At 67.9% G+C, this 113,764-nt stretch carries 110 protein-coding genes, 1 tRNA gene and 1 pseudogene (1 of these 112 cut by a window edge); 67 read left to right on the forward strand and 45 right to left on the reverse strand.

The window, feature by feature from the left end:
* The 8 genes from AB0H00_RS20835 to AB0H00_RS20870 form a co-directional block, all read right to left on the reverse strand.
* The coding region (locus tag AB0H00_RS20835) for an acetyl-coenzyme A synthetase N-terminal domain-containing protein (RefSeq protein ID WP_357268443.1) at nt 1–221 on the reverse strand (221 nt) is incomplete at its 3' end.
* A 49-nt stretch (nt 222–270) separates the two neighbouring features.
* A complete protein-coding gene (locus AB0H00_RS20840) occupies nt 271–1,908 on the reverse strand; it encodes a cation acetate symporter (RefSeq protein ID WP_357268445.1) in 1,638 nt (545 codons plus the stop codon).
* Nucleotides 1,905–2,261, reverse strand: coding sequence for a DUF485 domain-containing protein (locus tag AB0H00_RS20845; RefSeq protein ID WP_357268447.1), 357 nt, complete (start codon nt 2,259–2,261; stop codon nt 1,905–1,907). The genes AB0H00_RS20840 and AB0H00_RS20845 overlap by 4 nt, the downstream gene beginning before the upstream one ends.
* Before the next feature lie 189 nt (nt 2,262–2,450).
* On the reverse strand, nt 2,451–4,205 hold the full coding sequence (locus AB0H00_RS20850) for a cation acetate symporter (RefSeq protein WP_357268763.1): 1,755 nt from the start codon (nt 4,203–4,205) through the stop codon (nt 2,451–2,453).
* Between the two features lie 129 nt (nt 4,206–4,334).
* Complete coding sequence (locus AB0H00_RS20855; protein WP_357268449.1) at nt 4,335–4,700, reverse strand: hypothetical protein; 366 nt, start codon at nt 4,698–4,700, stop codon at nt 4,335–4,337.
* On the reverse strand, nt 4,697–5,494 hold the full coding sequence (locus AB0H00_RS20860; RefSeq protein WP_357268451.1) for a LytTR family DNA-binding domain-containing protein: 798 nt from the start codon (nt 5,492–5,494) through the stop codon (nt 4,697–4,699). The genes AB0H00_RS20855 and AB0H00_RS20860 overlap by 4 nt, the downstream gene beginning before the upstream one ends.
* An 84-nt stretch (nt 5,495–5,578) precedes the next feature.
* Nucleotides 5,579–6,769, reverse strand: a complete 1,191-nt coding sequence (locus AB0H00_RS20865; RefSeq protein WP_357268453.1) for a histidine kinase — start codon at nt 6,767–6,769, stop codon at nt 5,579–5,581.
* A gap of 140 nt (nt 6,770–6,909) precedes the next feature.
* Nucleotides 6,910–7,389 (reverse strand): hypothetical protein, encoded by a 480-nt coding sequence (locus tag AB0H00_RS20870; protein ID WP_357268454.1) that lies wholly within the window; start codon nt 7,387–7,389, stop codon nt 6,910–6,912.
* Nucleotides 7,390–7,776: 387 nt separating this feature from the next.
* Here AB0H00_RS20870 and dnaE point away from each other — a divergent pair, with 387 nt between their 5' ends.
* Nucleotides 7,777–11,325 carry a DNA polymerase III subunit alpha gene (dnaE, locus tag AB0H00_RS20875; protein WP_357268455.1) on the forward strand — a complete coding sequence of 1,183 codons (3,549 nt, stop codon included), beginning with the start codon at nt 7,777–7,779 and terminating at the stop codon, nt 11,323–11,325.
* A 127-nt stretch (nt 11,326–11,452) separates the two neighbouring features.
* Here the strand turns inward: dnaE and AB0H00_RS20880 are convergent, their stop codons facing one another.
* Both AB0H00_RS20880 and AB0H00_RS20885 read right to left on the reverse strand, forming a co-directional pair.
* Entirely contained in the window at nt 11,453–12,115 is a 663-nt protein-coding gene (locus AB0H00_RS20880; RefSeq protein ID WP_357268456.1) for a response regulator transcription factor, read from the reverse strand.
* Nucleotides 12,112–13,218, reverse strand: coding sequence for a histidine kinase (locus AB0H00_RS20885; protein ID WP_357268457.1), 1,107 nt, complete (start codon nt 13,216–13,218; stop codon nt 12,112–12,114). Before AB0H00_RS20885 ends, AB0H00_RS20880 begins: the two co-directional genes overlap by 4 nt.
* Nucleotides 13,219–13,434: 216 nt before the next feature.
* Between AB0H00_RS20885 and AB0H00_RS20890 the strand changes: the two genes are divergently transcribed.
* On the forward strand, nt 13,435–13,845 hold the full coding sequence (locus AB0H00_RS20890; RefSeq protein WP_357268458.1) for a DUF6223 family protein: 411 nt from the start codon (nt 13,435–13,437) through the stop codon (nt 13,843–13,845).
* 84 nt (nt 13,846–13,929) lie between these two features.
* On the opposite strand, the gene AB0H00_RS20895 is transcribed toward AB0H00_RS20890, so the two are convergent.
* Entirely contained in the window at nt 13,930–14,478 is a 549-nt protein-coding gene (locus tag AB0H00_RS20895) for a TetR/AcrR family transcriptional regulator (protein ID WP_357268459.1), read from the reverse strand.
* Nucleotides 14,479–14,562: 84 nt separating this feature from the next.
* Between AB0H00_RS20895 and AB0H00_RS20900 the strand changes: the two genes are divergently transcribed.
* Nucleotides 14,563–15,903, forward strand: a complete 1,341-nt coding sequence (locus AB0H00_RS20900; protein ID WP_357268461.1) for a hypothetical protein — start codon at nt 14,563–14,565, stop codon at nt 15,901–15,903.
* Between the two features lie 2 nt (nt 15,904–15,905).
* On the opposite strand, the gene AB0H00_RS20905 is transcribed toward AB0H00_RS20900, so the two are convergent.
* From AB0H00_RS20905 to AB0H00_RS20915, 3 genes are all read right to left on the reverse strand, one after another.
* Nucleotides 15,906–17,153, reverse strand: coding sequence for a Cmx/CmrA family chloramphenicol efflux MFS transporter (locus tag AB0H00_RS20905; protein ID WP_357268463.1), 1,248 nt, complete (start codon nt 17,151–17,153; stop codon nt 15,906–15,908).
* 99 nt (nt 17,154–17,252) lie between these two features.
* Complete coding sequence (locus AB0H00_RS20910; protein ID WP_357268465.1) at nt 17,253–17,825, reverse strand: TetR/AcrR family transcriptional regulator; 573 nt, start codon at nt 17,823–17,825, stop codon at nt 17,253–17,255.
* 204 nt (nt 17,826–18,029) lie between these two features.
* Nucleotides 18,030–18,647 carry a class I SAM-dependent methyltransferase gene (locus AB0H00_RS20915; RefSeq protein ID WP_357268467.1) on the reverse strand — a complete coding sequence of 206 codons (618 nt, stop codon included), beginning with the start codon at nt 18,645–18,647 and terminating at the stop codon, nt 18,030–18,032.
* Nucleotides 18,648–18,783: 136 nt separating this feature from the next.
* Between AB0H00_RS20915 and treZ the strand changes: the two genes are divergently transcribed.
* Complete coding sequence (gene treZ, locus AB0H00_RS20920; RefSeq protein WP_357268468.1) at nt 18,784–20,523, forward strand: malto-oligosyltrehalose trehalohydrolase; 1,740 nt, start codon at nt 18,784–18,786, stop codon at nt 20,521–20,523.
* A 113-nt stretch (nt 20,524–20,636) separates the two neighbouring features.
* On the forward strand, nt 20,637–21,881 hold the full coding sequence (locus tag AB0H00_RS20925; RefSeq protein WP_357268470.1) for a serine hydrolase domain-containing protein: 1,245 nt from the start codon (nt 20,637–20,639) through the stop codon (nt 21,879–21,881).
* A 59-nt stretch (nt 21,882–21,940) separates the two neighbouring features.
* Here the strand turns inward: AB0H00_RS20925 and ilvA are convergent, their stop codons facing one another.
* Both ilvA and AB0H00_RS20935 read right to left on the reverse strand, forming a co-directional pair.
* Entirely contained in the window at nt 21,941–23,296 is a 1,356-nt protein-coding gene (gene ilvA, locus AB0H00_RS20930) for a threonine ammonia-lyase IlvA (protein ID WP_357268472.1), read from the reverse strand.
* 60 nt (nt 23,297–23,356) lie between these two features.
* Entirely contained in the window at nt 23,357–23,791 is a 435-nt protein-coding gene (locus AB0H00_RS20935) for a nitroreductase family deazaflavin-dependent oxidoreductase (protein WP_357268473.1), read from the reverse strand.
* Between the two features lie 87 nt (nt 23,792–23,878).
* Between AB0H00_RS20935 and AB0H00_RS20940 the strand changes: the two genes are divergently transcribed.
* Complete coding sequence (locus AB0H00_RS20940) at nt 23,879–24,124, forward strand: hypothetical protein (protein ID WP_357268475.1); 246 nt, start codon at nt 23,879–23,881, stop codon at nt 24,122–24,124.
* A gap of 213 nt (nt 24,125–24,337) precedes the next feature.
* On the opposite strand, the gene treY is transcribed toward AB0H00_RS20940, so the two are convergent.
* The 3 genes from treY to AB0H00_RS20955 are packed head-to-tail and all read right to left on the reverse strand — an operon-like array spanning nt 24,338 to nt 29,509.
* Nucleotides 24,338–26,746 (reverse strand): malto-oligosyltrehalose synthase, encoded by a 2,409-nt coding sequence (gene treY, locus AB0H00_RS20945; RefSeq protein WP_357268766.1) that lies wholly within the window; start codon nt 26,744–26,746, stop codon nt 24,338–24,340.
* A 35-nt stretch (nt 26,747–26,781) separates the two neighbouring features.
* Nucleotides 26,782–28,902, reverse strand: coding sequence for a glycogen debranching protein GlgX (gene glgX, locus AB0H00_RS20950; protein WP_357268477.1), 2,121 nt, complete (start codon nt 28,900–28,902; stop codon nt 26,782–26,784).
* Between the two features lie 58 nt (nt 28,903–28,960).
* Nucleotides 28,961–29,509 (reverse strand): cupin domain-containing protein, encoded by a 549-nt coding sequence (locus AB0H00_RS20955; protein ID WP_357268479.1) that lies wholly within the window; start codon nt 29,507–29,509, stop codon nt 28,961–28,963.
* 30 nt (nt 29,510–29,539) lie between these two features.
* Between AB0H00_RS20955 and AB0H00_RS20960 the strand changes: the two genes are divergently transcribed.
* Together AB0H00_RS20960 and AB0H00_RS20965 are read left to right on the forward strand one after the other, a co-directional pair.
* Nucleotides 29,540–29,986: a MarR family winged helix-turn-helix transcriptional regulator gene (locus tag AB0H00_RS20960; protein WP_357268481.1), complete on the forward strand. Its 447-nt coding sequence runs from the start codon at nt 29,540–29,542 to the stop codon at nt 29,984–29,986.
* Nucleotides 29,987–30,142: 156 nt separating this feature from the next.
* Nucleotides 30,143–31,420: an adenosylmethionine--8-amino-7-oxononanoate transaminase gene (locus AB0H00_RS20965; RefSeq protein WP_357268482.1), complete on the forward strand. Its 1,278-nt coding sequence runs from the start codon at nt 30,143–30,145 to the stop codon at nt 31,418–31,420.
* 13 nt (nt 31,421–31,433) lie between these two features.
* On the opposite strand, the gene AB0H00_RS20970 is transcribed toward AB0H00_RS20965, so the two are convergent.
* Entirely contained in the window at nt 31,434–31,805 is a 372-nt protein-coding gene (locus AB0H00_RS20970) for a cupin domain-containing protein (RefSeq protein ID WP_357268484.1), read from the reverse strand.
* A gap of 61 nt (nt 31,806–31,866) precedes the next feature.
* On the opposite strand from AB0H00_RS20970, the gene AB0H00_RS20975 reads away from it, so the two are divergent.
* The 3 genes from AB0H00_RS20975 (at nt 31,867) to bioD (ending at nt 34,324) form a co-directional block, all read left to right on the forward strand.
* Nucleotides 31,867–32,349, forward strand: a complete 483-nt coding sequence (locus AB0H00_RS20975; protein WP_357268486.1) for a MarR family winged helix-turn-helix transcriptional regulator — start codon at nt 31,867–31,869, stop codon at nt 32,347–32,349.
* 51 nt (nt 32,350–32,400) lie between these two features.
* The gene (locus AB0H00_RS20980) at nt 32,401–33,555 is read left to right on the forward strand and encodes an 8-amino-7-oxononanoate synthase (RefSeq protein WP_357268488.1); all 1,155 of its coding nucleotides are present in this window, start codon (nt 32,401–32,403) and stop codon (nt 33,553–33,555) included.
* A 94-nt stretch (nt 33,556–33,649) separates the two neighbouring features.
* Nucleotides 33,650–34,324, forward strand: a complete 675-nt coding sequence (gene bioD, locus AB0H00_RS20985) for a dethiobiotin synthase (protein WP_357268490.1) — start codon at nt 33,650–33,652, stop codon at nt 34,322–34,324.
* Between the two features lie 406 nt (nt 34,325–34,730).
* On the opposite strand, the gene AB0H00_RS20990 is transcribed toward bioD, so the two are convergent.
* On the reverse strand, nt 34,731–35,360 hold the full coding sequence (locus tag AB0H00_RS20990; RefSeq protein ID WP_357268492.1) for a hypothetical protein: 630 nt from the start codon (nt 35,358–35,360) through the stop codon (nt 34,731–34,733).
* Between the two features lie 816 nt (nt 35,361–36,176).
* Nucleotides 36,177–37,409: an MFS transporter gene (locus AB0H00_RS20995; protein WP_357268494.1), complete on the reverse strand. Its 1,233-nt coding sequence runs from the start codon at nt 37,407–37,409 to the stop codon at nt 36,177–36,179.
* A gap of 675 nt (nt 37,410–38,084) precedes the next feature.
* On the opposite strand from AB0H00_RS20995, the gene AB0H00_RS21000 reads away from it, so the two are divergent.
* The 5 genes from AB0H00_RS21000 (at nt 38,085) to AB0H00_RS21020 (ending at nt 43,343) form a co-directional block, all read left to right on the forward strand.
* A complete protein-coding gene (locus AB0H00_RS21000) occupies nt 38,085–39,248 on the forward strand; it encodes an alpha/beta hydrolase (protein WP_357268496.1) in 1,164 nt (387 codons plus the stop codon).
* A gap of 66 nt (nt 39,249–39,314) precedes the next feature.
* Nucleotides 39,315–40,406, forward strand: coding sequence for an ABC transporter substrate-binding protein (locus AB0H00_RS21005; protein ID WP_357268498.1), 1,092 nt, complete (start codon nt 39,315–39,317; stop codon nt 40,404–40,406).
* Nucleotides 40,406–41,269, forward strand: coding sequence for an ABC transporter permease (locus AB0H00_RS21010; protein WP_357268500.1), 864 nt, complete (start codon nt 40,406–40,408; stop codon nt 41,267–41,269). Before AB0H00_RS21005 ends, AB0H00_RS21010 begins: the two co-directional genes overlap by 1 nt.
* Entirely contained in the window at nt 41,245–41,997 is a 753-nt protein-coding gene (locus AB0H00_RS21015; protein ID WP_357268502.1) for an ABC transporter ATP-binding protein, read from the forward strand. Before AB0H00_RS21010 ends, AB0H00_RS21015 begins: the two co-directional genes overlap by 25 nt.
* Complete coding sequence (locus tag AB0H00_RS21020; RefSeq protein WP_357268504.1) at nt 41,994–43,343, forward strand: LLM class flavin-dependent oxidoreductase; 1,350 nt, start codon at nt 41,994–41,996, stop codon at nt 43,341–43,343. The genes AB0H00_RS21015 and AB0H00_RS21020 overlap by 4 nt, the downstream gene beginning before the upstream one ends.
* Before the next feature lie 183 nt (nt 43,344–43,526).
* Here the strand turns inward: AB0H00_RS21020 and AB0H00_RS21025 are convergent, their stop codons facing one another.
* Nucleotides 43,527–44,111, reverse strand: coding sequence for a TetR/AcrR family transcriptional regulator C-terminal domain-containing protein (locus tag AB0H00_RS21025; protein ID WP_357268506.1), 585 nt, complete (start codon nt 44,109–44,111; stop codon nt 43,527–43,529).
* A gap of 103 nt (nt 44,112–44,214) precedes the next feature.
* Here AB0H00_RS21025 and bioB point away from each other — a divergent pair, with 103 nt between their 5' ends.
* From bioB to AB0H00_RS21045, 4 genes are all read left to right on the forward strand, one after another.
* The gene (bioB, locus tag AB0H00_RS21030) at nt 44,215–45,228 is read left to right on the forward strand and encodes a biotin synthase BioB (protein ID WP_357268508.1); all 1,014 of its coding nucleotides are present in this window, start codon (nt 44,215–44,217) and stop codon (nt 45,226–45,228) included.
* Between the two features lie 50 nt (nt 45,229–45,278).
* Nucleotides 45,279–45,488, forward strand: a complete 210-nt coding sequence (locus tag AB0H00_RS21035; RefSeq protein ID WP_357268769.1) for a hypothetical protein — start codon at nt 45,279–45,281, stop codon at nt 45,486–45,488.
* Nucleotides 45,488–46,141, forward strand: coding sequence for a DUF2567 domain-containing protein (locus tag AB0H00_RS21040; RefSeq protein WP_357268510.1), 654 nt, complete (start codon nt 45,488–45,490; stop codon nt 46,139–46,141). The genes AB0H00_RS21035 and AB0H00_RS21040 overlap by 1 nt, the downstream gene beginning before the upstream one ends.
* 93 nt (nt 46,142–46,234) lie before the next feature.
* Nucleotides 46,235–46,768, forward strand: coding sequence for a DUF1353 domain-containing protein (locus AB0H00_RS21045; RefSeq protein ID WP_357268512.1), 534 nt, complete (start codon nt 46,235–46,237; stop codon nt 46,766–46,768).
* An 89-nt stretch (nt 46,769–46,857) separates the two neighbouring features.
* Here AB0H00_RS21045 and AB0H00_RS21050 read toward each other — a convergent pair whose 3' ends face one another.
* Complete coding sequence (locus AB0H00_RS21050) at nt 46,858–47,616, reverse strand: NUDIX domain-containing protein (RefSeq protein ID WP_357268514.1); 759 nt, start codon at nt 47,614–47,616, stop codon at nt 46,858–46,860.
* Nucleotides 47,617–47,693: 77 nt separating this feature from the next.
* On the opposite strand from AB0H00_RS21050, the gene nadA reads away from it, so the two are divergent.
* The 3 genes from nadA (at nt 47,694) to nadC (ending at nt 51,255) form a co-directional block, all read left to right on the forward strand.
* Nucleotides 47,694–48,737 carry a quinolinate synthase NadA gene (nadA, locus tag AB0H00_RS21055; protein WP_357268516.1) on the forward strand — a complete coding sequence of 348 codons (1,044 nt, stop codon included), beginning with the start codon at nt 47,694–47,696 and terminating at the stop codon, nt 48,735–48,737.
* A gap of 16 nt (nt 48,738–48,753) precedes the next feature.
* Nucleotides 48,754–50,325, forward strand: a complete 1,572-nt coding sequence (locus AB0H00_RS21060) for an L-aspartate oxidase (RefSeq protein ID WP_357268772.1) — start codon at nt 48,754–48,756, stop codon at nt 50,323–50,325.
* A 69-nt stretch (nt 50,326–50,394) separates the two neighbouring features.
* The gene (gene nadC, locus AB0H00_RS21065) at nt 50,395–51,255 is read left to right on the forward strand and encodes a carboxylating nicotinate-nucleotide diphosphorylase (RefSeq protein ID WP_357268518.1); all 861 of its coding nucleotides are present in this window, start codon (nt 50,395–50,397) and stop codon (nt 51,253–51,255) included.
* Nucleotides 51,256–51,473: 218 nt separating this feature from the next.
* Here the strand turns inward: nadC and AB0H00_RS21070 are convergent, their stop codons facing one another.
* The 3 genes from AB0H00_RS21070 to AB0H00_RS21080 are packed head-to-tail and all read right to left on the reverse strand — an operon-like array spanning nt 51,474 to nt 54,419.
* Nucleotides 51,474–52,748 (reverse strand): sugar ABC transporter substrate-binding protein, encoded by a 1,275-nt coding sequence (locus AB0H00_RS21070; protein ID WP_357268520.1) that lies wholly within the window; start codon nt 52,746–52,748, stop codon nt 51,474–51,476.
* On the reverse strand, nt 52,745–53,566 hold the full coding sequence (locus AB0H00_RS21075; protein WP_357268521.1) for a carbohydrate ABC transporter permease: 822 nt from the start codon (nt 53,564–53,566) through the stop codon (nt 52,745–52,747). Before AB0H00_RS21075 ends, AB0H00_RS21070 begins: the two co-directional genes overlap by 4 nt.
* Entirely contained in the window at nt 53,556–54,419 is an 864-nt protein-coding gene (locus tag AB0H00_RS21080) for a sugar ABC transporter permease (RefSeq protein ID WP_357268523.1), read from the reverse strand. The genes AB0H00_RS21075 and AB0H00_RS21080 overlap by 11 nt, the downstream gene beginning before the upstream one ends.
* A 481-nt stretch (nt 54,420–54,900) precedes the next feature.
* Between AB0H00_RS21080 and AB0H00_RS21085 the strand changes: the two genes are divergently transcribed.
* Nucleotides 54,901–56,625 (forward strand): hypothetical protein, encoded by a 1,725-nt coding sequence (locus tag AB0H00_RS21085; protein ID WP_357268525.1) that lies wholly within the window; start codon nt 54,901–54,903, stop codon nt 56,623–56,625.
* 162 nt (nt 56,626–56,787) lie between these two features.
* Complete coding sequence (locus AB0H00_RS21090; protein ID WP_357268526.1) at nt 56,788–57,567, forward strand: RNA ligase family protein; 780 nt, start codon at nt 56,788–56,790, stop codon at nt 57,565–57,567.
* Between the two features lie 149 nt (nt 57,568–57,716).
* Here the strand turns inward: AB0H00_RS21090 and AB0H00_RS21095 are convergent, their stop codons facing one another.
* From AB0H00_RS21095 to AB0H00_RS21105, 3 genes are all read right to left on the reverse strand, one after another.
* Nucleotides 57,717–58,358 (reverse strand): GNAT family N-acetyltransferase, encoded by a 642-nt coding sequence (locus AB0H00_RS21095; protein WP_357268528.1) that lies wholly within the window; start codon nt 58,356–58,358, stop codon nt 57,717–57,719.
* A gap of 69 nt (nt 58,359–58,427) precedes the next feature.
* A complete protein-coding gene (locus AB0H00_RS21100; RefSeq protein ID WP_357268530.1) occupies nt 58,428–59,606 on the reverse strand; it encodes a winged helix DNA-binding domain-containing protein in 1,179 nt (392 codons plus the stop codon).
* Nucleotides 59,607–59,674: 68 nt separating this feature from the next.
* The gene (locus AB0H00_RS21105; RefSeq protein ID WP_357268532.1) at nt 59,675–60,022 is read right to left on the reverse strand and encodes an ArsR family transcriptional regulator; all 348 of its coding nucleotides are present in this window, start codon (nt 60,020–60,022) and stop codon (nt 59,675–59,677) included.
* 106 nt (nt 60,023–60,128) lie between these two features.
* Here AB0H00_RS21105 and AB0H00_RS21110 point away from each other — a divergent pair, with 106 nt between their 5' ends.
* The 4 genes from AB0H00_RS21110 (at nt 60,129) to AB0H00_RS21125 (ending at nt 65,433) form a co-directional block, all read left to right on the forward strand.
* Nucleotides 60,129–61,370 carry an MFS transporter gene (locus AB0H00_RS21110; protein WP_357268534.1) on the forward strand — a complete coding sequence of 414 codons (1,242 nt, stop codon included), beginning with the start codon at nt 60,129–60,131 and terminating at the stop codon, nt 61,368–61,370.
* Between the two features lie 114 nt (nt 61,371–61,484).
* The gene (locus tag AB0H00_RS21115) at nt 61,485–62,486 is read left to right on the forward strand and encodes a prolyl oligopeptidase family serine peptidase (RefSeq protein ID WP_357268536.1); all 1,002 of its coding nucleotides are present in this window, start codon (nt 61,485–61,487) and stop codon (nt 62,484–62,486) included.
* 74 nt (nt 62,487–62,560) lie between these two features.
* Nucleotides 62,561–63,421: an arylamine N-acetyltransferase gene (locus AB0H00_RS21120; protein WP_357268537.1), complete on the forward strand. Its 861-nt coding sequence runs from the start codon at nt 62,561–62,563 to the stop codon at nt 63,419–63,421.
* A 260-nt stretch (nt 63,422–63,681) separates the two neighbouring features.
* Entirely contained in the window at nt 63,682–65,433 is a 1,752-nt protein-coding gene (locus AB0H00_RS21125; RefSeq protein ID WP_357268539.1) for a penicillin-binding transpeptidase domain-containing protein, read from the forward strand.
* 89 nt (nt 65,434–65,522) lie between these two features.
* Here AB0H00_RS21125 and AB0H00_RS21130 read toward each other — a convergent pair whose 3' ends face one another.
* Nucleotides 65,523–65,702, reverse strand: a complete 180-nt coding sequence (locus AB0H00_RS21130) for a hypothetical protein (protein ID WP_357268813.1) — start codon at nt 65,700–65,702, stop codon at nt 65,523–65,525.
* Between AB0H00_RS21130 and AB0H00_RS21135 the strand changes: the two genes are divergently transcribed.
* From AB0H00_RS21135 to hisH, 5 genes are all read left to right on the forward strand, one after another.
* Nucleotides 65,643–67,142, forward strand: a complete 1,500-nt coding sequence (locus tag AB0H00_RS21135) for a protein kinase (RefSeq protein WP_357268775.1) — start codon at nt 65,643–65,645, stop codon at nt 67,140–67,142. The genes AB0H00_RS21130 and AB0H00_RS21135 overlap by 60 nt on opposite strands.
* A gap of 369 nt (nt 67,143–67,511) precedes the next feature.
* Nucleotides 67,512–68,849, forward strand: a complete 1,338-nt coding sequence (hisD, locus tag AB0H00_RS21140; protein WP_357268541.1) for a histidinol dehydrogenase — start codon at nt 67,512–67,514, stop codon at nt 68,847–68,849.
* Nucleotides 68,846–69,979: a histidinol-phosphate transaminase gene (locus tag AB0H00_RS21145; protein WP_357268543.1), complete on the forward strand. Its 1,134-nt coding sequence runs from the start codon at nt 68,846–68,848 to the stop codon at nt 69,977–69,979. The genes hisD and AB0H00_RS21145 overlap by 4 nt, the downstream gene beginning before the upstream one ends.
* Before the next feature lie 45 nt (nt 69,980–70,024).
* On the forward strand, nt 70,025–70,639 hold the full coding sequence (gene hisB, locus AB0H00_RS21150; RefSeq protein ID WP_357268545.1) for an imidazoleglycerol-phosphate dehydratase HisB: 615 nt from the start codon (nt 70,025–70,027) through the stop codon (nt 70,637–70,639).
* 67 nt (nt 70,640–70,706) lie between these two features.
* Complete coding sequence (gene hisH, locus AB0H00_RS21155) at nt 70,707–71,342, forward strand: imidazole glycerol phosphate synthase subunit HisH (RefSeq protein ID WP_357268547.1); 636 nt, start codon at nt 70,707–70,709, stop codon at nt 71,340–71,342.
* A 38-nt stretch (nt 71,343–71,380) separates the two neighbouring features.
* On the opposite strand, the gene AB0H00_RS21160 is transcribed toward hisH, so the two are convergent.
* Nucleotides 71,381–71,842, reverse strand: coding sequence for a hypothetical protein (locus AB0H00_RS21160; RefSeq protein WP_357268549.1), 462 nt, complete (start codon nt 71,840–71,842; stop codon nt 71,381–71,383).
* 200 nt (nt 71,843–72,042) lie between these two features.
* Complete coding sequence (locus AB0H00_RS21165) at nt 72,043–72,564, reverse strand: nuclear transport factor 2 family protein (protein ID WP_357268551.1); 522 nt, start codon at nt 72,562–72,564, stop codon at nt 72,043–72,045.
* A gap of 97 nt (nt 72,565–72,661) precedes the next feature.
* Here AB0H00_RS21165 and AB0H00_RS21170 point away from each other — a divergent pair, with 97 nt between their 5' ends.
* From AB0H00_RS21170 to hisI, 6 genes are all read left to right on the forward strand, one after another.
* Entirely contained in the window at nt 72,662–73,126 is a 465-nt protein-coding gene (locus AB0H00_RS21170) for a MarR family transcriptional regulator (protein WP_357268553.1), read from the forward strand.
* A 62-nt stretch (nt 73,127–73,188) separates the two neighbouring features.
* Nucleotides 73,189–73,920, forward strand: a complete 732-nt coding sequence (gene priA / locus AB0H00_RS21175) for a bifunctional 1-(5-phosphoribosyl)-5-((5-phosphoribosylamino)methylideneamino)imidazole-4-carboxamide isomerase/phosphoribosylanthranilate isomerase PriA (RefSeq protein WP_357268555.1) — start codon at nt 73,189–73,191, stop codon at nt 73,918–73,920.
* Nucleotides 73,917–74,732: an inositol monophosphatase gene (locus AB0H00_RS21180; protein WP_357268557.1), complete on the forward strand. Its 816-nt coding sequence runs from the start codon at nt 73,917–73,919 to the stop codon at nt 74,730–74,732. Before priA ends, AB0H00_RS21180 begins: the two co-directional genes overlap by 4 nt.
* 4 nt (nt 74,733–74,736) lie before the next feature.
* Nucleotides 74,737–75,510: an imidazole glycerol phosphate synthase subunit HisF gene (gene hisF, locus AB0H00_RS21185; protein WP_357268559.1), complete on the forward strand. Its 774-nt coding sequence runs from the start codon at nt 74,737–74,739 to the stop codon at nt 75,508–75,510.
* A 58-nt stretch (nt 75,511–75,568) separates the two neighbouring features.
* Nucleotides 75,569–76,513, forward strand: a complete 945-nt coding sequence (locus AB0H00_RS21190) for a TIGR03564 family F420-dependent LLM class oxidoreductase (RefSeq protein WP_357268561.1) — start codon at nt 75,569–75,571, stop codon at nt 76,511–76,513.
* 49 nt (nt 76,514–76,562) lie between these two features.
* A complete protein-coding gene (gene hisI / locus AB0H00_RS21195; RefSeq protein ID WP_357268563.1) occupies nt 76,563–76,910 on the forward strand; it encodes a phosphoribosyl-AMP cyclohydrolase in 348 nt (115 codons plus the stop codon).
* A 26-nt stretch (nt 76,911–76,936) separates the two neighbouring features.
* On the opposite strand, the gene AB0H00_RS21200 is transcribed toward hisI, so the two are convergent.
* From AB0H00_RS21200 to AB0H00_RS21210, 3 genes are all read right to left on the reverse strand, one after another.
* Entirely contained in the window at nt 76,937–77,431 is a 495-nt protein-coding gene (locus AB0H00_RS21200; protein ID WP_357268565.1) for a MarR family transcriptional regulator, read from the reverse strand.
* A gap of 144 nt (nt 77,432–77,575) precedes the next feature.
* Complete coding sequence (locus AB0H00_RS21205; protein WP_357268567.1) at nt 77,576–78,163, reverse strand: permease; 588 nt, start codon at nt 78,161–78,163, stop codon at nt 77,576–77,578.
* A gap of 64 nt (nt 78,164–78,227) precedes the next feature.
* Nucleotides 78,228–78,683: a peroxiredoxin gene (locus tag AB0H00_RS21210; RefSeq protein WP_357268569.1), complete on the reverse strand. Its 456-nt coding sequence runs from the start codon at nt 78,681–78,683 to the stop codon at nt 78,228–78,230.
* On the opposite strand from AB0H00_RS21210, the gene AB0H00_RS21215 reads away from it, so the two are divergent.
* Nucleotides 78,682–78,870, forward strand: coding sequence for a hypothetical protein (locus AB0H00_RS21215; RefSeq protein WP_357268571.1), 189 nt, complete (start codon nt 78,682–78,684; stop codon nt 78,868–78,870). The genes AB0H00_RS21210 and AB0H00_RS21215 overlap by 2 nt on opposite strands.
* On the opposite strand, the gene AB0H00_RS21220 is transcribed toward AB0H00_RS21215, so the two are convergent.
* The gene (locus AB0H00_RS21220) at nt 78,857–79,090 is read right to left on the reverse strand and encodes a hypothetical protein (RefSeq protein WP_357268573.1); all 234 of its coding nucleotides are present in this window, start codon (nt 79,088–79,090) and stop codon (nt 78,857–78,859) included. The two genes, AB0H00_RS21215 and AB0H00_RS21220, sit on opposite strands and share 14 nt — an antisense overlap.
* Before the next feature lie 259 nt (nt 79,091–79,349).
* Between AB0H00_RS21220 and AB0H00_RS21225 the strand changes: the two genes are divergently transcribed.
* From AB0H00_RS21225 to AB0H00_RS21275, 11 genes are all read left to right on the forward strand, one after another.
* Complete coding sequence (locus AB0H00_RS21225) at nt 79,350–80,909, forward strand: anthranilate synthase component I (RefSeq protein ID WP_357268575.1); 1,560 nt, start codon at nt 79,350–79,352, stop codon at nt 80,907–80,909.
* Nucleotides 80,906–81,718, forward strand: a complete 813-nt coding sequence (locus AB0H00_RS21230) for a TIGR02234 family membrane protein (RefSeq protein ID WP_357268577.1) — start codon at nt 80,906–80,908, stop codon at nt 81,716–81,718. Before AB0H00_RS21225 ends, AB0H00_RS21230 begins: the two co-directional genes overlap by 4 nt.
* A 183-nt stretch (nt 81,719–81,901) precedes the next feature.
* Complete coding sequence (trpC, locus tag AB0H00_RS21235) at nt 81,902–82,720, forward strand: indole-3-glycerol phosphate synthase TrpC (RefSeq protein ID WP_357268579.1); 819 nt, start codon at nt 81,902–81,904, stop codon at nt 82,718–82,720.
* Nucleotides 82,717–83,991 (forward strand): tryptophan synthase subunit beta, encoded by a 1,275-nt coding sequence (gene trpB / locus AB0H00_RS21240; RefSeq protein WP_357268580.1) that lies wholly within the window; start codon nt 82,717–82,719, stop codon nt 83,989–83,991. Before trpC ends, trpB begins: the two co-directional genes overlap by 4 nt.
* Nucleotides 83,988–84,788: a tryptophan synthase subunit alpha gene (gene trpA, locus AB0H00_RS21245; protein ID WP_357268583.1), complete on the forward strand. Its 801-nt coding sequence runs from the start codon at nt 83,988–83,990 to the stop codon at nt 84,786–84,788. Before trpB ends, trpA begins: the two co-directional genes overlap by 4 nt.
* Before the next feature lie 248 nt (nt 84,789–85,036).
* Nucleotides 85,037–86,212, forward strand: a complete 1,176-nt coding sequence (gene lgt, locus AB0H00_RS21250) for a prolipoprotein diacylglyceryl transferase (RefSeq protein ID WP_357268585.1) — start codon at nt 85,037–85,039, stop codon at nt 86,210–86,212.
* A 216-nt stretch (nt 86,213–86,428) separates the two neighbouring features.
* Nucleotides 86,429–87,007: an NINE protein gene (locus tag AB0H00_RS21255; RefSeq protein WP_357268587.1), complete on the forward strand. Its 579-nt coding sequence runs from the start codon at nt 86,429–86,431 to the stop codon at nt 87,005–87,007.
* Nucleotides 87,008–87,230: 223 nt separating this feature from the next.
* Nucleotides 87,231–87,956, forward strand: a complete 726-nt coding sequence (locus tag AB0H00_RS21260; RefSeq protein ID WP_357268778.1) for an amino acid ABC transporter substrate-binding protein — start codon at nt 87,231–87,233, stop codon at nt 87,954–87,956.
* Nucleotides 87,957–87,968: 12 nt separating this feature from the next.
* Nucleotides 87,969–88,637: an amino acid ABC transporter permease gene (locus AB0H00_RS21265; RefSeq protein WP_357268589.1), complete on the forward strand. Its 669-nt coding sequence runs from the start codon at nt 87,969–87,971 to the stop codon at nt 88,635–88,637.
* 92 nt (nt 88,638–88,729) lie between these two features.
* Nucleotides 88,730–90,148, forward strand: a complete 1,419-nt coding sequence (gene pyk / locus AB0H00_RS21270; RefSeq protein ID WP_357268591.1) for a pyruvate kinase — start codon at nt 88,730–88,732, stop codon at nt 90,146–90,148.
* 92 nt (nt 90,149–90,240) lie between these two features.
* Nucleotides 90,241–91,068, forward strand: a complete 828-nt coding sequence (locus AB0H00_RS21275; protein WP_357268780.1) for an acyl-CoA thioesterase II — start codon at nt 90,241–90,243, stop codon at nt 91,066–91,068.
* Between the two features lie 6 nt (nt 91,069–91,074).
* Here the strand turns inward: AB0H00_RS21275 and AB0H00_RS21280 are convergent, their stop codons facing one another.
* From AB0H00_RS21280 to AB0H00_RS21290, 3 genes are all read right to left on the reverse strand, one after another.
* Nucleotides 91,075–91,497, reverse strand: coding sequence for a hypothetical protein (locus AB0H00_RS21280; protein WP_357268593.1), 423 nt, complete (start codon nt 91,495–91,497; stop codon nt 91,075–91,077).
* Between the two features lie 328 nt (nt 91,498–91,825).
* Nucleotides 91,826–92,338 carry a DUF4188 domain-containing protein gene (locus AB0H00_RS21285; protein ID WP_357268595.1) on the reverse strand — a complete coding sequence of 171 codons (513 nt, stop codon included), beginning with the start codon at nt 92,336–92,338 and terminating at the stop codon, nt 91,826–91,828.
* Nucleotides 92,339–92,843: 505 nt separating this feature from the next.
* Nucleotides 92,844–92,927 (reverse strand) — tRNA-Leu (locus AB0H00_RS21290).
* 221 nt (nt 92,928–93,148) lie between these two features.
* Between AB0H00_RS21290 and AB0H00_RS21295 the strand changes: the two genes are divergently transcribed.
* The 8 genes and pseudogenes from AB0H00_RS21295 (at nt 93,149) to polA (ending at nt 104,166) form a co-directional block, all read left to right on the forward strand.
* Nucleotides 93,149–93,766 carry an ANTAR domain-containing response regulator gene (locus AB0H00_RS21295; protein WP_357268597.1) on the forward strand — a complete coding sequence of 206 codons (618 nt, stop codon included), beginning with the start codon at nt 93,149–93,151 and terminating at the stop codon, nt 93,764–93,766.
* 189 nt (nt 93,767–93,955) lie between these two features.
* Entirely contained in the window at nt 93,956–95,197 is a 1,242-nt protein-coding gene (locus AB0H00_RS21300; RefSeq protein WP_357268599.1) for a branched-chain amino acid ABC transporter substrate-binding protein, read from the forward strand.
* A 91-nt stretch (nt 95,198–95,288) separates the two neighbouring features.
* Complete coding sequence (locus AB0H00_RS21305; protein WP_357268601.1) at nt 95,289–96,326, forward strand: branched-chain amino acid ABC transporter permease; 1,038 nt, start codon at nt 95,289–95,291, stop codon at nt 96,324–96,326.
* Nucleotides 96,323–97,735 (forward strand): branched-chain amino acid ABC transporter permease, encoded by a 1,413-nt coding sequence (locus AB0H00_RS21310; RefSeq protein WP_357268603.1) that lies wholly within the window; start codon nt 96,323–96,325, stop codon nt 97,733–97,735. Before AB0H00_RS21305 ends, AB0H00_RS21310 begins: the two co-directional genes overlap by 4 nt.
* Nucleotides 97,732–98,685: pseudogene (locus AB0H00_RS21315) on the forward strand (ABC transporter ATP-binding protein); the annotation flags it as partial. The gene AB0H00_RS21310 and the pseudogene AB0H00_RS21315, both read left to right, overlap by 4 nt.
* A 189-nt stretch (nt 98,686–98,874) precedes the next feature.
* Nucleotides 98,875–99,570 carry an ABC transporter ATP-binding protein gene (locus AB0H00_RS21320; protein WP_357268783.1) on the forward strand — a complete coding sequence of 232 codons (696 nt, stop codon included), beginning with the start codon at nt 98,875–98,877 and terminating at the stop codon, nt 99,568–99,570.
* 50 nt (nt 99,571–99,620) lie between these two features.
* Nucleotides 99,621–101,297 (forward strand): DUF885 domain-containing protein, encoded by a 1,677-nt coding sequence (locus AB0H00_RS21325; protein WP_357268605.1) that lies wholly within the window; start codon nt 99,621–99,623, stop codon nt 101,295–101,297.
* A gap of 124 nt (nt 101,298–101,421) precedes the next feature.
* A complete protein-coding gene (gene polA, locus AB0H00_RS21330; RefSeq protein WP_357268786.1) occupies nt 101,422–104,166 on the forward strand; it encodes a DNA polymerase I in 2,745 nt (914 codons plus the stop codon).
* A gap of 93 nt (nt 104,167–104,259) precedes the next feature.
* Here the strand turns inward: polA and AB0H00_RS21335 are convergent, their stop codons facing one another.
* Nucleotides 104,260–104,598, reverse strand: a complete 339-nt coding sequence (locus AB0H00_RS21335) for a DUF6191 domain-containing protein (RefSeq protein WP_357268607.1) — start codon at nt 104,596–104,598, stop codon at nt 104,260–104,262.
* 119 nt (nt 104,599–104,717) lie between these two features.
* Between AB0H00_RS21335 and AB0H00_RS21340 the strand changes: the two genes are divergently transcribed.
* Nucleotides 104,718–104,921: a hypothetical protein gene (locus tag AB0H00_RS21340; RefSeq protein WP_357268609.1), complete on the forward strand. Its 204-nt coding sequence runs from the start codon at nt 104,718–104,720 to the stop codon at nt 104,919–104,921.
* A gap of 95 nt (nt 104,922–105,016) precedes the next feature.
* Nucleotides 105,017–105,460 carry an alpha-isopropylmalate synthase regulatory domain-containing protein gene (locus AB0H00_RS21345; RefSeq protein WP_357268611.1) on the forward strand — a complete coding sequence of 148 codons (444 nt, stop codon included), beginning with the start codon at nt 105,017–105,019 and terminating at the stop codon, nt 105,458–105,460.
* Between the two features lie 139 nt (nt 105,461–105,599).
* Here AB0H00_RS21345 and trxA read toward each other — a convergent pair whose 3' ends face one another.
* Together trxA and AB0H00_RS21355 are read right to left on the reverse strand one after the other, a co-directional pair.
* Nucleotides 105,600–105,968 (reverse strand): thioredoxin, encoded by a 369-nt coding sequence (gene trxA / locus AB0H00_RS21350; RefSeq protein WP_357268613.1) that lies wholly within the window; start codon nt 105,966–105,968, stop codon nt 105,600–105,602.
* Between the two features lie 48 nt (nt 105,969–106,016).
* Nucleotides 106,017–106,589, reverse strand: a complete 573-nt coding sequence (locus AB0H00_RS21355; protein ID WP_357268615.1) for a 2'-5' RNA ligase family protein — start codon at nt 106,587–106,589, stop codon at nt 106,017–106,019.
* A gap of 174 nt (nt 106,590–106,763) precedes the next feature.
* Here AB0H00_RS21355 and AB0H00_RS21360 point away from each other — a divergent pair, with 174 nt between their 5' ends.
* The 3 genes from AB0H00_RS21360 to AB0H00_RS21370 are packed head-to-tail and all read left to right on the forward strand — an operon-like array spanning nt 106,764 to nt 109,375.
* Nucleotides 106,764–107,627, forward strand: a complete 864-nt coding sequence (locus AB0H00_RS21360) for an ABC transporter substrate-binding protein (RefSeq protein ID WP_357268789.1) — start codon at nt 106,764–106,766, stop codon at nt 107,625–107,627.
* 3 nt (nt 107,628–107,630) lie between these two features.
* Entirely contained in the window at nt 107,631–108,590 is a 960-nt protein-coding gene (locus AB0H00_RS21365) for an amino acid ABC transporter permease (protein ID WP_357268617.1), read from the forward strand.
* A 32-nt stretch (nt 108,591–108,622) separates the two neighbouring features.
* Nucleotides 108,623–109,375, forward strand: coding sequence for an amino acid ABC transporter ATP-binding protein (locus AB0H00_RS21370; protein WP_357268792.1), 753 nt, complete (start codon nt 108,623–108,625; stop codon nt 109,373–109,375).
* A gap of 66 nt (nt 109,376–109,441) precedes the next feature.
* On the opposite strand, the gene AB0H00_RS21375 is transcribed toward AB0H00_RS21370, so the two are convergent.
* The gene (locus tag AB0H00_RS21375; protein WP_357268619.1) at nt 109,442–110,341 is read right to left on the reverse strand and encodes a LysR family transcriptional regulator; all 900 of its coding nucleotides are present in this window, start codon (nt 110,339–110,341) and stop codon (nt 109,442–109,444) included.
* Between the two features lie 70 nt (nt 110,342–110,411).
* On the opposite strand from AB0H00_RS21375, the gene AB0H00_RS21380 reads away from it, so the two are divergent.
* On the forward strand, nt 110,412–111,764 hold the full coding sequence (locus tag AB0H00_RS21380) for an FAD-binding oxidoreductase (protein ID WP_357268621.1): 1,353 nt from the start codon (nt 110,412–110,414) through the stop codon (nt 111,762–111,764).
* 96 nt (nt 111,765–111,860) lie between these two features.
* On the opposite strand, the gene AB0H00_RS21385 is transcribed toward AB0H00_RS21380, so the two are convergent.
* Nucleotides 111,861–112,706 (reverse strand): class I SAM-dependent methyltransferase, encoded by an 846-nt coding sequence (locus tag AB0H00_RS21385; protein ID WP_357268623.1) that lies wholly within the window; start codon nt 112,704–112,706, stop codon nt 111,861–111,863.
* Nucleotides 112,707–112,947: 241 nt separating this feature from the next.
* On the opposite strand from AB0H00_RS21385, the gene rpsA reads away from it, so the two are divergent.
* Nucleotides 112,948–113,764, forward strand: the 5' portion of a protein-coding gene (gene rpsA, locus AB0H00_RS21390) for a 30S ribosomal protein S1 (protein ID WP_357268625.1). It continues 650 nt past the right edge of the window; the window shows 817 of its 1,467 coding nt (coding positions 1–817); the start codon lies at nt 112,948–112,950; its stop codon lies off the right edge, out of view.

Here is a 113,764-nt window from a genome sequence, read left to right on the forward strand (position 1 = left end):
CCGACGAACCATTTCGCCACCGGCGCGGCACTCCAGTCCAGTACCCGGTCGAACGGTCGATGCCACTGCAGCCGATCAGCCTGCTCACCCCAGAAGTCCAGCCGATCGGCTTGCGCCCGGTCGTACGACGTCGCGTCGGCGTTCGCGTCGGCGGCGAAGTCCGCGCTGGGCGGGTACGCGGCAGGGGCAGTGTCGCGGTCATCGGTGGTAGCGCGGGTCACACGAATCTCCTAACGAAAAAGCAAGGGGGACAGGAATATCAGGCAGCGATCAATGCACCACCGCCTTCTCGGCGCCCACGCCGGTGAGCGAGCGAACCTCCATCTCGGCGGCCTTGTCCGAGTCTTCGGACCTGCCTCCGACGAAAGTCCCGACGATGCCGAGCGCGAACGCCAGCGGGATGGAGACGATTCCCGGGTTCGACAGCGGGAACCAGTCGAAATCCGACCCGGGCAGCATCGAGGACTTGGTGCCGGAGACCGCGGGGGAGAACACGATCAGCACGATGGTGGAGAAGAGACCGCCATACATGCTCCAGAGCGCGCCGCTGGTGTTGAACCGCCGCCAGAACAGCGAGTACAGAATGGTCGGCAGATTCGCGGACGCGGCGACCGCGAAAGCGAGCGCCACCAGGAAGGCCACGTTCTGCCCGTTGGCGAGGATGCCGAGGGCGATGGCCAGCACGCCGATCACCACGGCCGTGATCCGTGAGACCCGAACCTGTTCGCGCTCACCGGCTTTGCCTCGCTTGATCACGTTGGCATAGATGTCGTGCGCGAACGACGCCGACGCGGTGATGGTCAGGCCCGCGACCACCGCGAGGATGGTGGCGAAGGCGACCGCGGAGATCACGCCGAGCAGCACGACGCCGCCGAGTTCGAACGCCAGCAGCGGCGCCGCCGAATTCTGCCCGCCCGCGGCGGCCAGGATACGATCCGGGCCGACGATCGCGGCCGCTCCGTAGCCGAGCACCAGGGTGAACAGGTAGAACGCGCCGATCAGTGCGATCGCCCACACTACTGACCGGCGCGCCTCCTTGGCGGTGGGCACGGTGTAGAACCGCATCAGCACGTGCGGCAGGCCCGCCGTGCCCAGCACCAGCGCCAGCCCGAGCGAGACGAAGTTCAGCTTCGAGGTCTCGCTGCCGCCGTACTGCGCTCCCGGTGCGAGTACGTCGCGGGCGGCGACGCCCTTGTTCGTCGAGCCGGACACCGCGGCCTGTGCGGAGCCGAGGATGTCCGAGAAGTTGAAACCGAACTTGGCGAACACCATCACCGTCATCAGCGCCGCGCCGACGATCAACAGCACCGCCTTGATGATCTGCACCCATGTGGTGCCTTTCATGCCGCCGACCAGCACGTACACGATCATCAGAAGGCCGACTGCGGCGATCACGATGGATTGCCCGGTCTTGTCGGAGATGTCCAGCAGCAGCGCGACCAGTCCGCCCGCGCCCGCCATCTGCGCGAGTAGATAGAACAGCGATACCGCGAGCGTGGACAGTGCGGCGGCGGTGCGCACCGGCCCTTCCTTCAGCCGGAAGCTCAGCACGTCGGCCATGGTGAATTTGCCGGTGTTCCTGAGCATCTCGGCGACGAGCAACAGAGCGACCAGCCATGCGACCAGGAAACCGATGGAGTAGAGGAAGCCGTCGTAGCCGTAGACCGCGATGGCGCCCGCGATGCCGAGAAAGCTTGCGGCCGAAAGGTAGTCGCCCGCGATGGCAATGCCGTTCTGCGGTCCGGAGAAGCCGCGCCCTCCGGTGAAGTAGTCGGCGGCGGTGGCGTTGTTGCGGCTGGCCCGGATCACCACGACCATGGTGATCGCGACGAAGGCGGCGAAGATGGCGATATTGGCGACCGGGTTGCCGACCGTCGCCGCCGCCGCGTAGATGTGCACGGTGTTCACGCCCGATCCCCCTCGAGGTAGCCACGGATGGCGGCCGCGCGCGGATCCAGTTCCCGATTGGCGAATCGGACGTACAGCGCGGTGATGGCAAAGGTGGACACGAATTGGCCGAGCCCGAGCAACAATCCGACGTTGATGTCGCCGACTACCGCGCGGGACATCAGGTCGTGTGCGTAGGCGCCGAGCAGCACGTAGCCGAGGTACCAGACCAGGAAGAGCGCGGTCATCGGAAACACGAAGCGGCGCAGCCGTGTTCGCAGTTCTTGGAACTGGGGACCGGCCTGGACTTCGGCGAAGGCTGCTGCGCCAGGCGCCCGCCGCTTGGCGGTGTTGTCGAGATTGATACTGGTCATGATGGTCCTAGCGTGTGACATGGCTTACGTCTTCAGGACGGTAGCCAGCAACGCCCATAGATCGGAATATGTGGTGTGAGTCACTCCATGAAGGTGGCTGAATCTGCGGTGAGCGGTCGATACGGCGCGACGAACGGTTCTAGCGCGGGTCGTGTTCGGCAGGGAACCTGGAAAAGGCGCCGCGGTCGGTCAGTCGGAGCGCAGGCCGCGCTCGCGGTCGGCGCCCATTCCCAGGCGCTCCGGCGCGTGCATCCGGACGAAGATGTGGCCGACGCTTCTGCTGCCGAGCCCGCGGGTGAACTTGCTGACCAGCACCATGGTGGCGAACGCCGCAGGAACGCTGATCGCCGCAGGGTAGCCGAGCATCGCCGCGGGCCATCCGCCCGCCACCTCGTCCGACAGTCCGCCAGTGACCGAGACGACGGTCGCCGCGCCCGCCGCGAGTCCACCCGTGCCGAGACCGGCGGCCGCGCCCGTCGCGGTCAATCCGCGCCACCAGATACCGAGCACCAGCAGCGGGCACAGTGTCGATGCGGCCACCGCGAACGCCAAGCCCACGGTGCGTGACAGATCCAACGAGACGACCGTCAGCGACAGCGCGAGCGGCACCGCGCCGGCGACCAGCGCCGCGGCGCGGAAGTCGCGAATCCGACCGCGCAGCATGTCGGTGCTGAGCACACCCGCGATGCTCACCAGCAGTCCCGAGGAGGTGGACAGGAACGCGGCGATCGCACCTGCCGCCACCAGCGCCGCGAGCAGTTGTCCCGGCAGCCCGCCGAGCACCGACCCCGGCAGCAACACCACCGCGGCGTCGGAGGTCCCGGTGATCAGAAGCTGCGGCACGTACAGCCGCGCGAAGACGCCGAGCAGCACCGGAAACAGGTAGAACAGCCCGACCAGGCCGATCACCGCGAGCGCTGTCGCGCGGGCAGCCCTTCCGTCGGGGTTGGTGTAGAAGCGCACCAGTACATGCGGCAGCCCCATGGTGCCGAGAAAAGTGGCGAGGATCAGTGAGTACACCTGGTAGGTCGGATGCGGCGCGCCGAAGCCACCGCCCGGCGCCAGCCAGCCCGCGCCGTCCGCGGGAGCGCCCGCGACGACCGGTACCGCTGCACCCGCTTCCAGTACCAGCCGAGTGCCCGCCGCCAGCTCATGCGCACCCGTCGTCAGTTGGACGGGGCCGTCGACCGTGCGGCCGTCGAAGGTACCCGAGATCGAAACCTGCTGCGGCGCACCGACCTGCACCACCACGTCGGTGGTCACGTCGACCACGGTGCGTTCGGCCATCACGGGGGGAGCGGGCGCGCCGAGCGCACGGTCCTCGACAAGGAAGTGCCCGAGCAGCACCAGCGCCGGAATCGCCACCGCGGTGAGCTTCAACCAGTACTGGAAAGCCTGGACCAGCGTGATCGACCGCATCCCGCCCCCGACCACGTTCGCGATCACGATTCCGCCTACCGCTGCCGCGCCCACCCAATCCGGGACGCCGAGCAAAAAGTGCAGCGTCAATCCCGCCCCCTGGAACTGCGGGATCAGATACACCGCGCACACCAGCACGACAACGGTCGCGGCCAGCCTGCGCAAGCGCAGTGAGCCCAATCGAAATTCGGCGAAGTCGGGCACCGTGTACGCGCCCGAGCGCCGCAGCGGGGCCGCGACGAACAACAGCAGCGCGAGATATCCGGCGGTGAAGCCCACCGGGTACCACAGCGCGTCCGCGCCGTACTTCGCGATCAACCCGGCGACACCGAGGAACGAAGCAGCCGACAGGTATTCGCCGGAAATGGCGGCGGCGTTCCAGCGCGGTCCCACGCTGCGCGACGCGACCAGGAAGTCGGAGGTGGTGCGCGCGAGGCGTACTCCGTACGCGCCGATCGCGACCGTGGCCAGCGCCGCGAGTACCAATGCGGCCACCGTCAGCACGGGGGCGGGCCCGGCGGTCACGCCGAAGCCCGGCGCAACGCGGCCCGCGCCGAAACGGAGTCGTCGATCCAAGCAGATTCCGTGCCGGCGAGACTGCGGAGGTATCCGGTGGTTCGCGTCGGCGGCATGCGGACGGTTCGGTAGCGCATGTCAATCCTCGGCCAGCTCGAGGAAATCCTGCTCGTTGCGCTCGGCTTGGCGCACATACGACCGGCCGATCAGAAACAGCAGCGGGTACACAGCGCCGCCGAGCAGCAGCCACGGCAACCGCACCCCCAACACCACCACCGATCCGACCGGGCCGATCTCGAACAGCACCGGTAGCGCGCACAACACGGCGACCGGCACCAAGCCCAGCCGCAGTGCCAGCCCGAGCTGTGCGCGGATCAGACCACCGATGAGCGCTTCGCCGATCCCGGTCTGTTCGGCCACCTCCACCCGGGTACGCACTCGCCGCGCTCCGCGTCGCTGCGACAGCACTACTCGCTGCCGCGCCGGACGCTGCGGCCCGGTCACTGGTTGCCCCACCGTTGCCGGGGGTCGTGCACCAGCCGCTGTTTCAACTCACGCACCTGCCTGCGGCTGACCGGCAATTCGACCGCCACCGCGTTGCCCTCGGCACGCAGGCACACGACGGTTCCGCTGCCGACCGTGCGCAGCCCGGTCACCAGCCGCAGCGCAACCAGGTACGACCGGTGCACCCGGAGAAACCCCGCGTTCTGCCATCGGGATTCCAACGCCGACAACGGGATCCGCACCAGATGGGAGCCGCCGCTGGTGTGCAGCCGCGCGTAGTCCCCATCCGCCTCCACCCAGCTCACGGTCGAGCGCGGCACCAGCGTGGTCAGCCCGCCCAGCTCGACGGGAACGACCTCGCTCGGATCGGCCTGCGCTTCCCCGGTGGGGTGGTGCGACGCGCTGCGCGTCACGGCGATCCGCCGTACCGCTGCCGCGAGCCGCGCCTCGCGCAGCGGCTTGAGCAGATAGTCCACGGCGCCGAGGTCGAACGCCGCGATAGCACGGTCGTCGTGCGCGGTCACGAACACCACCGCGGGCGGATTCGCGAACTCCGACAGGATCCCGGCCAGCTCCATACCGTCGAGCCCGGGCATATTGATGTCCAGGAACACGGCGTCGACCGGATGCGCACGCAGCACCCGCAGCGCGCTCGTCGCGTCGCCCGCCGCGCGGATTTCGCCGATCTCGGCTCGCGCGCGCAGCAGATACACCAGCTCGTCCAGAGCGGGTTTCTCGTCGTCCACGGCGAGCACGCGCAGCGCGCCCGTCGAGTTTCCGGTCGCGCGGGTCACAATCGGTCCATCGTATGCGCTGGGTTTCCGGCCATGGATCGGGTATCAATGCCACGATCCGCCGCTCCCGGGAGCGTGCCGGACTCATGCGCGGATGCCCGCGCGGAATTTGGGGACGCGGAGGCTGACCTTCGTGCCTGCACCGGGCGCGGTTTCGACGACCAGGCCGTAGTCGTCGCCGAACGCCGCGCGCAGCCGGTCGTCGACGTTGGCGAGCCCGACGTGCGCGGACTCGCCGGACCCTGCCGCCTCCGTTTCGGCGTCGAGCGCACCGGAACGCAGCAGGTCCGGGTCCATGCCGACGCCATCGTCCTCGACGCTGATCACGCAGTCGGTGCCGGCGTCGGCAGCGACGATGCTGACGGTGCCGCCGCCCTGCGTCGTGCCGGCCAGCCCATGCCGCACCGCGTTCTCCACCAGCGGCTGCAGCGCGAGGAAGGGCAGGACGACGCCGAGCACCTCCGGCGCGATCCGCAGGCGCACCTGGAGTGCGTCGCCGAAGCGGGCCCGCTCGAGTGCCAGGTATCGCTCGATATTGCGCAGTTCGTCGGCCAGCACGGTGAATTCGCCCGCGGCGCGGAAGGAGTACCTGGTGAAGTCGGCGAACTCGAGGATCAGCTCCCGGGCCCGCGCCGGGTCGGTGCGGACAAATGAGGCGATGGTGTTCAGCGCGTTGTAGATGAAATGCGGGCTGATCTGGGCGCGCAGCGCGCGCACCTCCGCGCGGTCGAGTCGGGCCCGCGAGGCGTCCAGCTCGGCCAATTCGAGCTGGCCGCAGGCATACCGCGCCACCTCGGCGACCGCACCGAGCCAGCCGGGACCGGGTTGTCCGCTGGTCACCACGCCGAGCACCCCGGCCACCCCGGTGGACTCGATCAGCAGCGGCTGCGTAATCAGGGTGCGTCCGGCGTGCTCGCCGAGCCCGGGCCCGGCTATGAGCGCCGGCCGTTCACCGGCGACGGCCCGCTCGGCGGCTTCGGTGAAGTACTCCGCCAGCTCGGCGTGCGGTCCTTCCCAGGCCAGCAGCGTGCCGTCGGCGTCGGCCATGGCGAGTGCCTCGGCGCCGGTGAGTGCGCGTAGATGCGGCGCAGCCTCGCGCGCCGATTCCCTCGTGAGCCCGCGCCGCAGCGGGATCGCAGCGAGTGACGCGGTGTGCAGCGCCGAATGCACCGCCCGCTCGGCGGGCGTCGTCACCATCCGGCGGGTGCGCAGCCCGATCAGCAGCGCACCGGTGATCAGCGCTGCGGCGACTACGGCGGCGAGCGCGGTGGTCATCGCGGGCACTGGCGGCGGTCCATGCGCCGATTATCGCGGTAGCGGACCCGTGCGCGGCGTGGGGTCGGGTTCCGCCGCACGAAGCGGCGGCGGAACCCGGACCCCGCCGACGCCGCGGACGCGGTTCGGTATGGAGTGGGTCAGCCCTGGTAGGCCGGCACGGTGAACTCGATCGGGCCCACCTCGGGCACATGCACCGCGCCGATGGTGACGGACGCGGTGAACCGGCCGGAGCCGGGCGCGAACAGCGCGGAGTGCCCGCTGTTGCCCCAGTATCCCGGCCCCTGCGCAGTCACCGCGAACACGCCCGCGGCACCGGTGTCGACGTTTCGCCAGTTCAGCGTGATCGGCAGGCTGCACGGCCCGACGCCGATCAGCGTCGAGCTCACAGTGAACGCCGCTTGGTTCGGGTAGGCGTTGCCGTTGACCGAGGCGTCGACCTGCCCCACGCACGGTCCCTGGGCGAGGGTGTAGATGGTGGCGAACTTGCCCTCCGGGGCCGCCGCGGCGGGCGCGGCCGCCGCGAGCAGGGCCGCGAAGGCCGTGGCGGAAACGGTGAACAGCGCTTTCGTCGAATTCATGGACACCTCCACAAGTTTGGGGACATCAGTGTCTGTCATGCCATGCGTCCATCCCCGTACGACGCACCCGATACCGTCGTCGGGGAGGGATACCGAGCCTACAGTCGTGCCACGACCATGGCCGGGTCCGCCGGAACTCCCAGCGATCCGCGCGGACTGCTGCCGACCGGTGTGGTCGACGTGCAGGTGCCGTGCTCGACAACGATCGGCCCGGCCGGACATTCCTCCGGCGCAAGACGCCCGGACAACCCGACATTCGCGGAAATCAGCCGCTTAAACGGCGAGTCGGCAGGACGCGCCGGTGATCTTCACCACCGACACGCCGGGCGCCTGCGATGCGACCGCGAGCCTGGACGAACCCGTCGGTGGCGACCCCTAGAATCGGTCCAGCCAACCCCCGTCGAGACCTTGGGAGGAAGGACCGTCTTGGCCGCCTCGTCCGGATCGTTCGTTCACCTGCACAACCACACCGAGTACTCCATGCTCGATGGCGCGGCCAAGATATCCCCGCTGTTCACCGAGGCGAAACGGTTGGGCATGACCGCGGTCGGAATGACCGACCACGGCAACATGTACGGGGCGTCGGAGTTCTACAACTCCGCCAAGAAGCACGACGTCAAACCGATCATCGGCATCGAGGCCTACATCGCGCCGGGCTCCCGCTTCGACACCAAGCGAGTGCAGTGGGGTGACCCCAGCCAGAAGGGCGATGACGTCTCGGGTTCGGGCGCCTACACCCACATGACGATGGTCGCCGAGACCGCGACCGGCCTGCGCAACCTGTTCACACTGTCCTCCCTGGCCTCCATCGAGGGCCAGCTCGGCAAGTGGGCGCGCATGGACGAGGAGATCATCGCCCAGTACGCCGAGGGCATCATCGCGACGACGGGTTGCCCGTCCGGCGAGGTGCAGACCCGCCTTCGCCTCGGCCACGACCGTGAGGCGCTGGAGGCCGCGGCCAAGTGGCAGGAGATCTTCGGCAAGGACAACTTCTTCCTCGAGGTGATGGACCACGGGCTGTCCATCGAGCGCCGGGTTCGCGAGGGATTGCTGAACATCGGCAAGCAGCTCGGCATCCGGCCGCTGGCCACGAACGACTGCCACTATGTCACCAAGGATCAGTCCAGCAACCACGAGGCGCTGCTGTGTGTGCAGACCGGCAAAACGCTCTCCGACCCGACCCGGTTCAAGTTCGACGGTGACGGCTACTACCTCAAGTCCGCCGAGGAGATGCGCGCGCTCTGGGACGCCGAGGTGCCCGGCGCGTGCGACAGCACGGTGCTTATCGGTGAGCGGGTCCAGTCCTACGACGACGTGTGGGCCTTCAAGGACCGCATGCCGGTGTTTCCCGTGCCCGAGGGGGAGGACCAGGATTCCTGGCTGCGCAAAGAGGTCGACCGCGGCTTGGCGCGTCGCTTCCCCGACGGGGTGCCCGAGGAGTACTACAGCCGCGCCTATTTCGAGCTCGACGTCATCAAGCAAAAAGGCTTCCCGGCCTACTTCCTCGTCGTGGGGGACCTCGTCGCGCACGCGAAGGAGGTAGGCATTCGGGTCGGCCCCGGCCGTGGTTCGGCGGCCGGCTCCCTGGTGGCGTACGCGCTGGGCATCACCAATATCGATCCGCTGCCGCACGGCCTGCTGTTCGAGCGGTTCCTGAATCCGGAGCGCCCGTCCGCGCCGGATATCGATATCGACTTCGACGATCGCCGTCGCGGTGAGATGGTCCGTTACGCCACCGAGAAGTGGGGCACGGACCGGGTTGCCCAGGTGATCACGTTCGGCACGATTAAAACCAAGGCCGCGATCAAGGACTCCGCGCGCGTCCAGTTCGGCCAGCCCGGGTTCGCCATCGCCGACCAGATTTCCAAGGCGCTGCCACCGCCGATCATGGCCAAGGACATTCCGCTCTCGGGCATCATGGACCCCGACCACGAGCGGTACAAGGAAGCCGCCGAGGTCCGCGAGCTCATCGGCAACAATCCGGATGTCGCCAAGATCTACGAGACCGCGCGCGGGCTGGAGGGTCTGATCCGCAACGCGGGCGTGCACGCCTGCGCGGTGATCATGTCCTCCGAGCCGCTGATGGACGCCATCCCGGTGTGGAAGCGGCCGCAGGACGGGGCGATCATCACCGGCTGGGACTACCCGTCCTGCGAGGCCATCGGCCTGCTGAAGATGGACTTCCTCGGCCTGCGCAACCTCACCGTGATCGGCGACGCGCTGGACAACATCAAGGCCAACCGCGGCATCGATCTCGACATGGACAACCTGCCGCTGGACGATCCGGCCACCTACGAACTACTTTCCCGCGGTGACACTCTCGGCGTCTTCCAGCTCGACGGTGGCCCCATGCGCGATCTGCTGCGCCGCATGCAGCCCACCGGCTTCAACGACATCGTCGCCGTGCTCGCGCTGTACCGTCCCGGCCCGATGGGCATGAACGCGCACAACGACTACGCCGACCGCAAGAACGAGCGTCAGCCGATCAAACCGATCCATCCGGAGCTGGAGGAGCCGCTCAAAGACATCCTCGCCGAGACCTACGGTCTGATCGTCTATCAAGAGCAGATCATGTTCATCGCGCAGAAGGTCGCCTCCTACTCCATGGGCAAGGCCGACGCGCTGCGCAAGGCGATGGGTAAGAAGAAGCTCGAGGTCCTCGAAGCCGAGTACAAGGGTTTCCACGAGGGCATGACCGCGAACGGATTCTCCGAGGGCGCGGTGAAGGCGCTGTGGGACACCATCCTCCCGTTCGCCGGCTACGCGTTCAACAAGTCGCACGCCGCGGGCTACGGCCTCGTCTCGTTCTGGACCGCCTATCTCAAGGCCAACTACCCGGCTGAATACATGGCGGGCCTGCTGACCTCCGTCGGTGACGACAAGGACAAGGCCGCGGTCTACCTCTCGGACTGCCGCCGCCTCGGCATCACCGTGCTGCCGCCGGACGTCAACGAGTCCGAGCAGAACTTCGCCTCCGTCGGCAAAGACATCCGCTTCGGCCTCGGCGCGGTGCGCAATGTCGGTGCGAACGTCGTTGCCTCGATCATCCAGGCGCGCAAGGAGAAGTCGAAGTTCACCGACTTCTCCGACTACCTGAACAAGATCGACGCGATCGCGGCGAGCAAGAAGGTCACCGAATCTCTCATCAAGGCGGGCGGTTTCGACTCGCTCGGGCACCCGCGCAAGGGCCTGCTGCTGATCCACTCCGACGCCATCGACGCCGTCATGGCAACCAAGAAGGCCGAGGCGATCGGTCAGTTCGACCTGTTCGGCGGTCTGGACGCGGACGAGTCGGTCACCTCGGTGTTCAACGTGAAGGTGCCCGACGAGGAGTGGGAATCCAAGCACCGGCTCGCGCTGGAGCGGGAGATGCTCGGGCTGTACGTGTCCGGGCATCCGCTCAACGGCATCGAGCATGTGCTCGCGGCACAGGCGGATACGCAGATCCCCGCCATTCTGCAAGGCGACGTCAAGGACGGCACCCAGGTGACCATCGGCGGCATCCTCGCCTCGGTGAACCGTCGTATCAACAAGAACGGCTTGGCCTGGGCGTCCGCGCAGCTGGAAGACCTCACCGGTGGCATCGAGGTGCTGTTCTTCCCGCAGTCCTACTCGGTGTACGGCATGGACGTGGTCGAGGACGCGGTGGTGCTGGTGAAGGCCCGCGTCTCGGTCCGCGACGATCGGATCTCGTTGATCGCCAACGATCTCGCCGTCCCCGACCTGTCGGCGATCGGCGTCGCCAAGCCGCTCGCGGTCACCGTCACCACTCGGATGTGCACACCGGACAAGATCGGCGAACTCAAGCGGGTCTTGTGCAGGCACCCCGGCACCTCAGATGTCCACGTCCGACATGTCGGCGCCCGAGACAAGACCACGCTGTGGAAACTCGATGAGAGCCTGCGTGTTTCGCCGTCATCAGCGCTGATGGGCGACCTCAAGGCGCTGCTCGGCCCGAGCTGCCTGGCCGGCTGACGGGTTCCGCACGGTCCCGGATCAACCGCTACTCGATCTGCTCGGGACTCATGGCTGAAACGATGACGCTGAAACGACGACCTCGGAAACAACCTCGAGACCTGCTCAGGCAGGCAGACTGTGCATGTCAGGAGTTGCGTGGGGCTACCAGGCCGGATTCGTAGGCGAGGACCACGAGTTGGGCGCGGTCGCGGGCCTGCAGCTTGGTCATGGCTCGGTTGATGTGGGTTTTCGCGGTCAGCGGGCTGATCACCATGTGGTCGGCGATCTGGTCGTTGGACAGGCCGTGCGCAACCAGGGCTACGGCCTCGCGTTCGCGGTTGGTCAGTTCTTTCAGCACCGCGCCGATGCCGATGTCGAGCGGCTGGGTGACGTACCGGTTGATCAGCCTGCGGGTGATCGACGGTGCGAGCAGGGCGTCGCCGCGGGCGGCGACGCGGACGGAGTGGAGAAAGTCTTCCGGCTGGATGTCCTTGACAAGGAATCCGGCCGCGCCGGCACGCAGCGCGTGGAAGACGTATTCGTCCAAGCCGTAGTTGGTCAGGATGACGACGTGCACCCCGGCCAGAGTGGGGTCCGCGGCGATGCGCCGCGTCGCCTCGATGCCGTCGATGACCGGCATCTGAATGTCGATGAGCGCGATGTCGGGCAGGTGTTCCCTGGCCAGCGCCAGGCCCTCGCTCCCGTCGGCGGCCTCGGCCACGACCTCGATGTCGTCCTCGAGGTCGAGGAGCGCGCGGAATCCGCTGCGAATGAGCGGCTGGTCGTCGACCAGCAGGACACGGATCATGGCGTTCGGTCCACGGGCAGTTCGGCATGTACGGAGAAGCCGCCTTCGCTGCGTGGTGCCGCCCGCAGGCGACCGCCGAGGGCGGTGACTCGTTCACCCATTCCGAGCAGCCCGACGCCGGGCACCGACGCGGTGTCCGGGGTGGCCTTGCCGTCGTCGTCGACCCGGATGACCAGAGCGTCAGGGCGATAATCGATCCGGACCGACGCAGTCGCGGCGGCGGCGTGCCTGGCGACGTTGGTCAGCGACTCCTGAACGATTCGGTAGATGGTCCGGTCCACCGCGGCCGGCACGTCCTGGTGTTGTCCTTCGATCGTCAGCGTGGCGTCCAGGCCGGTCGTGCGGGCCCGTGCCACCAGGTCCGGAACGTGGGCGAGCCCTTGCGGCGGGTTCTTGCCGTCGTCGCGCAGCGCCTCCAGGGTCGCTCGCAGTTCCCGGGCCGCCTCACGTCCGGCCTCCCGGATCGCCAGCAGGGCCTCGGGCACCTCTTCGCCCCGCTTGCCTGCCACGTGGACGGCAGCCTCGGACTGCACCTTGATGACCGAGATCTGGTGGGTGAGCGAATCATGCAGCTCCCGCGCGATATGCAGCCGCTCCTCGTCGGCGCGGCGCCGCGCGGTCTCCTCCTTGGTGTGCTCGGCTTCCTCGGCCCGCCGCTCAGCCTGCCGCAGCGCTTCCCCCGCGGCACCGGCCGCGATCAACCAGGCCAGCTCGAGGGCGCCTCGGGCCTGTGCGAACGCCTCGCCCGTGTTGTGCAGGGCGGCCAGGGCCGCGAGCGGGAGAGCGGCCAGCATGGCCACCGCCGCCGCCACCGTGGTCATGCGGTGTCCCGCCCGCACGGCGGCATATACCGCGAACAGGAACGCGACGGCAGGGACGTCGAAACCGACGGCTTGGTAACCCAGCGCGCACAACCCGGTCACAGTCAGCACGGGGACCGGAGCCCAGCGGCGCGCAGCCAGAGCCAGGCCGCTGGTTATCAACAGCGCGTAGCCCAGCGGATCCAGACTTGTGGGGGAGCGGTGCGTCGACAGCCCGGCGACCAGAAGGATCGCCGCCAAGCCGAGGGCGATCGCCCAGTCTCCGATCCGTCCCCTGCTCATGCCTGCACCCTAGCTGGATCTTCGCGCAGGCAACTCCCGCGCACGGATGATCAGCCGCCTACCGCACACGCGGTACCTTCGCGGCTCCTACGGCGTCCGCGGCAGCCGGCTACGGCATTGGTGGCAGCGCGAATTGCCCGCACCCGCACGACGACTGGCGGTGGGTCCAGCGGACAAGATCGAGCGACGTTCAGTCCTACGATGAAGGAGCGCCCCATGTCCGTCCGTCACCTGCTCGTCGCCACAGCAGTCGCCCTGCTCGCAGGTCTCGCGCTTGCCGCGCCGGCGGCCGCAGCCGTCTCGGTCGAGCCAGCCGCCACCAGTTACGGCATGACCTCCGGGCGACTCGGGCCCACCCTGACCGCACTGGTGGGGCTGACCGGCGCGGTCATCGGCGGGCTGGCTCTCCGCTCCGCCGGTCGTATGGGATCCGGGGGACGCGGGCCCACTGTGGCCTTGGTGGCGGGGTTGATCAGCGTAGTCCTCGGTGGGCTGTTCGCGGCCACCGCCGACGGTGGCCCCGGCACCGGCAACGGGATAGTCGGGGCCTTCGCGGCCGTGGTGTTGGGACTGATCAGTATGGCCCTCGGTGGGTTGGCTCTGGGCCGCTCCCGCCGCACCGGCTGAACGCAACGAGAACGGGCGCGCGTTCGGGCCTGCCTGAAGTCCGCCCATCGGCGACAAGCCCGCCACCTCGAGGCGGCATCGTATCTAGTGCGCGAGTTGGGCAAGGGCGCGGAGGCCGGAGGTGATGTCGGCGGCGGTGGGGGCGTTGTCGGGGTCTACGAGGTGTTGGGCGAGTAGGCCGCCGATCATGGTTTGCAGGACGGCGCCGAGGTGGGAGTCCTTGTCGGCCGCGGCGAATAGGCGTGCGAGCTCGGTGCGGGCGAGGGCTTGGGCAGAGCCGAATTCACTACGGAGATCGGGGGAGTGCAGGGCTTGAGCCAAGCTTTCGACGTTGGCCGACCAGAGGGCGTGTTCTTCGGTGAACGATGTGATGAGCTGCTGAAAGAAGGTATGTAGGCGGTCGGTGGGGTCGTCGGCGTCGGTGGGGAGCGAGTCGAGGATCTGTTGGACGGCGGCCGCGCTGGATTCCATCATCGCCTGGTTGAGCAGCTTGTCTCGGGTGCCGAAGTGGTAATTGATGGCCGCCAGGTTGGAGCCGGAGGCGGCGACGATATCCCGCACCGTGGTGCGCGCGTATCCGCGTTCGGCCAGGCATCGCTTGGCGGCGGCGAGCAGATCTTCTCGAGTTCCCACATTCGCACCTTATCAGCGCGGCATACATACGTTTGGGACGGATGTTTAAAACAACCGTCTGTGACAAGCGTTTAAAACGTATGTATGTTGAAGGCGATCCGCTCCAACACACGGAAGTACGAGAACGAGATGACCGCGCAGCGACCGATTTCCCCCTTCGAGATCAGCTTCTTCGGCTCTGGTACCAAGCTCGGCCCTGTGCCGACCGGTGGAATGCCACTGTTCATCGGCTCTACCGTGCACGGTTCGCTCGACGTCGAGATCCTCCGCCGGGTGCTGGATGAACTGGCGGCGCAGCATCCGCTGCTGTGCAGTAAACCGGTGACCGATCCGGATGGCACGATGCGGTTCCACCGAGATGACGGATACCGCCCTCGGCTCGACATCACCGATGGTGGCGAACTCGAATACCTGAATCTGGTGAATGGGCCAAGGGATTGGCGTGACGGGCTGTTTCGCGCCCATCTGCTGCACGACGGTGACCGCGATCAGCTCGTTCTGGTCATTCACCACGGGATCGCCGACGGCCGATCGGCTTTCGCGCTACTGGGAGAGATGTGGCGGCGCTACACGGCGCATGCGACTGGCGCCGGGGTGCCGCAGTCGGATTTCGATCGAAGCCTGCCCGAGGCCATCGATGACCAGCTGGCCGCCGTAATCGGCGACGCGGAGGTCACCGAGTGGCTCGAGCAGGTACGGGCGAGTGTCGCGCTGATGGGCCCGGAATCGGCTCCGCGTACCCTCCCGGACGACGGCGTCGGCAACGATCCGCTCGGCCGCTTTGCCGTGCAGCGGATCGAGCTGGACGCCAAGGAAACCGATGTCCTCATCGAGGCCGCTCGCGCACATGATCTTTCGGTCAACAGCCTGCTCAGCGGGGCCGCTCTGGTCGCAGTTCGTTCGCAACTCGAGCCGGCGACGGGCCCACTGCCGATGGTCTGTGGGCACGCGGTGGATGTGCGATCCGAGCTGGTTCCGCCGTTGCCCGTCCACACGATCCTCAATTGCGCCTCGGGGTTGGGCACGCCCGCGATCGTTTCGCACGACTCGAGCCCGGTCGAAGTCGGACGTCAGGTTTCGGCAGGCATGCGGGCCGCGCTCGAGCGGCGCGAACCGGCGCGTTTCGCGCTCGTCGCTCGTCGCGTCCACGACGAGGCGACCGCGGCGATCCTGGCTGCCGCCCCATCCCTTGCCCTCTCCAATATCGGTAGGCTGCCCGCGCATTCGGTACCCGAAGGCATTCGAATCATCCGTGACGACATCTACGCGATGGGGCCGGGAATGCCGCCGAAGCTCACCATCTTCACCGTCGGTGGACGACTCACCATTCAGGTGGAGTACGACACCGCCCTGCACAGTCGTGCGCAGATGGGCAAGATCGGCCTCGCCTTGTTCGCGGCATTGCAGGAGATCTGCGCCGAATAGATTCAGGGTGTAGTGCTTTCGGCGACTGCCCGTCTCGGTGCTGATTGCGACTGGCGGCCCGCTTCCGCCACCGCGAGGTCGGGCGCGGCGATCGGGCCTTGGGCGGTCCGATCGCTTTGCAGGGCATGGCTCCACGCGACGGTTCCGAGTGCCACAACACCGAGGGCCGCGCCGATCCAGGCTACCGAGGCATAGCCCAGGCCCGCCCCGATCGCGAGGCCGCCGAGCCAGGGGCCCGCGGTGATGCCGACGTTGAACGACGAAATGTTGGTGGCGGCGGCCAGGGTCGGCGCGTCGCCCGCAAGGGTGAAGACTCGGCTGTTCAGGGTCGGATTGATGCCGAAACCGAAGGCGCCCAACAGGAATGACAGCAGCACCACGGGAACTGCGTACTGGGCGGTCAGGGCAAGCAGTGCCGAGGTGACGACCACCCCGGCGATGCCGACGTACAGGCTGGTGAGCGGATGGGCGTCGGCGGTCCGGCCGCCGGCGACGATGCCGACGAAGGCGCCGAGCCCGTAGACCGCCAGCACTACGGGGATCCAGCCGTCGGCCAGCCGTGTGGTGTCCGACAGCAACGCGCCGAGGTAGGCGAAGCTCACCAACAGTGCACCGGTGGTTAGCGCGGTGGTGCCATAGGACAGCCACAACTGCGGACGAACCATGGTGCGCAACTCTTTCCGCATCCGCGGCGCCGTGGCCGGTCGCCCGCCGGGGATCTTCATCAGTACGCCGAACATGGCGGCCGCCGATAGGAGTGCGACTGCCCAGAAGGCCGCGCGCCAGCCTAGGTGCTGCCCGATGACGGTGCCCGCGGGGAGGCCGATGACGGTGGCGATGGTCAGCCCGCCCGCGACGATGCTCATCGCCTTGCCGCGCGCGGTCGCCGGGACCAAGCCGATCGCCGTGGTCGCGGCCACCGCCCAGAATCCGGCGTAGACGAAGGCGCCGATCACCCGTGTCGCGAACAGTATTCGGTAGTCCGAGGTGAGCGCGGCGACGACGTGCGTGGCGGCGAAAACCGCGAGGAAGGCGAGCAGTGCTGTGCGCCGCGACCAGCGCAGCGTCGCTACCGCGAGCACGGGCGCGCCGACCAGCATGCCCAGCGCGAACGCCGAGATGAGCAGGCCGGCCTGCGGCACGGAGACGCCCAGATCACCTGCCATCTCGGTGAGCAGGCCCGCGAGCATCAGCTCCGAGGTGCCCTGGGCGAAGATCGAGAGACCCAGGACGTAGATCGCCACAGGCATCGGTACCTCCTTATTTTGTACTGATCAATCTAAAATGAGGATGCGGCAGCGACGCCGCGGTGGAACGGTGTCAGGAAGTGGGTGTGCGGGACAGGTCGCTCAGAGCGCGCCGAGTGCGGTGGTCGCGATGGCCGCCAATGTCTCCCGGTCGGCGCCGCCACGTGCGGCTACCCGCATGCCGCCGATCGTGGCGATCACGAAATGGGCCATCGTGCGGGGGTTTTTGTCCGGTGCGACGTCGCCTGCGCGTCTGCCGCTGTCGAATGCCGCTGTGAGCGCGTCCAGCCGCCGTTCGTAATCGGCCCGCAGGGTGGCGGCTACTTCGGGGTCGCGCGGGGCCAGTTCGATGGTCGAGTTGACCACCAGGCAGCCCAGTGGGTCGTCGTCCGGAGAATCCACGACCTGCCACAGCAGCGTGCGAATCTTCGTCGATACGTCGCCCGGCTCGTCGAGCAGGTCGAAGGTCGGGGCGTTCTTGGCCGTCATATAGCGGCGCAGCGCGCGCTGGAACAAATCGCGCTTGCTGGTAAAGGCGTTGTAGATGCTGCTGCGGCCCAGTCCGGTAGCCGCGCAGAGGTCCTCGGTGGAGGTCGCTTCGTATCCTGCGCGCCAGAACGCCCGCATCGCCGCGTCCACCGCGCGATCCTCGTCGAACAGCCGTGGTCGTGCCATGGGGGCAGCCTACCATCATTTTGGACAGATCGTTTCAATATCGGTCGGAACTGGTAGATGGGGCTGCTCGCTACCGTACTCATCCGGCTGCGACCAGGGCTTTTCCGGTTGCATAGCGGCCGTCTGAGCATTCGATAGGCAGCATCGCCGACAGTGCCGGAGCAGCGCCACCGTCACTGCTCTCGGTCCGGATCGTCTGACCGGTCAGGGTGAGACCGCGACACCGAGCGTCTGGGCGACGAAGATCCGGGGGGCGTCCTCGCCATAGAACGACTCCACGTCGCGAATCTCGAAACCGGCGATTGCCAGCAGTCCGCGGATGTCGCGGTCCAGGTGGCAACCGCCGCACAGCCTTTTCTGCACCGGGTTCAGCCGGTGCTGCCACACCTGCACGGCGTGGTCGGGCGCGAGCCCGTGTTCGACGAAGTGCAGCGTGCCTCCGGGAACGAGCACCCGGCGCACCTCGGCCAAGGCCGTTGCGACATCGGGAATGGTGCACATGGTCCAAGTCGACAGCGCGGAGTCGAAGCTATTGTCTTCGAACGGAAGCGCCTGCCCGTCCAGGCCGGCCCGTTCGATCGGCACGGTGGCCGCCGCGACCCGATTGCCCGCGAGCTTCCAGGCCAGATCGGCAGGCTCGACCGCGCTGACCGAGGCGACGGTCGCCGGGTAGAACGGCGCGTTGAGCCCAGATCCGAAACCGATCTCCACCACGCGTCCGTGCAGTCCCGCGCACACCCGCTCGCGCAGCGGGTCGTTGAACCGCATCCCGCAGGCGACATCGACGATCCGCGGCAATACCCGCTCGCCATAGATACCCACGCACCCACTCTGGCAGAGAACCTCCGACCCGGGCGAGCGGCGCGCACCGGGGCAGCCCGGCGTCGCGATGTTCTCGGTCGCCGGGACGCGCAATCCGAGCCGCGCGGACCGGTGGCGTGCATGGGATGCTGGCGCGGTGACACTGTTCGAGGTGTGGGCACCACGGCCGGAACTGGTGCGGTTGGACCTGGACGGAGTCGTCCACTCGATGGCGCGATCGCCGGACGGGTGGTGGCGCGCCGACCTACCCGCCGCGATCGGAGCCCGGTACGGGTTTCTGCTCGACGACGATCTCACCGTGCTACCCGATCCGCGCTCGTCGCGCCAGCCCGATGGGGTGCACGCCCGTTCGGCGCTGCATGCCCTCGACCCGGCTGGTTGGACCGACGCGGAGTGGACCGGGCGGCCACTGGCCGGTGCGGTCTACTACGAGCTACACATCGGTGCGTTCACGGTGGAAGGCACCTTCGACGCCGCGATCGAGCGGCTCGACCATCTGGTCCGGCTCGGCGTCACGGTGGTCGAAGTGATGCCCGTGAACGCCTTCGACGGCACGCACAACTGGGGCTACGACGGCGTGCTCTGGTACGCGGTACAGGAAAGCTACGGCGGGCCCGATGGGCTGCAGCGGTTCGTGAACGCCTGCCATGCCCGCGGACTGGCCGTCTGCCTCGACGTCGTCTACAACCATCTCGGCCCGTCCGGCAACTACCTGCCGCGTTTCGCGCCCTACCTCGCCGACGGTCGCAACACCTGGGGGCAGAGCGTCAACCTGGACGGACCCCGGTCCGACGAAGTGCGCAGGTACATCATCGACAACGCGCTGCGCTGGCTGCGCGAGTTCCGCGTCGACGCGCTGCGTCTGGATGCCGTACATGCCCTGGTCGACCGCAGCGCCACCCACCTGCTCGCCGAGCTCGCCGTCGAAACCGAACGCCTCGCCGCCCATGTGCGCAGGCCGCTGACGCTGATCGCGGAGAGCGACCTCAACGATCCGAAACTGATCACCCCGCGGGCGGCGGGCGGCTTCGGGCTGACCGGGCAGTGGAACGACGACCTGCACCATGCCGTGCACACCGCGGTCTCCGGCGAACGTCAGGGCTATTATGCCGATTTCGGTTCGCTGCGCTGTCTGGCTCAGACGCTCACCGACGGCTTCTTCCATGCCGGAACATTTTCCAGCTTCCGTGGGCGCACACACGGCCGCCCGGTCGACCCGCGCCTGATCCCGGGCAGCGCGTTGCTGGCCTATACCTGCGACCACGACCAGATCGGCAACCGCGCGATCGGCGACCGGCCGAGCGCCTACCTGACCGAGGGTCAGCTCGCGATCAAGGCCGCGCTGGTGCTGTGTGCGCCGTTCACTCCCATGCTGTTCATGGGGGAGGAGTGGGGCGCCCGCACACCGTTCCTGTTCTTCACCTCACACACCGATCCGATGGTCGCCGCCGCCACCGCCACCGGGCGCAAGGAGGAGTTCGCCGAACACGGCTGGAACACCGACGAGATCCCCGATCCCCAGGACCCCCGGACTTTTCTGCGGTCCAAGCTGGACTGGGACGAACCGGATGAACCGCGTCATGCGCGGTTGCTGACCTGCTATCGCGCATTGCTGACGCTGCGCCGGGAGCGGGCGGAGTTGAGCGACCCGTGGCTGACGCACATCTCGGTCGACTACGACGAGGCGGCGCGCTGGATCGTCGTGCACCGCGGCACTCTGGCCCTGCTGTGCAATCTCGCCGAGGACCAGGTCGCCGTGCCCATCGCCGGCATACCGGTGCTGTCCTGGGAGCCTCCGACGGTAGGTCCTTCCGTGACAACCCTTCCCGGTCACTCGTTCGCACTGCTGGAGACGGCGCTGCCCGGACCACAATGAGCTCGGTGGAAGGCGTAGACGCGGCGTCTTTTTCGGCGTCACCCGATAGCCGGCCCGCAACTGTCCGAGACAGAATTATTGCCGTGTGTGATCTACGCCATTACCGTGGATAGATGAGCAACGAAGCTTCCGGGGACCTAGCGGTTCTGCCCCCGGGGATGGGTGGCAGCGCCGCCGCCGAATTCGCACCATTTGTTCGCGCTTTCGCTCGAACATTCGGTAACCGCAGGGGGGCGGGCGCCGCCTTCGCGGTGCACCTGCACGGAGAGCCGCTGGTGGACATCTGGATCGGCTCCGGAGGCGACGCCCCGTGGACCAAGGACACCGGCACGATCATCTTCTCCGCCACCAAGGGCATTTCCGCCGCGGTCGTGCACCGCCTCGCCGATCGCGGGCTGCTCGACTATTCCGCCCCGGTCGCCGAGTACTGGCCGGAGTTCGGCGCCAACGGCAAGGACGCGATCACCGTCCGCCAGCTGATGACGCACCGAGCGGGATTGTCCGCGCTGGCCCCGATCGCGACCTGCCTGGCCGACGTGCTCGACCACCAGCTCATGGAGGAGCGCCTGGCCGCCGCGAAACCCGATCGCCTGCTCGGTGTTCCCACCTACCACGCGCTCACCTTCGGCTGGCTGGTGGCCGGGTTGGCCCGCGCGATCACCGGGATGAGCATGGCGGATCTGTTCCGCACCGAGGTTGCCGAGCCGCTCGGCATCGACGGCATTCATCTCGGCAGGCCACCGGCGGACGCGTCGATCAGCTACGCGCCGCTGGCGGGTTCTCAGCTGAGCATGCTCGGAAAGCCGCTCGGCGCGGCGGTTCTCGGTCGCAGTCATCGGATTCCGGGTGCGCTGGGCGCCGCGACCCGCTGCCTGTTTCTGCCCGGTCTGGAAGCCATTCTGGAAGGCGTGGATCCGCCGATCCTGCACACCGAACTCGGCGCGGGCAACGGCGTGTGCACTGCGCGCGCGCTGGCAACGATGTATGGCGCGCTCGCCAACGGCGGTCTCGTTGCCGAGCGCAGGTACCTAGGCAGCCACACTGTCAAGGCGCTGCGCCGCATCGAGAGCTATCAGCTCGACCGCGCGCTGTTCTACGTCCCGATGCTGTGGCGCCTCGGGTACCACTCGATGCCGATGCCGGGTGCCCGAGCGGGTTTCGGGCACATCGGCCTCGGGGGCTCGTTCGGCTGGGCCGAACCGCGCCTGGGCCTGTCGGTCGGCTTCGTGCACAACCGGCTCTCGGCAAGCCAGCTGAGCTACGACCAGTCCGCGGCCTTCTGGCTGCTGCCGCTCATGCTGAACTGCCTGCGTGCGACGCGCCGCGTGGCGGTGCAGGAGATACCGAAGGCGGCGTGAGCCGGCGTCGGCGAGGCGCAGTCTCGCGTGGCGTCCGCGCGGTCGTCGTGGTGGTTCGCTCAGGTCAGATAGCGGTAGGCGGGTGAGCCGGGGTCCAGCCGCTCGCATTGGATCGGCGACTCCCGCATCCGTTCCAGCAGTGGCCCGAGCCCTTCCGGTGCGCCGAGCTCGATGCCGACCAGCGCCGCGCCGGTCTCGCGGTTGTTGCGCTTGACATACTCGAACAGCGTGATGTCGTCGTCGGGGCCGAGCACCTCGTCGAGGAAGCGGCGCAGCGCGCCCGGCTCCTGCGGGAAGTCGACCAGGAAGTAATGCTTGAGGCCGCGGTGCACCAGCGAGCGCTCGATGATCTCGCCGTAGCGGGACACGTCGTTGTTGCCGCCGGACACCAGGCACACCACCGTCGAGCCCGGCTCCACCGGGATCTCGGCGAGCGCCGTCACCGCGAGCGCTCCCGCCGGTTCGGCGATGATGCCCTCGTTCTGGTACAGGTCGAGCATGGTCGTGCATATCGCACCCTCGTTGACCTGCATCATCCTGAAAGAACCAGCGCCACTGGGGGATTCGGTAGTTGTCAGCAAAGGCAGCGAGGCGTGCGAAACCACCTGCCCGCCGAAGCCGGACACCGCGGCGAATGGCACAGCGCCGATCCGGCGCACCGCCGCGCCGTCCACGAACGGGTCGATCTCCGGCAGTGTCACCGGGCCGCCCGCCACCAGCGCGGCGGTCATCGAGGCCGCGCCCGCGGGCTCCACGCCGAGGAGGGCCGTGCGTGGGGATCGCTCGCGCAGGTAGGTGCCTACGCCGGCCAGGCAGCCGCCGCCGCCTACGGGGATGACCACCAGGTCGGGGGAGGTGCCGAGCTGCTCCAGGATCTCCGGGGCGATGGTGCCCTGGCCGGCCGCGGTGCGCGTGTCGTCGAACGGGGCCACCATGGTCGCACCGGTGCGGACAACGTCGGCGGCGGCTGCCGCCGCGGCGGCGTCGTAGGTATCGCCGACGGCGATCAGCTCCACGAACCCGCCGCCGTGCACCCGGATGCGATCGCGCTTCTGCTTCGGTGTCGTGGCCGGCACATAGATGCGGCCGGCGATCCCCATCGCTTGGCACGCGAACGCCACGCCCTGCGCGTGGTTGCCCGCGCTGGCCGCGACAACGCCCGCCGCGCGCTCGACCTCGGACAGCTGCATCACCAGGTTGTAGGCGCCGCGCAGCTTGTAGGAACGGACTGCGGTGAGGTCCTCACGCTTGAGGTAGACCTTCGCCCCGGTCAGCGTGGACAGCCGTTCGCTGTACTGCAACGGGGTCGGGTCGATGATGTCGGCAATTCGCTTGGCGGCAGCATCGATCTCGTCCGCGCTGAGTGCGGGACGAGAATCGGACAGTGCGTCGAGATCACCAAGCGGATTGGACACCCGAAATATGCTGCCACCCGCCGTGCCGGCGTGCTGCGGCGGGTGGCAGTGACACGCTGGTTACCTGGGTGTCAGGACGAAAACAGGGATCTGCCGGTCGGTCTTGGTCTGGTAGTTCGCGTAATCCGGCCACACCTCGACCGCCCGCTGCCACCACAGCGCCTTCTCGTCGCCGAAGACCTCGCGCGCGGTGTAGTCCTTGTGCACCGTGCCGTCCCGCAGTTCGACGTGCGGTTCAGCCTTGATGTTGTGGTACCAGACCGGGTGCTTGGGCGCGCCGCCCAGCGAGGCGACCACGGCGTACTCCCCGTTGTGCTCCACCCGCATCAGCGGGGTCTTGCGGAGTTTGCCGGTCTTCGCGCCCTTGGTGGTCAGCAGGATGATGGGTTTTCCCTGCAGTGTCGCGCCCTCGGTGCCGCCGGAGTTCTCGTACCTCTCGGCTTGCTCGCGGGCCCAGTCGGATGTACTCGGTTCGTATTGACCTGTGAGTGGCATGTCTGCGGCAACGCGCGAGTGGTCGGCGGTGTTCCCGGCGACAGAAGTTCGCTGGCCCGAACTTCTGATTCCGACTACCCTGAGTACATGGCGGTTGTGCACCCTTCGGCTCCCTCGGCGACGATCGAGATCGCCGGTACCGCATGGCCCGTATACAAGCTCGAAGCGCTCGCTGCCGGCCTGGTGGTCGGCCTGATCCTGGCGCTCGTCGCCGGCTCGCCGCAGATCGCGGTGCTGGCCGCGGCCGCGGTCGGCGCCACACGCTGGATCGTCGGTCTGCTGGCCACCCATCGACAAGCTCCTCGGGCCGCTCGGGTTTTCGGCACCCGCTAGATCTCCGCCCCGAGGGCGCCTATCGCGCCGATCCGCCATCGCGGTCGGCGACAACCTCTACCCGGCCGTATTGCTGCGACGGTGCCCGCATCACGTTCTAGTGAACTACCACCCCGTGAACCTGCGACGGTGGCGCGAGCAGCTCGGCGGCATGTTCCCGGAGGACCTTTCCGAAAAGGTCGGTGTGGTGACCGCCGCGACCGTGCCCAAGCTCTAGCGAACCAGTAACGCGACCGGCAGCCGCGTGAAGAGTTTCTCCAGCCGGGCCTTTCCCTGGAACGTGTGACCGGTCAACCGGTCGGTCCAGGTACCCGTGGGCAAGTCGAGAAACGTATCGCCCCAGCCGCTTTCAGCCAGGCCCACACTGTGTCGGGTGGCCGCGACGATCACCTCCGGCGCTTCGCCCACGCGGCCACGGGCATAGGACACCACCCGGTCCGCCTGCTCGCCGGAGCCGAACAGCGGCAGGTAGGTGCCGCCGACGAAGCAATAGGGACGCTCCCGGCGCAACCACAGCGCATAGGCGACGATCCACATCTTCGCCGCGCCGGTGGTATCCAGTGCCGGTGTGCCGGTGAGTGATTGGAGCATGCCCGCGCGTGCGGCGAAGTCCACCGGACGGCGGTTGTCCGGGTCGACGAGGGAGTCCTCCCACAGTTCGCAGCCCTGGTAGACGTCCGGAATGCCGGGGCCGCACAGCTGCAACAGCTTCTGCGACAAGGCATCCGACCACGCATGCGGGGCCAGTTCGTGCACCAGGTCGCCGAGCTCGGAGCCGACCGGGCCGTCGATCACCGCGTCCAGCCACCCGTGCACGGCGGTCTCGAACCCGGCGTCCGGCTCCTCCCAGGAGGTCTTGGTGTTCGCCTCGCGGATCGCTTTCTCGGCGAATACATGCAGGCGCTCGCGCAGGCCGGGCACCGATGCGGCGGGCCGGCCGTCCGCGGGCCACACGCCGAACATGTTCTGCAACAGGAACAGCGCGGTGGCGCCGTCCGGAGCCGGTGTGGTCTCCAACCAGGAGTCGACGCTACGCGCCCAGGTCTCCGCGGCCTGGGAGAGCACGCCGATCCTGGCGCGCACGTCCTCGCCGCGCTTGGTGTCGTGCGTCGACAGCGTCGTCATGGTCGCGGGCCAGCGCTGTGCGCGTTCACTGTTGGACAGGTGATATTCGTTGAGTGAGTGGCCGAACCTGGCCGGGTTGCCGCCGACCTCTTGGAGCGAGACCAGCCGCGCGGCCTGGTAGAACATGGTGTCCTCGACCGCCTTGGCGGTGACCGCACCGCAGACCTGGCTGAATCGCACTGCGGCGGCGCCGGCGCGGGACAGCGCCGCGACCAGCACCGCGAGCGGCGCGGTGAGTTCGCTGTTGCGCTTTTCCACCTCGGCGATCACCGCGCCGATCATGCCGGCCAGCGGCGCATAGTCGGCCCGGTACACCGGCATGAACGCCAGCACCTCGATGGTGGCGTTGGTCAGTGCCATGGTGTCGAAGCACTCGACGTTCGCATCCTGCTTGATCGCGGCCACCAGTCGCCGGATCTCCGGCGCCAGAACACTTTCCGCGACCGCCCGCTTGATCCGGTGCTCCGTCTCGCCGATCCACGCGCGATCGCTGCCGTGCCCGGCGACACGGCGTGACAGCTCGGTGAGCGCCTGTTCGCCCTCTGGATCGATCAGCACACCACTGACGTCGGTCAGCGCCTCGTAGCCGGTGGTGCCGTCGACCGGGAGCGTCGCGTCCAGTGGCTCGCGGTTGGCCAGGATCTTCTCCACCAGCAGCAGCCGGTGCGGGCCGATGAGACGGCGCAGCCGGGTGAGATACCCGGCGGGATCGGACAGTCCGTCCGGGTGGTCGACCCGCACGCCGTCGATCAGGTCGTGCTCGCACCACGCGGCGAGTTCGCGGTGGGTGATCTCGAAGACCTCAGGGTCCTCCTGGCGGATCGCGGCCAGGCCGCTGACCGCGAAGAACCTGCGGTAAGTGCACAGCCCGGCCTTCCAGCTCACCAGGCGGTAATGCTGCTTGTCGTGGATGCGAAGAGCGTTGTCGCCGTCGGTGTCCGGCGCGATCGGGAAACGCAGCTCGTGCAGGGCAAGCATGGGTTCTGCGCCCGAGCGGTCGACGGTCAACGCGGCCGGGTCGTTCTCGCTCTGTAACACCGGTAGCGCCAGCCTGCCGCCCGCACCGTTGCCCTGGCTCCAGTCGATGTCGAAGTACCGCGCGAACCTGGACTCTCGGCCGTACCGCAGGACATCCCACCACCAGGGGTTCTGTTGCGGGTCCGCGACGCCGACGTGGTTGGGCACCAGGTCGACGATCAGCCCCATGCCGCGGCTGCGCACCTCGTCGGCGAGAGCCTTGAGCCCGGTCGGTCCGCCGAGGCCCGCCGACACCGTGGTCGGATCGGTGACGTCGTAGCCGTGTGTGGAACCACGCGCCGCGGTCAGCAGCGGCGACAGATAGAGGTGAGAGATGCCCAGTTGCTGCAGGTATTCCGCGATGGCGCGAGCATCGGCGAAGGTCAGCGCGTCGGGACGCAGTTGCAGCCGGTAGGTGCTGCGGATCGTCGTCTGGCGCGTCGGCCTGCGGCGCAGGGAGACGGGGTTGGTCACGTGCATCTCGGTGGCGGCGGGTGTGGTCATCGGTATTTCGGTCATGCGGCGTGGCGGAGGACGAGGAGACAGCGAGATTCGATGGTGACAGTGGCGCCCGCCGGATAGGTGGCTTCGGCCAGACCGGTGGGTGTCGAGCAATCCAGCGCGACCGACCACTCAGCGCCGTAATCGGCTCCTGGCAAGGCGAAGTCGATGGCCGCGTCGTGGGCGTTGAAGCAGAGCAGGAACGAGTCGTCGGTGATCCGCTCGCCGCGCGGCCCTGGTTCGGGAATGCCCGCACCATTCAGGTAGACCGCCAGCGACTTGCCGAATCCGCTGTCCCAGTCGGCCGCGGTCATCTCCTTGCCGGACGGGGTGAGCCACGCGATGTCGCGGGCGGGATCCTTCGAGCGGATCGGCCCGCCCGCGAGGAAGCGGCGGCGCCGGAAGACCGGGTGCTCGGTGCGCAGCGCGATCACACTGCGGGTGAATGCGAGCAGGTCCGCGTTCGTCTCGCGCAGTGACCAGTCCATCCACGCCAGCGGCGAGTCCTGGCAATAGACGTTGTTGTTGCCGTACTGGGTGCGGCCCATCTCGTCCCCGTGCGCGAGCATCGGCACACCCTGGCTGAGCACCAGCGTCGCCATCAGGTTGCGGCTCTGCCGTGCGCGCAGGGTACAGATCTCCTCGTCGTCGGTGGGACCTTCGACGCCGCAGTTCCACGACCGGTTCCAGCTTTCACCGTCGCGGTTGTCCTCGCCGTTGTCCTCGTTGTGTTTCTCGTTGTAGGACACCAGGTCCCGCAGGGTGAATCCGTCGTGCGCGGTGACGAAGTTGATACTGGCGCTCGGCCTGCGCCCGGTGGCCTCGTACAGGTCCGAGGAGCCGGTGAGCCGAGAGGCGAACTCGCCCAACGTCGCCGGTTCACCGCGCCAGTAGTCGCGCACGGTGTCGCGGTATTTGCCGTTCCACTCCGTCCACAGCCCGGGAAAGTTCCCGACCTGGTAGCCGCCCTCGCCGACGTCCCACGGCTCGGCGATCAGCTTCACCTGGCTCACCACCGGATCCTGTTGCACCAGATCGAAGAACGTGGACAGCCGATCCACGTCGTGCAGTTCGCGCGCCAGCGTCGCGGCCAGGTCGAAGCGGAACCCGTCGACGTGCATGTCCAGAATCCAATAGCGCAGTGAGTCCATGATCAGCTGCAGAGTGTGTGGGTGGCGCACGTTGAGGCTGTTGCCGGTGCCTGTGTAATCCATGTAGCGCGAGGGGTCCTCGTCGTCCAGGCGGTAGTAGGCGGCGTTGTCGATACCGCGGAACCCGAGCGTCGGCCCCCGGTGGTCGCCCTCGGCGGTGTGGTTGTAGACCACGTCGAGGATCACCTCGATGCCCTCCACGTGCAGCGCCCGCACCATCGCCTTGAACTCGGTCACCGCCGAACCGGCGCGGTCCATCGCGCCGTACTCGTTGTGCGGCGCCAGATACCCGAAGCTGTTGTAGCCCCAGTAGTTCCGCAGCCCCTGATCGAGCAGGACCCGGTCGTGCAGGAACTGGTGCACCGGCATCAGCTCGATCGCGGTGACGCCCAGCGCTTTCAGATGGTCGACGACCGCAGGGTGCGCGATGCCCGAGTAGGTGCCGCGCAGTTCCTCGGGCACCTCGGGATGGGTCATCGTCATGCCCTTGACGTGCGCCTCGTAGATCACCGTCTCGTGGTAGGGCCGGTTCGGTGCTCGGTCGGTGCCCCAGTCGAAGTACGGGTTGATCACCACGCCCGCCATAGTGTGCCCGAGCGAGTCGAGCCCATGGGTGTAGAGCGAGGGATGAGCATCGAAGTTGCCGTCGAACGCCTTGCCGTAGGGATCGAGCAGCAATTTGCTCGGGTCGCAGCGCAATCCACGCTCGGGGTCGTACGGCCCGTGCACTCGGAAGCCATAACGCTGACCGGGGCCGACCGCGGGCAGATAGGCGTGCCAGACGTAGCCGTCGACCTCGTCGAGCTCGACCCGACTTTCGGTGCCGTCCCTGGCGATCAAGCAGAGTTCGACTGCGTCGGCGACCTCCGAGAACACCGAGAAGTTGGTACCCGCGCCGTCGTAGGTCGCACCCAGGGGATAGGCGGTGCCGGGCCAGACACCCAGTGGTGTCGCGTCGCTGGGCGCTGCGTCGGACTGAGCCATGGCAACGACACTAGCGGCAGCGGCGTCGTGCTTCCGGGGGTGGTTGTGACCAGGTGAGTCAGCCGAGGTCGGAGCCACTTTCCAGCCAGCGGCGCCGGTAGCCGCAGCGCTGCGCGACGCGCGCGAGGCCGCCGAGTGCCCCGCGTTGCAGCCAGGCTGGGATGCCCGCGAGGTAGCCGTCCTGGTAATCCCACAGCAACGCGAGGGCGAGCGGATCGCGCGGCACCCCGGCTCGAGTGGTCTTGCCCGCGCGGTCGAGGTTGTGCCAGAGCCGGAACATCTCCCAGTGCCGCAGCGGAGGGCGGATCTCGTGGTCGACCACGGTGTCGGGGGCCTCGCTCCAGAACTCGTGGACGGTGCGCGCCGGCGCCGTGACGGTGTCGCCGGGGTTCGCGATGATCTCGGCGCCGTCGACCCGGTATCGGACCCGGCCCTGCCGGACCGTCCATCGCTCGCTGAGCACCGGATGCCAATGTGGGCCCGCCTGCCGTTCGGACTGTGGCAGGACGTGCTCGAGCCGGAGGTAGGGACCGCGCTCGTCGGTGCCGTGCGCGACGAGGGTGACGCGGTGCCCGTTGCGGAAGGTGAGTGTCCGGTCGTCTCGCATGTCTCAATATATAAAGGTAACCTTTGTATTATGTCAACGGATGATCCGTCGCTTCTGAAACTCCTCAGCCAGGCCACTGCGGCTTATGAACGTGCGCTGAATCGCGAGCTGCGCGCCCGTCTCGATGATCAGCTGCGTCCCGCGCACTACGCGGTGTTCCGGCACCTGAACCCCGCGGGGTCGCGGATTACCGCACTCGCGGAGGCAGCGGGGATGACCCAGCAGTCGATGGGGGAGTTGGTGACCCATCTGGAGCGGTGCGGGCTGGTCACGCGGGAGGTCGATCCGGCCGACCGGAGGGCGCGGGTGGTGAGGGTCACGGAGGCGGGCCGTACGGCGCTGGGCGTGGCGTCCGAGCGGATCAGCGGCATCGAGCGGACGCTGGCGCAGGCGCTGGGGGAGTGCTGTCTCGCGGAGCTGCGGACGGCGCTGGCACAGCTGGACCGGGCCCTCACGCAGTCGGCGGGTGCCGGGTGATCGGCACGTCCGAGTCCGGCCGCCGGGCGCACGTGCAACCGAACACCGCCCCTTGCCTAGATGTCCGTTCGTGCGCGCCCAGCTCGAGTGGTAACTTGAACGCCGTTCAAGCCGCTCCGGGCCGACCGGGGTCGACGCTCGACCGCGAGGATTGCTGTGGGATTGACCCCTGACGAGATCACCGCCATCGACGCCAAGCATGTCTGGCATCCCTACGGCGGTTTCCCTGCGACGACGGAGCCGCTGGTGGTGGCGAGCGCCTCGGGTACCAGGCTGAGGCTGGCGGACGGGCGCGAACTGGTCGACGGCATGAGTTCCTGGTGGGCCGCCATCCACGGCTACCGGCACCCCGTGCTCGACGCCGCGCTCGTGGCCCAGTCGCAGCGGATGAGTCACGTGATGTTCGGCGGGCTCACCCATGAGCCCGCGGCGCGCTTGGCCGAGTTGTTGGTCGAGTCGACGCCCGCCGCCCTGGACAAGGTATTCCTGTGCGACTCGGGCTCGGTATCGGTCGAGGTCGCGGTGAAAATGTGCCTGCAGTACTGGCGCTCCTCGGGCCGGCCGGAGAAGCGGCGGCTGCTCACCTGGCGCGGCGGCTACCACGGCGACACCTTCACCCCGATGAGCGTGTGCGACCCGGACGGCGGCATGCATTCGCTGTGGACAGACATCCTGGCGAACCAGTTCTTCGCGCCGGTGCCGCCGCGAGAGTACCGGCCCGAGTACGTCGCGGAGCTGGAGCGGCTGATCGCGTCGCACGCCGGCGAGCTCGCGGCGGTCATCGTGGAGCCCGTGGTGCAGGGCGCGGGCGGGATGCGCTGGCACCACCCCGGCTATCTCACCGATTTGCGCAGGCTGTGCGACGAATACGGCGTGCTGCTGGTCTTCGACGAGATCGCCACCGGATTCGGCCGTACCGGAACGCTTTTCGCGGCCGACCGGGTCGGGGTGAGCCCGGATGTGATGTGCGTGGGCAAGGCGCTCACCGGCGGTTACCTGACCCTGGCCGCCGCGCTGTGCACCGCGCGGATCGCCGAAACGATCAGCGCGGGGCATGGCGGGCTGATGCATGGGCCGACCTTCATGGGCAACCCGCTGGCCTGCGCGCTCGCGGTCGCATCGATCGAACTGCTCCGGTCGCGCGACTGGCGCGGGGAGGTCGGTCGGATCGAGGCCGAGCTGGAGGCGGGCCTCGCTCCGGTGCGAGGCCTGCCCGGGGTTGTCGAGGCGCGCGTGCTCGGTGCGATCGGCGTGATCGAGCTGGACCGTCCGGTCGACATGCGCGCCGCGACCGACGCCGCCGTCGCGGCGGGTGTCTGGCTACGTCCGTTCCGGAACTTGGTGTACACGATGCCGCCGTTCGTCAGCACGTCCGACGACATCGCGACGATCACCGCCGGGATGCGCGCCGCTGTCGCAACGCCATCGGATTAGTGGCCCGCAGTCGCTACGCGATCCACGGCGGCACGATCATGCTGTCGCTGTCCGGCGTGCCCGCCCGCGCGCCCGCCGGTGCGGCAACGATGGCCGCGAAGCCCTCCTCGGTGCGCACCTGCCGTAGCACGTTCACCGGGAGGATCACCGTATCGCCCTCGGTGGCAGTGATTTCCGAGCCGTCGAGGGCAATGTCGATCCGGCCCGAGACGACCGTCCAGACTTGTTCGGCGTCGATGAAGTGCCGGGGGCCGGTGGTGCCCGCGGGTACGTCGACTCGCCAGAGCGCAAGCGAGGCGCCCCCCTGTGTGGGAGAGGCGAGTGTGGTCATGACCCCGCCGGGAGTCTCGGTGCGGCGGGTGTCGGCACGGGGAATGACAGTCATCGGGGTACCACCTCTAAGATAGACAATCAAGTTGTCCATATAGTCAACGAGGTTGTCCACTATGTCAAGTGACGCCGGCGGCTACGAGCTGCCACTGCGGATGCTGCTCGGCTTCCGTGCGGTGATCGACGAGGTCCATGCCGACTTGGTCCAGCATGGCCATCCCGAGTTGCGGCCCATACACGGCTTCCTCTTTCAGGCTGTCGGCCGTGCGGGCGGGCCCAACGGATGCACGGCCGCCGACCTCGGGCGCGCGCTCGGAATCTCGAAACAGGCCGCGGGCAAGCACATCGAGGTGCTGGACCGGCTGGGCTATGTGTGTCGGGGCAGCGATCCCACCGATGCCAGGCGGAAGGTCTACACACTGACCGATCGCGCCCTCGACGCGCTGACCCGGTCGGCGCACGTCTTCGACCGGATCCATGACCGCTGGGCCGACCTACTCGGCACGGACCGGCTCGCCGCCATGGAGCGGGATCTCCGCACGCTGGCCCCCGGCGAGGTATTCCGGCTCGATACGCCGAACTGGTTCAACGGTCAGTGACTCGGCCCGTGACTATCGGCCCTGAACGGTGTTCAAGTATGCTGCGGAGCTGTGACTACCGATCCGTTGAGCTGGTTGGACGACCGTGCCGCCGCGCGGGTGAGCGCGGGACTGCGTCGTGAGCTACGCCCCCGTGCCCCGCAGGCGCCGTCGATCGACCTCGCTTCCAACGACTACCTCGGGCTGGTGCGCCACCCGGAGGTGATCGACGGCGCGATCGGGGCGGTGCGGCGCTGGGGCGCGGGGTCCACCGGGTCCCGCCTGGTCACCGGCACCACCACCGAGCACGAGCTGCTCGAGGCCGAGCTGGCCGATTTCGTCGGCGCCGAAGCGGGACTCGTGTTCGCCTCCGGGTACGCGGCCAATCTGGGCGCGGTCACCGCGCTGACCGGTCGTGGCTCGCTCGTCGTCTCCGACGCGGGCAGTCATGCGTCGCTCGTCGACGCGTGCAGGCTCTCGCGGGCCCGGGTGGAGGTCGCGCCGCACTGCGACGTCACGGCGGTGGACCGGCTGCTGTCGGAGCGCACGGAGGAGCGCGCGCTCGTGCTCACCGACTCGGTGTTCAGCGCCGACGGCGATCTCGCGCCGCTGGCTGAGCTGCACCGGGTGACCAGGGCCAACGGCGCGGTGCTCCTCGTGGACGAGGCGCACGGTCTCGGCGTGCGCGGCACCGGCGGGCGCGGGCTCGTGCAGGAAGTCGGTCTGGCCGGTGCAACCGATCTGGTGATCACCGCGACGCTGTCGAAATCCCTTGCCGCGCAAGGCGGGGTGGTGCTGGCCAGCGCGCGGGTGCGCGCCCACCTGATCGACACCGCGCGCACGTTCATCTTCGACACCGGCCTCGCGCCCGCCGCGGTCGGCGCGGCGCGGGCGGCGCTGCGCCTGCTGGGCAACGAACCCGAACTCGCCGGGCGGGTACTCGAGCGCGCGGCCGACATCGCCCGGATCGCCGGTGTGCCCGCCCCGGATTCGGCCGTGGTATCGGTCGTGCTCGGCACCGCCCAGGTCGCCTTCGACGCCGCCCAGGCATGCCGGGCGCGGGGGCTCGACGTGGGCTGTTTCCGTCCTCCGTCGGTCCCGGAGGGTACGTCTCGGTTGCGGCTGACAGCGCGTGCCGATCTCACCGCGGCCGAACTCGATGCCATCGCCATGGTGCTCGGCGAAGTCTTGGCCGCCGCACGTGATCTGGCTTCGGTGCCCGCATGATTGTGCGTAGCTACCGACTCCCCGCTGTTCGTGGGACGAGCCGGGTTGTTGCTTTGTCGCGCAGTGCGATTCGCCGGACGGGAGTGTTGTTCGCATGAGCGTCCTGCTGATTACCGGAACGTCCACTGACGTCGGCAAGACCGTCGTCACCGCCGCGATCGCCGCCGCCACGCTGGCGGACGGTCGTTCGGTCGCGGTGTGCAAACCGGGCCAAACCGGCGTCGCCCCTGGCGAACCCGGCGATCTCGCCGAGATCGAGCGTCTCAGCGGTGTCATGCGGACGGTCGAGCTCGCCCGGTACCCCGACCCGCTGGCGCCTGACACCGCCGCCCGAAGAGCCGGTTTGCCGGAACTGACCCTCGCCGAGACCGTCGCTGCCATCGACTCCCTAGCCGACGCCGACCTCGTCCTGGTCGAGGGTGCGGGCGGATTGCTGGTCCGCCTCGGCGATTTCACTCTCGTCGACCTCGCGCAGAAACTCGGCGCACCCGTCCTGGTGGTCACCGCGGCCGGGCTCGGCACGCTCAACCACACCGAATTGACCACTCGTGCCCTGCATTCGGCGGGCGTGCGCTGCGTGGGCCTGGTGATCGGCGCCTGGCCCACCGAGCCCGACCTTGCGGCCGAGTGCAACCGGACCGACCTGCCCCGGGTGACCGGCATCGATCTGGTCGGCGCGGTGCCCGCGGGCGCGGGCCGCTGGGACCGCGAGCGGTTCCTGACCGCCGCGGCCAGCTGGTTCGAGCCCGCCTGGTCGCCCTTGGTCTAACGGCAAGCCGGCCGGTCCGTCGTATCATTCCGGCCTCGACATCTTCATATCGGTGGCTCGATCGGCCTCGCCGTAATTCTGCTTATTGCCGACTACGGCATTTTCTCGGTTGGTCGCGTATGCGATGCGATGCTGGGCGGCGGCTCGCTTTCACCACTTGGTGGTGATCAATCGATCCGCCGGCCGAATATTGCCGACTTTCCCTTACCCGCTCCGGGGACAGGAACCCCGGATCGATGATCCCTCTCGGCCGTCGACCTCGAGAATGCGTTCGGCTTGCCGCAGGACAAGGCATCGCCGGGAGCAGATGCTATGGATGCCGAGGCCCGCTGGGCCTCCCCGCGGGTGATTTCGCCGGGATCGGCGAAGCAGTCGCCAATATTGGAGATGATCGATCCCATTGCGGTCAACCAGCTCTTGCGGTGACGGCAGCATCATCGGCGAACCTGCCACGACCGAGGGTGAGTGCCGCCAAGCCGATATTGCCTAGGGCGGTGATCAGCGGGCCGGCAGCCGACGCGAATTGAAATCCGCTTGCCATGAGCACGCCGAGCAGTCCCAGACCTCCGGCGCAGGCATTCGCGGCGAACATTTGCCAAGTCTCTTCATGGGGTTTCGACCATGCGTGCCTGAGTGTGGGTATCGTGGCAACGAGGTTGGCGCACAAGGCAAAGAGTGCGCCGAACGCCTTCTCCGACACTCCGACGGTCACCATCACGCACGCGATCGATGAAATCAGACAAGCCCAATCAATATGATCTCCCGGTCGCAGACTTACCCGATGTTTTATGCCGACGCCGATGACCGCCACATTCATGGCCGCCGAAGCGGTATTGATACCCGCAGCAAGATAGGCGCCCTCGAGGTATGCCACGATCGCGAAAACGGTATTGGCGGTGCACCAGGCGGCCCATGATGCGATTCGCGGCCGCGTGCCACCTTCCAGGATTCCCGCCAGATACGCAATGACTCCATACAGTGAGATACCAATACTGAGACACGCCAAAGACGAGCTGACGCTCCAAAACTCACTCACCCGAAACATTCCTCACATATTTTTGCGCCGATATGCGCAAGTCGCCCCTTCGCGGATCTCGTCGCTTCGGCAAGACTCAACGATACAAATTTTTCAAACGAACACACGGAAGGAGACAAAGCCGGGGCGACGACGGTGACCGGATGTTGCCTTTGGTGATCACTTCGGGATGAATTGCTCGTGTGGGTGGGATCCGCAAATATCGTCACATGGAGGTTCCGGCGCCACAAATCCAGGGGCCACGCCGTAACCTGTTCTTAACAAGACTCCAGGTTTGCGGCGTCGCGTTCCGGTCGGGGCCAAACCCCTCGGGCTCGGTAAGGGGTTCACAACGCTCCTACCGGGTAGCCGTAACCTGCCTGTCTGGCGGATGCGGCGCTCGAATAGGCACGCGGCCAGCTGATCTCGCCGCAGCAGGTGACTGTGCGGTGGCCGCCGTTTCATGGCGGCTGCATTTCGCATGACGCTGGTCCCCTGTGTGCGCGGGCGGGAAATTCCGCCCGGGTTCTGAGGCTGCCTGGGATTCGACTGGTCTCAGGCTGATCAAAGAGGAAGGAACCTCCGATGATTGAGATTGCCCCGCCGCCCAGCACGATGACACCTCCACCCGACGCGATCGTCCCCCCGCCGATTGCCCCGCCGCCGGTTACGCCGCCGCCATTTGCGCCGCCGCCCGCCGGGTGAGGTAGCCGAGACTGTTCGGCCGGCGTCGGCATTCGCTGTCGAAGCCGGCCGATCCTCGAATGGCGACCGCTGACGTCGCCAACGGAAACGGCATTCCGACCTGGCATCCACCTCAACACGGGCCCGGTACTGTCAGCGCGCGTGACCGACTGCCATTTCCGGAGTCGGGGTAGGGGCGATGGTACTCCCGCGCACCGCAAGGACGAGCATCGCGGCAAGCATCGCCCACCGGGTGGCAACGATCCCGAGGGTGGAAACCAGATAGCCCGCGCCGAGCGCGCCGAGCGCTACGGCGCCCTCCGAGACCAGCGATATCGTCCCGAGCGCGCGTCCGAGGACCTGCTCGGGGATGACGCTCACCCGGTAGACGGTCAGGGCGATGTGGCTGGCGACGGTGACGCAGCCGATACCGCACCAACTTATGGCAAGCAGAATAGGGTTGGCGCTGAACGCAATCGGTACGAGCAGCGCTGTCCACATCCAAAGGGCTCCTCGATAGGCACGTTCCGCGGAGAAGCGGGCGGTGATCCATGTCCCCATGGCTGCGCCGAGCATTCCTCCTACCCCGGACATGCCGAGCACTACACCGGTGATCCAGGCCGGCTGGCCGTTGGCTTTCAGCTCTACCAGGATCAACAGCAGTACGACTTGGATGACGACGTTCGAGGCCCCGATCAGCAAAGTCGACGTTCGAAGCAGCGGCTCGGTCCATACGATACGCACACCCGCCGCGATATCCCGTCCGCTTGTTCGGCCGCTGGACTTCGCGGAGTCCGTCGACGTAGCCGACTTCGATCGGATCCGGGACAGCGCGGCCAAGCAATACAGGTAGGACGCGGCGTTGGCGAGGAAGGGCAGCCAGCGGGTGACACCGTACATTGCGGCCCCCGTCGCGCGCCCGACCAGATTGGCGATCGATTGCTGAGCCTCGAGGAACGAGAACGCGGCCGGCCGCTGTTCGACTGAAATCAGATCTCGCACCATGCCCAGCTCGCTCAGGCTGACGAAGACGTACGCGCCGCCCTCGACGAATGCGGTCCCGGCGAGGATCAGGCCGAGACCCGGAGGCCGGGCCGAGGCCGCCGCGGCGGCCAGACACGTTCCGGCCAACCCGAGGACTTGGCACAGCTGAAGGATTCGTAGCCTATCGGCCCGGTCGGCGACCATGCCTGCCGGGATTTGGAAGATCAGGCCCGGCACACTCAGTGCGAAACCGGACCACCCAGCCGCCACGGGTGAACCGGTCACTGCGAGCACAAGCATCGGGTAGGCGATGCGGACACCATGAAACCCCGTCAGCGACAATGCGTTTCCGGACCACAACAGCATGAAGTTCCGGTTCGTATAGAGGTGCGACCTACTCATCGTCGCCCGAGGTGCTCCGCAACCACGACCGCAACTCAGTGAACTCCGCATCGTCGGTCTTCGAGCGGACTGCCCGATCTCCGTCCGATTACCCGGGACTCGACAGCGCCTGGGTGGTGGCGTTTCGGGCGCATCCAGTGCCTTTCTTCGATCCCTCGTCGCCGGTCGCGCCGCCGCCGACCGGGGCACCTGGCAGATCCCGCCGCCAGGATGAGGATGATCTGCACGGGCAGAGAGGGTGTGAGTTGGCGTGCGGATCGTATTGCGGCGCAAGCGCATTCCTCGACACCGGATTCCCATCACTGGGAGTGCGGTGCCGGCGGCCCACCACCGTTCCAGCGCGGGCGACCGGTCCCTCTCGTCCTCCTCCGGTACTCCAGGCGCAGATTGTCATGTTCGGGCTGTACGCGGCTCCCCCCGAGCCGATTTGCGCCCCCGGCGTGTGCGGTATCCGCACGATGTGCGATGAGATTCGCGAGGCCCGTCGGTCGGTGGTCGGAGATGGGTGCCGCCGGCGTAGAGCTCGGTTCCTTTCGGCTGCGCAACAGGTGGGCTGAGACAGGGTCGTAGAGCGAAGGCGTTAGGCCGGTGCATCCCGTCCAGTGATCAAGACCGCGCACTGCCTCAGCGACCTCGGAATGGCAGCCGTCCGCACCTGTGCCTACAGTGGGAGAGATGTCGCCGTTGGACGATCGGCACCCGTCCACCGTCTCCGACTGGGATGACGCGCGACGCCGAGCTCGGCTGCGGGACACGCGCCTGGGGCACGAGTGGAAGACGTTGCGCCGCACCAGGGTGATGCTGCTGCGGGTCGCCGCACTGCTACTGGCCGGACTCGTGGTGTTCGCGCAGTACTGGAAGTACGACGTCGCACCCGAACAGGTGCGGCTGGCGCGCACCGACCCGGCCATCCTTCCCGTCGCACCGCCCGTCGACCCGAAAGACTGGGACACCGTGGTGGTGGACATGGTTGGACTCGGCGGCCTGGACGCCGGCGACACCGCCGCCGCGCTGCCCTCGCTGCGCACTATGGGCATGGTGTGGGCGATCCGCTACGACAATCAAGGTATCGACACCAAGGTGATCGCCGACCTGATCATCCGCGCCGCCGAGCAGTCCGGGCTGAAGAACATCGTGCTGGTCGGGCACAGCATGGGCGGCGTGATCGCATTGGAGGTCGCCGAACACATCCACCTGGACAGTGACCGCAGGCTGGTCGGGGTGATCCTGGACTGTACGCCGATGGATCTGAACGCGGTCCGCCCGGAGAGCCGTGGCCGCGGCGAGGACATGCTGCGCTGGATGGGCTGGCTGCCCGGGGCGCGCGAGAGCCGCATCCTGCGCCTGGCCGTGGAGACCTATGCCCGCCGGGATCGGTTCCTCGACCGCGGCGGCGGGTTGCCCGGCATCCGGCTCGACAAGCTGCGTGGGGTTCTGGGGGCGGTGATGCGGGAGAAGATTCTCTCGCGTGACGCCGCGAGCAACGGTCTGATCGAATCCCAGTTCACCGCGATCGTGGCGGGCGGCGCTCTCGACGACCTGCGCGCCCTGGCCAGGTCCGCGGACGACAAGCCGCGTCCGGCCATTGTTTTCATCCGGCCACGCGACCCGGGCCGGGACCGCGTCGTCGACGTCGAATACTCGCACCAAGTACTGATCGAGCGGTCCGGCGGCGTGGACGGCACGCTGCTCGTGGTGCTCGCTCGAAACACGGGGCACGCCAACCCGATGCAGCGTCCGCGCGAGTACAACACGGTGATCGAGCAGCAGATTCTGCCGTTCATCCAGCGTTATCAGCAGCAGGTCCGTGCCACGGTGTCGGCGTCGGCGCCGCGCTGAGGCAGGTTGGAACCATGCTGAGACAAACGGTGTTCGCCCCGGTTTCGGGTTGTTTCAATACCCACCATGTACCGACCGAGCACCTTCCCGTCCGGCCGCCGTGGCCGTGCGACCGCCGCCTTGCTCACCGTGGCAGCCGTTGCGACCCTCGGACTCGCCGGCTGCGCGAACGACGACAAGCCGGTCGGTCCCACCGCCGGCGGCCCCTTACCGACCGAGGTTCCGGCCGGAACCACTCTGGTAGTAGCCGACCAGTCCGAACGCCTACAGTCCGCGCTGCGTATCTCCGGTGAGCTCGACAAGTTTCCGTTCAAGGTGGAGTTCGCCAACTTCGTCGGCGGTCCCGCCATCCTCGAGGCGTTCCGCGCGGGCGCCGCCGACGTCGCGCAGGTCGGCGACGTCCCGCCGATCCACGCGCTGGTGGCAGGGCAGGACGTTCCGATCGTCGCCGCCTACCAGACCAGCACCACCGCGCTGAAACTCGCCGTCGCCCCGGGCAAGCCGGTGACCACGCTGGCGGATCTGAAGGGCAAGAAGATCGCCTACGCCGAGGGCACTGCCCAGCAGGCCGCGGTGCTGCGCGCGATCGACAAGGCCGGACTGAAAACCTCCGATGTGCAACTGGTACGGCTGCAACTGGCCGAGTTCCTGGACGCGGTGCGCACCGGCCAGGTCGACGTCGCCCCGTTGATCGAACCGAACGTCACCCGTTTCCTGCGCACGCCGGGCACCACGCTGCTCCCGGACTCGGAGACCGCGGGCATCTATAGCGGCCTCGCCTATCTGTACGCCCGCCGCGCCATTGTGCAGGACCCGGCAAAGGCGGCCGCTACCCGCGCCCTTGTCACCGCGTTCGTGCAGGCCTACCAGTGGGCCAACACCCACCCGGAGGAGTGGGCGAGCCAGTACTACGTGGAGAACCAGAAAGTCAGCGCGGACGACGCCGAGCGCATCGTCGACTCGGTGGGCACCTATGTCTTCCCGCATCTGGACCAGCAGCTCGTCGACCGTCAGCAGGACACCATCGACGCCATCGCCAAGGCGGGCGAGCTGCCCAAGAAGGTGCAGGCCGGCAATGGCTTCGACCTGCGCTTCGACGCCCCGATCAGCCAGGCGGTCAGTGCGAGCGGCGCCCGGTTCGAGCCGAAGGAACGGTGATGGCCACCCTGGACGTCGGCGTATTACATCGCATCGGTCTCGGCCGCACCACGTCGGAACCAGTGCTGGCCAAGCGCAAGCCCGCCCGTTCGCGGCTCGGCCCCGGGCGCCCGATTCCGTTCGGCGTCGCGCTCGGACCGACCCTGCTGATCACCGCCTGGGTGGCCGGATCCGCCTCGGGCGCACTGGATCCGGAGACTTTGCCCGCGCCGTGGACAGTCGTGGAGACCGCCGGGGATCTGCTTGCCGACGGCAGATTGCAATCCAATCTGCTCACCTCGGTGCGGCGGGCCGGGCTCGGGCTCGGGGTCGGGGTCGCCATCGGCCTGGTGCTCGCGCTGCTGTCCGGGCTGAGCCGGATCGGCGAAGCGCTGGTGGATGGGCCGATCCACATCAAGCGCGCGATTCCGACGCTCGCGCTGATCCCGCTGTTCATCGTGTGGTTCGGCATCGGCGAAGAGATGAAGCTGCTGGTCATCACCACCAGCGTCGCGATCCCGATCTATCTCAACACGCACGCGCACTTGCGCAGCGTCGACGCGAGGTATGTGGAACTCGCCCAGACAGTAGGCCTGTCGCGCTGGGGGTTCGTCCGCCGAATCGCTCTGCCCGGATCGCTGCCCGGGTTCTTCACCGGTCTGCGGCTCGCGGTCACGATCTCGTGGCTGGCGCTGGTCGTCGTGGAACAGGTCAACGCGACCAGCGGGATCGGTTACCTGATGACTCAGGCTCGCATCTACGGACAGATCGACGTCATCGTGGTCGGCCTGGCGATCTACGGCTTGCTGGGCCTGTTCGGCGATCTCCTCGTGCGCGCGGTGGAAAGGAAGGCACTGTCATGGCGACAGACACTGGCGGACTGACCGTTGTCCGAACCCGCGGCCTGCGGCGCGGCTTCGGCGAGCGGATTGTGCTGCGCGACCTCGACCTCGACATCGCCCGCGGCGAGTTCGTCGCGCTGCTCGGGCGCAGCGGCTCCGGCAAGAGCACGCTGCTGCGGGCGCTGGCCGAACTGGACTACGACGTGCCGGGATCCGGTGAGCTGAGCGTGCCCACCGAGCGCTCGGTGGTTTTCCAGGACTCCCGGCTGCTGCCGTGGGTGCGGGTGCTCGACAACGTGACGCTTGGGCTCGGCGGACCCGGCGCAGCCGAACGTGGTCGCGCCGCCCTGGCCGAGGTCGGCCTGACCGGCCGGGAAAAGGCGTGGCCCAAGGAGCTTTCCGGCGGTGAGCAACAACGAGTCGCCCTGGCCCGTTCGTTGGTGCGCGAGCCGGAGCTGCTGCTGGCGGACGAACCCTTCGGTGCGCTGGACGCTTTGACCAGGATCAGGATGCACGCGTTGCTGCGGGACTTGTGCGCCAAGCATCGGCCCGCCGTTCTGCTGGTCACCCACGACGTGGACGAGGCGGTGCTGCTCGCCGACCGCGTCCTGGTGCTCGATGACGGGCGCATCGCGGTCGATCAGCGCATCGACCTGGAACGTCCACGCCACCACGGTGCCCCGGCGTTCCTGCGGCACCGGTCCCTGCTGCTGGCCAGCCTCGGCGTCGCGGAGACGCCCGCCGACGACGAAGAGAAGAAAGCCTCATGACCGCACCACGTCAGCTCAGTCTCAACGCTTTCATCTACCCGTCCGGCCACCACGAAGCCGCGTGGCGGCATTCGTCGAGCCGACCCGAGCGCATCTACGACGTCGCGTATTACCAAGAGATCGGCCGCACCGCGGAGGCGGCGAAATTCGACGCGGTGTTCTTCGCCGACGGTCCCGCGTTGCGCACCAACGTGAAGCACAACGCGGCCTCCGGGCTCGAGCCGATCACTCTGCTCACCGCGATCGCCACGGCGACAACCCATCTCGGCCTCATCGCCACCGCGTCCACGACGTACTACGAGCCGTACAACCTGGCTAGGCTGTTCTCCACGCTGGACCACCTCTCCGGCGGGCGGGCGGGCTGGAACATCGTCACCACCGGGACTGATCTCGCCGCCGCCAACTTCGGCCTCGACAAGCACCCGGGCCATGCCGAACGCTACGCGCGGGCAAGGGAATTCGTCGATGCCGTGGTAGCGCTGTGGGACAGCTGGGAAGACGATGCCATCGTTCTGGACCAGGCCGCCGGGGTATACGCCGACACCGACAAGATCCACCCGATCGACTTCGCCGGCGAACACCTCCGGGTGCGTGGGCCGTTCAACGCGCCGCGCACACCGCAGGGGTATCCGGTGCTGGTGCAGGCGGGCGCGTCGAACGAAGGACGCGCGTTCGCGGGCAAGTACGCCGAGGCGATCTTCACCGCGCACCAGCGCCTGAGCGACGCGCAGGCGTTCTATGCCGATATCAAGGCACGGGCACAGGGGTCAGGCCGCGATCCCGAGCACGTCAAGATCCTGCCCGGTATCAGCCCGTTCATCGCCGACACCGAGGCGGCGGCCGAGCGGCTGGAGCGGGAGTTCAACGAACTCACCGTGCCGGAGTACGGGCTTTCCCAGTTGGAGGGGATTGTCGGGATCAGTCTGCGGCACCTGCCGCTGGACGAGCCGATCCCGGTCGAACTGTTCGACTCGGCAGGGGAGGTCACCGACAACGGACAGAGCAGGTTGCAGGTGGTGGCCGGCATCGTGCACCGGGAGCGGCCGACGGTCCGCCGGCTGCTGCACCGTCTCGCGGGTGCGCGCGGGCATCGGGTGTTCGCCGGAACCCCTGAGCAGGTCGCCGACACCATCGAGGAGTGGTTCCGCAACGGCGCCGCCGACGGATTCAACGTGATGCCGCCGTACTATCCGGGCGGACTCGAGGTCTTCGCCGAAACGGTCGTGCCGATCCTCCAGGAACGCGGACTGTTCCGCACCGAGTACACCGGCACCACCCTGCGCGACCACTTCGGCCTGCCTCGCCCGGAGAGTCGGTTCGCCCGTCAGCACGCGTTGACCAGGTGAGCGGTGCTCGCGAAATAGACTGTCTCACTGCACGCCGCCCGCGTTCGGGGCAAGTGCACGACCCGACCATACGATGCGGACCCGGGATCGAGCCGAGCCTGCGGTGCGTGCACGCCTGCACCGCATCCTACGATCGAGGATCGGCCGCCGCGCGAGACCCGACGGACGGCAGGCGCCAGGCGGTCAGCGGACGCGGGTGCCGAGCAGGTGGCGCACGCCCGCGACGAAAAGCTGCAGGCCGAAGTCGAAACGGGCGGTGGCGTCGGGCGTTTCGTCCAGTGGCGAGGCGTCGTCGTGGAGCGCGCCGACGGAGTCCATCTGCATCCTGGACTGTTCGTCCACGGTCTGACCGAGCACGTAGTACAGCAGTGTGAAGGCCGTGAGCTCGGCCTCGGCCCGCGGCATACCCGCGCGAATCGTAATGCTCACCAAGCGTTCTCGGCCCTTGCTCGTGGTAAGTCTGGAAGCGTATGTCGCCGAGACCAATTCGGCGCCGTCCCGGTAGGCGAGAAGGCAGTCGCGCAGGCGGTGCGCCAATTCGGTGACCTGCTCCGACCAGTCCTCGGCCACGATCGGGTCTTCCATCGGCGCGAGGATCTTGTCCGCGACCGCGCCGAGCAACGCCTGTTTGTTCGGGAAGTGCCAGTACAGCGCGCCGGGTTGCACCTGGAGGGAACCCGCCAGCCTGCGCATGGTGAGGTCGGCGAGACCATACCGGTCCAGAATCGCGATGGCGCCGTCGATCACGTCCGCCCGGTGCAGCTGCACTGGAATTCCTTCCCGTGGTGTTTTGACTCACTGTTGCCGCTACCCTAGCCTGAACACCGTTCAAGTTGCACGGCCACCTCGGCCGGACGAAGGGATTCGTGCAGTGACCCAGGCACCCGTTGACACCGATGTTCTGTCGATCGCCCGCGAGCAAGTGCTCGAGCGCGGCGAAGGACTGACCCAGGAGCAGACCCTCGAGGTGCTCCGGCTGGGCGACGACCGGCTGGAAGAGCTGTTGGCCCTCGCCCACGAGGTGCGGATGAAGTGGTGCGGCCCCGAGGTCGAGGTCGAGGGCATCATCAGCCTCAAGACCGGCGGCTGCCCCGAGGACTGCCACTTCTGCTCGCAGTCCGGCCTTTTCCAGTCGCCTGTGCGTGCCGCATGGTTGGACATTCCCAGCCTGGTCGAGGCCGCTAAGCAGACCGCGAAGACCGGAGCCACCGAGTTCTGCATCGTCGCGGCCGTCCGCGGCCCGGACGAGCGACTGATGGCCCAGGTCGCCGCCGGCGTCGAGGCGATCCGCAATGAGGTCGACATCCAGGTCGCGTGCTCGTTGGGCATGCTCACCCAGGAGCAGGTCGACCAGCTCGCCGCCATCGGCGTACACCGCTACAACCACAATCTGGAGACCTCCCGCTCCTACTTCCCGAACGTGGTCACCACGCACACCTGGGAGGAGCGCTGGGAGACACTGAGCATGGTCCGCGCGGCGGGCATGGAGGTGTGCTGCGGCGGCATCCTCGGCATGGGAGAAACTCTGGAGCAGCGCGCCGAGTTCGCGGCGAACCTGGCCGAGCTGGAGCCTGACGAGGTACCGCTGAACTTCCTCAACCCGCGGCCAGGCACCCCGTTCGGCGACCTCGAGGTGCTCCCTGCCGCCGATGCGCTGCGCGCCGTCGCCGCGTTCCGGCTGGCCCTGCCGCGCACTATGCTGCGCTTCGCGGGCGGCCGGGAGATCACCCTCGGCGACCTCGGTGCTAAGCAGGGCATCCTCGGCGGCATCAACGCCGTCATCGTCGGCAACTATCTGACCACCCTCGGCCGGCCCGCCGAACAGGACCTCGATCTGCTCGGCGAGCTGAAGATGCCGATCAAGGCGCTCAACGAAACCCTCTGACCCGGTCCGTCGCGACGAAAGAGGCTCCGACCGTGAGTACTGTCATGGACATGGACGAGCGCTACAACCCGTTCACCGGCAAGCGGATCGTGCCGGGGCTCGACGACGCGATCCCGGCGGCCGCCGCGCTGGGGCTGGAGCCGCCGCGCTTCTGCGAACAGTGCGGCCGCCGCATGATCGTGCAGGTGAGCCCGGACGGCTGGTGGGCGAAGTGCTCCAGGCACGGAGTGATCGACTCGGCCGAACTGGAACGCCGCTGATGGTGGCGCCGACCGGCTACGGGATGCGGAGCGAGATGCGTGCCGCGGCGATGATCGCCGTCGCGGTGGTGGTGGCGAGTGCGGTCGGCGGCGTCGGGTGGGGCTTGCTGGCGCCGACCGAGCGGCTGCTCGTGGTCGAACCCGGCCGCGGCTCTGTGCTGACGGGGGAGAGCGCGCACCAGTTCGACGCCATGGCGCTGTTCGTCCTCGCCGGGGCCGTACTGGGTCTGCTCTCGGCGATTGCCGCATGGCGGTGGCGGTCGGTGCGCGGCCCACTGCTGCAGATCGGGTTGCTGGTTGGTTCAGGTGTGGGCGCGATGGTGATGGCGCGCCTCGGCGAACAGGTCGCCGAGTGGCTGCATCCGCGCCCGCACAACCCGCCGGTCGGGCAGATCGTCACGCTGCCGATCGAGCTGGGCAGCGAGCTGGCACTGATCGTGCAGCCGCTGGTGGCGTCGTTGGTCATACTCTTCCTCGCCGCGCTGAGCAGTTCGGCGGATCTCGGCAGCGGAACCCGGGCCGGTCGAGTCGAAGGCGGATCCTTCGACACCGCAGGCACGTTCACGCCTTACGGTGACGCCGCGCGTGCTGGCGAGTTGCCCTATCGTGGCTATGAACCGGCCGCCGAGACACTGCCCGAGTTCCGCCGCTGACGCATTGTCCGAACCGTTGCCGCGGTGGCGTCGTATGGGTATCGAAACCACCCTAGAGTGGGGAATGATGCGGTGGGCGGGAAGGAAAAAGACGTGACCTTCGTCGGGAGCGGGCCGGTTGTCGAGGAACTCGACGCCAAATTCTGGCGGGTCACCGAGCCGCTCGTATATCGCGGCGAGACCGAGGAATTCGTGATCCCCGCCGGATTCCGCACCGACTTCGCCTCGGTGCCACGCCCGCTGGTCTGGCTGATTCCGCGCTACGGCTTGTATACCCGCGCCGCCATTTTGCACGATTATCTGCTCAGTTCACACGCCGTGAGCGTCGCCGACGCCGATGGTCTCTTCCGCCGTTGCCTGCGCGAACTCGGGGTGTCGGTGCCGCGACGCTGGATGATGTGGGCGGCTGTGCGTGCGGCCAGCCGGTTGCGCGGCGCGAGCATCCGGGACATCGCTTCGTTCGTCCTCACCGCCGTGCCCTCGGTGATCTTCCTCGCCGTCCCCGCGGTCGTAGTGACGGTGTTCCTCGCGCTGTTCTGGGCGGTCGAACTGCTGTTCTGGGTGGGGAGCCGGATGGGTCAGCGCAGCGAGGCCCCGCCGCCCGAGCCGCAGATGAAGGCGGCCTGACCTGCTCTGTGCGCCGTCAAGGCAGTGCCCGACGGGAATAGGTTGCGGCACAGCATGAACGCTGGAACGCCCAACACACGTGCGGCGGCTCAAGTGGGTGGGCGCAGCGCCGCGAACTCGTCCGTCACGCGCAGGCCGGAGTCGGAGAAGCGGTAGACCGCGGCGGGGCGACCGCCGGCGCGGCCTGGAGCGGTGGTCGCGCCGGTGGGGGTGATCACCTTGCGGCGGGAGAGGACTCGCTGGAGGTTCGTGGTATCCACGTCGTATCCGAGCGCGGCGCAGTAGATTTCGCGCAAGGTCGACATGGTGAACCGGTCCGGCGCCAGCGCGAAGGCGATATTGGTGTACGAGAGCTTCGCGGCCAGCCGGGTGCGGGCGTGGTCGACGACCGTGCCGTGGTCGAAGGACATGTCGGGCAGCGCCGAGACCGGATGCCACGCGGTGTCCGACGGCAGTCGCGGGTCGGCGGTCAGCGGCACGAGGCCGAGGTAGGCCGAGGCGATGCGGCGAGGGTTCGGCACCCGATCCGGGGCGCTGAACACCGAGAGCTGTTCGAGATGGGTCAGCTCGCGCACGTCGACCTTCTCGGCGAGCTGGCGGCGCGCGGAGGTGTCGAGATCCTCGTCGTCGCGCAGCCGTCCGCCGGGCAGTGACCAGGTGCCCTTCTGCGGGTCGAGCGCGCGTTCCCACAGCAACACCGCCAGTTCGGTCCTCTGGTCGGGTGGGCAACGTCGCAGCATGCCTTCAGCGCCGTCAGCAGCGCTCGGACCTGCGGCGATTCTTGTCGGGAAGCGGCGGACCTGGAACACCGCGGTGAGCGATTCGTGGATGGTGCTACCATGGGGCACGTTTTCGATTATAAGTCGAAAACCTGGTTTGGTGCGAATCGGTGGTGAAGCCGGCCGCACGAGGAAGGGAGCCATCCATGGCGACGATGGGTGCGAAACTTGCGCCCCCGCTGATGGGGCAGGTATTCGACGGACCCGCGGGATTCGCCGGAGTCGAGGCGACGCCGGAGTGGGCGCAGGAGGTCAAGCGGCTGGCCAGGGAGCGCAACGCGACCATTCTCGCGCACAACTATCAGCTGCCGGAGATTCAGGACGTGGCCGACCACGTCGGCGATTCGCTGGCACTGTCACGGATCGCCGCCGAGGCGCCCGAGGACACGATCGTGTTCTGCGGTGTGCATTTCATGGCCGAGACCGCCAAGATCCTGAGCCCGGCCAAGACGGTCCTCATTCCGGACCAGCGGGCGGGGTGCTCGCTCGCCGACTCCATCACCGCCGACGACCTGCGCGCCTGGAAGGCCGAGTACCCGGACGCGGTGGTGGTCTCGTACGTGAACACCACCGCCGAGGTGAAGGCGCTCACCGACATCTGCTGCACCTCGTCCAACGCGGTCGACGTGGTCGCCTCGATCGACCTCGACCGTGAGGTGCTGTTCCTGCCGGACCAGTTCCTCGGCGCGCACGTCAAGCGCGTTACCGGCCGGGAGAACATGCACATCTGGGCGGGTGAATGCCACGTGCACGCGGGCATCAACGGCGACGAGCTGACCGAGCAGGCACGCACTCACCCGGGCGCGGAGCTGTTCGTGCATCCCGAATGTGGTTGCGCGACGTCGGCGCTGTACCTCGCGGGCGAGGGCGCCTTCCCGGCCGATCGGGTGCACATCCTGTCCACCGGCGGCATGATCGACGCGGCCAAGACGGCGAAGTCGACCCAGGTACTGGTGGCCACCGAGATCGGCATGCTGCACCAGCTGCGCAAGGCCGCCCCGGGGATCGACTTCCAAGCCGTGAACGACCGGGCCTCGTGCAAGTACATGAAGATGATCACCCCGGCGGCGCTGCTTCGCTGCCTGGTCGAGGGCCGCGACGAGGTTCACGTCGATCCGGAAACCGCGGCACTCGGCCGTAATTCCGTGCAGCGGATGATCGAGATCGGAAATTCGGGCGGTGGTGAATGAGTTCGGGCCCGGGCCGATGACCACCCGGGTTTCGATCGACTGGGAGGCAGAGGCCGACCTGGTCGTGATCGGCGGTGGCGTCGCAGGGCTGACCGCGGCGCGGACCGCGTCACTGCGTGGCCTGCGGGTGCTCACGCTCAGCAAAGGCGGACCCACCGACACGTCCACGCAGTACGCACAGGGCGGTATCGCCGTCGTCGCACCGCACGGCGATTCGGTGGAATCGCACATGCACGACACCGTGGAGGCGGGCGCCGGGCTGTGCGACGTGGACGCCGTCCGCTCCATCGTCGAGGGCGGTCAGGCCGCGGTGACGGCACTGACCGACCTGGGCGCGGTCTTCGATCTGGGCCGCGACGGCCAGATCTCGCGGACCCGTGAGGGCGGGCACAGCACGCGCCGGATCATCCACGCCGGTGGCGACGCCACGGGCGCGGAGGTGCAGCGGGCGCTGAACGAGGCTGGTCTGCCGGTGCTGTTCGGAGTCGCGGTCGGTGAGATCGTCACCAGGCCTGGTGGTGTGCAGGGTGTTGTCGCGGTGTCCGACCAGGGATTCGGCGTAGTCCACGCGCCTGCGGTGCTGCTGGCCACCGGTGGGCTCGGCCGACTCTACGCGCTGAGCACCAACCCGCCCGGTGCCACCGCGGACGGCCTGGCGTTGGGACTGTGGGCCGGCGCGAGCGTGGCCGATCTCGAGTTCGTGCAATTCCACCCGACCGTGCTGTACTCGCCGGGCGGGGTCGGGCGTCGGCCGCTGATCAGCGAGGCGGTGCGTGGTGAAGGCGCGACGCTGGTCGACACCGAGGGCAACGCGGTGACCGCGGACGTGCATCCGCGCGGCGATCTCGCGCCACGCGACGTGGTGTCCCGCGCCATCGCCGCACGGATGCGAGCCTTGGGCACCGACCACGTCTATCTCGACGCGCGCGCGATCGACGGCTTCTCGCAACGGTTTCCGACGATCACCGCCTCTTGTCTAGCCGCGGCCATCGATCCGCGCACGGACCTGATCCCGGTCGCACCCGCCGCGCATTACCAGTGCGGCGGCCTCGTCACCGACACCCACGGCCGCACCGGCGTGCCGGGTCTGTACGCGGCGGGAGAGGTGGCGCGTACCGGCTTGCACGGTGCGAACCGGTTGGCTTCCAACAGCTTGCTCGAGGGCCTGGTCGTCGGCGAGCGCGCCGGCGCCGCCGCGGCCGAGCGGCTCGGTGAACGGGCCATGGTGACCGAGGTCGGCGCCCGCGTAACCGAGCACGCCGACCGCGACCTGGTGCAGCAACTGATGACCACGCACGCCTCGGTCGTCCGCGACGGCGCCGGTCTCGACGAAGCGCTCAAGCGGCTGGACGACGTGGTGACCCGGCGCGAAACGCTCTCCGGCGCCGCGCACCCGATCGCAGGGATCGAGGACGCCGCGCTCGCCCTCGCGGCACGAACCCTGCTACTTGCCGCCGTCGCCCGCACCGAAAGCCGGGGTTGCCACACCCGATCGGACCATCCGGAACCCGTTCGGTCCCTCCGGCACAGCTTCCCGATGCGCCTGAACACCGAAGGCGCCCCCGAACACACCACACCAACCCCCTGACCACAGCCGTCGAGCGGGGCTTCGCGGTGGCATGCACCCATTCCGTTCGGCAGAGAGAGGAGCACTGCGATGCCTCTGGAATCCGGTTTGGATCGTGACGAGGTCCTGCGGATCATCCGCTTGGCGCTGGATGAGGATCTGCGCTACGGCCCGGATGTCACCACGGCGGCCACCGTGCCCGCCGACGCGGTCGCGAAGGCGTCGGTGGTGTCGCGGCAACCGGGGACCGTGGCGGGGCTCGACGTCGGGCTCCTTGTGCTCGACGAGGTGCTCGGCGTGGGTGACTACGAGGTCACCGACCGCGTCGCCGACGGAACCCGAGTGCAGCCGGGGCAGTCCGTGCTGACCGTGGTCGCGCCGACCCGCGGCCTGCTCACCGCGGAGCGCACCATGCTCAACCTCGTCTGCCATCTGTCCGGCATCGCGAGCGCGACGGCCGCCTGGGTCGACGAGGTCGCGGGCACCGGATGCCGTATCCGCGACAGCCGCAAGACCCTGCCGGGACTACGTGCGCTGCAGAAGTACGCGGTCCGGGTGGGTGGCGGCGTCAACCACCGCATGGGCCTCGGTGATGCGGCACTGATCAAGGACAACCACGTCGTCGCCGCGGGGTCGGTGGTCGAGGCACTGCGCGCGGTCCGCGCCGTCGCTCCCGACATCGCCTGCGAGGTCGAGGTCGACAGTCTCGAACAACTCGACGCCGTGCTCGCCGAGAACGTGGAACTCGTCCTGCTGGACAACTTCCCGCTCTGGCAGACACAGGCAGCCGTGCAGCGCCGCAACGCCGCGGCGCCGGAAACGAAACTGGAGTCCTCGGGCGGCCTGAGCGTCGACATCGCCGCCGACTACGCCCGCACCGGCGTCGACTACCTCGCCGTCGGCGCCCTCACCCACTCGGTGCGGGTGCTCGACCTCGGCTTGGACATGTAGGCGCACGCGGGCGGTGCGCCGACTCGGCCGCCGCTCCGGCCGTGCCACGGGACACGTCCGGACCGACGGCAGTTCCCGGTCGGCAGCGCGGCCCACGTCGTCCCGTAGTCAGGTGCGAAGGGGTGGACCGAACGGTAGCGGTCCGATCGGCGGATGGGCAGCGGCGAGGTTGCCGGCATCGTGCGGTGCGTTTCGCCAGCTCCTGTGATCGGCCCTGCTCAGCGCTGGGCGACGGCGGATTCCGCGGCGGTGCGGGCGCTGGACAAGGCCTCCGGCACCGGAATTCGGCCCAGATACATCTCGGCGAGGATCGGGTCCATGGCCCGCAGCGCGGCCGGAAATCCAGCGCCGCCGCCGGAAGAGATGCGCGGCCCGCGGAGCACATCGAAGAACGGGGACACATCGACACCCTTCCCGGCCCAGTAGTCGCGGTAGCCCTGCTGCTCGGAGACGACCGCCGGAATGGTGGCGCCGTCGCGGGCCAGATAACGATTGCCCTCGCCGCTGCCCAGCCAGGCGAGTACCCGCCGCACCGCGTCCGGGTGCCGAGTCGCGGCGTTTCCGGCGACGCCGACCGCGTTGTTCGTACTCACCCGCCCCGCAGGCCCTTCCGGTAGCAGCGCCACACCCCACCCGAAACGAGCCTGCTGGGAGATCTGCGCGAGAGTGAACGTCCCGGACTGAAACAGCGCCAGTTTGCCTCGCAGGAAGGCATTCTTCGCGAAGTCGGGGTTGGTGTTGGTGTCGGCCGGTGAGGGTGCGAGCCGGTCGCCGATCAACCCCACCAGATAGTCGAACGCCGTGATCCCCTTCGGGCTGTCGAAGATGAAGCGATCGCGGTCGTCCTGGAATTGTGCCCCGGCCGATCCGAGATACGGCAGCTCGATGGACTGGAAGTCGTGGGCCGCGTTGTAGGCCCAAGGCGCGACGGCGGCCAATCGGCGCAGCAGCGGGCGGAACGTGTCGTCGCCACCGGGGCTCCACCGCACCGCATTCAGCTCGGCGGGATCGACGTGTGCGGCTGCGAGTAGGTCGCGGTTGTAGTACACCGCTGTGCCGCCGTCGACGAATTGCGGAACAGCCCACAAGGTTCCGTTGCGTGTGTACTGCGCGACCGCCGACGGGTCCCAGGACTGTGTGGCGTCGGGACCGAGCGCTGTCCCGACGTCGATCAACCGCCCGGCGTCGGCGTAGTCCTCGTACAAGTTGGTCCAGAACAGGTCGTCTGCGGTGCCACCGGCCACGTCCAGGCGCAGCTTCTGTTGATAGGACGACCACGGCACCACGGTGATTCGCACCTCGACGTCCGGATTCGCGCGCTGGAATCGTTCGAGCGAGGCCTGGTAGACAGGCACGAAATTCTCGTCCCAGATCCGCAGCCCCACCACGGTGCGGCCGGACCCGTCGTCGACGCGGCCGAGCCACAGGGCTGCCGCGACGAGCAGCGCCGCGGTGAGCGCGACGGCGAGGGCCCCGCGGGTCGATGTCCTCATTTCATCCCCGTCCACGCGATCGAGCGCAGCACCTGCCGCTGAAAGATCACGAACAGCGCCACCAGCGGCGCGATGGCCAGAGTCGTCGCCGCCATCACCAGAGTCCACTGCGCGTTGTACTGCGTCTGCAGATTCGCCGTCGCCGCGGTCAGCACCTGCCACCTGCTGCCGCTACTCGCGACCAACGGCCACATGAAGTTGTTCCATTGCGAAACGATCGTGATGAGCGTCAGCGTCGCCAGCACCGGTCGGCTCATCGGCACCATCACGTGCACGATGACGTCGAGGGTGTTCGCGCCGTCGAGCCGCGCCGCGCCGACCAGCTCCTGCGGAATCGCGCGAAAGTACTGGCGCAGCAGGAAGATCGCGTACGGCGAGCCGAATGCGTACGGCAGCACCAGCGCCCAGAAGGTGTTGAGCAACCCCAGATTCGCGAACATGAGATACAGCGGAATCAGCGTCACCATGGGTGGCACCATCATGGTGCCGAGATAGCCCCAGAACAGGACATCTCTGCCCGGGAATTCGGTGCGTGCGAACGCATAAGCTGCCAGCACCGACGTGGTCAGCTGACCGCCGGTGATGAACGCCGTCATCAGGGCGGTCACCAGCACCGCCCGCCCGAGCCCGTGGTCCAGCACGGTCCGGAAATTGTCCGCCGTCACCGGATGTGGCAGGGCCAGCGGCGATCCGGTGGCGAACTGGTCGGGCGTCTCGAGCGCGGTCAGTGCGCTGAGCAATAACGGTGCCACGGTCAGCAAGGCCCCGGCCAGCAGCAGCGTGTAGACCGCGGCCGAGCGCAGACGATCAGAATTCATAGGTGGTTCGATTCCGGAAGTAGCGGTGCTGCACTACGGTGATCGCGAACATCAGGGCGAACAGCACGATCGCCATCACCGCGGCCCGGCCCGGCCGCGCCGCGTCGAACGCCTCGGAGAATATCCGCATAGCAACCACATCTGTGCGATCGCCCGGTCCGCCTTTGGTCAACGCGTAGACCAGGTCGAAGGTCTGGAATGCGGTCAGCACGCCGGTCACGAGGACGAAGAACATGGTGGGCCGTAGCAGCGGCAGGATCAGCCAGCGGATCCGGTGCCAGCCGGTGGCGCCGTCCAGCGCGCCCGCGTCGAGGATTTCGCGCGGAATCGCCCGGATCCCGGCCACGAAGAACAGCGCCACGTACCCGAAGTTCGCCCAGACGCTTACCGCGGACACCGCGGGCAGCGCCAGCGCCGGATCGGACAGCCATTCGATGCGGCGGCCGAGCACTGCGTCGATCGCACCTCCGGTCGGCGCGAACATCCATTGCCACACCACACCCACCGCTACCGGCGCGCACATCCACGGCAGCGCGTACATCACCCGCAGACCCGTCGCACCGCGCCGTCGCGCCAGCGCCGCCGCGACCGCGAATCCCAGCACGGTCTGCGCCGGCACCACGATCGCAGTCAACACCAGCGTCACCAGCAGGGCGTGGCCGAACGCCCGATCCTCCAGCACCGAGCGCCAGTTCCGCAGTCCCACGAACTCCATGGGCCCCAGCAAATTCCAGCTGTGCACACTCAGCCAGGCCACGAGCACGATCGGCAGGACCAGGAACCCCCCGACCCCGATCAGGCTCGGCAGTAACAACACATAGCTCGTCACGACACGAGCCCCACGCCGATTCATGTCCCGCTACGCTACCGTCACCCGCAATCCGATGCCGCGGCACATCTTCGTCCCTACATGCTCGACGTCAGCGTCCGATGTGAGCGATGTCCAGATCGCCGCGCGGCACGCCGACCCACGAACCACCGTGCGCGACGACGACGCCCACACCCACCCCGAGCGTCATCCGAACCAGATCCTCGTCGCCTACAGCGCCTGTCCCATGAACTGTGCTGCGGGTGCGTCGCCGAACCGACCACCTCTCGATGTGGATCGTGCCGATTGTCGAGGTTGTGCCGATCCCGGAGGCAAACGCCGCGGCTCGAGCGTGGACACCTCCCGTACCCGATCGGCGCTACGGTGGGATGTCATGGACACCGCCGCGGCCGCCCTACCGGGGCATACGTGTACCCCGGCGCCGGCATCGTCGTCGGGGAGGATCCGGCTCCCGTCGAAGATACGGAATGCGCAGCCCGTGGTGGTCGCGGCCGGGTGCCTCATCGTGCTGCAGCTGGCAATCCGATGGTGGGTTGCCGACAGCGGGTACTTCTATTGGGACGATCTCATCCTGGTCGGCCGGGCGGCCCGATACCCGCTGTGGTCCACGGATCTGCTGCTGTACAACCATGACGGGCATTTCATGCCATTGGCATTCGCCACCGCGTGGGTGGTGACCGCAGTGGCGCCGCTGGCGTGGGCCGGACCGGTGCTGTCGCTGCTGATACTGCAACTCGGGGCATCGGTGGCCGTCCTGCGCATGCTGATCGTGCTGGTGGGTACGCGGTGGACGATCCTGGTTCCGTTGGTCTTCTACCTGTTCTGCCCGTTGACGCTGCCGGCGTTCGCGTGGTGGGCGGCTGCGCTGAACGCGCTGCCGTTGCAATTCGCCCTCGCCTGGGTGATCGGTGACGCGGTGCTGCTGGTCGGCAGTGGTCGGCATCGGTACGCCGTTTCGGGGATCGCGGTGCTGATGGTGGCACTGCTGTTCTTCGAGAAGTCGGTGATTGTCCCGTTCGTCGCGTTCGCGGTTGCCGCACTCGTTCGATACGTCGACGGTCACGCGGCAGCGATTCGCGTCGTGGTACGACGTGGTGCGGCGCTGTGGATCGGGTCCGGCTCGGTGCTCGTTTGTTGGTTGATCGGATATCTCACGGTGGTGGACGTTTCCGCCATACACAGCAGCCCGGATGAAGTGCGGAACTCGCTACCCGGCGCGACATCACTGGGCGCCGTGCCTACGGTGCTGGGCGGACCATGGATGTGGGAACGGTGGCTACCGTCGACTCCATGGGCGGTGGCCCCCGGTTGGGCAGTGGTGTCGGGCTGGGTTGCGCTGGGTGCTCTGGTGGTGCTGTCGATACGCTGCCGGCTCCGGGTGCTGCCGGTCTGGCTGATGGTGTCGGCGTACATTCTGGTGGCCCAGCTACCGGTGGCGCTGGCCCGGAGTGGACCGAATACCGCGGCGGAGCTGACCCAGTCCCTACGCTACTTCGCCGACGTCGGGGTGGTGTCGACCGCGGCGGGTGCGCTCCTGTTGCGTGCCCGTCCGCGGTTGCCGCGTGTTCGGACACGCACGGTGCTTCCTGGCCCGGGCGCGGTGGTCGCGCTGATGGTGGTGTTCCTCGTGAGCAGCATGGCGTCCACCTACACTTTCACGCGAGCGTGGCGCGCCGGCCCGACCAGAACCTATGTCACGAACGTGACGTCGGCGCTGGCGGAGTGGGATGGCGCGCCCCTGCTCGAGCAGGAGGTGCCGTGGAATGTCCTGAACCCGCTGGCGTATCCACAGAATCTGACCAGTCGGGTGTTGGCATCCGTCGCAGCTCCAGGCACATTCGCCGACTCGACGCCACGCCTGCGGATGATCACCGATACCGGCGAGATCGTCGACGCGGCGGTCTGGTGGAACCGAAGCATCCGCGCTGGACCAGAGCCCGACTGTGGTTATCGAATTCACGGTGCCGAGCCCGTCTACCTATCCCTCGACGGCCCGATGCTCGAACACGAATGGACGGTACAACTCAACTACCTCGCGAATCGGGATGGTCAGATCACCGTTGCTTTCGAACACGGCGCCGCCGTCACGGCTCCGGTTCGAAAAGGTCTGAATACAGTATTCGTCCGGGTAGCCGGCGACGGGTCTGCGCTTCGGATCAATTCCCGCACAACGGGACTCGACCTATGTGTTGGGGTGGGCCCCGTCGGTGTCGCGTCCTATGACAACTGAGCTTCGGAAAACCGCGAAGGGTTTGGTTTCGGGCTGAGCTGCGGTGGGGGTATGCGAACTACGGCAAAGCCTCAAAGTTTCCGGCCGATCGGATCGGCAGATGCGTCCGGCCGCAGTAAAATTGGATGGACAAATGTCGGCATCGACGCGCACGATGCACCGGTGAATTTCGATCTGCGTACAGCCGACCTCGAGGCGATCAACAGCGCGACGAAGTATCCATCCATCCCGACCTACCACCAGCTCGGTGATCGCGGGTCGCTGACCGACGCGGTCACCGAGTTCCAGGGTCCGGTGATCGGGACCGAGAAGGTCGACGGTACCAACGCGCGGGTGATCAGCCTGCCCGACGGCTCCTGGTTGTTGGGCAGCCGTGAGGAGCTGTTGTGCGCCAAGGGCGATCTGATCGGAAATCCGGCCCAGGGCATCGTGGCGGCGTTGCGGGAGTTCGCCAACGCGCTGACACCGGTCGACGACGTCGTCAGGGTGTTCTATCTGGAGGTCTACGGAGGGAAGATCACCGCGGCAAGCAAGCAGTACACCGGCGACCGAGCCGTCGGCTACCGTCTGTTCGACATGATCGCGCTGCGAGACTACGAGGCCGTGTTGGCCATGCCGGTGCCGGAGATCTCGGCCTGGCGCGAGTCGGGTGGGCAACCGTTTCTCGCCGAGCCCGAGCTGGCCGCGGCGGCCGTACGCGGCGGTGTCGAGCTCACGCCCCGGTTGTTCACCTTGGACTGCGCCGACCTACCTCGGGAGATCGACACGACCAGGGAGTTCCTGGCCACGCACCTTCCCATGACCCGATCCGCGCTCGACGACGGCGCGGCAGGCCGCCCCGAGGGGATCGTCATGCGTACCTCAGACCGGTCCGCCATCGCGAAAGCCCGATTCGAGGACTACGATCGGACGCTGCGCCGCCGGCGCCCAGCCGCTGGATAACGGGATTGCACGCCTGCGATCTCGCGTGGGCCGCACACCCAGGAACGGCTGCACCGACTTCTCGCTGACCGGACGAGCCGCGGCGCTCATCGCGCCATCCTGACACGCAACCGATCCGGCGAACGGTTCGGTTGGTGACGGGGACGAGGTCAAACGGCGCGCACCATGGTGCGCTGGTGTACCCGGGCGCCGCGGTAGCGCACGCCCGGCACAACGGGCTCCGGACCGCAGGCCGTGAAACCCATGCGCTCGAAAAAACGGAGAGCCCGTCGGTTTTCGACCAGGGTCTGCAGATAGCAGCCGGGTGACCCGGTGGCGGCGAGCCTCTCGAACCATCGGACCATCAGCCGGTCGGCGGCGCCGATACCCCTTGCCTCCGGTGCGACGTTGATGTGCAGATGGCTGGGCCAGTGGGCGTCGTCGCGGAAGTCGCCCGCTGTCGGCGCCCGGCGGATCGCGGCGGAAGTGATGTCGGCGATGCCGCGTGCGAAGAACGCTGCGGGCTTGCGGCGGAACATCAGGCGGTAGGCGCGGATCGCCTGCTCCATGCGCGCGCTCTCGCCGGGAAACGCCGAACTGTCCACGCACCCGGCGAGATACCCCACCAATGCGCCGTCGGACTCCGCGACGAACAGGGACTCGGGTTCCAGATCCATGTACGGTTCGAGGTAGACCGCCGCCTCCGACTCGGGGTGTCCCCAGAGCGACTCGGTCGGCGAACCGGCACCCGCCCGGACGAACAATTCGCGCAGGGCGGCTCGATCACCCTCCGCGAATGCGCGAATCTTCATGCCGCCCAAAATACGCGGTGGCAACGTCGGCGCAGTCACACTCGTCGATGCGGAACCGGCCCCCTGTGATCAGGCGGTCAGCTCGCGTTCCAGTGGTGTCCGGAACCGCGGAACGGCACGGACGTCGCCGAACCACGCGGTGGTCCGCCGCACTTCCGCGGCGATCAACGCCTCGGCGTCGGTCCCCACGTCTTCCAGAAGGCGGTAGACGATTTCGCCGTTCTTGCGCTGCGCCCAACCGCCGACGATCCGCCCGTCCCACCAAAGGGTGGGTCCGACGTTGCCGTTGCGATCGAACAGGGTCGGCGCGTGCGGTCCGAGAAACCAGCTTCGTGACTGCCAGCCCATCGGTGTCGGATCGAGGGCGGGCAGCAGCGCCGCCCAGGGTTCCGGCGCCGCGACGGGGTCCAGGTCGTCGGCGAGCAGCACGCCGGTGGCGCCGTCCAGATCGACCTCTACCAGGTCGAGAGCCCGGAGCGCCGTGCGCACCTCGCCGAGAGTCCAGCCGGTCCACCACTTGATGTCGGCGACCGGTGCCGGGCCGAACGCCCGCAACCAGCGGCGGACCAGCTCGACGCGGGCGTCCGCCACGGCGACGGCCGCGACGCCGTCGGGTAGCCACGATTCGACTGGTGCCCAGGTGTATTGGCTACTGGTCCAGCTGCCGTTCGGCCTTCCTCGGACGATGCGGCCCTCGCAGCCCAGCGTCAGCAGCACCCAGGTGGTGATGTTCGTCGGCTTCGAATAAGCCTTGTCCGGCGCGGTATTCACCTGCGTGCGTAGGCGCGGGACGTCTTTGCTCAGCTGCGCGCCGGTCGCCGCACCCCTGGCCAGCAGTGCCTTGTGCGTCTCGGCCTCGACCTCGGCGAGCCAGCCCCTGGCATCGCCGTCGCCGATGCCGGCCTGTTCCAGGTATCTGCCGTAGGTGCGACGCTGCTTGTGTGCCAAAGCGTCCGCGCACGATGCCTGCAGGATGGGGACAAGGTCCACTGGCGCCACGAACATGGTGCGGCGCATGGTCAGCATGCGCAGCAGTGTGCGGTCTTCGTAGAGCGCCCGTTCGACAGCCGCCGGCTCGAGGTCGCCGCCGCGGGCCGCGACCGAGAGAAACACGGTAGCCGGATCGGTGGCGTGCAGGGCCACCAGCGAGCGGGCGATGTCGGCGACCTGGTCGGACCGCTGTGTCGTCGCCAACCGGTGCCGCACCGCCAGCCGAGCGCGACGCTCGGCAGCATCAATCGAACGCATAGGCGAATCCTAGCGTTCGCCATGGCGGTCCAGAGCCCGAAGCGCTCCGTCGTCATGGTTGATCGGGATCAGTGCGCGGGCTCCCAGGTGCGGACCAGGTCGAGCAGACCGGGGAAGCGAGCGTCGAGATCCTCGATGCGCACGCGGCTGCGGCGCTCGAGTCCATAGCGCTGCTGCCGGGTGACGCCCGCCTCGCGCAGCACCCGGAAGTGATGGGTCAGTGTGGATTTCGGGCGGTCGATGCCGAACCAGGAGCAGGAACGGTCGGCGTCGGGGGATTCCAGGAGAAGCTTCTGCACCATAGCCAGCCGTAGTGGGTCACTGAGGGCGGCGAGCACGTGGTCGAGCCGGAGGCCGGCACGGTCCGGCTCGGGGAGCACGGCCGCGGTGTCGGTCGTTTCGGTGGCCGATGTCATCGGTTCTCCTCGGTTCTCGCCGTCTTGTACGAGTTATATCGTACAAGATGCTAAGTTCGACTATGGTCGTACCAGTACGAGAAAAGTCGAACTAATGGAGGTAGGGATGACGCTGACCGTGAAACGCACACCGCCGGGCGCGGACCAGGCGGGCAGCGGCATGGTGTGGCTGGCGGCGTGGCCGGTGCTCGCGGTGTTTGTGCTGTCGAACGCGCCGACGCCGCTGTATATCGTGTGGCAGCGAGCACTCGGGTTCTCCTCCGGAACGCTGACCGCGATATTCGCCTGCTACATCCTCGGATTGCTCGGTGCGCTGCTCATGGCGGGTGTGGTGTCGGATCGGATCGGGCGCAAGCCGGTGCTGGTGCCCGCGGTGGTGGCGGCGCTAGTGGCTTGCGTACTGTTCTCGGTCGCGAACTCGGTCGCGGTGCTCGCGTTCGCGCGACTGCTGACCGGCATCGCGGTGGGGGCGACGGTGTCCGCGGGGATGGCCGCCGTGACCGATGTCGGCGGGCCGGAGCGGAAGCGGCTCGCCGCGCTGGCCGCCTCCTCGGCGATGGTGCTCGGGGCCGGCTTCGGGCCGCTGCTCGCCGGAATTTTGTCGGTGGCGTTGCCCGGTCCGACGGTTGCCGTCTTCTTGGTCGAGATCGCTGTGCTCGCTTCGGCGTTCGTGGCAGTGGTCCGGTTGGATCTGCCCAAAGGGATGGGTGGTCGCGGGCCGTGGGTTCGTGTTCCCTCGGTCGCGCGAAGTGGCCGGACGGCCGTGCTGCTAGGGGTCGCGGTATTCGCTCCCGGCATCACGGCGACGTCCTTCTTCCTGTCGCTCGGCCCGTCGGTGCTATCGCATCTGCTCGGCGCCGCCGACCGGGTGCTCGCGGGTGCGGTGGCGTTCGCGATGTTTCTCGGTGCGACCGGAATCCAGTTCGCGGCGCGTCGGTTCCGGCTGCGCACCATCCTGGTCGGCGGGGCCGCCTCGACGGCGCTCAGCATGCTCGCGCTGGTGCTGTCGCTGTCGTCGGCGTCCCTCCCGCTGTTCGCGGTGGCCGCTGTCTTGGGCGGAGTCGGTCAAGGGCTCGGCCAGTTCGGTGGTCTGACGGCGATCAGCGCGAGCGTGCCGGGCGACCGGCTGGCAGAGGCGAACGCCGCACAGAACGTCGGTGGTTACCTTCCGGCGGCGGCGCTGCCGCTGATCGCCGGTTTCCTCGGCGACGCATTCGGGTTGACCACCGGTGTGACCGCGTTCGGCGCCGTGGTGGCCGTCGCGGCGGTGGCCGGTGGACTGCTCGTGGCGGTGCATCTGGGCACGGGTGCCGCTGGGTCGGCGGAAGACGCCACAGCGTCGGCGTAGTAGGGCCGCACGGTGCGACCGCGAGCAGCGCCGGGGCCGGTGGCATCGGCGCCTGTGACCAACCGCGGGGGCTGCACGAGCGCCCGTGTCTGCGACCCATGACATCATTCGAGCATGAGGCGCGGATATCCGGTGCTCGCGGCGTGCTGGGTGCTCGCGAGCCTGTTCGTGACGACAAGCGTTGCCGCACCGGCTGTTTCGGCGGCGCCCGAGTGCGCTGTCCGGGTGTCCGTGCGGCCGGTGACGCTCAACGTCGACGGTGAAGACGCGACCGGCCGGGTCTACGAGCCATACCGGTGCGCCGAGGGCGACCTGACACCGCAGGGGCTCGTGGTCGCCGTGCACGGACACAACGGGTCGTCCGCGGACTACGCCGACTACCTCACCTCGATCTCCCGGCGGACCGGAACCCCGATCCTGTCCATGGACCTGCGCTCGGCAACCAGCGTCTGGCGTGCCGGAGAATGGAACCTGTGGGCGGGTTGGCATGACATCGTCGCCGCGACCCGGTGGTACAAGGAGGCGCATCGTTCCATCGCGCGCACCGTACTGTGGGGCTGGAGCCAGGGCGGCATCACCAGCGGACTCGCGGCGGCGCACGGGCCGCGCGGGCTGTTCGACTACTGGGTCGACAACTACGGTCCCGCGGACGATTTCACCATGTGGCTGGGCGCGGTGACGGTCGACCCCGCCCTGCCCGCGCAGATCGAAAGGGACGCGGGCGGGTGCACCCCCATGGCCTGTCCGCAGGCCTACGCCGAACGTTCTCCGGTGCTGCTGGCGAACCGAATGGACGTGCGGCGGGCCTTCCTCGTCCACGGCACCGGCGACCGCGTGGTGCCCTATGCCACCACCCTGGAGATGCGCGCCGGGCTGCTCGCGGCGAGCAAGCCGACCTCGATATACACCATCGTCACCGGCCGCGACCTGAACGGACAGGTGGTTCCCGGCAACCACAGCATCGGCCCGGCCTTCTTCGAGGGCGGCTGCGTCGTCGAGCGCCTGCTGGTCGGCACCGAACCGGTCGAGGATCCCGACCGCGAGTACGTGGTGGACGTCGCAGGCGGCGTGATGACCGCCCCGCCTGCCCCACCCGACGCCAAATGCGCGGCTTGAGCGGACGAGCCGGGAACACAAGCGCGTCGCGAGACGGTTGATCCGGGGGACACCGACAACGAAGTGAGGACACGATGACCCAGCCGACGGACCCGGCATACCACTGGAACGGCGCCGACCTGGACTTGGACGCCTACCTAGGGCGGATCGGGTTCGACGGGGAGCGCGCGCCCACCGTCGCCACGCTGCGCGCGCTCGTGCGCGCGCACACCACATCGATCCCGTTCGAGAACTTGGAGATCATTCTCGGGCGGTCGATCCAGTTGGACCTGGCGACTTTGCAGGACAAGATGGTCCGTCGCCGCCGCGGTGGATACTGCTACGAGAACGTCGGACTGTTCGCGGCGGCGCTGGAACGGCTCGGTTTCGGCGTCATCGGCCTCAGCGGCCGGGTGAGCATGGGCGCGGGCGAAGGGCTTCGTCCCGCTACGCATGCTCTGCTACGCGTGACGACCGCCGAGGACGACCGGGTCTGGCTGTGCGACGTGGGGTTCGGTTTCGGCCCACTCGAGCCATTCGAATTATCCACGCGGACCGGCGAATTCGCGGCGGGCGCGTGGAAGTTCCGGTTGGAGCACACGGTCGGTGCGCTGGACTCGGACCTGTGGGTGCTGCACCAGTTCGGTAGGGAGGGCTGGATCGACCGTCACACCTTCACCTCGAGCCCGCAGTACCAGATCGACTACGCCGTCGGCAACCACTTCGTGTCCACCTCGCCGCGATCGCCATTCACTATGCGGCCGTACGTGCAGCGCTTCCTCCCGGACGTGCACCACGTGCTGGACGGCACCACCTTGACCACCGAGCGCCCGGACGGCTCGAGCGATTCGCGCGAACTCGACCCGGCTGACCTGCCCAAGATTCTCACCGAGATATTCGACATCGACCTCACCGAGGCCGATGCCGCCGCACTGTGTTCGTTTGTGGGGCGCTGAGTGTTCGGGGCTCCTTGATGGCTCGCGTCCCAGCGGCCGCACGCGAGCCGGGCCTCGATGCTCGGTCGCGCTCGGAAATCCGGGGTGTCGCGTACATGTGGGGTTGAGCGGTATCCGTTGTCTGTCGCGACCGCGCCTTGCCCGACCGCATCGCGCCGTCGCGGGATTCGGTGTCCCCGACGGTCCGGTGGTGCGTCTCTCCAAGGTCCGGTGGCGTGACCTGCCCCGTCCTGTCGCCTCGGCCCGATAGTGTCGTCGGCGTGCGTACCTACCGGAAGTACCTCGTCCTGTTCGCCGCACCAGCGCTCGTGCTCGCTGCCTGCTCGTCCGGACCGGACCAGCCCGACACCGTGGCTGGGCAGTTCGCCGACGCGCTGAACCGCGACGACGTCGCTGCGGCCGCCGCACTCACCGACAATCCGGCCACCGCGACCGACACGCTCGGCAAGCTCTACGACGGGCTCGGCAAGGACGTCCGTTTCGAGGTCCGCTCGGCGGACGAGAACGGTTTTTCGCTGGCCGCGACCTGGAAACTGGGCAAAGAGGGCAAGTCCGAGTGGACCTACACCACCAACGGGGCCGCGCGTGACACCGGCGAGGGGTGGAAGGTGAAGTGGGATCCCGCCACTATCGCCCCCGGGCTGGCCGCGGGGCCGTTGAGCTACCGCCTGGTCTCTCCACCACCGGCCCGCATCCTCGACTCCGCCGGGGGCGAGTTGATGACTGAGCAGGTCGTCACGCTGGTGAACGTCGCCCCCGGCGCCGACCTCCCCGCGCTGGCGGACCTACTCGGTCCGCTCGCCCCCGGCATCACAGCGCAGTCGCTGCAATCGGATCTGGCCGTGGGGCAAGGTAAGCCGATCACCGCCATCACCTTGCGCGGCGCCGACATCGCCCCGATCCAGGACCTGCTCGCCGCGGTGCCCGGCGTCACCCTCACACCGCAGACCCGGCTGCTGACCACCGACAAGGCGCTCGCCGCGCCGACCATGTCCGGGCTTACCGAGCTATGGCAGAAGTCGGCCGACGCGAATGCGGGTTGGGCGGTGCTGGCGCAGACTTCGCAGGGCCCCCAGCGCGTCGCCGGTGCTGATCCGACGCCGACCGCCGACATCGCGACCACCCTCGACGTCGGCCTGCAGCGCGCGGCGGAAGCGGCGCTCGCGCCGATCGCCCAGCCCGCCGCGATCGTCGCCCTGCAACCGTCCACCGGCGACGTGGTCGCGGTCGCGCAGAACAGCGCCGCCGACACCCAGGGGCCGATCGCGCTGACCGGCCTGTACCCGCCGGGTTCGACGTTCAAGACCATCACTGTCTCCGCCGCGCTGCAGGCGGGCACGGTGACTCCCGACACGGTGCTGCCCTGCCCCGGCACCGCGAATATCGAGGGTCGTCGCATTCCCAACGACAATAAATTCGACTTGGGCGAGGTTCCGCTGCATACCGCGTTCGCCCGCTCCTGCAACACCACGATGGGCGCGCTCGGGGCGCGACTTCCCGCCGACGCGCTGACGAACGCGGCCACGCAACTCGGGCTGGGGATCGACTACATCACACCAGGCCTTACCACTGTCACCGGGAAGGTGCCGCCCGCCGACACATCCGCCCTGCGGGTGGAATCCGCGATCGGTCAAGGACAGGTGACAGCATCTCCGTTCGGGATGGCGCTGGTCGCGGCGTCCATCGCGCACGGCGCGGTGCCCGTGCCCACGTTGGTCGAAGGACAGCGGGGAACCCAGGACCAGACCCCGGCCGTGCTCCCGCCGACCATCGCTGACCAGCTGAAATCCATGATGCGCGAGACGATCACCGGCGGCACCGCGACGCAGTTGCGCGACATCCCCGGCCTGCTCGGCAAAACCGGCACCGCGGAATACATCGACGACACCCACGCGCACGGCTGGTTCGTCGGTATCGACGGTGACTTGGCGTTTGCCGTGTTCGTCAGCGATGCGGGCAGTTCGGGTCCCGCGGTAGACGCGGCGGGCCGGATGTTGCGGACGTCGCGTTAGTCCGTTCGGGGCGTTTTGGGCGGAGGACAAGCCCGGCTGGCGCGTGCCGAAGTTCCGGCGCAGGCTACACTCGTCCCCGACCCGCGTGCTTAATCAATATGCGGGATGTCACGATTTCGAGAAGGTTCGGAGTAGGCGCCATCGATACCGGTCAGTTGATCGCGGAGCACTACCGCCTGGTCGAGCGGATTGGTAGCGGCGGCACAGGCATAGTTTGGCGCGCCGTCGACGAACGCCTCCAGCGCTCCGTGGCCGTCAAACAGATCCATATCCAGCCGAGCCTCCCAGAGGCCGAGCGGGACGTGGTGCGCCAGCGCGCGATCCGGGAGGCCCGCAATGCCGCCCGCTTCCAGCATCCGAACGCGATCGTCGTGTTCGATATCACCGAGCACGACGGCGACCCCTGCCTGGTGATGGAGTACCTGAAGTCCAAGAGCCTCGCCGCGGTGATCGCCGCGCAGGGCACGCTGCCGCTGACCCAGGTCGCTCGGATCGGCGAGCAGGTCGCGTCGGCGCTGATCGCCGCGCATCAGGCGGGCATCGTGCATCGCGACGTCAAGCCGGGCAATATCCTGCTCGACGACCACGGCACGGTGAAGATCACCGACTTCGGCATCTCCCGAGCGACCGGCGATGTCACGCTCACCGAAACCGGCCTGATCTGCGGCACTGCCGCCTATCTCGCGCCGGAGATGGCCCGCGGCGCCGATCCGACGCCCGCGTCGGACGTTTTCGCTTTGGGCGCCACGCTGTTCCACGCGCTGGAGGCCGAACCGCCCTACGGCGCGAGCGCCAATCCGCTCGCGGTGTTGTACGCGGCCGCCAACGGTCAGGTCAGCCATCCGCGAAACGCGGGGCCCGCCACGGATTTCCTCCTGGATCTGCTCAGCCCCGAGCCCGCGGAACGTCCGACGATGCGCGCGGCGCGCGAGCAGCTCGCCGCGCTCGCCGACTCGGGTCCCGCGCCGGTGGCTGCCGGATTCGTCCCGGCGAGTGAGGCTTTCGCGCGCCCGAGGGCGGGCGAGCCCGAATCGCGGACCCGCGCGCTGCGTCCATCGGCGATGGCGTCGGCGCCGTACACGCCGACCGAGCGCCATCAGCGTTCGGAACCTGCGCCGCCGCGCGCCGCCGCGCAGCTGGACACCGCGGCGCACCCGCGCACTATGGCCCAGCCGCGCCCGATCCCCACGCAGCGTTCGGGCGGCAAGCGGCGCGCGGTACTGGTCGGTGCGCTGGTCGGCGCGATCGCCGCCGTCTCGGCGCTGCTGATCAGCGCGTTCAGCGATTCTGACTCCGATTCGCCGAACGCGCAGGCGAGCTCGCTGTCGGCGAGCGCTACGGCGAATCCCGGTATGTCCTCGACCATTCCGACCGAGCCAGGTCGGACAGCCAACTCTGGGGAGCGGGTCGATATCGGGGCGGCCGGTCGCCTGATAGAGCAGTTCTACAGCGACCCGAGTGGTTCCTGGTCACTGCTGACCCCGGCCGCGCAGAAGGTGTACGGCAGCGAGCAGAGTTTCCGTCAGTACTGGGGTTCGCGGACCATCGACAACTTCGCCACCATCGAGGCGGCCAAGCGGACGAACAACGACGACGGGTCGGTCGACATGCGACTGGCGAGCCTCACCGTAGAAGGCCAGACCAAGAGCTTGACGCTGCGGGTGATCAGCTCCGCGGGGCGCCTGCTCATCGATAACGACACCCGCTAGTCGGTCACCGGGACCGCCCGGCGCGTGCCGCCGTGGCGGCAGGCCCGATCCGGTCGCCGTACCTCGCTGTCCCGTCGATCGCCGCCTTTCGATGCTGTCGTGTTCGTTTGGCCGTTGTGTTCGGATGCTCTCGTGTTTCGGGGTCGACGGCGGACTGCGCCGCGGGGGCCGCCGTCGCGTTGACCACCAGAAGAGAGCGCCACCACACTTCGCGGCGCCCTGAGAAGCCCACCGGCGGGCCGACCTGGGAACACGCTTCGAAGCCAGCCGGTCGCGCCGACCACACCGATAACGGCTGGCGCCGGACCATTAGGCTGGTAGCTGCAACTTTCCTGTTGCGGATCTGCTGGAGACAAGGATCGAACCCACATGACAACCCGCATCGAGCTCGCCCGCGTCGATCTGCGCGGTCGCACTCCCTCTGTCGCCGAGCTGCGCGCCGCGCTGCCGCGCGGGGGAGTCGACGTGGACTCGGTGCTGCATCAGGTGCGGCCGATCGTCGAAGCAGTCCGGGATCACGGAGTGTCGGCCGCGCTGGAGTTCGGTGAGCGCTTCGACGGCGTGATCCCGGCGACGGTACGAGTGCCCGCGGCCGAGCTGGAAGCCGCGCTGGATCGGCTGGACCCGGCGGTGCGCGCGGCGTTGGAGGAATCCATCGCGAGGGCGCGTCAGGTGCACGCGGATCAGCGGCGCCGCGACAAGACCACCGAAGTGGTGCCGGGCGGCACCGTCACCGAACGCTGGGTGCCTGTCGAGCGGGTCGGTCTGTACGTGCCCGGCGGCAACGCCGTCTACCCGTCCAGCGTCGTGATGAACGTGGTGCCCGCGCAGACCGCGGGTGTCGGCTCGCTGGTGGTGGCCTCGCCGCCGCAAGCGCAGTTCGGCGGGCTGCCGCACCCCACCATCCTCGCCGCCGCGCAGCTGCTCGGCGTCGACGAGGTGTGGGCGGTCGGCGGAGCCCAGGGCGTCGCGCTGCTGTCCTATGGCGGCGTCGATACCGACGGCGCCGCGCTGGAGCCGGTCGACCTGATCACCGGGCCCGGCAACATCTTCGTCACCGCGGCCAAGCGGTTGTGCCGTGGCCTGGTCGGTATCGACGCCGAGGCGGGCCCCACCGAGATCGCGATCCTCGCCGACGCGACCGCCGATCCGGTGCACGTCGCCGCCGACCTGATCAGCCAGGCCGAGCACGACGTGCTGGCCGCCAGCGTGCTCGTCACCGACAGCGCGCGGCTGGCCGACGCGGTGGACGCGGCGCTGTCCGCGCAGCTGATCGTGGTCAAGCACGCGCACCGGGTGAGCGAGGCGTTGCGCGGCAAGCAGTCCGGCACCGTCCTCGTCGACGACATCGAGCAGGGGCTGCGCGTGGTGAATGCCTACGCCGCCGAGCACCTGGAGATCCAGACCGCCGACGCGCCCGCGGTCGCGGCCAGGGTCCGCAGCGCCGGAGCGGTGTTCGTCGGCGCGTACGCGCCGGTCAGCCTGGGTGATTATTGCGCGGGCTCCAACCATGTCCTGCCCACGGCGGGCTGCGCGCGGCACTCCTCGGGCCTGAGCGTGCAGACCTTCCTGCGCGGCATCCACGTGGTGGAGTACACGGAGGCAGCGCTGAAGGATGTCGCGGGCCATGTGGTGGCGCTGGCGAATGCCGAGGACCTGCCCGCGCACGGCCAGGCCGTGCAAGCGCGTTTCGAGGCGCTGTCGTGACCCGCTCGGTGCACACGCCCGGCGCGACCGTGAGCCTGGACGATCTGCCGCTACGGGAGAATTTGCGCGGGAAGAAGCCCTATGGGGCACCGCAATTGACGGTCCCCGTGCAGCTCAACACGAACGAGAACCCGCACCCGCCGAGCCAGGCGTTGATCGACGACGTCGCCGAATCGATCCGGGCCGCCGCCGCCGATCTGCACCGCTACCCGGACCGGGACGCGGTGGCTCTGCGCACCGACCTGGCCGAGTACCTGACGAGGCAGACCGGCGTCGCGGTGGACACCGGCAACGTCTGGGCGGCGAATGGCTCCAACGAGATCCTGCAGCAACTGCTGCAGGCGTTCGGCGGACCGGGCCGCAGCGCACTGGGTTTCGTGCCCTCGTATTCGATGCACCCGATCATCGCCGAGGGCATCGATACCGAGTGGGTCGAAGCGAAGCGCAACGACGACTTCTCCCTCGACATCGCCCGCGCGCTGGCCGACATCGCCGACCGCGCCCCCGACGTGGTGTTCGTGACCAGCCCGAACAACCCCACCGGACACAGCATTCCGCAGGACGACCTGGCCCGTATCCTTTCGGCAGCCCCGGGCATCGTGGTGGTCGACGAGGCCTACGGCGAGTTCTCCGCGCAGCCCAGCGCCATCGGGCTGATCGATCGGTTCCCGGCGAAGCTGGTGGTGACCAGGACGATGAGCAAGGCCTTCGCGTTCGCCGGCGGGCGCCTCGGCTATCTGGTCGCCGCGCCCGCGGTCATCGACGCGATGCTGCTGGTGCGGCTGCCCTACCACCTGTCTGTGGTCACCCAGGCCGCCGCGCGCGCGGCGTTGCGGCACGCCGACGAGACCCTCGGAAGCGTCGCCGAACTGGCCGCGCAGCGCGACCGGGTCGCGGCGGCATTGCTGGACATGGGATTCGACGTGATCCCCAGTGACGCCAACTTCTTGTTGTTCGGTCGCTTCACCGACGCCGCGCACACGTGGCAGCGGTATCTGGACCACGGCGTGCTGATCCGCGACGTCGGCATTCCCGGCTACCTGAGGACCACCATCGGTCTCGCCGCGGAAAACGACGAACTGCTGAAGATCAGCGGCGCACTGGTCGGCACCGACCTCACGCCACGATGAACCAGCGCCGGGAAACCGTCGGCGACAACCCGATTGGAAGTGAGCATGAGTAGGACCGCACGGGTGGAGCGGGTCACGAAGGAATCCAGCATCGTCGTCGAGCTGGATCTGGACGGCACCGGCAGGACCGAGATCGCCACCGGCGTCCCGTTCTACGACCACATGCTGACCGCGCTCGGCGCGCACGCCGCCTTCGACCTGACCGTGCGCGCGGAGGGCGACATCGAGATCGAGGCGCACCACACGGTGGAGGACACCGCGATCGTGTTCGGGCAGGCGCTGGGCGAAGCGCTGGGCGACAAGGCGGGTATCCGCCGGTTCGGTGACGCCTACATCCCGATGGACGAGACACTGGCGCACGCCGCGGTCGACGTGTCCGGCCGTCCCTACTGTGTGCACACCGGCGAGCCGGAACACCTGCTGCATGCCGTGATTCCGGGATCCGGCCCCGGAGCGCCGTATTCCACCGTGCTGAACCGGCACGTGTTCGAGTCGATCGCGCTGAACGCGCGCATCGCCCTGCATGTGCGCGTGCTCTACGGCCGCGACCAGCACCATGTCACCGAGGCCGAGTTCAAGGCGGTCGCACGGGCATTGCGCGCCGCGGTGGAACTCGACCCCCGGGTCAGCGGTGTCCCGTCGACGAAGGGAACGCTGTGAGCGAGCGGACCATCGATGCGGCCACGAGTGTGGTCATGTCGGAGCCGAGTGTCAGCGAGGCGCACGCATGACCACGAAATCCGTCGCACTGCTCGACTACGGCTCGGGCAACCTGCACTCCGCCGAACGGGCGCTGGCCCGGGTGGGCGCGCGGGTCGAGGTGACCGCCGACCCGCGACTCGCGCTGGCCGCCGACGGTCTGGTCGTGCCCGGTGTCGGCGCCTTCGCCGCGTGCATGGCGGGGTTGCGGGAAGTGCGCGGCGAGCGCATGATCGGCCAGCGACTGGCCGGTGGGCGCCCCGTCCTCGGCATCTGCGTCGGCATGCAGATCCTCTTCGATCGCGGGGTCGAGTTCGGCGTGGAAACCGACGGCTGCGCCGAATGGCCGGGCACCGTCGAACGGCTGTCCGCGCCGGTGCTGCCGCACATGGGCTGGAACACCGTCTCCGCCCCGACTGACAGTGTCCTGTTCGCGGGCCTGGATTCCGAGACCCGCTTCTACTTCGTGCACTCCTATGCCGCGCAGACCTGGGATCTACCGCCCAGCGAGCACTTCGCCTCACCCAAGCTGACCTGGTCCGAGCACGGTGTGCCGTTCCTGGCCGCGGTGGAGAACGGTGCGCTGTCGGCAACCCAGTTCCACCCGGAGAAATCCGGCGACGCGGGCGCTCACCTGCTGGCGAACTGGGTGCGGTCGCTGTAGACGATCCCGCGCGCCGGGGCGCGGGATCGCCCACCGGCTCAGTTCGACTGGACCTTGCTGACCAGCCAGCGTCCGTCCGCGTTGTCCACCGTGACGGTCATCGACACGCGGCCGGTCTGAGGCATGCCGTCGGTTTCGTCACTCGTCACCGTGCGTACCACGTCGACGGCTACTTCGGCCCGGTTGTCGTCGCCGGAGACGACGCGGCAGTCGGCCGAGTCGGCCTGCGCCCGCGCGTGCGCGGCCTCCGCGCCGGACTGGATGTTGGGGCGGAAGTTCTCGAACTCGGTACGGAATTCGCCGGTGCTCAGCTCGAGCACTCTGCGGGCATGGTCGCCGAACCGCGCATAGTCGTATGTCATTGCGGCTCTGCCGAATTCGCAGCCGGCCAAGCGTGCCTCCTCGGGCGCCGCCGCGGCGGCAAGGGGCGCGGCGGCGAATGCCGCCGAGCAGGTGGCTGCCGAAAGTAGCAGTGCGGCAGGGAGTGTCTTTCGTGACATTCAGTTCCTCAATGCGAGGTGGAATCGGCGACCGGGGGTGATCGCCGCGCGGAAACGATACCGGCCCCAGGCGATCTCGTGGCCACCTGCATCAGCCGTCCGCCAGCAGGTGCCTCTCGATTCGTGAGTATGACAGCGCTTTTCGTTGTGCTGGCCGGAGCTACCCTGCTACCCGGGCGCACGTCCTTGCTGCGCGCTGATTACGGACGGGTGCCGAGGGACCAGATCGGGGTGGTCTCGACCCGGGCCAGCCGCCAGCCTTCCCTGGTGCGGACCGCGTCGAAGCGGTAGATCTCGCCGAGGGTGTATTGCGGCTGCGGAATCGACTCGTTCGCCGCCGGCGCGAAAGTGGCGATGAGGTTGGCTCGAACGTCCGCGGCATCGCCGCGAAGATCGACGATCACGTTGCTGATGAAGTGCTGAATCCGCTTGTCATCGGTGTGGTTCCGGCTCGCTTGGGTGATCAGCGCGTCGCGGCCATCGGCCGTGCCGCCGGGGGTCTTCGCGGTGGCGTCGGCGGTGTAGATCTCGCGCAGGTCGTCGAAGCGGCCCTCGTCCAGCACACGGCCGAGTCGGTCGACGAGGGCAGTGATCTGGTGGCGGTCCAGCATGTCGTGTAGCTCGTGTGCCGAGTCGTTCCCGGCAGTCGGGGAGGTGCAGGCGGCGGCGAGGGCGGCCAGCGGGAGAGCCGGCAGGGGGAGGGCCTGGCGAATCTTGTTCATCAATGGCGCCTTTCGAGCTAAACGTTGGCAACTCCAACGTTGGCCACACCAACGTATCAGATTGTGGGTGATACCAACAAGTGGGTAGATTGACCGCATGGAGATCGCGCACGAGGACGCCCCTGGCAGGCTGCGGATTCTGCCGACCCGGTTGGTCAACCAGGTCGCGCTCGTGGCGAATCGGGCAACCGAGCGGGCGCTGGAGGCCACCGGCTCCCGTCGTCACCACTACGCGCTGCTCGCGGCGTTGGGGGAGTTCGGTGCGGCCAGCCAGGCCGAGCTGGGCAGGCGCACCCGCATCGACCGCAGCGATGTCGTCGCGGCGGTGAACGATCTCGCCGAGCGCGGTTTCGTCGCCCGAAGCCCCGATCCCGCCGATCGTCGCCGCAACATCGTCACCCTCACTGCCGCCGGCACGCGGCACCTGGACGATCTCGACCAGCGCCTGGCGGGCGCCCAGGACGAGCTGCTGGCCGGGTTCTCCGCCGCAGACCGTCGCACGCTGGTCACGCTGCTCACCCGCATCCTGGACGCGCACAGCGGCCGACCCCGGCGACGGTGATCGAGGTCCCATCAGCGCAGGCCCGGGCTCGCGCGCGGGCGGCCAACCACTAGGCTGCTCTCGTGAGTCTTGTGCTGCTGCCCGCTGTCGATGTCGCCAATGGAGAGGCCGTGCGCCTCGTGCAGGGGGAGGCCGGTAGCGAAACCAGCTACGGCTCGCCTCGCGACGCGGCGCTGGCGTGGCAGGAAGCCGGCGCGGAATGGGTCCATCTGGTCGATCTGGACGCGGCCTTCGGTCGCGGCTCGAATCGGGAGCTGCTCGCGGGCGTGGTCGGGGAACTCGACGTCAAGGTCGAGCTGTCCGGCGGCATCCGCGATGACGAGACCCTGGAGGCAGCCCTGGCTACCGGCTGCGCCCGGGTGAACCTCGGCACCGCCGCGTTGGAGGACCCGGTCTGGTGCGCCAAGGCGATAGCACGCCACGGCGATCGGATCGCCGTCGGCTTGGACGTGCGCATCGTCGACGGCGAGCATCGGCTGCGCGGCCGCGGCTGGGTCAGCGACGGCGGCGACCTGTGGGAGGTGCTCGAGCGCCTCGAGCGCGACGGCTGCTCGCGCTACGTGGTAACCGATGTGACCAAAGACGGCACGCTCACCGGCCCCAACCTCGACCTGCTGCGTGAGGTCTGCGCGGCGACCGACGCGCCGGTGATCGCTTCCGGTGGCGTCTCCACCATCGAAGATCTGGTCGCGATCGCCGAGCTGGTGCCGGACGGCGTCGAGGGCTCGATCGTCGGCAAGGCTCTCTACGCGGGCCGGTTCACCCTGCCCGAGGCGCTGGCCGCGGTGAGATGAGCGGCGAGCTGACGACCCTGCTCGCCGTGGCGAGCGAGATCCTGGATTCGGTGAGCCCGCGGTTCGTCCAGGGTATCGGCGCGCCGAGTGCGGTCACCAAAGGCCGCAACGACTTCGCCACCGAGCTCGACCTGGAACTGGAGCGCACCATCTCCGCCGAGCTGGAGCGGTGCACCGGAATCGAGGTGCATGGCGAGGAATTCGGCGGACCCCAGCTCACCTCGGGCGCCACCTGGGTGCTCGACCCGATTGATGGCACGTTCAATTATTCGTCGGGGCATCCGCTCTCAGGCATGCTGCTCGCGCTTGTGCGCGACGGCGAGCCGGTGCTCGGCCTTACCTGGCTGCCGCTGCTCGGTCGCCGCTACGCTGCCGTGGCCGGTGGTCCGGTGTTGCTGGACGGCCATGCGCTGCCGCCGCTGCCACAAGGCAAGCTGGCCGAGGCGATGATCGGTTTCGGCGCCTTCAACGTAGATTCGCGTGGTCGCCTCCCGGGGCAGTTCCGCTTCGATCTGCTCGGCCCGCTGAGCAGGTTGTCCTCCCGGGTTCGCATGCACGGCTCCACCGGTATCGATTTGGCGTTCACCGCCTCCGGCGTGCTCGGCGGCGCGATCGTCTTCGGGCACCATCCGTGGGACAACGCGGCAGGCGTCGCGTTGGTGCGCGCGGCGGGCGGCGTGGTCACCGACCTGGCGGGCGCGCCGTGGACGATCACGTCCGGCTCGGTGCTCGCGGCCGCGCCCGGGGTGCACGAAGAACTGCTCGACATGATCTGCACGGTCGCCGACCCCGCGACCGCGGAGGAGGGGTGAGGCAATGACGTTGGCAGTACGCGTGATTCCGTGTTTGGACGTCGATGCCGGCCGGGTGGTCAAGGGCGTGAAGTTCGAAAACCTGCGCGACGCGGGCGATCCCGTCGAGCTGGCCGCCCTCTACGACGCGCAAGGTGCCGACGAACTGACCTTTCTCGACGTCACCGCCTCCGCCGGCGACCGCGGCACCATGATCGACGTGGTGACCCGCACCGCTGAACAGATCTTCATCCCGCTCACCGTCGGCGGCGGCGTGCGCACTGTCGACGACGTGGACCGCCTGCTGCGGGCAGGCGCCGACAAGGTGTCGGTGAACACCGCCGCGATCGCACGCCCCGAGGTGTTGCGCGAGATGTCCGAGCGGTTCGGCTCCCAGTGCATCGTGCTGTCGGTGGACGCGCGGACCGTGCCGGACGGTCGGCCCGGCACTCCTTCCGGCTGGGAGGTGACCACGCACGGCGGTAAGCGCGGTACCGGCATCGACGCGGTCGAATGGGCGGTGCGCGGCGCCGAACTCGGCGTCGGCGAGATCCTGCTCAACTCGATGGACGCCGACGGGACCAAGGCCGGTTTCGATCTGCCGATGATCCGCGCGGTGCGGGCGGCGGTGACGGTGCCGGTGATCGCCAGCGGCGGCGCGGGCGCGGTCGAGCACTTCGCCCCGGCCGTCCACGCGGGCGCCGACGCGGTGTTGGCGGCCAGCGTGTTCCACTTCGGTGACCTGACCATCGGCCAGGTCAAGGATTCGATGCGGGCGGAGAAAATCGTCGTCCGGTAGCGATTGGCGGAATTCCGCCGGGCGGGAAGCGTCGCAGCCCCACCGCGTTTCTTCAGGCATGACCATCGGAATCGCGTTGTCCCCGTTCGCGCTCGACGCCACCGACAACGCGGTGGACGCTGCGGTAACGCTCGGCGAGGAGGTGGCAGCCGCCGGGTTGTCCTCGCTCTGGTTCGGCCAGACGTTCACCAGTGACGCAATCGCGCTGGCCACCGTGGTGGGCCGCGCCGTACCGGAGCTCGAGGTGGGCACATCCGCGGTGCCGATCACCGCGCGACATCCGCTGCTGATCGCCGGTCAGGCGCAGACCGCGCAGGCGGCGACGCACGGCCGGTTCACGCTCGGCCTCGGGCTCGGCGCGAAGTCGTTCGCCGAATCGGCGTTCGGCGGGTCCTTCGACCGGCCGATCACCCGGCTGCGTGAGTTCCTGACCGCGCTGCGCACCGTGCTGCACACCGGCGCGGTCGACTTCCACGGCGAGACACTCACCGCCGCGCCGCCGCTGCCGGCCGCGGTCGCGGGCGCGCGACCGCCGGTGCCCGTTCTGGTGGCCGCCATGGGTCCGCAGGTGCTGCGCGCCACCGGCGAGCTGGCCGACGGCACCCTGCCCTTCCTGGTCGGCCCGAAGGCACTTGCCCAGCACATCGTCGCGCCGATCACCGCGGCCGCCGAGCGGGCGGGCAGGCCCAGCCCGCGGATCACGGTCCTCGTGCCCGGCGTGGTCACCGCCGACGTCGACGCCGCGCGCGCGGCCGCGACAGCCCAGACCGCGTTCTACGACGACATCCCGTCCTATGTCCGCATCATCGAACTGTCGGGCGAATCCCGCGCCGCCGATCTCGTGGTGATCGGCGCCGAGGAGACGATCGTGGCGCGCGTCGAGGAGTACTTCGCGGCAGGCGCGACGGATGTCGTATTTTCGCAGACCGACCTCACCACCCCCGAGGATCAGCGGCGCACCTGGCAGGTACTCGGCGAGCTGCGGCGGTCCCGCGCGAACTGAGCGAGAACCTCCGGCGTCGACCGCACGGCGTGCCTGTTATAACCGTGCTATGAGTCTCGATCCCGCCATCGCAGCCCGTCTCAAGCGCAACGACGCCGGGCTGGTGTCCGCCGTCGCGCAGGAGCGTGCCACCGGTGACGTGCTGATGGTCGCGTGGATGGACGACGAGGCCCTTGCGCGGACGCTGGAAACCCGCAAAGCGACGTACTATTCGCGCTCGCGGCAACAGTATTGGGTCAAGGGGGAGACCTCCGGTCACACCCAGTATGTGCACGAGGTGCGGCTCGACTGCGACGGCGACACGATCCTGCTCGTCGTCGATCAGGAAGGCGCCGCCTGCCACACCGGTACGCGCACGTGCTTCGACTCGGATGTGCTACTGGCTGCCGGGTCCTGAACGCGCCTGCTCAGGAACCGGACGGCCTACTGGTCGTCCTTACCAGAAGGGGGGAGCCCGCCGGGCTGGTTCAGTGCGTCGGCCAAGTGCTCGGCCAGCCGCTCGCCGAGTTCGGCGAGTTGGGCCGTCTGATCGGCGTCCAAACCGTCGAGCACCATGTGCCGCACCGCGTCCAGATATCCGGGCGCGGCCTCGATGACCTTCAGATATCCGTCGTCGGTCAGTGCGGCGTGCACGCCGCGTCGACCGGCGGTCGCCGACCGCTGCGCCCAGCCCATGCGCTCCAGCTTCGACACCACATGGGACAGCCGTGATAGCGATGCATTTGCCTTCTGGGCAAGTTCGCTCATCTGCAGCCGGTGCCCCGGTTCCTCGGACAGCAGGGTAAGCACCCAGTACTCGAAATGCGTCATGCCGGATTCGCGCTGCAGCTGGGTGTCCAAAGCGCCTGGTAGACGGGTTATCAGCGCCACTGTCGCGCGCCAAGCTCGTTGTTCGACGGGGTCTAGCCACTTCGTCACTGTGCGCCTTCTTTCAAGCCAAGTGACGTGGTTTCGGTGGTCAGCTAGTGACTATGGAAAAACGTGTTCGCAGTCACCCGTGATAGTGAGTTTGCCATGACTTCGCTCGACCGTCACAAAGATGGGCGTATGACATGAGTTCACTCATAAGGCCTCCGGGTGTGTCGAGCTGGGGCCTGCCGTCGGGGCCGGTGCGGTGGGCTGCCCGGTCGACTTTCTCGGGTGCCTGCGTCGCCACTTGCGCAGCAGGACCAGGCCCACCACTGCGAGGAACACCAGTACCGCCACGATCGCGCCGACGAGGGAGGCGCCGCGGAACGCGGGCGCGTCGACGTCCAGAATCCGTTCGCCCGCATGGGCGGCGTTACTGCGGCCCAGCACGATGGTCAGGGTCATCAGGTTGGGGATCGCGGCCAGGATCGCGACGACCACTGCCGCGCCCGCGAAAAATCTGCCTGCCTTGCGGCGCCAGACCAGCACGGCCGACAGCAACAGGAAAAGCGGCACGGCGGTACCCAATCCGCCGTAGACCAGGCCCCAGCCGATGCCCTTGGCGAAGCTGCCTCCCACCACGCCCGCGAGGCGCTGCGCCCACCAGCGCGGAATGAACGCGGCCAGGATGAAGTAGGCGATGACGAGGACCGCGAGGATCGCAAGTCCACCGATGATCCGCGCGCGCCAAGTGGCCCACATAGATTTCTGTCCGCCCGGCTGAACCTCGGTCGACGTCATGAATCCAGCGTAAGCCGGACCATCGGTCCGGACCGGGCTCCGTGGACGCGGCGCGTCGCGCCGGCTACCTGGCCCTGAGGAACTTCAGGGCTTCGTCGGCGTGCACGGCGGCGCGCAGCTCGCCGCTGATGATCTTGCTGATCGTGCGATCGGTGTCGATGACGAACGTCTGCCGCTTCACCGGCGCCAGCTTGCCGAGTAGCCCGCGTTTGACGCCGAACCGCGCCGCGACCGCGCCGTCGGAGTCGGAGAGCAGTGGATAGCCGAGGCGCTGCTTGTCGGCGAACCCGGCCTGGGTCTCCACGCTGTCGGTGCTGATGCCGACGCAGGTGGCGCCAACGGCGGCGAACTCGGCGGCCAGGTCACGGAAGTGACAGGCTTCGGCCGTGCAGACCGGGGTATTTGCGGCGGGATAGAAGAAAAGAACCAGCGGGCCGTCCGCCAGCAACGCGTCGAGCGAGCGGGGGGTGCCGGACTGATCGGGAAGCTCGAAGTGCGGAGCGAGCTGTCCTGGCTGCATGACCGAGAACACTACCGGGCACCGGGCCGATTCGGCATTCGGCCACCGGTGCCGTGCCCGCACGGTGGGGTTCCTGGTGCTCGTGCCCGCCGACGAGCCGCTGCGATGCGATCGCCTGGGTCGGTTGGCCGGGCACGAGCCGAGGGGTGCGCGGCGCGTCCGCCGCGGTGCGGCTACGCGCCGATGAGCGCAGCCACCTCGGGATTCTTGATCGCCATGACGTCGAGGATGCCGTGCGCGCGCAGGAAAGGCTTCAGTTCCTTGATGCGATCGCTGTGCGTGGCGTACTCGTCCGGAAAGTGATTCTTGTCCAAGGACTCCAGCGCTTTGACATAGGTGACGAAAGACGCGAGGGCGTTGATCGAACCGGTGGTCTGCTGGTGGCCCATCTGACTCATGCCTGCCATCCGTGGAGCGTAGGTAGGCGGGGCACCGTGGCCCGGGATGGGCGCTACCGGTTGCGAGGGGTACATCAGTTGTTTCCTCTCGAGGTGGATACCGCATGCGACGTCGAACGCAGCGAGTGTAGTGACGGCCGACACAGGTCCTGCATTCGCGTAGGAACCGGACGGTCGACTGTCCGATTTGTCGGGCTCGTCGGCCTGTGCTGTCGCAGTCACCGACACCGCCGACCGCCGTGTCGACCCCACCTGGGATGATGAGCGCATGCCAGGCGCGTCCACTCCCACCACCACGACCCGCGAACAGTTCCATCAGCTGGCCGCGGAGCACCGGGTTGTCCCGGTGACCCGAAAGGTTCTGGCGGACTCCGAAACTCCGCTGTCGACCTACCGGAAGCTGGCCGGTGACCGGGCGGGCACCTTCCTGTTCGAGTCCGCGGAGAACGGACGGTCCTGGTCGCGCTGGTCGTTCATCGGCGCGGGCAGCCCGTCGGCGCTGACCGTCGTCGACGGCGAGGCCGCCTGGCTGGGCCATATCCCGGCCGACGCGCCCTCCGGCGGCGATCCGCTGGTCGCGCTGCGCGAGACCCTGGAACTGTTGCGGACCGAGCGGTTTCCCGGCCTTCCTCCACTGACCAGCGGCATGGTCGGCTACCTGGGCTACGACGCGGTGCGCAGGATCGAGCGCCTTCCGAGCCTGGCGCTGGACGACCTGCGACTGCCGGAGATGGTGCTGCTGCTGGCCACCGACCTGGCCGCGTTCGACCACCACGAGGGCGCGATCACGCTGATCGCCAACGCGGTCAACTGGAACGGCACCACCGAGCGGGCCGATGAGGCCTACGACGACGCGGTGGCCAGGCTGGACCGGATGACCGAGGCGCTCGGCGCGCCGGCCGATTCCACCGTTTCGGTGTTCGACAAGCCCGAACCGCGGTACCGGCGCAGGCGTACCACCGAGGAGTTCGGCGCCGGCGTGCGTCGCCTGGTCAAGGAGATCGAGGCGGGCGAGGCGTTCCAGGTGGTGCTGTCGCAGCGCTTCGAAATGGATTACGACGGCGCGCCGCTGGACCTGTACCGGATGCTGCGCGCCTCGAACCCGAGCCCGTACATGTATCTGCTGCACATCCCGGACGGCGAGGGTGGCACCGCGTTCTCGATCGTCGGGTCCAGCCCGGAATCGCTGGTGACCGTGAAAGACGGTGTCGCGACGACCCATCCGATCGCAGGCACCCGCTGGCGCGGCGTCAGCGAGGAGGAGGACTTGCTGCTGGAGAAGGGCCTGCTCGCCGACGAGAAGGAGAACGCCGAGCACCTCATGCTCGTCGATCTGGGCCGCAACGATTTGGGCAGGGTGTGCGAGCCGGGCACCGTGCGGGTCACCGAGTATCGGCACATCGAGCGGTACAGCCACGTCATGCACCTGGTGTCGACGGTGTCGGGTCAGCTGGCGTCCGGCCGGATCGCGTTGGACGCGGTGCGGGCCTGCTTCCCGGCGGGCACGCTCTCCGGCGCGCCCAAGGTGCGGGCGATGGAGCTGATCGAGGAGCTGGAGCCGACCCGCCGCGGCGTCTACGGCGGTGTCGTAGGTTACTTGGACTTCGCTGGTGACGCGGACACCGCGATCGCCATCCGCACGGCATTGCTGAAGGACGGCACGGCCTACGTCCAGGCCGGCGCGGGCGTGGTCGCGGACTCGGACCCCGATTACGAAGACGTCGAATCGCGCAACAAGGCGATGGCGGTGTTGAAGGCGATCGCGGCGGCCGAGACGGTCCGGGCCTACGGCGCGGAGCCGCGTGCGGCGAACGGCGGAGCCCGATGACGGCCGACCCCGACGGTGAACCGGGCACCACCCGGGAGCACGCGACCGAGGCGGACGCCGAAGTCGGGCGGGCATTCATCCCGCCACCGAACGATTCCGGGGCGGCCACCAGCGCCGACACCGGATCCGGCCGCAGGTATCCGGTCGGCCCCGTCGTGCTGCTCGCGCTGGCCGCCACCGCGCTCTGGGGCTCCTCCCGGATGACCTGGGTGACGGTTACCTCCTCCGACGGCCTCACCCAGCCGCGCACCGACCAGCTCAACGGCGGTGTGTGGTTCGGCGCGCTGACGCCGCTGGCACTGGTGCTGCTCGCCTCGATCGCGACCGTGCTGGCCACGAGGGGCTGGCTGCGCCGCGTGGTCGGCGTGCTCATCGCGCTGGTCGCCGCGGTGGCCGCGGTGCCGGCGTTCGCGCTGCTGACCAACTCCGGCAAGATCGCCGAACGCGCCGCCGAACTCGCTGAACTCCCGGCCCGCGCGCAGGTGGGGGAGGCGACGGCGTCGGCGTTCCCGGCCGTGCTCGCGTTGCTCGGCGCGATCGCGGCGTTCGCGGCGGGCGCCCTGTTGACCCGCATGCCCGCCGAGACCGGGCGCCTGTCCGGCAAGTACGACAACCCCGTCTTCCGGCGCGCCGCCGCCACGGCGGAGGTCACCCAGCGGCGTACGGAGATTTCGGAGGCTGAGCCGCCGTCTCAGCTGTCGGAGCGCGTGCTGTGGGACGCGCTGGACGCGGGCACCGACCCGACCGAGGAGTCAGCCCCTCCGGACGGACGATCCGGATCCGGCAAAGCGGGCAGACATGAACGCTGACCTGCTCCAGCGTGGCGGCTGTGACGGGTCTTACCTTGTGCCAGGCCCTTCCACGTGGTCCAACACAAACCCCGGCGCAAAGGCGGCGGGTCCTTCCATTTATTCTTTGTCAGCATCGGTGAGACAGCGCCTGGGGGGATTCTCAGGTAGCAAGTCCGTCTCCCCAGAAAGGATTCGAGCCAGATGACGGTACTCGACTCGATTCTCGACGGGGTCCGCGCGGATGTGGCCGCTCGGGAAGCCCTTCTCGACTTCCAGGCGGTCAAGGCCAAGGCTGCCGCGGCGCCCGCGCCGTTGGACGCCCGCGCCGCGCTCCTCGAAGACGGCATCGGCGTCATCGCCGAGGTCAAGCGGGCCAGTCCGTCCAAGGGCGAACTCGCGGACATCCCGGACCCGGCGAGCCTGGCCAAAGCCTACGAGGACGGCGGCGCCCGGATCATCAGCGTGCTCACCGAGAGCCGCCGCTTCAACGGGTCACTGGACGATTTGGACGCGGTCCGTGCCACGGTGAACATCCCGATCCTGCGCAAGGACTTCGTCGTCGGCCCGTACCAGATCCACGAGGCTCGCGCGCACGGCGCGGACGTCATCCTGCTGATCGTCGCGGCGCTGGAGCAGGACGTGCTGTCCTCGCTGATCGACCGCACCGAATCGCTGGGTATGACCGCGCTGGTCGAAGTGCACACCGAGGAGGAAGCCGATCGCGCGCTCGAGGCGGGTGCCTCCGTGATCGGCGTGAACGCCCGCGACCTCAAGACGCTCGAGGTCGACCGTGACGTGTTCGCGCGGATCGCGCCCGGCCTGCCCACCGAGGTCATCCGGATCGCCGAGTCCGGCATTCGCGGCACCGCTGACCTGCTGGCCTACGCGGGCGCGGGCGCGGACGCCGTTCTCGTCGGCGAGGGTTTGGTGACCAGCGGCGATCCCCGCGCCGCTGTGTCCGAGCTGGTGACCGCGGGTACCCATCCGTCCTGCCCTAAGCCCGCGCGGCGGGGCCGGTGACAGGAGTGGGGTCGTTACCTCAGGCGAGCGACGGCGTCGCCCAGCGCAGCGGTCACGAGCCGGACACGGGCGGGCACTTCGGCGTCTACGGCGGACGGCACGTCCCCGAGGCGCTGATGGCGGTGATCGAGGAGGTCACCGTCGAGTACGAGAAGTCACGCATCGACGAGTCCTTCCTCAACGAGCTCGATCGGTTGCAGCGCGACTACACCGGCCGTCCCTCGCCGGTGTTCGAATGCAAGCGTCTCGCCGAGCACGCGGGTGGCGCGCGCATCCTGCTCAAGCGCGAGGACCTGAACCACACCGGTTCGCACAAGATCAACAATGTGCTCGGCCAAGCCCTGCTCGCCAAGCGAATGGGCAAGAAGCGGGTGATCGCCGAGACCGGGGCGGGCCAGCACGGTGTCGCCACCGCGACCGCGTGTGCGCTGCTGGGCTTGGACTGCGTGGTCTACATGGGCGCCGTCGACACCGCGCGTCAGGCGCTGAACGTGGCCCGCATGCGGCTGCTCGGCGCCGAAGTGGTTTCGGTGCGCTCCGGCTCGCAGACCCTGAAGGACGCCATCAACGAGGCGCTGCGCGACTGGGTGACCAACGCCGAGGACACCTACTACTGCTTCGGCACCGCCGCGGGCCCGCACCCGTTCCCGATGATGGTGCGCGATTTCCAGCGCGTCGTCGGCTTGGAGGCCCGCGCTCAAGTGCAGGCGTCGACCGGCAGGCTGCCCGACGCGGTCGCCGCCTGCGTCGGCGGCGGCTCCAACGCCATCGGCATCTTCCACGCCTTCCTCGACGACGCCGAGGTGCGTCTGATCGGCTACGAGGCTGCCGGTGACGGCGTCGAAACCGGACGCCACGCGGCCACCTTTACCGGCGGAACGCCGGGCGCCTTCCAGGGCGCCTACTCCTACTTGCTGCAGGACGCGGACGGCCAGACCATCGAGTCACACTCGATCTCGGCGGGCCTGGACTACCCGGGCGTCGGCCCCGAGCACGCCTACCTCAAAGACATCGGGCGTGCCGAGTACCGGCCGGTCACCGACACCGAGGCGATGGACGCGCTGCTGCTGCTCAGCCGCGCCGAGGGCATCATCCCGGCGATCGAGTCCGCACATGCGGTAGCGGGCGCGCTGCAACTAGGCAAGGAGCTCGGCCCGGGCGCGATCATCCTGGTGAATCTCTCCGGCCGGGGTGACAAGGACATGGACACGGCGGCGCGGTGGTTCCGGCTGTTCGATGACGAGACCGAGCCGAAGGAAACGCACCAGTGAGCCAGCAGTCCCGCCTCGCCAACACCTTCGCGGCCTGCCGCGCCGATGCCCGCGCCGCGCTGATCGGCTATCTGCCCGCGGGCTTCCCCGACCTTGCCGGTTCGATCGAGGTCGTCCGCGCGATGGTCGAATCCGGTTGTGACATCATCGAAGTCGGTGTCGCCTACTCCGATCCCGTGATGGACGGCCCGACCATTCAGGCCGCCGCCGAGCAGGCGCTGCGCGGCGGCGTCCGGGTCCGCGACGCATTCTCTGTGGTCGAGGCGGTCACCGGTGCGGGAGGCAAGGCCGTGGTGATGAGCTACTGGAATCCGGTGCTCCAGTACGGCGTCGACCGCTTCGCGCGCGATCTGGCTGCCGCGGGCGGCTCGGGCATCATCACCCCGAACCTGATCCCGGAGGAGGCCGACGACTGGTTCGTCGCCTCGGCCACGCACAACCTGGACCGCATCTTCCTGGTCGCGCCATCGTCCACGGAGGAGCGGCTGGTGAAGACGCTCGAGGCCAGCCGCGGCTTCGTGTACGCGGCCTCGACGATGGGTGTCACCGGAGCCCGCGACGCGGTGTCCTCGGCAGCGCCCGCGCTGTGCGCGCGTATCCGCGCCAACTCCGACATCCCGATCGGCGTCGGCCTTGGTGTGCGCTCGGGGGCTCAGGCCGCGGAAATCGCCTCGTACGCGGACGGAGTCATCGTCGGCTCGGCGCTGGTGAGCGCCGCGGCCGAGGGGCTGGACGCGGTCCGCGCCCTCACTGCCGAGCTTGCCGAAGGCGTGCGCTCGGCGACCGTCGCGTCGTAGCCACTCCGAGCGAGGCGGTGAACCGCGCCGCTTCCGCCGTCGTAGGACGATTGTGCGTCGACCGGCCGGCATGACTGACTTCGGCGGCGAGCCTCGTCGTATTCTTGATTCTCGCACCGATGGTCGCCGTCTCGACCCGGGTGAGCCGACCGTCCGCACCGCGCTCGGTGCCGCGACGCTGGGCCCCGCCGCGGCAGAGGGGGTGCGGTGGTGGCGGCGAGAGTGAGGATCTCCGCTACCGTGGCCCCGTGACCTTACGAGTCCTGGCAGACAGTGTCCTGGCCGACGGCGGCGTCAGCGGCGCCGTGCTGGCCTACATTCCCAGCCCCTCGCAGGGTGTGTGGCATATCGGGCCGTTCCCGCTGCGAGCCTATGCCCTATGCATCATCCTCGGCATCATCGTCGCGATCTGGTGGGGCGAGCGGCGCTGGCGCGAACGCGGCGGCCAGCCCGGCGCGATTCTGGATGTCGCCATGTTCGCCGTGCCGTTCGGTCTCATCGGCGGCAGGCTCTACCATGTGGCCACCGACTGGCAGAAGTACTTCGGCTCGGGCGGGAATCCGGTCGACGCGCTGAAGATCTATCAGGGCGGACTCGGCATCTGGGGCGCGGTGCTGCTCGGTGGCGTCGGCGCATGGATCGGCTGCCGAGTGTACCGAATCCCATTGCCCGCGTTGGGTGACGCGGTCGCTCCGCCGATCCTGCTCGCTCAGGCCATCGGCCGGCTCGGCAACTACTTCAACCAGGAGTTGTACGGCCGCGAAACCGACGTGCCGTGGGGATTGCAGATCTTCCGCCGGGTCGGCGACGACGGACAGCTCGACCTGATGAACGGTGTCTCGACGGGGGTGGTCGACAAGATCGTGCATCCCACCTTCCTGTACGAGCTGATCTGGAACCTGCTCGTCGTCGCGCTGCTGGTGTTCGTGGACAAGCGCTTCAGGATCGGGCACGGTCGCCTGTTCGCGCTGTACGTCGTGGGCTACTGTTTCGGACGATTCTTCGTCGAGCTGATGCGCGACGACGAGGCGACAAAGATCGCGGGCATCCGGATCAACTCGTTCACCTCCGCGGTGGTGTTCCTGGCCGCTGTGGCCTACTTCGTATTCGCGACAAAAGGACGCGAGACCGCCGCACAGTTGCAGCCCGGAGGGACGGCCACGTCGGCGGAGGCGGCAGCACCCGATGATGCTGCGGCGTCGGAAAAGGCGTCGGGCGCAGCCGCCTCCGACGAGGGCACCGCTGACAGCAGGGGCGAAGACGGCTCGGGGACATCCGATGCTCAGGTGGACGGGCAGACCGACAACGACTCCAGCGCGAATGCGTCCGCCGACGCCGAGGCGCCCGCGCCCGGCGGGACCGTCGAAATGGGTAAGCCCTCCGTGGCTGAACCCGATAGGACCGGTCCCGACGGGACTGATTGACGAGGCCGCGCGTCCGACCGTTACCGCCATCCCTGGATTTCGTCTACGGCAACGAACAGGGGACGCGTGGCGATAACCGCTGCGAGCGCCGAATGCCCAGGGGCGACAATCCCGGCGATCCCGGTAACAATGACTCGGGTCGTCGGAAGCGGTATCCCGGCGGTTCATCAATATCGGGGGCCGACAAGGGTGCCCGCACGAATGAGGAGGACATGAGTGACCGACCCTTACCAGCAGAACCCAGGAGTCGGCGGTCCGCAGTACGGCCCGCCCGGTACGGGTCCGGACTTGAACAAGCCGCAGGACGCGCCGAGTCAGCCGCAGTACAGCCCACCGTCGGATCCCTACGCCCAGCAGCAGGGCCAGCCCGCTGCCTCGTACGGTCAGCCCCAGTATGGTCAGCCCGCTGACCCGTACGGTCAGCCCCAGTACGGGCAGCCCGCTGACCCGTACGGTCAACCGCAGTACGGTCAGCAGCCCGGCGGCTACCCACCCGCGCCGTACGTCGGCAGCCCACAGGGCTACAACCCGAACGACCCGGAGGCGCCGTGGGGTCGGGACCCCTACGGTGTGCCGCTGTCGGACAAGCAGAAGATGATCGCGGGCATGCTGCAGATCTTCATCGGCAGTTTCGGCGTCGGCCGCTTCTACCTCGGCTATACCGGCCTGGGCGTCGCCCAACTGCTGGTCACCATCTTTACCTGCGGCCTCGGCGGCATCTGGGGCCTCATCGACGGCATCATGATCCTGGTCGGCAAGGTGCCTGATCCTTACGGTCGCCCGCTGCGCGACTGATTGCGGGGCATCGACACGACGAGGAGGCGGGCACGACGTGCCCGCCTCCTCGCGTACACGGATGCGAAATCAACGAGCACAACCGTGCGGCGCACGATGATCGAGATACTGTCCATCGCACAGGACCGGGCGTAGCATGGGCCGGATTTTGCGTGTCGTGTGTGGAGTTCCACGCACCGGAGAGAGGGATACCCCCGTGCGTCGCAGTCTGCTCGCCGCCGCCATGCTCGTCATCGTCGCCGCCAGTGGGCTCAGCGCCTGCGGCAGCAGCGACCCTAATGTGTTGAAGGTCGGCACCGAGGGCACCTACTCGCCGTTCAGCTTCCAGGGTTCCGACGGTAAGCTCACCGGCTACGACGTCGAGGTGATCCAGGCGGTCGGCGACAAGCTCGGCAAGAAGGTCGAGTTCGTGCAGACACCGTGGGACGCCATCTTCGCCGGTCTGGAGTCCAAGCGGTTCGCGCTGGTCGCCAACCAGGTGACGGTGAGCGACGAGCGCAAGAACAAATACGCGCTGTCCACGCCCTACACCACCTCGGCGGGCGTGATCGTCACCCGCGCCGACAACAACGCCATCGCCACCCTCGCCGACCTGAGCGGCAAGACCTGCGCTCAGTCGGCCACGAGCAACTGGAGCAAGGTCGCCACCGACGCGGGCGCGAAGGTCGAGGCCGTGGAGGGCTTCGTGCAAGCCGTCCAGCTGCTGAAGAACGGCCGTGTCGACGCCACCGTCAACGACAACCTCGCCGTCGCCGAGTACACCAAGAAGACCGGAGACACCACCGTGAAGATCGCGGGCAGGACGGGAGCGGTGAGCCAGCAGGCTTTCGCCGCCCGCAAGGACGACGCGCTGATCGCCGACGTGGACAAGGCGCTCGATCAGCTGCGCGCCGATGGCACCCTGGCGAAGATCTCCGATAAGTACTTCGGCACCGACGTCAGCCGGTAGCCGATTCCGCTCATGGACGCCGCCACGAGAGATCTCATCTGGCACAACCTGTGGCCGATGCTGCAGGCCACGCTCACCAAGACCATTCCGCTGACCGCGATCAGCTTCGCCGTCGGCCTGGTGATCGCGCTGTTCGTCGCGCTGGCCAGGATGTCGCCGGTGTGGCCGCTGTCGGCGGCGGCCCGCTTCTATATCTCGATCATTCGCGGCACGCCGCTGCTGGTACAGCTGTTCATCGTGTTCTACGCGCTGCCGCAGTTCGACATCGTGATCGACCCGTTCCCCGCAGCGGTGATCGCGTTCAGTCTCAACGTCGGCGGCTATGCGGCCGAGGTGGTGCGCGCAGCCATTCTCAGCGTCGCGGACGGGCAGTGGGAAGCGGCCGAGGCGCTGGGCATGTCATACCCGATGATGATGCGGCTGATCATCCTGCCGCAGGCGTCACGGATCGCGGTGCCGCCGCTGTCCAACACACTCATCTCGCTGGTGAAGGACACCTCGCTGGCCTCGACCATCCTGGTGACCGAGCTACTGCGGGTCGCGCAGCTGGCGGCCGCGCCGACCTTCGATTTCTTCGCGCTGTACGGAGTCGCGGCGATCTACTACTGGGTCATCTGCGTGGTCCTCGGATTCGGGCAGACCAGGCTGGAAACTCGGCTTGCCCGCCATGTGGCCCGATGATCAACGGTCTGTACTGCCCGTTCATATTTTTCATCAAGCTTTCACCATGGCCGGGAGACGACCCGGGCACCAGGCGGGACTAGGCTCTACCCGTGATGCGACGGACGAAGATTGTGTGCACGCTCGGCCCGGCCACTGCCACCGAGGACCGTATCCGCGAACTCGTCGAGAGCGGTATGGACGTGGCTCGGCTGAACTTCAGCCATGGCGAACACTCGGACCATGCCGAGAACTACAAGAAGGTGCGTCAGGCCTCGGACCACCTCGGCAGAGCGGTGGGCATTCTCGCCGACCTGCAGGGCCCGAAGATCCGCCTCGGCCGCTTCATCGAGGGTAAGACCGTCTGGGCGACGGGCGAAGAGGTCCGCATCACCGTCGACGACGTCGAAGGGACCCACGACCGGGTGTCCACCACCTACAAGGAGCTGGCCAAGGACGCCAAGCCCGGCGACCGGCTGCTGGTCGATGACGGCAAGGTGGGTGTCACCGTCACCCGGGTCGAAGCCAACGACGTGGTGTGCCGGGTGACCGAGGGCGGTCCGGTCTCGAACAACAAAGGCGTCTCGCTGCCCGGTATGGACGTGTCGGTGCCCGCGCTGTCGGACAAGGACATCGAGGACCTCGAGTTCGCGCTGAAGCTCGGCGTCGACTTCATCGCGCTGTCGTTCGTGCGGTCCCCCTCCGACGTCGAGCTGGTGCACGACGTGATGGACCGAGTGGGCCGCCGGGTGCCGGTGATCGCCAAGCTGGAGAAGCCTGAGGCGATCGACAACCTGGAGGCCGTGGTGTTGGCCTTCGACGCGGTGATGGTCGCCCGCGGTGACCTCGGCGTCGAGCTGCCGCTCGAGCAGGTGCCGATTGTGCAGAAGCGCGCCATCCAGATGGCCCGCGAGAACGCCAAGCCGGTCATCGTGGCGACCCAGATGCTGGAGTCGATGATCGAGAACTCCCGCCCGACCCGCGCCGAAGCCTCGGACGTGGCGAACGCGGTGCTCGACGGCGCCGACGCGGTGATGTTGTCGGGTGAGACCTCAGTGGGTAAGTACCCGATCGAGACGGTGCGCACCATGGCGCGCATCGTGCACGCGGTGGAGACCGAGTCGACCCAGGTGCCCCCGCTGACCCACGTGCCGCGCACCAAGCGCGGTGTGATCTCGTACGCCGCGCGCGACATCGGCGAGCGGCTCAACGCCAAGGCGCTGGTCGCGTTCACCCAGTCGGGCGACACGGTGCGCCGCCTCGCGCGGTTGCACACCCCGCTGCCGCTGCTGGCGTTCACGCCGCTGCCGGAAGTGCGCAGCCAACTGGCGCTGACCTGGGGCACGGAGACTTTCATCGTGCCGACGGTGAACAGCACCGACGCGATGATCCACCAGGTCGATGTAGCACTTCTGTCGATGGAGCGATACCAAAAGGGTGACCTGGTGGTCATCGTGGCCGGGTCCCCGCCGGGTACCGTTGGCTCCACCAACCTGATCCACGTGCACCGAATCGGCGAGGAGGACCATTAGTGACTGCTTCCCTGAGTAGCGTCGGTGTCGAGGAGGCGCCCGCGCAGGGCTCCGACCTGGACGTGCTGCTGGGCCTGCTCGATCTCGAGCAGATGGACGAGGACGTGTTCGTCGGCCAGCACCCCGCGAAGGTGTGGAGCCGGACGTTCGGCGGTCAGCTCGTCTCGCAGGCGATCATGGCGGCGGGCCGGACGGTCGGTGACCGTCCGGTGCACGCCGTCAACGCGCATTTCGTGCGGGGCGGCGACGTGAAGAAGCCGATCGAGTACCGGGTGGACCGCCACCGGGACGGTCGCGCGTTCGCCAACCGCACAGTCACCGCCAGCCAGGACGGGCAAGAGCTGTTCGTCATGCTCGCCGCGTTCCAGGAGTGGGGTAAGGGACTCGAGCACGCGCATGCGCAACCGGCCGTGCCCGATCCGGAGACGCTGCCGCGGGTGGAGGAGAGTTTCGAAGGCTTGGAGGACAAGCTGGAGATGTTCGTCAATGCGCCGCACCCGATCGACCTGCGCTACACCAACGACCCGGCGTGGATCCTGAAGGGCACGGGGGAGCGGCTCAACCACAACCGGGTGTGGATGCGCGCGGACGGCCGGCTACCCGACGACCCGCTGATTCACGTGGCCGCGCTCGGTTATTCGTCCGACACCACGGTGCTGGACTCGATCATCACCACGCACGGGCTCTCCTGGGGCTTGGACCGGATCGTGGCGGCGACGATCAATCACTCGATTTGGTTCCACCGCCCCTTCCGTTTCGACGAGTGGGCGCTGTATGCCACCGAGTCTCCTGTGGCCGCGGGCTCTCGCGGACTGGCGACCGGACGTTTCTACTCCCGCAGCGGCGATCTGCTCGCCACCACGGTGCAGGAGGGGCTCATCCGCCACTTCCCCGCGCGCCGGCGGGAATCGGCGGAGTAGGTCCTTTTACAGCAGTTCGAGATCGATGTCGAGATCCACATCGGTGCGTTGGGACGCGCGGATCGAGACCGGGATCATGTCCGGTCCGGGCTCGGTCCGCGCGACGGCGTAGATTCCGTGCAGCAGTTGCCGTTCCAGCGCGGCCACGTCGTCGTCGGTGAGCTCGTCGGGCGCGCCGACGAGGCTGAGTGCGATCTCGTAGGTGACCCGGGTGTCCGGCACTCGGTTGAGATGTAGCTCGCGCCAGTGAGTTTCGAGGGCCATGTGGGCCGGGTCGTCGGTGTCGACCGGCAGGGTGAAGCGCCAGGCGAACACGTCGCGGTCGGCGAGGTGGTCGTCCACCACCTCGCGAACGGTCTCGACGACACGTTCGAGGGTCTTCGGCGTCACATAAACATGGAGCGAAACATCCGAAATTCTTTTCGGCATGTCTGATTCCTGTCGTATGTCGAACCATCAACGGTGGAAGTTGCTGTCCGCGGGCAGTGTAAACCCTCGGGGCCGGAACTAAACACAGCCGGGTGCTGGCTGTTTTTTCGACGGGTGTCCGAGCGCGGGTCAGCGCGTGCGCTGCGCGGCGAGAAAGGTCGCCAGCGGAGCGGGCGCCGCGCCAGGCCGGATCACCAGCCCGGATCGGTTGTCGGGAGCTGCTCGTGTGGGGCGAGCGCCAACAGCAGCGGAATGAGCGAACGGCAAACGTTGCCGTTGCAGACGAACAAGACGTGCATACACAACATGACCGCTGCCGTCAGCGGGACTACTCGGGTTCGTCGTCGTACAGCGCGGATTCGGGCACCACGGGCGCGACCTTGGCGAGTTTGTCCTCGACGCGTCCCCGGGTGGAGAACGCCCGCCCGCGCGAGGCGATCACGGGCGCGAATCGGGCAAGCCCGGTCGCGGTGTCCATGTCGTCGTACATGGCGTCGATTCCGCCGCGCGCGAAGTACGCCTCGTGCCAGAATCCGGTGCCGCCGGAGTCGTGCAGGAACCGTTGCCACCAGTCGCGGTGTGGCGTCGAGCGGGTCCATGCTTCGAGGCTGTCGAGGTCGCGCCAGTACTGTCGAGCGCCCCAGTGCGGTGGGAACAGCGACCAGATGACGTCTTCGTGCAGGAGCAGTCCGTCCGGTCGATCCTGATGTGAGCGATACAGTTTGGGCCCGAGCCCGAGTAGTCGCAGCATGCCCCGTGGTCGTCTGACCCGCATCCCCAGGTAGATGACGACGAGGTCTGGATAGTCGGACAGATCGACGGTCGTCCTGTTCACCCGCATCGCATACCTCCGCCGAGGGCCTACCGCCTACCCTACGCGGAACTACGATCCAGCGGTCGAAACGGTTCGATGAGGGCCGCGGACCTCTTCGCGCTGCCCGTGAAGACACCCGACGAATCTCTGCCACGACCCGATACGGCAGGAAATCGAGGCCCACAGGCCCAACGTGACCCGGACGGACCGGCATTCTCCCCGGAAATTTATGAACGCAACTACGCCCGTTCGTAACATTCGGAGGTGCGGCCCGTCGAGCGAGCCTGAGGTTGCACGCCAGAAGGAATGACGGGCCGCCTCTGTGAAGGTTCTGCACTACGCCTGCGGAAAGCGGCCCCACACGCCTGCGGGAAGCAGCCCCGCTCAAACGCGAAATCCCACATAACGCAACCACAAGTCGGGATTCGGGGGGGCGTAGCCCCGCTGAGCGGGGTCTGGGGGTGGCACCCCAGAAAGAATGACGAGCGCCCCCGCAAGCGTTCTCCGCGAGCAGGGGCCACCCAAAAGCGAGTGCCGAGTGTGGGACTCGAACCCACACGTCCTTTCGGACAACGGTTTTTGAGACCGTCGCGTCTGCCAGTTCCGCCAACTCGGCGCACCGGATGGCAACTATAGCGGGTAGTGTGCGCCGGAAGCGAATGGGCTGTCTTCGGCAGTGCGAGGGGGGCGGTTTCCGCAGGGTATATGCGTTCTGTGCCGAAGTGAAAGGTACTCTTTACATCACTCGACAGCCTGATGGTCGGCCGTTGGTCGTGTGATACGACTGCCGGTCTCACGGCGTGTCGGGACAGGCATCGGAACCAGAGGGGTCTACCTATGAGCACAGCAGCTGGGGGCGCCGGCACGAAGCGGGACGCCGGGGCGAAGCGGGTCGTCGTCGCCGAGGACGAGGCGCTCATTCGCATGGATCTGGTCGAGATGCTGACCGAAGAGGGATATCAGGTCGTCGGCGAGGCGGGCGATGGCCAGCAGGCGGTCGATCTCGCGGTGGAACACCGGCCGGATCTGGTCATCATGGATGTGAAGATGCCGCGTCGGGACGGTATCGATGCGGCGGCGGAGATCGCGTCGAAACGTGTTGCCCCTGTGGTTATTCTGACCGCGTTCAGTCAGCGGGATCTGGTGGAGCGGGCGCGCGACGCGGGTGCGATGGCCTACTTGGTAAAACCGTTCACGAAATCGGATCTGGTGCCTGCTATCGAATTGGCAGCGAGCCGTTTCCACGAGATCACGGCGCTGGAGAGTGAGGTGGCGAATCTGGCCGATCGGCTGGAGACGCGCAAGTTGGTGGAGCGTGCCAAGGGTGTGCTTATGCAGACCCAAGGTCTTTCGGAACCGCAGGCGTTCAAGTGGATTCAGCGCACGGCAATGGATCGACGGACGACGATGAAGGCCGTCGCCGAGGTCGTGTTGGAGAATCTGGCTCCCAAGTGACATCGGCTTGTCGCATCGGCCGGAGAATTTACTCGGACGAAACACGATCGTGAACAAGAGTTCGACATTGTGTCGCTTGCATGATGCGAATGTGATGCGGAAATAACGTACCAACGCTATGTTCTGACCGGGCTGACGTGGTCGGCCTCCTCGGTGGTCCCGGGGGAGCACAGAACTTAGAGGTGAATCGTGCTTAGTTCGACATGCCGGAGTCGTACGACGCGAGGTGTTCTTGTCATCGGCGCTGCCGCCGCGCTGGTGCTGACAGGCTGTAGCGACAAATCCCCGAGCAGCGGTTCGGATTCGTCGGGCACCAATGGATCGGGTGGTCTGTCCATTCAGCCGGTCATGCAGGTGGACCAGCAGGGCAAGGAGGTGCCGAAGGCCGACACGGCCAAGGCGGCCGATCCGGTGGGCGACGGCAAGGCGACCTGCGCCTCCGGCACGACCATCGCCATGGCGGGCGCGCTGACCGGGCCGGATGCCGCGCTCGGCATCAACATCGTGAACGGCGTCAAGCTCGCCCTCGATCAGCACAACAAGGCGAACCCCGGGTGCAAGATCGAGTTGAAGCAGTTCGACACCGAGGGCGACCCGCAGAAGGCCACCCAGGTCATCCCGCAGATCGTCAACGACAAGTCGATCGTCGGCTTGGTCGGTCCCGGGTTCTCCGGGGAGACGAAGGCGACCGGAAAGATCCTCAGCGACGCGGGCCTGGTCTCGGTTACCGCGTCGGCGACCAACGCGACGCTGACCCAGAACGGCTGGACCAGCTTCTTCCGCGGTCTGGCCAATGATGACGTCCAGGGCCCTTCGGTGGCGAAGTACCTGCTCAACACTGCGGGCTACAAGAAGGTCTGCGTCATCCAGGACAACACCGATTACGGTACCGGGCTGGCGAGGTCTATCACCGAGGGACTCGGCTCCGCCGCTGACCCGGCGTGCGCCGCCAGTATCAAAAAGGGCGACAAGGACTTCTCCGCGACGGTCACCAAGGTGGCGGGCGCGAATCCGGACGCCATCTTCTACTCCGGTTACTACTCCGAGGCCGCCCCGTTGGCCCAGCAGCTGAAGTCCGGTGGCGTGAAGGCGGTCTTCGTCTCCGCTGACGGCACCAACGACCCGCAGTTCGTCGCCCAGGCCGGTAGTGCGGCCAAGGGCGCGAAGCTGTCGTGCCCGTGTGGTCCCGCACCGGAGCAGTTCGCCAAGGACTACGAGGCACTCAACGGTCAGGCACCAGGCGTCTACTCGGTCGAGGCCTACGACCTGACCACGATCCTGTCCAAGGGCATCGACGGCGGCAAGGTGACCCGCCCGGATCTGCTCGAGTATGTGCGGACGTACGACGGTGCCGGCCTCGCGCGTCAGTACAAGTGGGACCCGAACGGCGAGCTGTCGAACGCGCTGATCTGGGTGTACGAGGTCAAGTAGCTCCGAATCCCGGATACAGCACGTACGGGGGATCGCGCTGATCCCCGTACGTGCTGTTGTTCGGTGGGCAATGGATGAGGGCAGAAAACGAATGAATTCAATGGCATCGGCCGACGTAGTACAACTCGTCGGCGGCTCGATCGACTTCAACTATCACGGGTTGATCGATAGTTTCTGGCGACTGACTGTCGACGGAGTGACCTACGGCGCCATCTATGCCTTGGTAGCCGTGGGCTACACCTTGGTCTACGGCGTATTGCGGCTGATCAATTTCGCCCACTCGGAAATATTCATGCTCGGTTTGTTCGGGCAATTGATCGGGTTGATGATCTTCGGATTCGTCGCTGGTCCCGATGTCTACACCCAGGGTGTCGTACTGACCGTCGTATATCTCGGGTTGGCGATGATCGTGGGTATGGCGATATCCGGCGGCGCGGCTGTCGGATTGGAGCGGGTGGCCTATCGCCCGTTGCGCAGGCGGGGTGCCAAGCCGCTCAGCTTTTTGATTACCGCGATCGGCATGTCGTTCGTGCTCCAGGAACTGGTGCACTTCGTTCTGCCGAAGATCGATCCCGATCTCGGTGGCACCAACGCGCAGCAGGCGATTCGGCTCGTCGAGCCGACTGTGCAGTTCAGCTTCGGTGGCGCGGACGTCACCAACATCATGCTGCTCATCGTGATCGCGGCGGTGGTGCTCGCGATCGTCACCGAGGTTCTGATCAACCGGACCAAGTTCGGTCGCGGCATCCGCGCCGTGGCCCAGGACCCCGACACCGCGACGCTGATGGGTGTTTCGCGGGAACGGGTCATCGTGCTGACCTTCCTCATCGGCGGCGTGCTCGCGGGCGCGGCGGCGATGCTGTACACACTGAAGATCCCGAACGGCGTCATCTACTCCGGCGGGTTCATCCTCGGCATCAAGGCCTTCAGCGCTGCGGTGCTCGGCGGAATCGGCAACCTACGCGGCGCGCTGCTCGGCGGCCTCGTGCTCGGCGTGGTCGAGCAGTACGGCCAGATCCTGTTCGGCACCGAGTGGCGCGACGTGGTCGCGTTCGTGGTGCTCGTGCTGGTGCTGATGGTGCGCCCGACCGGCATCCTCGGCGAGAGTCTCGGAAGGGCACGCGCATGACCGACACGACCGAACCCGCGCCGGACCCCGTGCGACACGGCCTCGGCGACACGATCCGTACCTGGTGGGATGGTCTGAGCAGGCCCGCGCAGTGGGGCGTCGGCGTCCCGATCCTCCTTCTCCTTGCGCTGCTCCCGCTGTCCCCTCCGCCGCTGTTGGACACCCCGTCCTACAACTTCGGCCTGGTGATGGCGCAGGTGGCGATGTACGCGCTGCTGGCTATCGGGCTGAACGTAGTGGTCGGGCAGGCGGGCCTGCTCGACCTCGGCTATGTCGGTTTCTACGCCGTCGGCGCCTACACCGTCGGCCTGCTCACCAGCCCCAATAGTCCGTGGAATCAGACCGACGGCGGCTGGCTGGATCCGAAGTGGGCATGGCTGGCGTGCCTGCCGATAGCGGTCGCGGTGACCGCGGTCTCGGGTCTGATCCTCGGTTCGCCGACGCTGCGCTTGCGCGGTGACTACTTGGCGATCGTGACGCTGGGGTTCGGTGAAATCGTCCGTCTGCTCGCCGACAACCTCACCGAGCTCACCAACGGTAGCCTCGGCCTGTCCGGCGTGGCCTATCCACATGTCGGCGAGTCGACGAGCAAGCCGGAGGGTGTGTTCTCCGGCGGCAACAGCGGCAACCCCGACAGCGCGAACATCCTGGATCGAGCCAGCTACGGCACCTACTGGTACTGGTTCGGCATGGTCCTGGTGATCCTCGTGCTGCTGATGGTCGGCAACCTGGAACGCAGCAGGGTCGGGCGCGCCTGGGTCGCCATCCGCGAGGACGAGGACGCGGCCGAGATCATGGGCGTGCCGACATTCAAGTTCAAGCTGTGGGCCTTCATGATCGGCGCCGCGGTCGGCGGCATGTCCGGCGCGATCTATGCCGGTCAGGTGCAGTTCATCAACCCGACCGGATTCAACATCATCAACTCGATGCTGTTCCTCTGCGCGGTGGTCATCGGTGGCCAGGGCAACAAGCTCGGGGTGATCTTCGGCGCATTCGTCATCGCCTATCTGCCCGCGCGGTTGCAGTCGGTGAACCTGGTGAGCGACGAGTCGACCGGGTATCTCCTGCTGATCATCGACGTGGTGGTGTTCGTCGCGTTGTTCGCGGGCCGGAAACTGCTGGGCGACCGGCTCGGCGGGTGGCCGCGACGCGGTGTGATCACCGGCATGGTGGTCACCGGCGTACTGGCGCTGCTGTTGCTCGGCAGCGTGCTGCTTTTCCGCAAGGGCGGTGCGCAGTCGCTGGGTGACCTCAAATATCTGTACTTCGGAATCGCTTTGGTGGTGATGATGATTCTGCGTCCGCAGGGTCTGTTCCCGGTGCGGCAGAAGCTGCTCACCTACGGCAGGCAGGTGTACCAGGCCGTGCGCAGACCGGTTGTGAGCGAGCCGATGGGAGCGGGGCGATGACCGGGCCGTGCGCGGGTGACGCGCTGTTCGACAACGAGGACATGGCAGCGGGCTACGCGGCGGAGCCGGAGGTCGAGAGCGCGGGCACGGTCGATGTGGCCGCCGTGATCCCGGATCTGGCCGATGCCGAGACCGTCGCGGAAGTCGTCGCGCCGCATCGGGAGATCGAGACCGCCGTCGGTGCTCCGCTGCTGCGGGCCGACGGCCTCACGGTGAAGTTCGGCGGTCTCACCGCACTGGACGACGTGAACTTCGAGATTCGCCGCGGCGAGATCCTCGGCCTGATCGGCCCCAATGGGGCGGGCAAGACAACCTGCTTCAACGCGATCACCGGTATCTACCAGCCCGCGTCGGGACTGGTGTACTTCGACGGCAAGCCGCTGACGAAGACCAAGCGCAACGCGATCACCCGGCTCGGCATCGCGCGCACGTTCCAGAACGTGCGGCTTTTCGGTGAGATGACCGCGTTGGAGAACGTCGTGGTCGGCACCGACGCCAGGCACAAGACCTCGGTGCCCGGCGCGGTGTTGCGCACACCGCGGCATCGGCGCGAGGAACGCGACGCGATCGAGCGCGGCATGGCGCTGCTGGAGTTCGTCGGCATCGCGCCGCGGGCGGTGGAGAAGGCGCGCAACCTGTCCTACGGTGATCAGCGCAGGCTGGAGATCGCCCGCGCGCTCGCCACCGAGCCGAAACTGCTGTGCCTCGACGAGCCGGCGGCCGGGTTCAACCCGAGCGAGAAGTCCGCGCTCATGGACCTGATCCGCAAGATCCGCGACGACGGGTTCACGGTGCTGCTGATCGAGCACGACATGCGGCTGGTCATGGGCGTGACCGACCGGATCGTGGTGTTGGAGTTCGGCCGTAAGATCGCCGACGGGCTGCCTGCGCAGATCCGCGACAATCCGGCGGTGATCGCGGCGTACCTCGGTGTACCGGACACCGAGGTCATCCGATCAGACCGGGACGCGAGCGAAAATGAGACGGCAGGGAAGGGCGCGCCCGACGCGGGTGAGCCCCAACCGGCCGAGGCAACGGCCACGCAGCCGACGGCGCAGCCGCGCAGGCCGGCCGGTGTGCTCGGCAAACCGGACGAGCACTCCGCCGGTGCGGACGCTCCGCTGCTCGAGGTAGAGGGCATGGTCGTCAACTACGGCAGAATCCAAGCGTTGCATGGGATTTCGCTGCGGGTGTCGGAGGGCGAGCTGGTCACCCTGCTCGGTGCCAACGGCGCGGGCAAGACGACGACCATGCGCGCGATGTCCGGGCTGCTGCCGTTGACGCGCGGCCGCATCCTGTTCGAGGGCCGCGACATCACCCGGATGAAGGCGCACGAGCGGGTGACCCACGGGCTGATCCAGGCACCGGAGGGCCGAGGTGTCTTCCCCGGCATGACGGTGCAGGAGAACCTTGATATGGGTTGCTACGGAAGGGGTTTCAAGAAGAAGGCCGAGTACGACCGGACGCTCGAATGGGTATTCGATCTGTTTCCGCGGCTGCGCGAGCGGCGCAAACAGGTCGGCGGCACGCTCTCCGGTGGCGAGCAGCAGATGCTGGCCATCGCCCGTGCGCTGATGTCGCGGCCGCGGCTGCTGCTGCTCGACGAGCCGTCGATGGGCCTGGCACCCATGGTGATCCAGCAGATCTTCCGGATCATCAGTGAGATCAATCAGCAGGGCACCACCGTGCTGCTGGTCGAGCAGAACGCGCAGCAGGCACTGGCCCGCAGCCACCGTGCCTACATCATGGAGACCGGTGAGGTCACCAAGACCGGCGGCGGCCGCGAACTGCTCACCGATCCGGCCGTCGAATCGGCCTACCTCGGCGTCGGGTAGGACCGCGAAGCTCGGTGCCGCGCGGCCTTGCTCGAGGCATGATCGTGACCATGGATGGTCATGACGAGCTGATGGGCCTGGCCGAGCGGTACTGGGACAGCGTGCTCGAGGCGACGCCGAGCGAGGCGACCCTGCTCGGCGACCGCCGATTCGACGACCGGATCGAGGATCTGTCCGTCGAGGCGGAGCAGCGGCTGCTGTCGACCTGGCGCGACCTGCTGCGCGCGGTCGACGCCCTCGACGCCGACCGGTTGGGCCCCACCGACCGCATCACCCGCAGCCTGCTGCGGACCGAGTTGAGCGGCGCGGTGGAGCATCTGGAGTGGCGGCCGGTGGAGATGGCCTCCGACCAGATGGGCGGCGTGCACGCCTTGTTGCTGATGGTGGCGCCGCAGACCAACGCACCCCGGGCGGAGAACGCGCTGGCGCTGGTGCGGCGTTACCGGCAGTTCGGCGACATGCTCGGGCAGGCCGTGGATCGGTTCCGGTCGGGCCTCGCGGCAGGACGCACACCCGCGCGGATCACCATCGAGCGCTCGCTCAACCAGCTCGACGGCTACCTGGCCTCCGACCACACCGCCGACCCGTTCGTCACCTTCGCGGGACCGGAAGGCTGGGACGGCGAGGCTGCCTGGCGCGCCGAATTGGCCGAGGTGTCACGGGAGGTCATCCGGCCCGCGTTCCAGGTCTACCGCGACGCGCTGTACGACGAGCTGCTGCCCGTCAGCCGCCCCGACGACAAGCCAGGGCTGTGCTGGCTCGGCGCCGACGGCGAGGACATCTACGGGCGATTGTTGCGCCACCACACCACGCTGCCCGACCTCGGCGCGGAGGAGATCCACGAACTCGGCCTCGCCGAGCTGGCGAAGCTGCGCGAAGAGTACGCCACCGTGGGTGCGCGGCTGTTCGGCACCGGCGACCTCGACCAGGTATTCGCCAGGCTGCGCGACGATCCCGAGCTGTGCTATGCCGACGCCGAGCACATCATGTTCGACGCGCGGCGGGCGCTGTCGCTGGCCACGGCCGAGATGGACAACTGGTTCGGGCGGCTGCCGAAGGAATCCTGCGACATCGTGCCGATACCCGAATTCCTGGCCGCGGATTCGCCCGCGGCGTATTACTTTCCGCCCGCCGCCGACGGGTCGCGGCCGGGCACTTACTTCGTCAACCAGCACCATCCCACCGGCCGCGGCCGGTGGGAGACGGCGTCGGTGGCCTACCACGAGGCGATTCCCGGCCACCACCTGCAGCTCACCATCGCCAACGAGCTCGACCACCTGCCGCGCTTCCAGCGCCAATCGTTCGCCAACACCGCGTTCGTCGAAGGGTGGGCGCTCTACACCGAGCGGCTGGCCGACGAGATGGGTTTGTACGAGGACGACCTCGGACGCCTCGGCATGCTGGCGGGCGACTCCTGGCGCTCCTGCCGGCTTGTGGTCGACACCGGTTTGCACGTGAAGGGCTGGAGCAGACAGCAGGCCATCGATTTCATGGTGGCCAACGCGCCGGTCGGGCTGGCCCAGATCACCGTGGAGGTGGACCGCTACATCGCGATGCCGGGGCAGGCGGTCGCCTACAAGGTCGGCCAGCTGGAGATCCAGCGGCAGCGGGTGGCGGCCACCGAACGACTCGGCGCGGACTTCGACATCAAGTCATTCCACGACGTGGTGCTCGGGTCGGGTTCGGTGAGCCTGCCCGTCCTGCGTGAGCTGGTCACGACGTTGTGAGCGGCGCCGCGCGAGCCGTCGGGCCTCGGCACGCGTCCGCGTGCGCGATCCTGCCCCGCAGCGGCGTGTGGCCGGCGGGTGTCGCCGTATCACCGTGTCGGTGGCGGTCCTTAGACTCTGGGGCGTGAGTTCACCCACGACCGCTCCGCGTCCCGCCCCCGCCTCCGGCTCCAGTGATCCCGCGTCGGGTGACCGGCCGACGTTGCTGTTGCTGGATGGGCATTCGATCGCCTACCGCGCGTTTTTCGCGCTACCGGCGGAGAACTTCAAGACGGTCACCGGGCAGACCACCAACGCGGTGTACGGCTTCACCGCGATGCTGATCAATCTGCTGCGCGACGAGAAGCCGACGCACGTCGCCGCGGCGTTCGACGTGTCGCGCCAGACCTTCCGCGCCGAGGCATACCCGGAGTACAAGGCCAACCGCAGCGCCACGCCGGACGAGTTCCGGGGGCAGGTCGAACTGACCAAGGACGTGCTCGGCGCGTTGGGCATCCCGGTGCTGGCGATCGACGGCTTCGAGGCGGACGACATCATCGCCACGCTCACGACCCGTGCGGTGGCCGAGGGCTTCCGGGTGCTCATCGTCACCGGTGACCGGGACTCGATCCAGCTGGTCGAGGACAACGTCACCGTGCTGTACCCGCGCAAGGGAGTCTCCGACCTCACCCGCTTCACCCCCGAGGAGGTGATGGCCAAATACGGCCTCACCCCGAACCAGTACCCGGACTACGCGGCGCTGCGCGGCGACCCGAGCGACAATCTGCCCGGCATCCCCGGCGTGGGGGAGAAGACCGCCGCCAAGTGGATCCGCGAGTACGGCGATCTGAACGCGCTGGTCGACAAGGTCGACGAGGTGAAGGGCAAGGTCGGCGACGCACTGCGCGCCAACCTGAGCAGCGTGGTGCTCAACCGGCAGCTCACCGAGTTGATTCGTGACATGCCGCTGCCCTACACGCCCGACCAGCTGGCGCAGGCGCCCTGGGACCGTGGCAAAATCCATCAGCTGTTCGACGACCTCGAATTCCGCGTGCTGCGCGACCGGCTGTTCGAGACGCTGGCCCCGCCGGCGCCCGAGGCCGAGGTGGGTTTCGAGATCAGCGGCGGCGCGCTGGAGATCGGCGCGGTCGCCGCCTGGCTGGCCGAACACGCGAAACCCGCTGTGCGCCATGGTGTCTCGATTGTCGGCGCGGGCACACCCGGACATGGCGACGCGCGTGCGATCGCGATCGCGGCGGGCGACGGTGAAAGCGGCTATATCGACGTCACCGTGCTCACCCCGGAGGACGAGGCCGCGCTGGGCGCCTGGCTGGCAGATCCGGCCGTGCCCAAGGCGCTGCACGAGGCCAAGGCAGCCATGCACGCCCTGCGCGGGCGCGGCTGGACCCTCGGCGGCCTGACCAGCGACACGGCGCTGGCCGCCTACCTGGTCCGCCCTGGCCAGCGCACCTTCAATCTGGACGACCTTTCGCTGCGCTATCTGCATCGGGAGCTGCGCGCCGAAACCGACGATACTCCGCAACTGTCGCTGCTCGACGACGAGGACACCGTCGACGCCGAGCTGGCGCGGGCGGAGATGCTGCGTGCCCGCGCGGTCGCCGATCTCGCCGAGGCGCTAGACGAGGAGCTGCGCAAGATCGAATCCACGCCGCTGCTCGCCGAGATGGAGCTGCCGTTGCTCGGCGTGCTGTCCACGCTGGAGGACGCGGGCATCGCGGTGGACACCGAGCAACTCCAGACGCTGCAGCGCCAGTTCGCCGACCGGGTCAACCAGGCGGCCGACGCGGCCTACGAGGTGATCGGCAAGCAGATCAATCTCGGCTCGCCCAAGCAGCTGCAGGTGGTCCTGTTCGACGAGCTGGACATGCCGAAGACCAAGCGCACCAAGACCGGGTACACGACCGACGCGGACGCGCTGGAGTCGTTGTTCGAGAAGACCGAGCACCCGTTTCTGGAACATCTGCTCGCGCACCGCGACGCCACCCGGTTGAAGGTCACCGTCGACGGCTTGCTCAAATGCGTCGCCGACGACGGCCGCATCCACACCACGTTCAATCAGACGATCGCCGCCACCGGTCGTTTGTCCTCGACCGAGCCGAATCTGCAGAACATCCCGATCCGCACCGATACCGGCAGGCAGATTCGCGACACCTTCGTGGTCGGCTCCGGCTACCAGTCGCTGATGACCGCCGATTACAGCCAGATCGAGATGCGCATCATGGCGCACCTTTCCGGTGACGAGGGCCTGATCGAGGCGTTCAACTCCGGCGAGGACCTGCACAGCTTCGTCGCGTCCAAGGCGTTCGACATCCCGATCGCCGAGGTCGGCCCGGAGCTGCGTCGACGGATCAAGGCGATGTCCTACGGCCTCGCCTACGGTCTGAGCTCCTATGGCCTCTCCGCGCAGCTGAAGATCAGCACCACCGAGGCGAAGGAACAGATGGATGTCTACTTCGACCGCTTCGGCCGGATCCGTGACTACCTGTACGAGGTGGTCGAGCAGGCGCGCAAGGTCGGCTACACCGAGACGCTGTTCGGGCGCCGCCGCTATCTGCCGGACCTGGACTCCGGCAACCGGCAGCGCCGCGAGTCGGCCGAGCGGATGGCGCTCAACGCCCCGATCCAGGGCACCGCGGCCGACATCATCAAGGTCGCGATGATCAACGTGCACCACGCGATCCAGGCCGCCGGGCTGCGCTCCAGGATGTTGCTGCAGATCCACGACGAATTGCTGTTCGAGGTCGCCGAGGGGGAGCGGGACACGCTCGAGACGCTGGCGCGCGAACAGATGTCGTCGGCGATCAGCCTGTCGGTGCCGCTCGAGGTCTCCGTAGGCGTCGGCCGCAGCTGGGACGCCGCCGCGCACTGAGCGCCGCGAACGACGTGACGGGCCGGATCCGAACGGATCGGTCTGCCTTGTCGAGATCGGTGCGACCAAGGACCCGCATCCGGCTGTGCGCGATCACCTGCCGTGCGGCACGTCACATCTTTGATGCCGGACCAGGCGCGCCGAACCGGAGGTGAGATCCACCTCGTCGCGCGGCGGCGCGCCGTCGGACTTGTCTTCCTTGTGCATCAGTGTCGTCATCCGCTGCTCGAACTCGTGCTGCTTGGAACCCTGGAACGCCGCCGACACCTCCTCGAATCCCGCGGCCGCCACCGGGCGGCTCGCACGCTTGCGGGTCCAGGGCAGGATGCGGCTTCCTGTGAGCTTGTTCCACGCGACTTCCGCGAAGGCGAACACGATGAGCAGGATGGCCAGACCGGGGATTGTCATGCCGACGAGGGGGCCCATGTCCATCGACGGTACCTTCACCGGCCCTGCGGCCGCCTGAACTGCGCGAACGATACTCGCCAGTAGACAAATCCGGGCGCAGAATGTAGTTGCTATCGCGGCGCGATGTCCCTATTCTCAAGCGCGTGCCGAATCCCGCCGCCCGCCGTAGCGCAGCGCTCCATGTCGCAGACCGCGACAGCGCTGACTCGATGGCGCCGCTCACCCGGCCCTTCATGGTCACGCAGGCTACCGCCTCCGAACCTGAGGCTCGTGCCGGGCAGGACCCGCTCACGGCGATGGTGGCGCAGCGGCGACTCCTCGTAGTAGCCCGCCGTAGCGGGGTCTGATTCGGCCGGCCTCCTCGCTGCGGGCTGTTCGACTTGTTAGTGCTGGTCCCCTCTGTCAACTGAACCACGACATTCTTCGGGAAGACCTACTTTCAATGACTATCCTGACTCTGGATACCGACTCGTTCCATACCGCCGCACCGAAGGGCCTTCGCGCCGAAAGCCCTGATCTGACCTCGGCGGACTTCCACAGCCGATACTGCGACTACAGCGGTCCCATTCGGCTCGGCGACTGGTCCCCCGCGGGTAGCCGCACCGCCGAGTTCACCGCGACGCTGGAGTTCGCCGGCCATCTGAAAACTGTCGTCGCCACCGGCAGCCCGGTCGCGGCAATGACCTCGGCCCTCTATGAGGAGGGCTACCAGGTGGAGATTCTGCAGTTTCACCAGCGGCGCACCGCCGAAGGCACCGCCACGTTCGTGCAGTGCGAGTGCGATGGCAGGCGCGGCTGGGGCGCGGCGCTCGCCGACGACGGCGCCGAATCGACGGTCCGTGCCATGATCGCGGGTGTCAACTTGCTCGGCGCTCAGTTGACGTAGGCCGCGGGGCCTGCGAGCGGCCGCCGTTGAGTCGAGATATCGGTCGGGCCCGGGTACGGTCTCTGCCGCGTTGCGGCGTCCGCGCCCGAGCCCGACTCGGCGCCGTTGCGCCGCAAGGCTTTCCGGCGCCGCCGCGAGACTACTTTTCGGCCTGCTGCTCGGCGAGTTGCTTGCGTACGTCGTCCATGTCCAGCGCCTTCACCTGAGTGACCAGGTCCTCTAGCGCGGCAGGCGGCAGCGCGCCGGGCTGCGCGAACACCAGCACGCCCTCCCGGAAGGCCATGATGGTCGGGATGGAGCGGATGTTGGCGGCCGCCGCGAGGCCCTGCTCGGATTCGGTGTCGACCTTTCCGTGCACCACATCGGGGTGCTTGTCGGCGGATGCCTCGAAAGTCGGTGCGAAGCTCTTGCACGGGCCGCACCAATCAGCCCAGAAATCGACGAGTACCACGTCGTTTCCGGTGACGATCTCATCGAAGTTCTGCTGGGTCAGGGTCTGGGTGGCCATGACGTCCTCTCGTATTCGGTGTGCCAGCTGTAACGCGAGCTGCTGTCGTTATCTTCCACGACCGATCGGCCACTCGCGCCGCTGTTCGCCGTCCCATCGACGGATACCCAGCACGGTCGCGGGAAAATCGCGATCGCGTGCGACGGCGTGAATCGCCTCGCCGAGCTGGGGCGCGGGCACCCGCCTGGCCAGCGTGATGTGCGGGGTCCATGCGTCCGGGTGGACGTTGACCGGAATGCCGGGGCAGGGCGAGATCGCGTGGAAGATCCGCCGATGTAGCGCGAGCAGCGGCTCGGACGGCACCACCATCCGCACCAGAATCGGGCGGCGCGCACCGAACACCAGTAGCCCGCCGAGGCGCACCGGGATCTGCGGGACGGTCTGCGCATCCAGCGCCCGCTCGATGCGCGGCCAGATCTGCCTCGCCACCGCGGCGGTGATGTGCGGGCGGTTCGATGCGGCGGTGTTCGCGGCCTGGCTCGGCACGCCCGCCTCCTCGAGCAACCGCCACTGACGGCGGATCTCCGCGTCGGCGGCCTCATCGAGGAGTAGTTCGACCGACTGCACCATGGTCTCCAGAAGGTAGCCCCATCCGGCGTGTCCGCGTGCCGGTTCCGGCACGCGGGCGTCAGGGAGATGCCACGACTTCGTGTTTCTCTTCCGTTACTGTCCAGCAAAAAGTGCCTGGGTCGCCTAGATTGCCAACGGGTGGTGACGCCCTGGTTTCGTATATCCGAAATGTGGAGGGCTGTTGTGTCTGATCGATCGGTACTTCGCAGGCGCGCCCTGCGGGTGATGGGTGTGCTCGCCGCGGGCACACTGGTGCTGACGGGCTGTACGACGAACACCGAAGAGTCCGGACCGACGGTGGCCAAGGTCCAGGTGGACAAGGTCGACGAGATCGCGGCGCAGCTCCCTGACAAGATCGAACAGTCGGGCAAACTCGTCGTCGGCGTGAACATTCCCTACCAGCCCAACGAATACAAGGACGCCAGCGGCCGGATCGTCGGGTTCGACGTGGATCTGATGGATGCGGTCGCCTCCGTGCTCGGCGTGAAGGCCGAGTACGTCGAGTCGGCGTTCGAGAAGATCATCCCGGCGATCCAGGCTGGTACCTACGACGTGGGCATGTCGTCGATCACCGACTCGAAGGAACGCGAGCAGCAGGTCGACTTCACCACATACTTCAACGCGGGTGTCCAGTGGGCCCAGCAGAAGGGCAAGCCGGTCGACCCGGACAACGCTTGCGGTAAGAAGGTCGCGGTGCAGGCCACCACGGTGGAGCACACCGACGAGGTGCCCGCCAAGAGCGCCAAGTGCGTCGCGGAGGGCAAGCCCGCCATCGACCTCGAGCCGTTCGACGAGCAGAGCGGCGCGACCAACGCGCTGATGCTCGGTCAGGTCGACGCGATGTCGGCCGACTCCCCGGTGACGGCATACGCGATCAAGCAGAGCAACGGCAAGATCGAGAAAGCGGGCCCCGTGTTCGATTCCGCACCCTACGGTTGGGCAGTCGCCAAGGGCGCGCCGCTGGCCGCAGTGCTGCAGAAGGCGGTCCAGCACCTGATGGACAACGGCAAGTATCTCGAGATCACGAAGAACTGGGGTGTTCAGGAAGGCGCGATCACAACGTCCGTCATCAACGGCGCCGTGAGCTGATTGATGGCGACGAACGACACGCGCCCGACGCCTGGCGAACCCGGATACGACGGGGCGGACTCGACGGGACAGCCGGAGCCGATCAAAGCGGTTCCGCTGCGCAGGCCCGGTCGCTGGATAACAGCGGCGGTCATTCTGGCCTTGACGGCACTGTTCGTGTACGGCGCAGCGACGAACCCGGCCTATCGCTGGGATACCTACTCGCGGTACCTGTTCGACCGCAGGATCACCGCGGGCGCCGTCGTCACGCTGGAGTTGACCGTGCTCGCGATGGCCATCGCGGTCGTGCTCGGCACAGTGCTCGCCGTGATGCGCCTTTCGCCGAACCCGGTCTTGCGGGCTTCGGCGTGGGCGTATCTCTGGATCTTCCGTGGCACACCGGTGTTCGTCCAGTTGGTGTTCTGGGGACTATTTCCCTCGCTGTACCGCCAGATCGATCTAGGTGTTCCATTCGGGCCGCAGTTCTTCCAACTCGACGTGCAGAACTTGCAGGCCGCGTTCACCTTCGCCGTAATCGGCCTCGGCCTCAACGAGGCTGCCTACATGGCCGAAATCGTCCGTGCCGGAATAAATTCCGTCGGTGAAGGGCAGCGCGAGGCGTCCATCGCGCTCGGCATGTCCTGGGGCCAGACCATGCGCAGGACCGTGCTACCGCAGGCCATGCGTGTGATCATTCCCCCGACCGGCAACGAGCTGATCGGCATGCTGAAGACCACCTCGCTGGTCACCGCGATTCCCCTGTCCACAGATCTCTACGGACGGGCGCGCGACATCTACGGCGTGAACTTCCAGCCGATTCCGCTGCTGCTGGTCACCGCTACCTGGTATCTGGCGATCACCAGCCTGCTGATGGTCGGGCAGTTCTACTTGGAGCGCTACTACTCGCGCGGCGTTTCGCGGCAGCTGACCGCGAAGCAGCTACAAGAGCTCGCCGACGCCCAGCAGAGAGTGAAGGCGAAATGAGCGTCGAGCTCGGGAAGACCACGCCCCCTCCGATGATCGTCGCGGACCGGGTCTGCAAGAACTTCGGTGCCCTACAAGTGCTCGAGGGCGTCTCGCTCCAGGTGGGCCGCGGTGAAGTGCTGTGTATCATCGGGCCCTCCGGGTCCGGCAAGTCCACCTTCCTGCGCTGCGTCAACCATCTGGAGCAAGTGAACGCGGGTCGGTTGTATGTCGACGGCGAGATTGTCGGCTACCGGGAGAAAAACGGCAAGCTCTACGAGCTACACCCACGCGACGCAGCCAAGCAGCGCCGCGAAATCGGCATGGTATTCCAGCATTTCAATCTTTTTCCGCACCGGACGGCGCTGGAGAACGTGATCGAGGCGCCTACCCAGGTCAAGAAGATCCGTAAGGTGGACGCGGTGGCCAGGGCGCGGGAGCTGCTCGACCGAGTCGGCTTGGCGGAGAAAGCGGGGGCTTACCCAGCGCAGCTGTCCGGTGGCCAGCAGCAACGTGTGGCCATCGCCCGTGCGCTGGCCATGGACCCGAAGCTCATGCTTTTCGACGAACCGACCTCCGCGCTGGACCCGGAGCTGGTCGGCGAGGTGCTCACCGTGATGCGGGAACTCGCCCGATCCGGCATGACGATGGTGGTGGTCACCCACGAGATGGGATTCGCCCGCGAGGTTGCCGACCAGCTGGTGTTCATGGACGGCGGCGTGGTAGTGGAGGCGGGACCGCCCCGCGAAGTGCTGGCCGCCCCGCGACACGAACGTACCAAGGCGTTCCTGTCCCGACTGCTCTGACGCAGGACGAACGTAGTCGGATGGCGGTGGCCGAGTACCGGTGGCCGCCATCCGACCGTGTTGGCGTCATGCCTTGGCATGCAAGCCGATTCGGAGCTGACCGAGCAGTACCTTGGCCGCGGGGCCGCCGGGGCGATCGGTGCGCCAAGCAAGGGCGAGGCGCCCGCGCAGCTCGGGCTCGATGATGCGCAGCGTCCGCACTCCGAAGGCCGCCGCCTCACCTGCGGTGAGCTCGGGCACCACAGCGACGCCGAGGCCGCGCGCGGCCAGGCGCAGCAAAAGCGGGGGCGCGGCAGCCTCATACGCGATGCTCGGCTCGAAACCCGCTGCGGCACAAGCGCGAGAGAAGACGCCGTGAATTCCGGTGCCCGCGGGCAGGCAGATCAGGGGTCGATCGCGCAACGCGGTGAGCGGGACCTGGGCGTCGAAGTCGGTGTCGGTCGCCGCGACCGCGGCGACCACCGGTGTCTCCAGCACCACGTCGATGCCGATGCCGGGTTCCAGTTCCGCACCGGTCAATCCGATCAGCGCGACATCCAGTTCGCCTCTTGCGAGGGCGACGAGCATCCGCTCGGACGTGTCCTCGGTGAGGGTGATGCCGACCTGGGGATGGTCGTCGTGGAAATCGGCGAGCACCGCGGCGACATCGAATTCGTCGGTCGCCGCTCCCGAGATGAGGCCGACCCGCACCTGTCCCCGCAGTAGGCCGGTGAATTCGTCAACGGTCTGGGTGATGCGCTCGGTCGCGTCCAGGGCCGCCCGCGCATGGGGTAGGACGGCGGTGCCGACTTCGGTCAGCGTCACCGTGCGACCGCCGCGGTCGAACAGCGGCTGGCCGAGTTCGCGTTCGAGCTGGCGGATCTGCGCGCTCAGCCCTGGCTGGGCAAGATGCAGCCGGGCGGCGGCGCGGGTGAAATTGGCCTCCTCCGCGACCGTCACGAAATAGCGAAGCTGACGCATTTCCATAACCAGTGATTATAGGATGTAGAAGAACTATCTGTTGTACTTCTTGCTCGGGGCGGAGCATCGTCGAGGCATGGGAAACAACGCCGCACAGATCATCGACACCTTCACCGGTCCCGTGTTCCGACCTGGCGACCCCGGCTACGCCGAAGAGATCGCCGGTTTTCAGACCGCCTATGCACACCGGCCCACCCTGATCGTCGGAGCTGTGCACGCCGAGGACGTCCGGGCCGCCGTGGAATACGCCGCACGCCATGACCTTCCGATCGCCGTGCAGGCGACCGGGCACGGGCTGTCGGTCGCGACCGAAGGGGGAGTACTGATCAGCACGCGTCGGATGACCGGCCTCCGGGTCGACCCGACGACTCGTATCGCGCACATCGGCGCCGGAGTGCGCGCGGGCGCGCTGGTCGAGGCGGCGGCCGAACACGGGTTGGCGCCACTGAACGGTTCATCGCCCTCGGTCGGTGTGGTGGGCTATCTGCTCGGCGGCGGCGTCGGGCTGCTGGCGCGTCAATTCGGCTTCGCGGCCGAGCGGGTGCGGGCGATCGAGCTGGTTACCGCCGACGGCCGGATGCGCAGGCTGGGGCCCGGTGACGAGCTGTTCGGTGCCGTGCTCGGCACCGGAGGCAACTTCGGTGTCGTCACCGCGCTCGAGGTCGAACTGGTTGCTCTCGCAACGGTGTACGGCGGACAGCTGGTGTTCGACACGCCGCTGGTCGAGCGGGCACTGGATGCCTGGCGGCAGTGGACCGCGAGCGTGCCGGAGGAAATGACCTCGGCGGTCACCATGCTCACCTTTCCGGACATCCCGCAGGTTCCCGCGCCGCTGCGCGGCCGGTACGTCGCGTCGTTCCGGATCGCCTTCAACGGCACGACCGAGGAGGGTGAGCGCCTGGTCGCGCCGTTGCGGGCAGTCGGAGAGCGGCTGAAAGACGATCTGCGCGCGATGCCCTACACCGAGTCGCACACCATTCACAGCGACCCAGACCACCCGCATGCCTACGCGGCCACCAACGCGTTGCTCGGCGCGTACACCGAAGAGGCGGCCGCCGCGCTGCTGACCGCCGCGGGCCCGGAGTCCGGCGTCGACGCTGTGGTCGATGTTCGCCATCTCGGCGGTGCGCTGGCCCGGCCCGGTGGTGCCGGAATCGCGGTGGACTACCGCGACGCCGCGTACATCGTGCGGGTCATCACCGGGCCCGAAGGCACTGCTGCGCAGGCGCGAGTCCGCGCCGCGCTGGCTGCGTGGACCCTCGGCCACAATCTCAACTTCCTCTACGGCGGGGGCGCCGACGCCGACGAGGCACAGACCCGCGCGGGCTACCTGCCCGGCAGCTACGCGCGCCTGGCCGCGCTCAAGGCGAAGTACGACCCGCGCAACCGGTTCCGCTTCAACCGCAACATCCGGCCCGCCGCAGGGTGAGGTGACCGCCGCGGCGCAGTTCGCGCGCCATGCGGGCGTCACGCATCAAGGTCGGCGGTTGGACGCGGTAGCCGGTGGCGCGCCACCCCGCATCGCTCACGGCTTACCCGTGACGAAAATGGCGGTGCCCGGGAAGAGCTCGCCGCGCAGGGGGCTCCACTGCCCCCATTCGCGGTCGAGCCATTCCGGCCAGTCCGGTTCGACGATGTCCTCCAGTAGCAGACCCGCCGCGACGATCTCGCGGACCCGATCGCCGATGGTGCGGTGGTGCTCGACATATGTCGGCACGCCCTCGTCGTCGACCTCGACATAAGGGGTGCGGTCGAAGTAGGGGATCTTGGCCGTCAAGCCCGCCGGGCCGGGATCGTCTGGGAAGATCCAGCGCATCGGGTGATTCACGGAGAACACCCAGCGCCCGCCGGGCCGCAGCACCCGTGCCACCTCCCGCATTACCAGCGCCGAGTCGGCGACGAACGGGATGGCGCCGAACGCGGAGCAGGCCAGGTCGAAGGAGGCGTCGGCGAACGGAAGGGCCTCGGCTCCCGCCTGCACCAGCGGTACCCGCGGCCCGCCGCGCGCCATCGCAGCCTTCCCGCGTTCCAGCATGCTTCGAGACAGATCGAGCCCGATCGGCACCGCGCCCTGTCCGGCCAGCCAGCGCGAACACGGCGCGGAGCCGCATCCGATCTCGAGGATGACCTTGCCCGCCACATCGCCGAGCAGGCGCATGTCGCCCTCGTGCAGGCCTTCCGGGCACCAGACGAACTCCCCTCCAGGCGAGTCCACGCCGAGGAAATCCGCGTGGGTCTCGTGGTATTGGGCGGCATCGGCATCCCACCAGCGTCGGCTGGCCAGCTGGCTGGCGTCCGATCCGATCCTGGTCCGGGTCGTGCCCGCCGTCCCGAGCAGTGCATTCGCTTGCGCATGGCGATCTTCCGACACGCCCGTCAGCCTATCGGCGTGGCGGCACTGCCGGTTTGCCCGGCCGGACCGAGGTCGCGTACGCTGAACGCGCGAGTGTCTTCCGTACAACCGTACCGAAGTACGACCCGTGCTGAATTCCACGCGAGTTGCGTGCGGTACCTTCCTAAGTGTCCGTCTTCACACCTCGCGGTGAGATCGCAGCGTACCGAAAGTTCCAATGTCCGCAACCGACCACAATCCGTCCGGAGCAAACCGACATATGCCCACCACCGTCACCTCGCCGCAGGTAGCCGTCAACGACATCGGCTCCGCCGAGGATTTCCTCGCCGCCATCGACGCCACGATCAAGTACTTCAATGACGGCGACATCGTCGAAGGAACCATCGTCAAGGTCGATCGCGACGAGGTCCTGCTCGACATCGGTTACAAGACCGAAGGCGTCATCCCCTCTCGCGAGCTCTCCATCAAGCACGACGTCGACCCCAACGAGGTCGTTTCCGTGGGTGATGAGGTCGAGGCGCTTGTTCTCACCAAGGAGGACAAGGAAGGCCGCCTGATCCTGTCGAAGAAGCGGGCGCAATACGAGCGTGCGTGGGGCACCATCGAAGAGCTCAAGGAGAAGGACGAGGCCGTCAAGGGCACCGTCATCGAGGTCGTCAAGGGCGGCCTGATCCTCGACATCGGCCTGCGCGGCTTCCTGCCCGCCTCGCTCGTCGAGATGCGGCGCGTCCGTGATCTCCAGCCGTACGTCGGCAAGGAGATCGAGGCCAAGATCATCGAGCTGGACAAGAACCGCAACAACGTGGTGCTGTCCCGCCGCGCCTGGCTGGAGCAGACCCAGTCCGAGGTGCGCAGCGAGTTCCTGCACCAGCTGCAGAAGGGCCAGGTCCGGAAGGGTGTGGTCTCCTCGATCGTCAACTTCGGTGCCTTCGTGGACCTGGGTGGCGTCGACGGTCTGGTGCACGTCTCCGAGTTGTCCTGGAAGCACATCGATCACCCCTCCGAAGTTGTCGAGGTCGGCAACGAGGTCACCGTCGAGGTGCTCGACGTCGACCTGGACCGCGAGCGGGTCTCGC

The sequence above is a fragment of the Nocardia sp. NPDC023852 genome (assembly GCF_040639505.1).
Taxonomy (GTDB): domain Bacteria; phylum Actinomycetota; class Actinomycetes; order Mycobacteriales; family Mycobacteriaceae; genus Nocardia.

Coding starts and splice junctions, on each gene's coding strand:
- AB0H00_RS20845 (WP_357268447.1), bottom strand. CDS start 2,261: ATGACCAGTATCAATCTCGACAACACCGCCAAGCGGCGGGCGCCTGGC.
- AB0H00_RS20865 (WP_357268453.1), bottom strand. CDS start 6,769: ATGACCACCGCGCTCGCCGCCGTAGTCGCCGCAGCGCTGATCACCGGT.
- AB0H00_RS20870 (WP_357268454.1), bottom strand. CDS start 7,389: ATGACAGACACTGATGTCCCCAAACTTGTGGAGGTGTCCATGAATTCG.
- AB0H00_RS20880 (WP_357268456.1), bottom strand. CDS start 12,115: ATGATCCGTGTCCTGCTGGTCGACGACCAGCCGCTCATTCGCAGCGGA.
- AB0H00_RS20885 (WP_357268457.1), bottom strand. CDS start 13,218: ATGAGCAGGGGACGGATCGGAGACTGGGCGATCGCCCTCGGCTTGGCG.
- AB0H00_RS20890 (WP_357268458.1), top strand. CDS start 13,435: ATGTCCGTCCGTCACCTGCTCGTCGCCACAGCAGTCGCCCTGCTCGCA.
- AB0H00_RS20900 (WP_357268461.1), top strand. CDS start 14,563: ATGTTGAAGGCGATCCGCTCCAACACACGGAAGTACGAGAACGAGATG.
- AB0H00_RS20905 (WP_357268463.1), bottom strand. CDS start 17,153: ATGCCTGTGGCGATCTACGTCCTGGGTCTCTCGATCTTCGCCCAGGGC.
- AB0H00_RS20910 (WP_357268465.1), bottom strand. CDS start 17,825: ATGGCACGACCACGGCTGTTCGACGAGGATCGCGCGGTGGACGCGGCG.
- AB0H00_RS20925 (WP_357268470.1), top strand. CDS start 20,637: ATGAGCAACGAAGCTTCCGGGGACCTAGCGGTTCTGCCCCCGGGGATG.
- AB0H00_RS20935 (WP_357268473.1), bottom strand. CDS start 23,791: ATGCCACTCACAGGTCAATACGAACCGAGTACATCCGACTGGGCCCGC.
- AB0H00_RS20940 (WP_357268475.1), top strand. CDS start 23,879: ATGGCGGTTGTGCACCCTTCGGCTCCCTCGGCGACGATCGAGATCGCC.
- treY (WP_357268766.1), bottom strand. CDS start 26,746: ATGCACGTGACCAACCCCGTCTCCCTGCGCCGCAGGCCGACGCGCCAG.
- glgX (WP_357268477.1), bottom strand. CDS start 28,902: ATGGCTCAGTCCGACGCAGCGCCCAGCGACGCGACACCACTGGGTGTC.
- AB0H00_RS20955 (WP_357268479.1), bottom strand. CDS start 29,509: ATGCGAGACGACCGGACACTCACCTTCCGCAACGGGCACCGCGTCACC.
- AB0H00_RS20960 (WP_357268481.1), top strand. CDS start 29,540: ATGTCAACGGATGATCCGTCGCTTCTGAAACTCCTCAGCCAGGCCACT.
- AB0H00_RS20970 (WP_357268484.1), bottom strand. CDS start 31,805: ATGACTGTCATTCCCCGTGCCGACACCCGCCGCACCGAGACTCCCGGC.
- AB0H00_RS20975 (WP_357268486.1), top strand. CDS start 31,867: ATGTCAAGTGACGCCGGCGGCTACGAGCTGCCACTGCGGATGCTGCTC.
- bioD (WP_357268490.1), top strand. CDS start 33,650: ATGAGCGTCCTGCTGATTACCGGAACGTCCACTGACGTCGGCAAGACC.
- AB0H00_RS20995 (WP_357268494.1), bottom strand. CDS start 37,409: ATGAGTAGGTCGCACCTCTATACGAACCGGAACTTCATGCTGTTGTGG.
- AB0H00_RS21000 (WP_357268496.1), top strand. CDS start 38,085: ATGTCGCCGTTGGACGATCGGCACCCGTCCACCGTCTCCGACTGGGAT.
- AB0H00_RS21005 (WP_357268498.1), top strand. CDS start 39,315: ATGTACCGACCGAGCACCTTCCCGTCCGGCCGCCGTGGCCGTGCGACC.
- AB0H00_RS21010 (WP_357268500.1), top strand. CDS start 40,406: ATGGCCACCCTGGACGTCGGCGTATTACATCGCATCGGTCTCGGCCGC.
- AB0H00_RS21015 (WP_357268502.1), top strand. CDS start 41,245: ATGGCGACAGACACTGGCGGACTGACCGTTGTCCGAACCCGCGGCCTG.
- AB0H00_RS21020 (WP_357268504.1), top strand. CDS start 41,994: ATGACCGCACCACGTCAGCTCAGTCTCAACGCTTTCATCTACCCGTCC.
- AB0H00_RS21035 (WP_357268769.1), top strand. CDS start 45,279: ATGGACGAGCGCTACAACCCGTTCACCGGCAAGCGGATCGTGCCGGGG.
- AB0H00_RS21040 (WP_357268510.1), top strand. CDS start 45,488: ATGGTGGCGCCGACCGGCTACGGGATGCGGAGCGAGATGCGTGCCGCG.
- nadA (WP_357268516.1), top strand. CDS start 47,694: ATGGCGACGATGGGTGCGAAACTTGCGCCCCCGCTGATGGGGCAGGTA.
- AB0H00_RS21060 (WP_357268772.1), top strand. CDS start 48,754: ATGACCACCCGGGTTTCGATCGACTGGGAGGCAGAGGCCGACCTGGTC.
- nadC (WP_357268518.1), top strand. CDS start 50,395: ATGCCTCTGGAATCCGGTTTGGATCGTGACGAGGTCCTGCGGATCATC.
- AB0H00_RS21070 (WP_357268520.1), bottom strand. CDS start 52,748: ATGAGGACATCGACCCGCGGGGCCCTCGCCGTCGCGCTCACCGCGGCG.
- AB0H00_RS21075 (WP_357268521.1), bottom strand. CDS start 53,566: ATGAATTCTGATCGTCTGCGCTCGGCCGCGGTCTACACGCTGCTGCTG.
- AB0H00_RS21080 (WP_357268523.1), bottom strand. CDS start 54,419: ATGAATCGGCGTGGGGCTCGTGTCGTGACGAGCTATGTGTTGTTACTG.
- AB0H00_RS21095 (WP_357268528.1), bottom strand. CDS start 58,358: ATGAAGATTCGCGCATTCGCGGAGGGTGATCGAGCCGCCCTGCGCGAA.
- AB0H00_RS21100 (WP_357268530.1), bottom strand. CDS start 59,606: ATGCGTTCGATTGATGCTGCCGAGCGTCGCGCTCGGCTGGCGGTGCGG.
- AB0H00_RS21105 (WP_357268532.1), bottom strand. CDS start 60,022: ATGACATCGGCCACCGAAACGACCGACACCGCGGCCGTGCTCCCCGAG.
- AB0H00_RS21110 (WP_357268534.1), top strand. CDS start 60,129: ATGACGCTGACCGTGAAACGCACACCGCCGGGCGCGGACCAGGCGGGC.
- AB0H00_RS21115 (WP_357268536.1), top strand. CDS start 61,485: ATGAGGCGCGGATATCCGGTGCTCGCGGCGTGCTGGGTGCTCGCGAGC.
- AB0H00_RS21120 (WP_357268537.1), top strand. CDS start 62,561: ATGACCCAGCCGACGGACCCGGCATACCACTGGAACGGCGCCGACCTG.
- AB0H00_RS21130 (WP_357268813.1), bottom strand. CDS start 65,702: ATGGATCTGTTTGACGGCCACGGAGCGCTGGAGGCGTTCGTCGACGGC.
- hisD (WP_357268541.1), top strand. CDS start 67,512: ATGACAACCCGCATCGAGCTCGCCCGCGTCGATCTGCGCGGTCGCACT.
- hisB (WP_357268545.1), top strand. CDS start 70,025: ATGAGTAGGACCGCACGGGTGGAGCGGGTCACGAAGGAATCCAGCATC.
- hisH (WP_357268547.1), top strand. CDS start 70,707: ATGACCACGAAATCCGTCGCACTGCTCGACTACGGCTCGGGCAACCTG.
- AB0H00_RS21160 (WP_357268549.1), bottom strand. CDS start 71,842: ATGTCACGAAAGACACTCCCTGCCGCACTGCTACTTTCGGCAGCCACC.
- AB0H00_RS21165 (WP_357268551.1), bottom strand. CDS start 72,564: ATGAACAAGATTCGCCAGGCCCTCCCCCTGCCGGCTCTCCCGCTGGCC.
- AB0H00_RS21170 (WP_357268553.1), top strand. CDS start 72,662: ATGGAGATCGCGCACGAGGACGCCCCTGGCAGGCTGCGGATTCTGCCG.
- AB0H00_RS21180 (WP_357268557.1), top strand. CDS start 73,917: ATGAGCGGCGAGCTGACGACCCTGCTCGCCGTGGCGAGCGAGATCCTG.
- hisF (WP_357268559.1), top strand. CDS start 74,737: ATGACGTTGGCAGTACGCGTGATTCCGTGTTTGGACGTCGATGCCGGC.
- AB0H00_RS21190 (WP_357268561.1), top strand. CDS start 75,569: ATGACCATCGGAATCGCGTTGTCCCCGTTCGCGCTCGACGCCACCGAC.
- hisI (WP_357268563.1), top strand. CDS start 76,563: ATGAGTCTCGATCCCGCCATCGCAGCCCGTCTCAAGCGCAACGACGCC.
- AB0H00_RS21205 (WP_357268567.1), bottom strand. CDS start 78,163: ATGACGTCGACCGAGGTTCAGCCGGGCGGACAGAAATCTATGTGGGCC.
- AB0H00_RS21215 (WP_357268571.1), top strand. CDS start 78,682: ATGACCGAGAACACTACCGGGCACCGGGCCGATTCGGCATTCGGCCAC.
- AB0H00_RS21210 (WP_357268569.1), bottom strand. CDS start 78,683: ATGCAGCCAGGACAGCTCGCTCCGCACTTCGAGCTTCCCGATCAGTCC.
- AB0H00_RS21220 (WP_357268573.1), bottom strand. CDS start 79,090: ATGGCAGGCATGAGTCAGATGGGCCACCAGCAGACCACCGGTTCGATC.
- AB0H00_RS21225 (WP_357268575.1), top strand. CDS start 79,350: ATGCCAGGCGCGTCCACTCCCACCACCACGACCCGCGAACAGTTCCAT.
- AB0H00_RS21230 (WP_357268577.1), top strand. CDS start 80,906: ATGACGGCCGACCCCGACGGTGAACCGGGCACCACCCGGGAGCACGCG.
- trpC (WP_357268579.1), top strand. CDS start 81,902: ATGACGGTACTCGACTCGATTCTCGACGGGGTCCGCGCGGATGTGGCC.
- AB0H00_RS21260 (WP_357268778.1), top strand. CDS start 87,231: ATGCTCGTCATCGTCGCCGCCAGTGGGCTCAGCGCCTGCGGCAGCAGC.
- AB0H00_RS21265 (WP_357268589.1), top strand. CDS start 87,969: ATGGACGCCGCCACGAGAGATCTCATCTGGCACAACCTGTGGCCGATG.
- AB0H00_RS21275 (WP_357268780.1), top strand. CDS start 90,241: ATGGACGAGGACGTGTTCGTCGGCCAGCACCCCGCGAAGGTGTGGAGC.
- AB0H00_RS21280 (WP_357268593.1), bottom strand. CDS start 91,497: ATGCCGAAAAGAATTTCGGATGTTTCGCTCCATGTTTATGTGACGCCG.
- AB0H00_RS21285 (WP_357268595.1), bottom strand. CDS start 92,338: ATGCGGGTGAACAGGACGACCGTCGATCTGTCCGACTATCCAGACCTC.
- AB0H00_RS21295 (WP_357268597.1), top strand. CDS start 93,149: ATGAGCACAGCAGCTGGGGGCGCCGGCACGAAGCGGGACGCCGGGGCG.
- AB0H00_RS21305 (WP_357268601.1), top strand. CDS start 95,289: ATGAATTCAATGGCATCGGCCGACGTAGTACAACTCGTCGGCGGCTCG.
- AB0H00_RS21310 (WP_357268603.1), top strand. CDS start 96,323: ATGACCGACACGACCGAACCCGCGCCGGACCCCGTGCGACACGGCCTC.
- AB0H00_RS21320 (WP_357268783.1), top strand. CDS start 98,875: ATGGTCGTCAACTACGGCAGAATCCAAGCGTTGCATGGGATTTCGCTG.
- AB0H00_RS21325 (WP_357268605.1), top strand. CDS start 99,621: ATGGATGGTCATGACGAGCTGATGGGCCTGGCCGAGCGGTACTGGGAC.
- AB0H00_RS21335 (WP_357268607.1), bottom strand. CDS start 104,598: ATGGACATGGGCCCCCTCGTCGGCATGACAATCCCCGGTCTGGCCATC.
- AB0H00_RS21345 (WP_357268611.1), top strand. CDS start 105,017: ATGACTATCCTGACTCTGGATACCGACTCGTTCCATACCGCCGCACCG.
- trxA (WP_357268613.1), bottom strand. CDS start 105,968: ATGGCCACCCAGACCCTGACCCAGCAGAACTTCGATGAGATCGTCACC.
- AB0H00_RS21360 (WP_357268789.1), top strand. CDS start 106,764: ATGGGTGTGCTCGCCGCGGGCACACTGGTGCTGACGGGCTGTACGACG.
- AB0H00_RS21365 (WP_357268617.1), top strand. CDS start 107,631: ATGGCGACGAACGACACGCGCCCGACGCCTGGCGAACCCGGATACGAC.
- AB0H00_RS21370 (WP_357268792.1), top strand. CDS start 108,623: ATGATCGTCGCGGACCGGGTCTGCAAGAACTTCGGTGCCCTACAAGTG.
- AB0H00_RS21375 (WP_357268619.1), bottom strand. CDS start 110,341: ATGGAAATGCGTCAGCTTCGCTATTTCGTGACGGTCGCGGAGGAGGCC.
- AB0H00_RS21380 (WP_357268621.1), top strand. CDS start 110,412: ATGGGAAACAACGCCGCACAGATCATCGACACCTTCACCGGTCCCGTG.